Annotated in this window: 110 protein-coding genes and 7 tRNA genes (1 of these 117 running past the window's edge); 34 read left to right on the top strand and 83 right to left on the bottom strand. The window is 38.5% G+C overall.

What is annotated here, in order from left to right; translation table 11 throughout:
* The 9 genes from CCY97_RS00585 to hisC all read right to left on the bottom strand — a co-directional run.
* A protein-coding gene (locus tag CCY97_RS00585) for a CusA/CzcA family heavy metal efflux RND transporter (RefSeq protein WP_112063549.1) crosses the window boundary here: on the bottom strand, positions 1-1,443 show its beginning. Its footprint begins 1,686 nt before the window's first position; 1,443 of the gene's 3,129 nt are visible here — the first part of the coding sequence; it begins with the start codon at positions 1,441-1,443; its stop codon lies beyond the left edge, outside the window.
* A complete protein-coding gene (locus CCY97_RS00580; RefSeq protein WP_112063548.1) occupies positions 1,440-2,426 on the bottom strand; it encodes an HlyD family efflux transporter periplasmic adaptor subunit in 987 nt (328 codons plus the stop codon). Before CCY97_RS00580 ends, CCY97_RS00585 begins: the two co-directional genes overlap by 4 nt.
* Entirely contained in the window at positions 2,423-3,763 is a 1,341-nt protein-coding gene (locus CCY97_RS00575; protein WP_112063547.1) for a TolC family protein, read from the bottom strand. Before CCY97_RS00575 ends, CCY97_RS00580 begins: the two co-directional genes overlap by 4 nt.
* 3 nt (positions 3,764-3,766) lie before the next feature.
* The gene (locus tag CCY97_RS00570; protein ID WP_112063546.1) at positions 3,767-4,141 is read right to left on the bottom strand and encodes a FixH family protein; all 375 of its coding nucleotides are present in this window, start codon (positions 4,139-4,141) and stop codon (positions 3,767-3,769) included.
* Between the two features lie 115 nt (positions 4,142-4,256).
* Positions 4,257-6,173, bottom strand: a complete 1,917-nt coding sequence (gene dxs, locus CCY97_RS00565; RefSeq protein WP_258456765.1) for a 1-deoxy-D-xylulose-5-phosphate synthase — start codon at positions 6,171-6,173, stop codon at positions 4,257-4,259.
* 2 nt (positions 6,174-6,175) lie between these two features.
* A complete protein-coding gene (gene fliH, locus CCY97_RS00560; RefSeq protein ID WP_258456764.1) occupies positions 6,176-6,961 on the bottom strand; it encodes a flagellar assembly protein FliH in 786 nt (261 codons plus the stop codon).
* On the bottom strand, positions 6,945-7,976 hold the full coding sequence (fliG, locus tag CCY97_RS00555; RefSeq protein ID WP_112063545.1) for a flagellar motor switch protein FliG: 1,032 nt from the start codon (positions 7,974-7,976) through the stop codon (positions 6,945-6,947). Before fliG ends, fliH begins: the two co-directional genes overlap by 17 nt.
* 25 nt (positions 7,977-8,001) lie before the next feature.
* Positions 8,002-9,696, bottom strand: coding sequence for a flagellar basal-body MS-ring/collar protein FliF (fliF, locus tag CCY97_RS00550; RefSeq protein ID WP_112063544.1), 1,695 nt, complete (start codon positions 9,694-9,696; stop codon positions 8,002-8,004).
* A gap of 16 nt (positions 9,697-9,712) precedes the next feature.
* On the bottom strand, positions 9,713-10,822 hold the full coding sequence (gene hisC / locus CCY97_RS00545) for a histidinol-phosphate transaminase (RefSeq protein WP_112063543.1): 1,110 nt from the start codon (positions 10,820-10,822) through the stop codon (positions 9,713-9,715).
* A 263-nt stretch (positions 10,823-11,085) separates the two neighbouring features.
* Between hisC and CCY97_RS00540 the strand changes: the two genes are divergently transcribed.
* The 9 genes from CCY97_RS00540 (at position 11,086) to CCY97_RS00500 (ending at position 20,175) form a co-directional block, all read left to right on the top strand.
* The gene (locus tag CCY97_RS00540; RefSeq protein ID WP_181562767.1) at positions 11,086-12,483 is read left to right on the top strand and encodes a phosphomannomutase/phosphoglucomutase; all 1,398 of its coding nucleotides are present in this window, start codon (positions 11,086-11,088) and stop codon (positions 12,481-12,483) included.
* A 30-nt stretch (positions 12,484-12,513) separates the two neighbouring features.
* Entirely contained in the window at positions 12,514-13,617 is a 1,104-nt protein-coding gene (pyrC, locus tag CCY97_RS00535; protein WP_112063542.1) for a dihydroorotase, read from the top strand.
* A 9-nt stretch (positions 13,618-13,626) separates the two neighbouring features.
* Entirely contained in the window at positions 13,627-14,850 is a 1,224-nt protein-coding gene (gene waaA, locus CCY97_RS00530) for a lipid IV(A) 3-deoxy-D-manno-octulosonic acid transferase (RefSeq protein WP_112063541.1), read from the top strand.
* 224 nt (positions 14,851-15,074) lie between these two features.
* Positions 15,075-15,386, top strand: a complete 312-nt coding sequence (locus tag CCY97_RS00525) for a 4Fe-4S binding protein (protein ID WP_112063540.1) — start codon at positions 15,075-15,077, stop codon at positions 15,384-15,386.
* A 26-nt stretch (positions 15,387-15,412) separates the two neighbouring features.
* The gene (locus CCY97_RS00520; protein ID WP_112063539.1) at positions 15,413-16,531 is read left to right on the top strand and encodes a 2-oxoglutarate synthase subunit alpha; all 1,119 of its coding nucleotides are present in this window, start codon (positions 15,413-15,415) and stop codon (positions 16,529-16,531) included.
* 2 nt (positions 16,532-16,533) lie between these two features.
* Complete coding sequence (locus CCY97_RS00515; RefSeq protein WP_112063538.1) at positions 16,534-17,361, top strand: 2-oxoglutarate ferredoxin oxidoreductase subunit beta; 828 nt, start codon at positions 16,534-16,536, stop codon at positions 17,359-17,361.
* 3 nt (positions 17,362-17,364) lie between these two features.
* Positions 17,365-17,922, top strand: a complete 558-nt coding sequence (locus CCY97_RS00510; RefSeq protein WP_112063537.1) for a 2-oxoacid:acceptor oxidoreductase family protein — start codon at positions 17,365-17,367, stop codon at positions 17,920-17,922.
* Positions 17,923-18,244: 322 nt separating this feature from the next.
* Complete coding sequence (locus CCY97_RS00505; RefSeq protein ID WP_112063536.1) at positions 18,245-18,823, top strand: methyltransferase domain-containing protein; 579 nt, start codon at positions 18,245-18,247, stop codon at positions 18,821-18,823.
* Between the two features lie 2 nt (positions 18,824-18,825).
* Positions 18,826-20,175, top strand: a complete 1,350-nt coding sequence (locus tag CCY97_RS00500; RefSeq protein WP_112063535.1) for an MATE family efflux transporter — start codon at positions 18,826-18,828, stop codon at positions 20,173-20,175.
* Here the strand turns inward: CCY97_RS00500 and CCY97_RS00495 are convergent.
* The 6 genes from CCY97_RS00495 to mnmG form a co-directional block, all read right to left on the bottom strand.
* The gene (locus tag CCY97_RS00495; protein WP_146744483.1) at positions 20,162-20,899 is read right to left on the bottom strand and encodes a hypothetical protein; all 738 of its coding nucleotides are present in this window, start codon (positions 20,897-20,899) and stop codon (positions 20,162-20,164) included. The two genes, CCY97_RS00500 and CCY97_RS00495, sit on opposite strands and share 14 nt — an antisense overlap.
* Positions 20,893-21,579, bottom strand: a complete 687-nt coding sequence (locus CCY97_RS00490) for a thiamine phosphate synthase (protein ID WP_112063533.1) — start codon at positions 21,577-21,579, stop codon at positions 20,893-20,895. The genes CCY97_RS00495 and CCY97_RS00490 overlap by 7 nt, the downstream gene beginning before the upstream one ends.
* Positions 21,569-22,294 carry an arginyltransferase gene (locus CCY97_RS00485; protein WP_112063532.1) on the bottom strand — a complete coding sequence of 242 codons (726 nt, stop codon included), beginning with the start codon at positions 22,292-22,294 and terminating at the stop codon, positions 21,569-21,571. Before CCY97_RS00485 ends, CCY97_RS00490 begins: the two co-directional genes overlap by 11 nt.
* A complete protein-coding gene (locus CCY97_RS00480; protein WP_112063531.1) occupies positions 22,295-23,548 on the bottom strand; it encodes a murein transglycosylase domain-containing protein in 1,254 nt (417 codons plus the stop codon). It abuts the gene before it with no gap.
* Between the two features lie 123 nt (positions 23,549-23,671).
* Complete coding sequence (locus tag CCY97_RS00475; protein WP_112063530.1) at positions 23,672-24,649, bottom strand: hypothetical protein; 978 nt, start codon at positions 24,647-24,649, stop codon at positions 23,672-23,674.
* 29 nt (positions 24,650-24,678) lie between these two features.
* On the bottom strand, positions 24,679-26,565 hold the full coding sequence (gene mnmG / locus CCY97_RS00470) for a tRNA uridine-5-carboxymethylaminomethyl(34) synthesis enzyme MnmG (protein WP_112063529.1): 1,887 nt from the start codon (positions 26,563-26,565) through the stop codon (positions 24,679-24,681).
* Between the two features lie 170 nt (positions 26,566-26,735).
* On the opposite strand from mnmG, the gene guaA reads away from it, so the two are divergent.
* Together guaA and CCY97_RS00455 are read left to right on the top strand one after the other, a co-directional pair.
* Positions 26,736-28,892 (top strand): glutamine-hydrolyzing GMP synthase, encoded by a 2,157-nt coding sequence (gene guaA, locus CCY97_RS00465; protein WP_112063528.1) that lies wholly within the window; start codon positions 26,736-26,738, stop codon positions 28,890-28,892.
* Positions 28,893-29,214: 322 nt separating this feature from the next.
* Positions 29,215-30,447: an HNH endonuclease gene (locus tag CCY97_RS00455; RefSeq protein WP_112063526.1), complete on the top strand. Its 1,233-nt coding sequence runs from the start codon at positions 29,215-29,217 to the stop codon at positions 30,445-30,447.
* Positions 30,448-30,642: 195 nt separating this feature from the next.
* On the opposite strand, the gene CCY97_RS00450 is transcribed toward CCY97_RS00455, so the two are convergent.
* From CCY97_RS00450 to CCY97_RS00370, 17 genes are all read right to left on the bottom strand, one after another.
* Complete coding sequence (locus CCY97_RS00450) at positions 30,643-30,942, bottom strand: MGMT family protein (RefSeq protein WP_112063525.1); 300 nt, start codon at positions 30,940-30,942, stop codon at positions 30,643-30,645.
* Between the two features lie 9 nt (positions 30,943-30,951).
* Positions 30,952-31,212 (bottom strand): hypothetical protein, encoded by a 261-nt coding sequence (locus CCY97_RS00445; RefSeq protein ID WP_112063524.1) that lies wholly within the window; start codon positions 31,210-31,212, stop codon positions 30,952-30,954.
* Positions 31,196-34,363 carry a transcription-repair coupling factor gene (gene mfd, locus CCY97_RS00440; RefSeq protein WP_112063523.1) on the bottom strand — a complete coding sequence of 1,056 codons (3,168 nt, stop codon included), beginning with the start codon at positions 34,361-34,363 and terminating at the stop codon, positions 31,196-31,198. The genes CCY97_RS00445 and mfd overlap by 17 nt, the downstream gene beginning before the upstream one ends.
* A gap of 1 nt (position 34,364) precedes the next feature.
* Entirely contained in the window at positions 34,365-34,766 is a 402-nt protein-coding gene (locus CCY97_RS00435) for a polymer-forming cytoskeletal protein (protein ID WP_112063522.1), read from the bottom strand.
* The gene (locus CCY97_RS00430; protein WP_112063521.1) at positions 34,697-35,611 is read right to left on the bottom strand and encodes a M23 family metallopeptidase; all 915 of its coding nucleotides are present in this window, start codon (positions 35,609-35,611) and stop codon (positions 34,697-34,699) included. Before CCY97_RS00430 ends, CCY97_RS00435 begins: the two co-directional genes overlap by 70 nt.
* Before the next feature lie 9 nt (positions 35,612-35,620).
* Positions 35,621-36,535 carry a M23 family metallopeptidase gene (locus CCY97_RS00425; protein ID WP_112063520.1) on the bottom strand — a complete coding sequence of 305 codons (915 nt, stop codon included), beginning with the start codon at positions 36,533-36,535 and terminating at the stop codon, positions 35,621-35,623.
* 14 nt (positions 36,536-36,549) lie between these two features.
* Positions 36,550-37,800, bottom strand: a complete 1,251-nt coding sequence (locus CCY97_RS00420; RefSeq protein ID WP_112063519.1) for a bifunctional folylpolyglutamate synthase/dihydrofolate synthase — start codon at positions 37,798-37,800, stop codon at positions 36,550-36,552.
* A 17-nt stretch (positions 37,801-37,817) separates the two neighbouring features.
* Complete coding sequence (gene lptE, locus CCY97_RS00415) at positions 37,818-38,387, bottom strand: LPS assembly lipoprotein LptE (RefSeq protein ID WP_146744482.1); 570 nt, start codon at positions 38,385-38,387, stop codon at positions 37,818-37,820.
* A gap of 18 nt (positions 38,388-38,405) precedes the next feature.
* Positions 38,406-40,865, bottom strand: a complete 2,460-nt coding sequence (leuS, locus tag CCY97_RS00410; protein ID WP_181562770.1) for a leucine--tRNA ligase — start codon at positions 40,863-40,865, stop codon at positions 38,406-38,408.
* A gap of 96 nt (positions 40,866-40,961) precedes the next feature.
* Positions 40,962-43,421 (bottom strand): DNA topoisomerase (ATP-hydrolyzing) subunit A, encoded by a 2,460-nt coding sequence (gene gyrA, locus CCY97_RS00405; RefSeq protein WP_112063516.1) that lies wholly within the window; start codon positions 43,419-43,421, stop codon positions 40,962-40,964.
* Positions 43,422-43,624: 203 nt separating this feature from the next.
* Positions 43,625-44,296 (bottom strand): acylneuraminate cytidylyltransferase family protein, encoded by a 672-nt coding sequence (locus tag CCY97_RS00400; RefSeq protein ID WP_112063515.1) that lies wholly within the window; start codon positions 44,294-44,296, stop codon positions 43,625-43,627.
* Positions 44,293-45,438: a UDP-N-acetylglucosamine 2-epimerase gene (neuC, locus tag CCY97_RS00395; RefSeq protein ID WP_112063514.1), complete on the bottom strand. Its 1,146-nt coding sequence runs from the start codon at positions 45,436-45,438 to the stop codon at positions 44,293-44,295. The genes CCY97_RS00400 and neuC overlap by 4 nt, the downstream gene beginning before the upstream one ends.
* Complete coding sequence (locus CCY97_RS00390; RefSeq protein ID WP_258456773.1) at positions 45,435-46,466, bottom strand: N-acetylneuraminate synthase family protein; 1,032 nt, start codon at positions 46,464-46,466, stop codon at positions 45,435-45,437. The genes neuC and CCY97_RS00390 overlap by 4 nt, the downstream gene beginning before the upstream one ends.
* A 106-nt stretch (positions 46,467-46,572) precedes the next feature.
* On the bottom strand, positions 46,573-47,094 hold the full coding sequence (gene ppa, locus CCY97_RS00385) for an inorganic diphosphatase (protein WP_112063513.1): 522 nt from the start codon (positions 47,092-47,094) through the stop codon (positions 46,573-46,575).
* 10 nt (positions 47,095-47,104) lie between these two features.
* Complete coding sequence (locus CCY97_RS00380) at positions 47,105-47,677, bottom strand: adenylate kinase (protein WP_112063512.1); 573 nt, start codon at positions 47,675-47,677, stop codon at positions 47,105-47,107.
* Positions 47,678-47,686: 9 nt separating this feature from the next.
* On the bottom strand, positions 47,687-49,441 hold the full coding sequence (gene aspS / locus CCY97_RS00375; RefSeq protein ID WP_112063511.1) for an aspartate--tRNA ligase: 1,755 nt from the start codon (positions 49,439-49,441) through the stop codon (positions 47,687-47,689).
* Between the two features lie 40 nt (positions 49,442-49,481).
* Positions 49,482-50,432: a chemotaxis protein CheW gene (locus tag CCY97_RS00370; RefSeq protein ID WP_181562766.1), complete on the bottom strand. Its 951-nt coding sequence runs from the start codon at positions 50,430-50,432 to the stop codon at positions 49,482-49,484.
* Between the two features lie 142 nt (positions 50,433-50,574).
* Between CCY97_RS00370 and ligA the strand changes: the two genes are divergently transcribed.
* From ligA to leuB, 3 genes are all read left to right on the top strand, one after another.
* Positions 50,575-52,533, top strand: a complete 1,959-nt coding sequence (gene ligA, locus CCY97_RS00365; RefSeq protein ID WP_112063581.1) for an NAD-dependent DNA ligase LigA — start codon at positions 50,575-50,577, stop codon at positions 52,531-52,533.
* A 46-nt stretch (positions 52,534-52,579) separates the two neighbouring features.
* Positions 52,580-53,074: a 3-isopropylmalate dehydratase small subunit gene (gene leuD / locus CCY97_RS00360; protein ID WP_112063509.1), complete on the top strand. Its 495-nt coding sequence runs from the start codon at positions 52,580-52,582 to the stop codon at positions 53,072-53,074.
* A gap of 85 nt (positions 53,075-53,159) precedes the next feature.
* Complete coding sequence (gene leuB, locus CCY97_RS00355) at positions 53,160-54,230, top strand: 3-isopropylmalate dehydrogenase (protein WP_112063508.1); 1,071 nt, start codon at positions 53,160-53,162, stop codon at positions 54,228-54,230.
* On the opposite strand, the gene CCY97_RS00350 is transcribed toward leuB, so the two are convergent.
* From CCY97_RS00350 to CCY97_RS00335, 4 genes are all read right to left on the bottom strand, one after another.
* Positions 54,227-54,604, bottom strand: a complete 378-nt coding sequence (locus CCY97_RS00350) for a hypothetical protein (protein WP_112063507.1) — start codon at positions 54,602-54,604, stop codon at positions 54,227-54,229. The two genes, leuB and CCY97_RS00350, sit on opposite strands and share 4 nt — an antisense overlap.
* 103 nt (positions 54,605-54,707) lie before the next feature.
* On the bottom strand, positions 54,708-56,789 hold the full coding sequence (locus tag CCY97_RS00345; RefSeq protein WP_112063506.1) for a hypothetical protein: 2,082 nt from the start codon (positions 56,787-56,789) through the stop codon (positions 54,708-54,710).
* Entirely contained in the window at positions 56,786-57,190 is a 405-nt protein-coding gene (locus tag CCY97_RS00340; protein WP_112063505.1) for a GtrA family protein, read from the bottom strand. Before CCY97_RS00340 ends, CCY97_RS00345 begins: the two co-directional genes overlap by 4 nt.
* 3 nt (positions 57,191-57,193) lie before the next feature.
* Complete coding sequence (locus CCY97_RS00335) at positions 57,194-57,877, bottom strand: polyprenol monophosphomannose synthase (RefSeq protein ID WP_258456772.1); 684 nt, start codon at positions 57,875-57,877, stop codon at positions 57,194-57,196.
* Positions 57,878-58,106: 229 nt separating this feature from the next.
* Between CCY97_RS00335 and CCY97_RS00330 the strand changes: the two genes are divergently transcribed.
* The 4 genes from CCY97_RS00330 (at position 58,107) to hisH (ending at position 60,208) form a co-directional block, all read left to right on the top strand.
* On the top strand, positions 58,107-58,523 hold the full coding sequence (locus tag CCY97_RS00330) for a YbgC/FadM family acyl-CoA thioesterase (RefSeq protein ID WP_112063503.1): 417 nt from the start codon (positions 58,107-58,109) through the stop codon (positions 58,521-58,523).
* 100 nt (positions 58,524-58,623) lie between these two features.
* The gene (locus CCY97_RS00325; RefSeq protein WP_181562765.1) at positions 58,624-58,866 is read left to right on the top strand and encodes a DUF493 domain-containing protein; all 243 of its coding nucleotides are present in this window, start codon (positions 58,624-58,626) and stop codon (positions 58,864-58,866) included.
* Positions 58,866-59,579 (top strand): MqnA/MqnD/SBP family protein, encoded by a 714-nt coding sequence (locus CCY97_RS00320; protein WP_112063501.1) that lies wholly within the window; start codon positions 58,866-58,868, stop codon positions 59,577-59,579. Before CCY97_RS00325 ends, CCY97_RS00320 begins: the two co-directional genes overlap by 1 nt.
* Positions 59,576-60,208: an imidazole glycerol phosphate synthase subunit HisH gene (gene hisH / locus CCY97_RS00315; RefSeq protein ID WP_112063500.1), complete on the top strand. Its 633-nt coding sequence runs from the start codon at positions 59,576-59,578 to the stop codon at positions 60,206-60,208. The genes CCY97_RS00320 and hisH overlap by 4 nt, the downstream gene beginning before the upstream one ends.
* Positions 60,209-60,323: 115 nt before the next feature.
* On the opposite strand, the gene CCY97_RS00310 is transcribed toward hisH, so the two are convergent.
* The 5 genes from CCY97_RS00310 to CCY97_RS00290 all read right to left on the bottom strand — a co-directional run bounded on the left by CCY97_RS00310 (position 60,324) and on the right by CCY97_RS00290 (position 64,996).
* On the bottom strand, positions 60,324-62,264 hold the full coding sequence (locus CCY97_RS00310; protein ID WP_112063499.1) for a hypothetical protein: 1,941 nt from the start codon (positions 62,262-62,264) through the stop codon (positions 60,324-60,326).
* Positions 62,264-62,641 carry a GtrA family protein gene (locus tag CCY97_RS00305; RefSeq protein WP_112063498.1) on the bottom strand — a complete coding sequence of 126 codons (378 nt, stop codon included), beginning with the start codon at positions 62,639-62,641 and terminating at the stop codon, positions 62,264-62,266. The genes CCY97_RS00310 and CCY97_RS00305 overlap by 1 nt, the downstream gene beginning before the upstream one ends.
* A 3-nt stretch (positions 62,642-62,644) precedes the next feature.
* Positions 62,645-63,628: a glycosyltransferase family 2 protein gene (locus CCY97_RS00300; RefSeq protein WP_112063497.1), complete on the bottom strand. Its 984-nt coding sequence runs from the start codon at positions 63,626-63,628 to the stop codon at positions 62,645-62,647.
* 128 nt (positions 63,629-63,756) lie between these two features.
* Positions 63,757-63,972 (bottom strand): hypothetical protein, encoded by a 216-nt coding sequence (locus tag CCY97_RS00295; RefSeq protein WP_112063496.1) that lies wholly within the window; start codon positions 63,970-63,972, stop codon positions 63,757-63,759.
* A 31-nt stretch (positions 63,973-64,003) separates the two neighbouring features.
* Entirely contained in the window at positions 64,004-64,996 is a 993-nt protein-coding gene (locus CCY97_RS00290) for a Gfo/Idh/MocA family oxidoreductase (RefSeq protein WP_258456755.1), read from the bottom strand.
* A gap of 183 nt (positions 64,997-65,179) precedes the next feature.
* On the opposite strand from CCY97_RS00290, the gene CCY97_RS00285 reads away from it, so the two are divergent.
* The 6 genes from CCY97_RS00285 to CCY97_RS00260 are packed head-to-tail and all read left to right on the top strand — an operon-like array spanning position 65,180 to position 70,811.
* Complete coding sequence (locus CCY97_RS00285; RefSeq protein WP_112063495.1) at positions 65,180-65,431, top strand: YfhL family 4Fe-4S dicluster ferredoxin; 252 nt, start codon at positions 65,180-65,182, stop codon at positions 65,429-65,431.
* Entirely contained in the window at positions 65,431-66,909 is a 1,479-nt protein-coding gene (locus tag CCY97_RS00280; protein ID WP_112063494.1) for a Ppx/GppA phosphatase family protein, read from the top strand. Before CCY97_RS00285 ends, CCY97_RS00280 begins: the two co-directional genes overlap by 1 nt.
* 2 nt (positions 66,910-66,911) lie before the next feature.
* A complete protein-coding gene (gene waaC, locus CCY97_RS00275; protein ID WP_112063493.1) occupies positions 66,912-67,961 on the top strand; it encodes a lipopolysaccharide heptosyltransferase I in 1,050 nt (349 codons plus the stop codon).
* 58 nt (positions 67,962-68,019) lie between these two features.
* Positions 68,020-68,943 (top strand): lipid A biosynthesis lauroyl acyltransferase, encoded by a 924-nt coding sequence (locus tag CCY97_RS00270; protein WP_112063492.1) that lies wholly within the window; start codon positions 68,020-68,022, stop codon positions 68,941-68,943.
* Positions 68,940-70,049 carry an ABC transporter permease gene (locus CCY97_RS00265; RefSeq protein ID WP_112063491.1) on the top strand — a complete coding sequence of 370 codons (1,110 nt, stop codon included), beginning with the start codon at positions 68,940-68,942 and terminating at the stop codon, positions 70,047-70,049. The genes CCY97_RS00270 and CCY97_RS00265 overlap by 4 nt, the downstream gene beginning before the upstream one ends.
* Positions 70,050-70,811, top strand: coding sequence for an ATP-binding cassette domain-containing protein (locus tag CCY97_RS00260; protein WP_112063490.1), 762 nt, complete (start codon positions 70,050-70,052; stop codon positions 70,809-70,811).
* Between the two features lie 5 nt (positions 70,812-70,816).
* Here CCY97_RS00260 and CCY97_RS00255 read toward each other — a convergent pair whose 3' ends face one another.
* The 4 genes from CCY97_RS00255 to fabD all read right to left on the bottom strand — a co-directional run bounded on the left by CCY97_RS00255 (position 70,817) and on the right by fabD (position 73,468).
* Positions 70,817-71,257 (bottom strand): type II secretion system protein, encoded by a 441-nt coding sequence (locus tag CCY97_RS00255; protein WP_112063489.1) that lies wholly within the window; start codon positions 71,255-71,257, stop codon positions 70,817-70,819.
* Positions 71,235-71,702, bottom strand: a complete 468-nt coding sequence (locus CCY97_RS00250; RefSeq protein WP_112063488.1) for a type II secretion system protein — start codon at positions 71,700-71,702, stop codon at positions 71,235-71,237. Before CCY97_RS00250 ends, CCY97_RS00255 begins: the two co-directional genes overlap by 23 nt.
* Positions 71,703-71,809: 107 nt before the next feature.
* Positions 71,810-72,523 carry a 5'-methylthioadenosine/adenosylhomocysteine nucleosidase gene (locus tag CCY97_RS00245; protein WP_112063487.1) on the bottom strand — a complete coding sequence of 238 codons (714 nt, stop codon included), beginning with the start codon at positions 72,521-72,523 and terminating at the stop codon, positions 71,810-71,812.
* A gap of 9 nt (positions 72,524-72,532) precedes the next feature.
* On the bottom strand, positions 72,533-73,468 hold the full coding sequence (fabD, locus tag CCY97_RS00240; protein WP_112063486.1) for an ACP S-malonyltransferase: 936 nt from the start codon (positions 73,466-73,468) through the stop codon (positions 72,533-72,535).
* A gap of 174 nt (positions 73,469-73,642) precedes the next feature.
* On the opposite strand from fabD, the gene CCY97_RS00235 reads away from it, so the two are divergent.
* Positions 73,643-73,733: transfer RNA gene (locus CCY97_RS00235), tRNA-Ser, on the top strand.
* A gap of 403 nt (positions 73,734-74,136) precedes the next feature.
* On the opposite strand, the gene CCY97_RS08415 is transcribed toward CCY97_RS00235, so the two are convergent.
* Positions 74,137-74,247: a hypothetical protein gene (locus CCY97_RS08415; protein ID WP_258456748.1), complete on the bottom strand. Its 111-nt coding sequence runs from the start codon at positions 74,245-74,247 to the stop codon at positions 74,137-74,139.
* On the opposite strand from CCY97_RS08415, the gene CCY97_RS08140 reads away from it, so the two are divergent.
* The 4 genes from CCY97_RS08140 to CCY97_RS00215 all read left to right on the top strand — a co-directional run bounded on the left by CCY97_RS08140 (position 74,209) and on the right by CCY97_RS00215 (position 75,889).
* Positions 74,209-74,394, top strand: a complete 186-nt coding sequence (locus CCY97_RS08140; RefSeq protein ID WP_146744481.1) for a hypothetical protein — start codon at positions 74,209-74,211, stop codon at positions 74,392-74,394. The two genes, CCY97_RS08415 and CCY97_RS08140, sit on opposite strands and share 39 nt — an antisense overlap.
* Before the next feature lie 451 nt (positions 74,395-74,845).
* A complete protein-coding gene (locus CCY97_RS08155) occupies positions 74,846-75,019 on the top strand; it encodes a hypothetical protein (RefSeq protein WP_181562764.1) in 174 nt (57 codons plus the stop codon).
* Positions 75,020-75,042: 23 nt separating this feature from the next.
* On the top strand, positions 75,043-75,255 hold the full coding sequence (locus CCY97_RS00220) for a hypothetical protein (protein ID WP_112063484.1): 213 nt from the start codon (positions 75,043-75,045) through the stop codon (positions 75,253-75,255).
* Positions 75,256-75,517: 262 nt separating this feature from the next.
* Positions 75,518-75,889 carry a RidA family protein gene (locus CCY97_RS00215; RefSeq protein WP_112063483.1) on the top strand — a complete coding sequence of 124 codons (372 nt, stop codon included), beginning with the start codon at positions 75,518-75,520 and terminating at the stop codon, positions 75,887-75,889.
* Here the strand turns inward: CCY97_RS00215 and mqo are convergent.
* The 17 genes from mqo to ffh all read right to left on the bottom strand — a co-directional run bounded on the left by mqo (position 75,881) and on the right by ffh (position 89,176).
* Positions 75,881-77,368: a malate dehydrogenase (quinone) gene (gene mqo, locus CCY97_RS00210; RefSeq protein ID WP_112063482.1), complete on the bottom strand. Its 1,488-nt coding sequence runs from the start codon at positions 77,366-77,368 to the stop codon at positions 75,881-75,883. The genes CCY97_RS00215 and mqo overlap by 9 nt on opposite strands.
* 67 nt (positions 77,369-77,435) lie before the next feature.
* Complete coding sequence (locus tag CCY97_RS00205; RefSeq protein ID WP_112063481.1) at positions 77,436-78,296, bottom strand: DMT family transporter; 861 nt, start codon at positions 78,294-78,296, stop codon at positions 77,436-77,438.
* Positions 78,297-78,302: 6 nt separating this feature from the next.
* A complete protein-coding gene (locus CCY97_RS00200; RefSeq protein ID WP_112063480.1) occupies positions 78,303-79,091 on the bottom strand; it encodes a sulfite exporter TauE/SafE family protein in 789 nt (262 codons plus the stop codon).
* 76 nt (positions 79,092-79,167) lie between these two features.
* Entirely contained in the window at positions 79,168-79,827 is a 660-nt protein-coding gene (locus CCY97_RS00195) for a CatB-related O-acetyltransferase (RefSeq protein WP_146744480.1), read from the bottom strand.
* A 98-nt stretch (positions 79,828-79,925) separates the two neighbouring features.
* Positions 79,926-80,486, bottom strand: a complete 561-nt coding sequence (locus CCY97_RS00190; protein WP_112063478.1) for a Fe-S-containing hydro-lyase — start codon at positions 80,484-80,486, stop codon at positions 79,926-79,928.
* Positions 80,487-80,499: 13 nt separating this feature from the next.
* Positions 80,500-81,345, bottom strand: a complete 846-nt coding sequence (locus CCY97_RS00185; RefSeq protein ID WP_112063477.1) for a fumarate hydratase — start codon at positions 81,343-81,345, stop codon at positions 80,500-80,502.
* A gap of 132 nt (positions 81,346-81,477) precedes the next feature.
* Positions 81,478-81,553: transfer RNA gene (locus CCY97_RS00180), tRNA-Ala, on the bottom strand.
* Between the two features lie 46 nt (positions 81,554-81,599).
* On the bottom strand, positions 81,600-82,298 hold the full coding sequence (locus CCY97_RS00175) for a 1-acylglycerol-3-phosphate O-acyltransferase (protein WP_112063476.1): 699 nt from the start codon (positions 82,296-82,298) through the stop codon (positions 81,600-81,602).
* Positions 82,282-83,436, bottom strand: a complete 1,155-nt coding sequence (locus CCY97_RS00170; RefSeq protein WP_112063475.1) for a hypothetical protein — start codon at positions 83,434-83,436, stop codon at positions 82,282-82,284. Before CCY97_RS00170 ends, CCY97_RS00175 begins: the two co-directional genes overlap by 17 nt.
* 10 nt (positions 83,437-83,446) lie before the next feature.
* Positions 83,447-84,127, bottom strand: coding sequence for a phosphoribosylformylglycinamidine synthase subunit PurQ (purQ, locus tag CCY97_RS00165; protein ID WP_112063474.1), 681 nt, complete (start codon positions 84,125-84,127; stop codon positions 83,447-83,449).
* 2 nt (positions 84,128-84,129) lie between these two features.
* Positions 84,130-84,369 (bottom strand): phosphoribosylformylglycinamidine synthase subunit PurS, encoded by a 240-nt coding sequence (purS, locus tag CCY97_RS00160; protein WP_112063473.1) that lies wholly within the window; start codon positions 84,367-84,369, stop codon positions 84,130-84,132.
* Between the two features lie 10 nt (positions 84,370-84,379).
* Positions 84,380-85,096: a phosphoribosylaminoimidazolesuccinocarboxamide synthase gene (purC, locus tag CCY97_RS00155; RefSeq protein WP_112063472.1), complete on the bottom strand. Its 717-nt coding sequence runs from the start codon at positions 85,094-85,096 to the stop codon at positions 84,380-84,382.
* A 33-nt stretch (positions 85,097-85,129) separates the two neighbouring features.
* Positions 85,130-86,464 carry a S41 family peptidase gene (locus CCY97_RS00150; RefSeq protein WP_112063471.1) on the bottom strand — a complete coding sequence of 445 codons (1,335 nt, stop codon included), beginning with the start codon at positions 86,462-86,464 and terminating at the stop codon, positions 85,130-85,132.
* 174 nt (positions 86,465-86,638) lie between these two features.
* The gene (rimM, locus tag CCY97_RS00145) at positions 86,639-87,283 is read right to left on the bottom strand and encodes a ribosome maturation factor RimM (RefSeq protein WP_112063470.1); all 645 of its coding nucleotides are present in this window, start codon (positions 87,281-87,283) and stop codon (positions 86,639-86,641) included.
* Positions 87,243-87,497, bottom strand: coding sequence for a KH domain-containing protein (locus CCY97_RS00140; RefSeq protein ID WP_112063469.1), 255 nt, complete (start codon positions 87,495-87,497; stop codon positions 87,243-87,245). Before CCY97_RS00140 ends, rimM begins: the two co-directional genes overlap by 41 nt.
* A gap of 33 nt (positions 87,498-87,530) precedes the next feature.
* Positions 87,531-87,755 (bottom strand): 30S ribosomal protein S16, encoded by a 225-nt coding sequence (rpsP, locus tag CCY97_RS00135; protein WP_112063468.1) that lies wholly within the window; start codon positions 87,753-87,755, stop codon positions 87,531-87,533.
* 77 nt (positions 87,756-87,832) lie between these two features.
* Positions 87,833-89,176: a signal recognition particle protein gene (ffh, locus tag CCY97_RS00130; RefSeq protein WP_112063467.1), complete on the bottom strand. Its 1,344-nt coding sequence runs from the start codon at positions 89,174-89,176 to the stop codon at positions 87,833-87,835.
* A 183-nt stretch (positions 89,177-89,359) separates the two neighbouring features.
* Here ffh and CCY97_RS00125 point away from each other — a divergent pair, with 183 nt between their 5' ends.
* From CCY97_RS00125 to CCY97_RS00115, 3 genes are all read left to right on the top strand, one after another.
* Positions 89,360-89,773 carry a transcriptional repressor gene (locus tag CCY97_RS00125; protein ID WP_112063466.1) on the top strand — a complete coding sequence of 138 codons (414 nt, stop codon included), beginning with the start codon at positions 89,360-89,362 and terminating at the stop codon, positions 89,771-89,773.
* Between the two features lie 3 nt (positions 89,774-89,776).
* Positions 89,777-91,027 (top strand): molybdopterin molybdotransferase MoeA, encoded by a 1,251-nt coding sequence (locus tag CCY97_RS00120; protein WP_112063465.1) that lies wholly within the window; start codon positions 89,777-89,779, stop codon positions 91,025-91,027.
* A gap of 252 nt (positions 91,028-91,279) precedes the next feature.
* Positions 91,280-92,023 carry a hypothetical protein gene (locus CCY97_RS00115; protein WP_112063464.1) on the top strand — a complete coding sequence of 248 codons (744 nt, stop codon included), beginning with the start codon at positions 91,280-91,282 and terminating at the stop codon, positions 92,021-92,023.
* A 72-nt stretch (positions 92,024-92,095) separates the two neighbouring features.
* Here the strand turns inward: CCY97_RS00115 and CCY97_RS08410 are convergent, their stop codons facing one another.
* From CCY97_RS08410 to ruvA, 19 genes are all read right to left on the bottom strand, one after another.
* Positions 92,096-93,097, bottom strand: a complete 1,002-nt coding sequence (locus CCY97_RS08410) for a glycosyltransferase (RefSeq protein ID WP_258456745.1) — start codon at positions 93,095-93,097, stop codon at positions 92,096-92,098.
* Between the two features lie 28 nt (positions 93,098-93,125).
* The gene (gene fusA / locus CCY97_RS00105; protein ID WP_112063463.1) at positions 93,126-95,204 is read right to left on the bottom strand and encodes an elongation factor G; all 2,079 of its coding nucleotides are present in this window, start codon (positions 95,202-95,204) and stop codon (positions 93,126-93,128) included.
* Between the two features lie 38 nt (positions 95,205-95,242).
* A complete protein-coding gene (gene rpsG / locus CCY97_RS00100; protein ID WP_112063462.1) occupies positions 95,243-95,710 on the bottom strand; it encodes a 30S ribosomal protein S7 in 468 nt (155 codons plus the stop codon).
* Positions 95,711-95,730: 20 nt separating this feature from the next.
* Positions 95,731-96,123, bottom strand: a complete 393-nt coding sequence (gene rpsL, locus CCY97_RS00095; RefSeq protein ID WP_112063461.1) for a 30S ribosomal protein S12 — start codon at positions 96,121-96,123, stop codon at positions 95,731-95,733.
* 114 nt (positions 96,124-96,237) lie between these two features.
* Positions 96,238-104,895: a DNA-directed RNA polymerase subunit beta/beta' gene (locus CCY97_RS00090; RefSeq protein ID WP_112063460.1), complete on the bottom strand. Its 8,658-nt coding sequence runs from the start codon at positions 104,893-104,895 to the stop codon at positions 96,238-96,240.
* A 140-nt stretch (positions 104,896-105,035) separates the two neighbouring features.
* Positions 105,036-105,413, bottom strand: a complete 378-nt coding sequence (gene rplL / locus CCY97_RS00085; protein ID WP_112063459.1) for a 50S ribosomal protein L7/L12 — start codon at positions 105,411-105,413, stop codon at positions 105,036-105,038.
* Positions 105,414-105,518: 105 nt separating this feature from the next.
* Positions 105,519-106,001, bottom strand: coding sequence for a 50S ribosomal protein L10 (rplJ, locus tag CCY97_RS00080; protein WP_112063458.1), 483 nt, complete (start codon positions 105,999-106,001; stop codon positions 105,519-105,521).
* A gap of 105 nt (positions 106,002-106,106) precedes the next feature.
* Entirely contained in the window at positions 106,107-106,808 is a 702-nt protein-coding gene (rplA, locus tag CCY97_RS00075; RefSeq protein ID WP_112063457.1) for a 50S ribosomal protein L1, read from the bottom strand.
* 23 nt (positions 106,809-106,831) lie between these two features.
* Positions 106,832-107,257: a 50S ribosomal protein L11 gene (rplK, locus tag CCY97_RS00070; protein WP_112063456.1), complete on the bottom strand. Its 426-nt coding sequence runs from the start codon at positions 107,255-107,257 to the stop codon at positions 106,832-106,834.
* Between the two features lie 38 nt (positions 107,258-107,295).
* Positions 107,296-107,811: a transcription termination/antitermination protein NusG gene (gene nusG, locus CCY97_RS00065; protein WP_112063455.1), complete on the bottom strand. Its 516-nt coding sequence runs from the start codon at positions 107,809-107,811 to the stop codon at positions 107,296-107,298.
* A gap of 82 nt (positions 107,812-107,893) precedes the next feature.
* Positions 107,894-108,076, bottom strand: coding sequence for a preprotein translocase subunit SecE (secE, locus tag CCY97_RS00060; RefSeq protein ID WP_112063454.1), 183 nt, complete (start codon positions 108,074-108,076; stop codon positions 107,894-107,896).
* Positions 108,077-108,143: 67 nt separating this feature from the next.
* Positions 108,144-108,219, bottom strand: a tRNA-Trp gene (locus CCY97_RS00055).
* Positions 108,220-108,239: 20 nt separating this feature from the next.
* Entirely contained in the window at positions 108,240-108,410 is a 171-nt protein-coding gene (rpmG, locus tag CCY97_RS00050) for a 50S ribosomal protein L33 (RefSeq protein ID WP_112063453.1), read from the bottom strand.
* A gap of 7 nt (positions 108,411-108,417) precedes the next feature.
* Complete coding sequence (tuf, locus tag CCY97_RS00045) at positions 108,418-109,617, bottom strand: elongation factor Tu (RefSeq protein WP_112063452.1); 1,200 nt, start codon at positions 109,615-109,617, stop codon at positions 108,418-108,420.
* A gap of 48 nt (positions 109,618-109,665) precedes the next feature.
* Positions 109,666-109,740, bottom strand: a tRNA-Thr gene (locus CCY97_RS00040).
* 123 nt (positions 109,741-109,863) lie between these two features.
* Positions 109,864-109,940: transfer RNA gene (locus CCY97_RS00035), tRNA-Gly, on the bottom strand.
* A gap of 78 nt (positions 109,941-110,018) precedes the next feature.
* Positions 110,019-110,104 (bottom strand) — tRNA-Tyr (locus CCY97_RS00030).
* A gap of 71 nt (positions 110,105-110,175) precedes the next feature.
* Positions 110,176-110,251: transfer RNA gene (locus CCY97_RS00025), tRNA-Thr, on the bottom strand.
* 205 nt (positions 110,252-110,456) lie between these two features.
* Positions 110,457-111,056, bottom strand: coding sequence for a Holliday junction branch migration protein RuvA (ruvA, locus tag CCY97_RS00020; protein WP_112063451.1), 600 nt, complete (start codon positions 111,054-111,056; stop codon positions 110,457-110,459).
* A gap of 170 nt (positions 111,057-111,226) precedes the next feature.
* Here ruvA and CCY97_RS00015 point away from each other — a divergent pair, with 170 nt between their 5' ends.
* Together CCY97_RS00015 and CCY97_RS00010 are read left to right on the top strand one after the other, a co-directional pair.
* On the top strand, positions 111,227-112,486 hold the full coding sequence (locus CCY97_RS00015; RefSeq protein ID WP_258456740.1) for an MFS transporter: 1,260 nt from the start codon (positions 111,227-111,229) through the stop codon (positions 112,484-112,486).
* Positions 112,470-113,165 carry a hypothetical protein gene (locus tag CCY97_RS00010; protein WP_112063450.1) on the top strand — a complete coding sequence of 232 codons (696 nt, stop codon included), beginning with the start codon at positions 112,470-112,472 and terminating at the stop codon, positions 113,163-113,165. The genes CCY97_RS00015 and CCY97_RS00010 overlap by 17 nt, the downstream gene beginning before the upstream one ends.
* A 16-nt stretch (positions 113,166-113,181) precedes the next feature.
* Here the strand turns inward: CCY97_RS00010 and tkt are convergent, their stop codons facing one another.
* Positions 113,182-115,116 (bottom strand): transketolase, encoded by a 1,935-nt coding sequence (tkt, locus tag CCY97_RS00005; RefSeq protein WP_112063449.1) that lies wholly within the window; start codon positions 115,114-115,116, stop codon positions 113,182-113,184.
* Between the last annotated feature and the right edge of the window lie 227 nt (positions 115,117-115,343).

Raw genomic sequence — 115,343 nt, 5'->3', positions numbered from 1 at the left:
AAAAGCCAGTGGGGCAAAGAGCTTCTCTTCTTGTCCATTGAGTGCGAAAATCGGTAGGAATGAAACCACAACGATAATGAGTGCAAAAAATATAGGCGAGCCGACTTGCTGGGTGCTTTGGATGATGATTTTTTCACGCATTGGCTGTGTAGAATGATTGAGATTCTTATGCACATTTTCAATCATCACTATAGCTGCATCGACCATCGCACCAATGGCAATGGCTATGCCACCTAAGCTCATAATGGTTGATTCTATTCCAAACCACCACATAAGCAATGCCGTATAAAGCACACAAAGCACGAGGGTTATAATTACTACAAGGGCACTTCTAAAATGCAATAAGAAAATGGCCGTGATAATGAGCACAATAAGAGATTCTTCAAACAATGTATGCAGAAGTGAAAATAGAGAATCTTCAATAAGTTTGCTTCTATCATAAACAGGAGTGATACTCACCCCATCATTTGCGGCGTTAAGCTCATTTACCTTTTCTTTGATTTTTTGTAAGGTTTGGTATGTGTTCCCGCCATATTTGACTATCACAATCCCCCCGACTACCTCACCCTTGCCATCTAAATCAGCTATACCCCTTCGAGGTTTAGGCACAATCCTTACTTCGCCTATATCCTTAAGCTTCAATGGTATGCCATTTACAAGCTTGATAATGACATTTTCTAAATCCTGTGTATTTTGTATATAACCTTTTGCTTGTATGATTTTTTCAAAGCCACTTTCTATAAGTACGCCACCACCACTATCGTTATTAGTTTTTTGTATGGAATCTAGCACTTCTTTAAGACTGAGGTCATAAAGCAGTAGTTTTTCATTATCAAGTGTGATTTCATAATTTTGCGAGAATCCACCAATGCTCGCTACTTCGCTCACACCATCAATGCTTAAAAAAGCATATTGGTAATAGAAGTCTTGCAAATCTTTGAGTTGGCTTAAATCTTTGTTATCACTCAATAGGGCATATTGGTAAGCCCAACCAACACTTGTAGAATCACTACCTAAAGAGATTTTTGCTTGAGGAGGGAGATTTTGAACTTGGTTTAGTTGCTCTAAGATTCTGCTTCTGCCCCAATATAAGTCTGTCTTATCTTTGAAAATAACATAAACAAGAGCATTTTCATAGCCGGCGATCCCACGCACGACTTCTACATTTGCAATCGACATGAGGCTAGAGACAAGCGGATACATTACTTGCTCTTGGATAATTTTCGCTCCTTGGTTTGGAAAATCAATTTGTAATACAACCTGTGGAGGACTTAAATCTGGGAGTGCATCAAGACGAAGCTTAGGGAGTATGAAAAATGAGCCCAAAGCAAGTAAAAAGCTTATAAGCAAAATAATAAATTTATTTTCCGCACTCCATAAAATAATGGAATCTATAAACGCATTTTGGGAATGGTGAGCGTGGGTTTGTGTGGGTTCTTTCATTCAAAATCTCCATTATTTTGCGCGTCAGAATCCACCACAAAAAGTGCGTTTTTAACTACTTCTTCGCCCTCATCTAACCCGTGGAGTATCTCATATTTTTGGCTGCCTAAGATTCTTGTAGCTTGGATTTGCTTAGGCAGGATTTCCCCATTATCTTTGACAAACACAAAATATTTACCATTTTTATACAGCACAGATTGCTTAGGGAGAGTGAGTGCTTCTCGCTTTGGGGATTGTATAGAGACATAGGCAAACGCATTTGGGAAAAATGTAGGCTGAGAATCAATATAGCTATTTTGCAAGATAAAACGGGCTTGGAGAAAATTATCAACCACATTTGGATAGATGGTATCAAGTGTTATAGGGAATTTGGTATTTTTTATACCTTCAATCTCTACAAATGCTTCTTTTTGTGAGGTTTTTAAAAATTCCAAATCCTCTTGGTTGATACTCACTACCACCCATAAAGTATCAAGATTGACAATCCTAAAAACTTCATTGCCTTTTTTGACTCCGCTACCCACATTGAAGTTTTTTGCAAATACGATTCCAGAAAATGGTGCGTAGTAGGTAATTTCATTGAGTATAGTGCGTGTCTTAAGCATTTTTTGGATTTCTTTTTTATCTACACCTAAAAATTCTAGTTTTTCTTTTGCAAGCTGTCTGTAGCTATGGCTAGAAGCTGCTAAAAGCTCACTTTGTGCATCCAAAATCTCAGGGGAAAAAAACGAAAAAAGCTTCTCTCCTTTTTTTACATTTGTGAAGTTGTTTTCTACAAATAGCTTTTGTATATAGCCATCAGCTCGTACGCTAAGACTATACACAGAGCCTTCGTTTTCACTCAAACGTGCGTAATACTTTTTGGAATCTTGTATCTGCTCCTTTTTTACGGCTACGCTAGGGAATATACCTATTTTGTTTTCAGTCGCATGAGCATTGAGTAATGTGATAGAGAGAATCAATAGGATTTTTTTGAGATTCATAGAATTTCTCCTTTAAGTATCTGCAGATTCCAATAAATCATTGCTATTTCACTTAAAATCTGTATTTGTAGAATCTGTGTATCAATTTTTTCGTTGAGCGCATTATAGAATTCTATAAACCCTTCAGCTTGGCTCGTAGAGTGGTGCTTGTAAAGGTCTATTATCGCAGTATTTGCAGGCAATAGATTCTCCTCAATCACACTAAGATTTTTTTTAAGAAGTAAAAACTTTTTGAGAAGTGTTTTTGTAGAGTGGGTAAGTTTATTTTCTACACTAAGATATCCATATTCTTGTGCAAGTTTCTGCTCTCTAGCTTCTGCGATTGTCCGTTGTTCCTTGCCATATATTGGCAGTGGCACAGAGACACCAAGCCCAAATAAATCACTTCTATCAGCACGTGACATATACACGAGGTTCATACCAAAATTTGGCAAGGTAGATTTTTTAGCAAATACAAGTTTTTGCTCTGCTAGCACTATTTTATGCCTAGCAATTTGTAGCTCTAGATTCTGAGCTAAAAGAGACGGGATAAAGTCATCGTTCTGTGTATTGTGCATAATGATATCTTGTGCTTCTTTAGATGGGAAAAGGAATAAATCATATTTGGTATCTATCAAATGCGAATTATGTTTTGTGTCTGTTTTGTAGTCTTGCTGTGGTGCCTTGTGGAAATCTATTTCACTTATAGCAATATGTGAATTATTTAGTGCATTTTCTATCTGATTTTGCTTGATTTTTAGCCGTGCTTCTGCGACTTTGAGCTTCTGGGCTTGGATTGGATTAAATTTTTTTGATTTTTTGAGACTTGTAAAAATTGTTTCTAGATTCCCTAAAGATTGCTTGATAGATTCCAAAATAAGCTTGTTTTTATGCGATTCAATCATAGAGACCATGAGGTTTAGCATATATTCGTTTTTGAGATTTTTTAGCTCTAGAATTTTTATTTCAATTTCTACGTTTGTAACTTTGCTCTGGGCTAGGGACTTTAAATTCAAATCAATGCTTTGTGAGAGACCAAATGCAATATTTTGCATATCACTTGTGCCTAATAGGAGAGGTTTTTGTATATTCGCACTATTGTAAGCGAGATTGAAACTCGGGTTATTCCATTTACTCTGGGCTTTTTTGCGATTTTCAAGAGAATTGATTTCTAATTGGAGTTGTTTGATTTTTGGATTTTGTTCTATGATATCTCTAAAGTCTTGGATTACACTGCTAGGCAAAGGATTTTGGTAGGTCTGGAGATTGTCTTTTGTATCCCCTAAAGGATAACTATCAGCCATCCCGTAAGAGTATAAAAAGGTAATAAATCCAAGAATACATACAAAGTATTTCATGGATTAAAAATCTATACTACCTTTTGCTTGGTAGTCTTTTTTATCACTGCTAAACCCTACGCGAATCTGCCAAGTGCCACCATGTGGGAAATACACGACACCTTTATATATAGAATCATGAGGGGTTATTTCCGCTTTTTCTACCATCTTTGGCATACCAGGCATTTCAGGCATGATAAATCTCACAGAAAGATTTTCAACCTTGAGTGCTTTATTGTTGCTCTTTACTTGAATGGTAAAGTCATTTTTCCCAGAAACGAAATTTTTTTGCGATTCCAAAACAACTTCAAATCCATTTGTCTGTAACACTTTTTGAAAACTAAAAGCATTACTTACAAATAAAGCTCCCACAAACACCAATGCTAAAACCTTATGCATGTTTTCTCCTTACAAAAATCTAACTTTCAGCTTTTTATCACTTAAGAATCAAAATTTGAAAGCAGGCAATACTAATAGATAATTTTGCTTAAAAAGTAAATAAGACCCAGTGTAGTCAATATCGCGAGAGACAATCTAAGATATGTTTGGCTAAAGTCTGTGAATCCAGTCCTATGGAAGTTTCTACCATATCACTTTTACCATGAGAAACAAAGCTATCTTTGAGCTCAAGGCTAACAATCTTGGTGTTTAGTTCTCTACAAGCATTGGATTCTAAAATTGCGCTACCAACGCCACCTAAATAGTAGCTGTCACTTAATACAAAGGCATAGCTGTATTGAGCAAGTTGCTCTTTGAGACATTGCTCATCTAAGGGTTTGACAAAGCGCAAGTCCAAGATGCCAGCAGAGATTCCATGAGATTGCAAAATCTTACTTGTTTCATATGCACGACCCACACCATTCCCATAGCCTATAAGCAATACATCTTTGCCTGTTTGTAGAACTTCAGCTTTTCCTAACCTAAATTCTGTTGCTCCAAATTCTTCATTTTGCAATACAAATTTTCCGCGCGGATAGCGAAACGCGCAAGGAGTTGTGTCGTGCCCAGCGGCAAACTTCAGTGCGAATTCCAAAGTAGCATTATCACGTGGAGCAAAAACCACCATATTTGGTATGATCCGTAAATAAGCAATATCAAGCAAGCCTTGATGTGTTTCGCCATCTTCGCCCACAATACCGGCTCTATCTATTGCAAAGCGTACAGGCAGACTCATGATACTCACATCATGTACAATGGAATCAAAGGCACGCTGTAAGAATGTTGAGTAAATTGCTACAAAAGGAATAAAACCTTCTTTTGCCATTGCCGCCATTGAGGTTACGGCATGTGGTTCAGCGATTGCTATGTCCCAAAAACGTTCAGAATCATAGGCAATAAGAGAATCTAAACCCGTTCCACTTGGCATAGCTGCAGTGACACCTACAATCTTTGGATTATTTTTGGCAAGTTGCAAAAGTGTTTGACTAAAGACTTGTGTGGGATTAAGAGTGGTTGAGGATTTTGTTGTTTTACCCGTTTGCAAATCAAAGGGACTAACTCCATGCCATTTTTCAAAGCGCCCTTCAGCTATCTCATAACCCTTACCTTTAGTAGTTTGTGCATGGATTATGACCGGATTTTTCATCTCTTTGGCTTTTTGTAAGGTTGAGATTATAAGTTCAAGATTATGCCCATCAATTGGCCCTATATAATCAAGCCCTAATTCCTCAAACAATAATCCGGGAGTGATGAGTTTGATAGATTCTTCAAAGCGCTTTGCAAGATAGGAAGCAGATTCTGGCATTTTAGTGAGGATATTTTTGACTTTCGCGCGCAAACCTTGGTAAGTCGGCGTAGCGAGAATCTGAGAGAGATAATTGCTGATTGCGCCAATGGGTTTAGAAATACTCATTTCATTGTCATTGAGGATGATTATCACAGGATATTTGCGCGCTCCGAGTTCATTAAGCGCTTCATATACAAGTCCTGCACTCATACTACCATCGCCAATGAGTACAATTGGTGTGCGATCCTGCTTTTGGAGTTTAAAGCTTTTTGTTGCGCCTACAGCTAGGGAAATCGAAGTTGAGCTGTGTCCAGCGATAAAATAATCGCTTTTTGATTCCTTAGGATTGCAAAATCCACTCAAACCACCAAAGCTTCTTAGGGTCGCAAACTCCTCCCAACGATTTGTTAAAAGCTTATGTGCATAAGCTTGGTGGCTGACATCAAAGATAAAGGGATTTATTTGCCAGTCAAATACCACATGCATGCCTATAATCAGCTCTACCGCCCCAAGTGTCGAGCTTAAATGTCCTCCATTTGTGCTTACAACATCTAAGATTCTTGCGCGGATTCCATAAGCGAGGGCTTCTAGCTCCGCCTTATTCATCTTGCTTGGTGCTTTTGTATCTAGTAAATCTTTCGTGTTCTGCTGTACCTGCTTCAGAGAATCTAACTGCATCAATCTGAGATCCATACCAAAGCCCATACCTAGTACTCCTTTATATTTTCTAGGATTGATTGCTTCATATTTTTGTAGCGATTCATGATATTGGCATCAATAGTTCCTTCCGAACTAATCACTACGACTCCACCAAGTGATATTGCATTGTCTGAGATAATTTCTACTTTTTGCAAATCTTTGAGTTTCTCTTTGAGAAAAAGATAGTCTTGCGGATTGACCTTGACTTTGATGTTTGTAGCTTCCATAATCGAATGCAGTAATTCTTTTGCTAAAGCTAGTGCAATCTTTTGGCTATTCTCCTCTATTTCTTTGACAATGATTTCTTTAGCAATATCTACAGCAATAGCACTCAACTCTTTTTCTAGGTTTTGTAAATGCTTTTGGGAGTCTTTGAGTGCGTTTTCAAGTGTGATAATGGAATCTGTAAGAGTCTTTTTCTGTGCATTTATTTCTTGCTCTAACTCTTTTTTTATGTCTTCTTTTGCTTGGTTATAACCATCTTTGTAGCCATTGTCTTTGGCACTTGTGATTTGTTCTTGGCTTTGCGTCTGTAATTTATCAAATTGTATTTCAAGCTTTGCCAGAGAATCTGAGAGACTATCACTTTTGTTGAGGAGCTGCTGTACTATTTCTTTGTGCCAGTCTGGTTCAATTACTTGAGGCATGGTGGGTGCAAGTGCTGGGGTGCTTACTGATTCTTGAGGCTTCTCATTCTCTTTATTTGTGATTGATTTAAACTCATACTTACTCACACTATGTGTTTGTGTACTGTTTTTGTTGATAATATTTTCTTGCTTAAACAATAAGATCATCCTGTTCGCCTAGTTGGATAAGGCCTTGCTCTGATAATGATTGGACAATTTCTACAATTTTGCGTTGCGCGTTTTCTACATCACGCACTCTCACAGCACCGAGGAATTGCATCTCCTCTATAAACTGCTCGCTTGCACGTTGGCTCATATTTGCCATGAATTTCTGCTTTAAATCATCAGCAGCAGATTTAAGTGCAAGCGTAAGATCCTTTTTGTCTACTACCTTTAGAACCTCTCTGATTGCATTGTTATCAAGATTGCTAATATCCTCAAAGGTAAACATCATTTCTTTAATCTCATTTGCTAACTGCTCATCAATTTGCTCTATATGGGCAATCGTAGCTTTTGCAGCTTTTTGTCCCAAGCGATTAAACATTTCAGCAACACTTCTCGTCCCACCAACTTCAACTTTATAGCTGGTAAGGGATTCTAATTTGTTTTCTAGCACTGCTGATACTCTTTTGACAATAGTTGGAGAAATATCACCAAGATTTGCCATTCTGATTGCTATTTCGGCCCGTAGATCATCAGAGAAATATCCTAGAGTTTCTGCTGCTCTTTCTGCATCCATATGGGCTAGGATAAGGGCGATTGTTTGTGGGTGTTCGTTGATAATAAAATCTGCGAGTTGTTGTGGGCGCACTTTTCCAAGATAAGCAAAATTTTTTGTTGATTGCATAGTTTTTGCAAGCCTATCAAGAATATCTTTGGCAGTGTCGGCTCCAAGTGCTTTTACAAGTAGCTCTCTAGCATGATCCAAGCCACCTGTATTGATGTATTGGTTTGATTGCAAAATCACCCAAAATTCTTCCAAAATCGCCGCACCTATGCTTTTGTCAGTGTTACCAAGTTGAGCAATTTGCTTAGATATTTCAGTGATTGAATCTATATCAAGATGATGGAAAATCTCGCTTGTAATGTCATCACCAAGCTGTATAAGCAAAATAGCAATCTTTTCTGCCATAGAAAGCTCATCATATTGTGCTCTTTGACGAGGTGTAAGATTGATTGCCATTATGCTTCCTTTATTTTGGAATCTTTTATTCTAATTCGTCTTTGATAAGCGATTGGAACAGTGATGCTATTTCATCTGGTCGCTCTGAAATCACATTCCGCATACGTTCTAAAATCACTTCATATTTTACTTCATCTTCATTAAAGGTACTACCAAGGCCTAGTTGTTCCTCCACTCGCTTTCTTAGATCACTGAACTTATTAAGATCTTCATCTTCTTCATCAATCTGGAGTAGAGATTCCACCTCATCTTCCTCTTCTTCTTGTACTTCGAGCATACGTTCAGTAAATGGTGCAACAACTTTTTTGTAAAAAATAAACAATACCAAAGCCACAAGCAAATATTTAATGAGGGGTATAAATGGAGAAAGATAGCGATCCATATTATCCGAAAAGCTCTCCCACGAATCTTTTGGTTTATAGTTTGCTGTAGCGGCGTTGAGTTCGAAATTTGTGATCTTAACAAAATCCCCACGTTCTTCTCGATAGGCAATAACGCCTTTTACAATTTCTTCTATCTCTTTGAGATCGTGCTCGCTTCTTGGAATATATTCTAGTTTCAGATTCCCATTTTCATCATTTGTCTCTCTGTAAGTTCCATCGACAACGACACCGGCACTCATTCGCAATAGTTTGCCAATAGGTCCTTTGATTTCGCTGACTGTTCTATCTACACGATAATTTTTGGTTTCATCAGTTTTATTTCTTTCATTGACTACACCTGAATCATCAAGTCCTTGCACAGGTCCTATATTGCTCACCACACCTGGCACACCACCTACTGGAGCTTCTTTTTTTCCTTTTTCGTATTCCTCAATATTACGCTCTGCTGCAACTACATTGTTACCAAAAATTTCTTGCGTTTGCTTCACTTGACTGAAGTCAAATTCTGCGCTCACTTGCGCACGCACTCGTGTCTCATCACCGACAATGCCCTTAAGTGCTTGGACAATTTTATTTTCATAGACTTTTTCGTAATTCATTTGGTATCTACGTTGTTGCTCGGCCAGTTTTATCATTCCATGTGTATCGCTAAATTCATTAGATTCACCCAACAAATCACCATCTTGATTGATAATCTTTACGCGATCTGGTGTGAGGTTTGTCACAGAAGAAGCGACGAGATTCTTGATGCCTATAATCTGTGCTTGTGTGAGATCCATACCTTGTTTTAATTGAATCTTTACCGAAGCAGTCGGAGGAGTGGCTTGCTTTGCAAATACTGACTTTTCTGCTGGTGCAATAAGTACGCTCGCACTTTCGATAGCCGTAATACTTTCAATTGTTTTTGTTAATTCACCCTCGACAGCCAATTGGAATTTTGTTTGTTCTCTGAAATCTGTGTCACCGAGATTTTGATTTTCTAAGAAATCGCTAAAGCCAATTTTTTTGCCTTGCTTTGGAATCCCAAGCGAGGCTAGATTGATACGCTGCTCATAGACCTGGTCATTTGGCACAAGTATGGTGGTGTCATTTGGAAGTTTGTAGGGAATCTTATTTTGTTGGAGATTTTGCAAAATAGCAGCACTATCACTAGGATCAATACCATTGAATAATACAGAATAGCCTTCGTAATCTGTCTTTTCATCAATACGAAAAAGTATGAGATAGGTGAGAAATGAGATAAGTACAAGAAATGTCGCAAGAATCACAATGCGCTGTTTTTTATTTATGCGCTTAAGAAGTTTAGAGATTTGTTCCAAAATCAATTGCGGATTCATACTTTGACCTTCTTAACTACTTCATAGAATCCAAAAATTCTTTAAAAAGTTTTAAGACCTTTTGGTTTTGCTCGTTTGTACCAACAGTTATCCTGCAAGCATTCAAACCATAACTCTTAAGATCACGGAGAATAATGCCTTTTTGTAGAAACCACTCACATAGTTGTGTGCTATCAATTTTAGAATCTTTGATAGTCAAAAAATTTGTCCAAGAAGGAATAAAGCCAATATTGTATTGTGTGAAAAAGTCCTCATAAATGCGCATTTCAGAAAAATTCTTTTCTATGCATTGTTGCGTGAAATCTTGATATTTTAAGGCTGTGAACGCTGCACATAGACTGAGAGTTGTGATATTAAAAGGCGGGCGTACTTTATGTAACATCTTTATAATTTCTTGGCTTGCAATACCATATCCTACTCGCATACCACCAAGTCCATAGGCTTTTGAGAATGTCCCAAGATAGATCATGTTTTGGAACTTATGGAGCAAACGCTGAGGATTTAATGCTTTGCTTTCGTCTTTAAAAGCTGCATATTCTTGGTATGCACCATCAAGCACTACTAGGGTATCATGGGATATTTGGCCTAAAAATTGTTCGATCTCTTTACTTTCTAAGCATTCACCAAGTGGGTTATTTGGCGCACATAAAAAAATTATTGCTGGTTGTTCTTTCTTGGAGATTTCTAAAAATTGCTCCAAATCATGTGCTGCACTCTTTGTTTTGAGAACTTTAGCACCAAAAAGCTTTGCATAAATTTCATACATTGCGAAGGTTACACCCGCTTGTAGAATTTTAAATTCCCTATTTGTCTCAGCACATACATGTATGCAAAACTCTATAATCTGATCGCTACCAGAACCAATAATGATATTGCTAGATTCTGTATTGAATTTCTGGGCTAATGCACTTTTTAGTTGGTAATACGAATCATCGGGATAGAGATTTGCTGTATGTATATTTTCTTTGAGTGATTCTAAAACTTCTGGTGCAGCTCCATAAGGATTTTCATTGCTCGCAAGTTTGATAATATCCTCACGCGCAATCCCATACTCACGCATGACTTCTTCTATAGGTCTGCCTGCTTGGTAGGAATTAATATCTTGGAGATAAGGATTAAAATGCATGCCACCTCTTAAAAATACTAAAAGGGAATCTCGTTTGGTTTTGTCTTTAAGCTTCGTTAATTTTGGTTAAATCTTTTATAAAAACATGTGGGCTGGATTGTAGCGAAAATTCATCTAAGATTCTCTAAAACTTCTTAGGGCTTGGACATGTCAAGCATATCTACTAAGAAACTTAGTACAGGCAAAATTCTCGTAATTTTTACCGAAAGTTTTTTGTATCATTTTTGTTTTTATTGCATGTTATCCGATCGCGAGGAAAGAGGATGTTTGATAAGAAAATCCAAAAAATCTTTCGAGAATACGATATCCGTGGTGTATTTAAAGAAGATCTTAATAAAGATGTGGTGTTTAATATTGGTAGGCTTTTGGGAAAGAGGTTAAAGGCTCTGAATGAAAACAGTGTGCACGTAGGTTACGATGCAAGAATACACTCTCCTACGATTTTTGGTTGGCTACAAAGTGGCCTAGAATATGCAGGCATACAAGTCTATGATTTAGGGCTTATTCCGACACCTGTAGCGTATTTCGCTACATATCAAGCAGCCGATGGCGTTGAGTGCAAAAATTCTGTGATGATTACAGGATCGCACAATCCTCCACAATACAATGGATTTAAAATAACTCTCCAAAATGCACCCTTTTATGGACAAGAGATAAAAAAATTAGGAGAAGAACTTGTCACTGACTTTAACCCCTTTATAGAATCTCACAAAGAAGCTATAAAGCTAGATGTACTCAGTTTGTACATTAAGTTTATAAGCCAGCAGTTCCAACATTTGCAAAATTTTTCTTACCCCATTGCTGTTGATTGTGGTAATGGTGTAGCAGGAGTGGCGATACAAGGCATATTAGAGAATCTTAATATAAAACATGAACCCTTGTTTTTTGAACCTGATGGTACTTTCCCTAACCACCATCCAGATCCAAGCGAAGAGCATAATCTTCAGTCACTCAAAAACGTGATGAAAGAGAAAAATATCCCTATTGGTATTGCTTTTGATGGTGATGCTGATAGATTGGCACTTCTAAGCACAAACCATAGCTACAAAGGTGATGAACTTGCGATACTTTTTGCCCGTGAAATGACGCATAGGGGTATTAAGCCTGTTGTGATAGGAGAGGTCAAATGCTCGCAAGTGATGTATGATGAGATAAACAAAATTGGCAAAGCAGTAATGTACAAGACGGGACATTCAAATCTTAAAGTCAAACTCAAAGAATTAAATGCACACTTGGCAGCAGAGATGAGTGGGCATATATTTTTTAAAGAGCGTTATTTCGGTTATGATGATGCCATTTACTCGAGTTTTCGCGTATTAGAGCTACTTTTATACTCCACACCACAAGAATTAGAATCCCAGATTTTCGCCTTGCCCAAAACATTTTCTACTTTAGAAGAAAAGGTACAAACCACAGAAGATGAGAAGTTTTTGCTTATTGAAAGTCTCAAGGTAAAGCTCCAAAGCCTTCCTGATGATTTTCCTAAGATCAAAGAGATTATTACTATTGATGGATTGCGCGTAGTCTTTGAATATGGTTGGGGGTTAATACGCGCAAGCAATACGACCCCAGTGCTTGTAACACGTTTTGAGGCAGATTCTAAAGAGCATGCAATGCTTTATAAACAAAAACTTTTAGAACTTTTAGAATCTTGTAAATAAATCCTAATGACTTGAGAATGAGGTAGGTTGATGTTTGAGAAGTATTTCCGTTCTTTTGTCCAATCAAGTGAATTCGAAGATATCACTTTAGAAAATCCACTCGACATGCATTTACATTTGCGCGAGGCAGAGATGTGTCAATGTGTCTTGCCTTTTAGCGCTGTTAACTTTATTTCAAGCCTTGTAATGCCAAATCTCACTGTCCCAATAACGAATACAGAACTTGCTCTCATTTATAAAGAGTATATTTTGGGTATTGCCCGCAAAAAAGGGATTTATGACTATTGTCCTCTTATGAGTTTGTATCTGACTACAAGCCTTGATAAAGCAGAATTGCTCAGAGCCAAAAACGCAGGAATTAAGATTCTAAAGCTTTATCCAAAAGGTGTGACTACAGGCAGCGAAGGTGGGGTTGCTGCCATTTTAGATGAGAAGATACTAGAGATCTTGCAAATTGCTCAAGATCTTGGTTTTATCCTTTCTGTACATGGTGAGAGTACAGGATATTGCCTAGAGAGAGAATTTGAATTTTTAGTAGTTTTTGAAACACTAGCAAGAGACTTTCCAAAACTTAAGATTATCATTGAGCATATGAGTGATTCTCGATCGCTGAGAACTCTTGAGAAATTCGATAACCTTTATGCGACCTTAAGCTTGCATCATATGTTGTTAAGTCTTGATGATATGTTGGGCGGGAATTTGAAAGCAGATTTGTTTTGTAAACCAATACTTAAAGGTCATAAAGACAGAGATGCACTTTTACAAACTGCCCTGAGTGCTCATAAAAAAGTGAGTTTTGGTTCAGATTCTGCACCACATCTCCAAGAAAAAAAATACTCTCCATCGTCTCCAGGCGGAATTTTCTCTGCTCCGATTTTGTTGCCAATGTTAGCATGTGTGTTTGCTTATCATAATAAACTAGAAAATCTCCAAGCTTTTATAAGTGATAATCCAATTGCAAATTATGGATTAGAAAGTTTTATACAAGACATTTTGCAGCAGTCTCACTCCCAAGCAAAACTCAGACATTTATGTTTTAAACCTTACAAGATTCCAGAATCTGTACCTTGTGGAAAGGGTACTATTAGCGTGCTTTTTGGCAATAAGACTTGCCCTTATAGTTTATGTGAGTAGTGATCATAGATGCATTCGCGGTTTCCTTTTTTTTACTTTTTGTCTTGTATCGTGGTTTATGCCATTTGTCTGCCTCTTTTACTCCTCTCTTTAATCCGCTCAAAGCATAAAGATTCTATCCCACGACGTTTTTTTGGGGTTTCTTTGCGTCTAAATTTTGAGCCAGAATTTTGGTTTCATGCTTGCTCTTTTGGTGAAGTGAGATCATTGCAACCACTTATTAATGCTATCTTTGTAAAAAAACCTCATACAAAAATTCTTATCACTACAATCACACACACTGGTTTTCATGAAGCGACGCGACTTTTTGGGAACTCGCATACAACGAATGTGTGTGTGAAGTTTTTGCCTTTTGAGATTTTCTTGCCGCTTTGGGCTAAAAACCTTACTTCGCTTCAAAGTCTCGTGGTTACAGAGGCTGAGCTATGGATAATGCTGTTTTTTATCGCAAAAAAGAGTAGGGCAAAAACTTTTCTTATCAATGCGCGTATTTCAGATAAATCATATGGCAATTATAAGTACCTTAAGGGATTTTATAAGGAAATATTCAAAAATATTGATATTGTGCTTGCCCAAAGCACTAAAGATAAAAAGCGTTTAGAAGAACTTGGCGCACATAGTGTAGCTGTATTTGGAAATATAAAAATACTTAATATTCCAAAAGTGAGCACTATTTATAATAAACCAGATTCTCTGGTGATTTTGGCTGCAAGCACCCATATGGGAGAGGAAGAACTAATTATTAGCGCGTTTGTAAAATTCCACAAATCCAACCAAGATTCTATACTTTTGCTTGCACCTCGTCATCCAGAGCGCTTTACAGAAGTCTGCCAAATACTACAAAAAGCTAAGTTGGATTTTAAACGCTTTAGCGATCTCGTTGCACAAAGCAATTTGGATGGGAATATTGCTTTCAATTATCCAGTGATTGTGGTTGATAAGTTGGGAGAGCTTATAAATATGTATAATATAAGTGATGTGGTCATCCTGGGAGGTTCTTTTGTGCCAAAAGTTGGGGGTCATAACCCATTAGAGCCAGCATATTTTGGAGTAAAACTCATAAGTGGTAAATATATTTACAACCAACAAGCATTATTTTCGTATGTTAGGAATGTCATACTCATAGAATCCAAAGAATTAGCAACTACGCTTTTTAGTCTCGATTCTTTGGGGAATTCAGAAGTTGAATTCAAGCAGAATGCACTTGAAGAAATTTTAGGATTGATTATGTGATTTGATATGTAAATTTGAATAAAGTTTAATAAATATTTAAACTTTTACATTTTACTAACACGTTTTGTTTTATATGTTGATTGGAGTTTTTGTGTTTTTTAGTTTGTAATAATCTCAGTATAACAACGAAGGGTTTTTACTTGAATCAAGAACAAAAGAGATTAAGAGTGATGTCTTGGTCTTCAAAGTTAATGGGACACCATTATTTAAAGAAAGGAAAAAGCATGGGAATCAAACAAGCTCCAGAGAATGTTCCAGTTTGGATAGATGAGCAAAGGTGCAAGGGGTGCGACATATGCGTATCTTTGTGTCCAAGCGGCGTGCTTGGTATGCAAAAAAATGAGCATAAGATTTTAGGTAAGATTATTACGGTAGCACATCCAGAGAGTTGTATAGGCTGCTATGAATGTGAGCTGCATTGCCCGGATTTTGCCATATTTGTTGCAAGCAAAGATGAATTTAAATTTGCCAAGCTTACAGCAGAAGCAAAAGAACGGGCTAGGCTTGTTAAAGAAAATAAGTTTATGGTGCTTTAATTTTTTAGGTAGGTGGAGGAAAATATATGCGAGAGGTAATTACAGGTGGGAATGAGTTAGTTGCGCGAGCGGCAATTGATGTTGGGTGTAGTTTTTTTGGTGGGTATCCGATTACACCTTCTAGTGAAGTAGCACACGAAATGAGTGTAGCTTTACCGAAAAGAGGTGGGAAGTTTATACAAATGGAGGATGAGATCGGAGGAATCTCTGTAGCGCTAGGAGCGGCAATGAGTGGTAAAAAAGCAATGACCGCAACTTCAGGTCCTGGTATTTCTTTGAAAGCTGAGCAAATAGGGTATGGATTCATGGCAGAAATTCCATTGGTGATAGTCGATGTTATGCGTGGAGGTCCTTCGACCGGATTACCTACTCGTGTTTCCCAAGGTGATGTGAATCAAACAAAGTCTCCAAGTCATGGAGATTTTTGTTCTATTGCAATTGCAGTTGGTAATGTAAGCGAAGCATATACACAGACTGTTCGTGCATTTAATTTATCCGAAAAATATATGACACCTGTTTTCCTTTTGCTTGATGAAACAATTGGTCATATGCATACAAAAGCACAGATTCCAGAAATTCATGAAATAGAGATCATCAACAGAGAACAGTTTAAAGGCGATCCGAAAGATTATAAACCCTATGGAGTAGAAGCCGGAAAACCAGCTGTATTGAATCCGTTCTTTAAAGGCTATCGCTATCATATTACAGGCTTACATCATGCAGAAAGTGGATTCCCAACAGAAGACGAAAAACTATCCCAAAACCTTATTGATAGGCTTTTTAGCAAAATAGAGAATAATATTGATGATATTGTCGAGTTTGAGGAATATTATCTAGAAGATGCAGAGATAGCCGTAGTATGCTATGGATCTGTATCCTTAGCTGTAAAAGAGGCTATAAGCTCACTTCGTAGAGATGAAAAAAAAGTTGGTATGTTTCGTCCGATCACACTTTGGCCAAGTCCCAAAAAACAATTGAAAGCTTTGGGAGACAAAATCAAAAAGATTCTTGTGGTAGAGCTTAACAAAGGACAATATATCCAAGAGGTAGAGCGTGTTTTGCAAAGAGAAGTAGCGTTTTTAGGCAAAGCGAATGGCAGGAGCATTTCTCCTACTGAAATCATTCAAAAGATACAGGAGTTTTAACGATGGCATTCAATTACGAGGAGTATCTACGAATGGATAAAATGCCAACACTTTGGTGTTGGGGTTGTGGTGATGGTGTAGTGTTAAAAGCAGTTATTAGAGCTATTGATTCGCTAGGATGGAATATGGATGATGTATGCATCGTCAGTGGTATTGGGTGTAGCGGGAGATTTTCTTCTTATGTGAATTGCAATACTGTGCATACTACACATGGGAGAACACTTGCTTACGCTACTGGTATAAAGCTTGCAAATCCCGAGAAAAAAGTGATCGTTATTTCCGGTGATGGCGATTGTTTGGCAATTGGTGGGAATCACACAATACATGCTTGTCGTCGCAATATTGATATTAATTTGGTGCTTATCAATAATTTTATTTATGGTCTAACAAATTCTCAAACTTCCCCAACCACACCAAGAGGTTTTTGGACAGTAACTGCACAATATGGCAATATTGATCCAAGTTTTGATCCTGCAAGTATCGCTATGGCTGCTGGAGCTAGTTTTGTCGCAAGAGAAAGTATTTTAAGTCCTAAAAAACTGGAAAAAGTTTTAGTTGAAGGTTTTACGCACGAGGGTTTCAGTTTCTTTGACATTCATAGCAACTGCCATATCAACCTTGGACGAAAAAATAAAATGGGTGAAGCTACGCAGATGCTTAACTGGATAGAATCTCGGCTTGTTTCGAAAAATAAATTTGAAACTTTAAGCGATGAAGAGAGAAAAGATAAGTTCCCAACAGGAATACTTCGACACGATACAAGCAGAATGGAATATTGCAAGGCTTATGATGAAGTTATTAAAAGAGCACAAGCTAAGGGAGGAAATTAGGCCATGGAATTTCAACTACGATTTACCGGAGTTGGCGGGCAAGGGGTATTATTAGCAGGAGAGATTCTGGCAGAAGCTAAGATAAAAGATAAAGGTTATGGAGTAAAGGCTGCGACTTATACGAGCCAGGTGCGTGGTGGTCCTACAAAAGTGGATATTTTGCTTGATAGTCAAGAGATCCTTTATCCTTATGCAAATGAAGGTGAAATTGATTTTATGCTTTCAACAGCGCAGGTAAGTTATGACTCTTTTAAAAGTGGCGTCAAACAAGGCCAAATAATCGTTGTAGAACCAAATCTTGTAAAGCCCAGCGAACAAGATAAAGAAAAGTTCAGAATCTATGAAATCCCCATTATTACTATTGCCAAAGAAGAAGTAGGCAATGTTGTGACCCAATCAGTTGTAGCGCTTGCTATAACAATTGCAATGACAAAATGTGTAGATAAAGATATTGTGATTGAAACTATGCTTGAGAAAGTCCCAGCAAAAGTGAGAGAAGTTAATAAAAAGGCCTATGAATTAGGTGAACATTATGCATTGCAAGCATTACAGCAAAACTAATACAAGTCTGAATTCTATTTTTATAGGCCACATCAAAATTAAGTACTTTAGGTTTGGAAGCAAGGCTCTGTAACAAACTGCTAGCAGTTTGTTACAGGGATGATTGCTTTTATAGAGTAGGGCAGGCCTGGCTTCTAAACCCTTATATATAAATGATAATTTCTTGTACAGATTCTTTATGATACTCCGTACAAGAATAGTCGTACTTAGACTCGCGGTGCAAAAAAGTTTTTAAAAAATAATCGGGTTATCGTTCATATAAAAATTTAGGCTGTTTATTCCTGAGATACGATGATTCTTGGCTTCAAATAGGGGAGGGAATGTGAAAGAGGATGCATCAATTTGGGATGAACGCTACAAAAATAAAAATATTACACCTACATCTCCAAGTATGCTTTTAGTAAAGTTTACTCCGCTTTTACTTTCAATGAAAAACAGAGGCGCTACTAAAGCCCTAGATATAGCCTGTGGCAATGGACGTAATAGCAAGTTTCTAGCACAACTTGGTTTTGAAGTAGAGGCATTAGATATTTCTAGTGTAGCTTTAGAGTTTCTTAAAGACTTTGCGCGTATAGATGCTCAACTGGTTGATTTGGATACTTTTGTTTTAAACAAAAATTATGATGTGATAGCTGATTTTTATTTTTTAGACCGGAATCTTTTTGTGCAAATCAAAAACTGCCTCAATCCCAATGGGTTATTTTTCTATGAGAGTTTTGCTCAAGCTCCAGATGGATTTTTTCCACTCCAAACTACTTCAATCAGTCTGAATCGGACACTAAGAGATGGTGAGATTCGCAAAGAGTTTAGTGGATTCAATGTTTTGTGCGATGAGCATAAATGTATTTTTCGTGCTAATACACCACATTGTGTCCAGATGTTTGTGGCACAAAAAATTTAACCATGCACTATACCTTCACCCAAAAATGCAAAAAAATTTTTACAATTGCTTTGCCTAGTGGCGCCAATTCTCTGCTAGATACTTTGAATCTACTAGTAAGCTGGTATTTTGTTTCGCAAATCTCAACACACCATATTGTAGCGCTCGGCGTGAGTTTAAACTATATTATGATTTTATTTGCTATCACGACAATCTTTTTTGTTGGTACAAGTGCGCAAGTGGCTAGATTCTATGGTGCGAGAGATTTTAAAGCCATGAATGAAATTGTAGGTACAAGCACTATAAGTGTGCTTTTAATATCTGTGCCTGTTGTAATAGTGTTTTTTGCGTTCATTGAATCCTATTTTGAATGGATGGGTAAGGGTGTGAGTACTCAGGCACATGAACTCGGCGCACAATATTTGTCTATCACGCTACTTTATATACCAGCTTTATTGCTCAAGACAATCTTTATTGCTGCACTTTCAGGCATTGGAGATACCAAATGCATAATGTATATCAAAACTTTCACGACGACTCTTAATGTCATTTTGAATATCATCTTAATCAATGGGTTAGAATTAGGAAGCTTTGAGCTAGGTGGGTTTGGCATTATAGGCGCGGCATTAAGCAGCCTGATCGTCATGTTTGTGGAAGCATCATTGCTATTTTGGTTTATTGTTTTCAATAACACGAAATTAAATATTTTTTGGGTTTTTAAACTGGGATTTTTCAAGCAAATGCTGAATATTGGTATTCCTGCTGGAATCGAGCGATTTTTGACAATTTTTTCATTGATTTTAACCCAAAAATTTGTGAGCTCTTATGGTTTAGACACAATAGCAGGATTCCAAATAGGATCAAAAGTGGAGTCATTTATTTTGATGCCAGGATTTGGCTTTCAAGTTGCAGCAATGGTGCTTGTTGGACAAAGCTTAGGCAGAGGACAAATAAAGCTTGCTTATGGATTCATCAAGACACTTTTATTGATTGCAAGTTGTGTGATGGGAATCTTAGGATTGGTTATTTGTGTCTTTGCTATGGAATTAGCAAGCATTTTTAGCAATCAAAGCAGCGTATTGCAAAATAGTTTCTACTATATCCTTGCAGTCGGTCTTTCACAGATTCCACTTATTTGGATATTTTGTCTTGATGGGGCATTGCGCGGTGGTGGTGCCACTAAACTTTCCTTATTGCTTAATGTTTGCAGTATCTGGTTTTTGCGAATTACACCAATGTATTTATGTGTGTATTTTGAACAAAATGTGATTTTTTTATTTTTAATTATTTTTTTAGAGACTTATTTGAGAGCCTGTTTTTTTGCATGTATGTTTAAATATAGAATCTGGGAAAAATTTATTACAAGATTTTAGATAAAAAGTCCTTCTCATTGTTGAATGCTTTTAGCATGCTTCCTACGCTTGCATGATGTAAAATTTTATCACTTATACCATTAGAGTGATAATTTGTAAGTATAATTTCTTTATCAGCGTTATTGCAATGATTCCAAGCATGCCCTATATAAGAGCAAAGATTTGATACTTTCAACACACGCCATTTGTCCTCTATATAAATATTTATCCACTTTTGTATATTTGTTGGCTTTTGCTTAAGACGCCAATAACCAACAGGATCAAGGGTTATAAGAAGTTTTATTGAATTTTTTGGTAATGGATTTTTACTTTTTTCAAAAGCGCTCAACACTTTTAATATATTCGCAGCTCCCCAGCTATGTGAAATAATATATAACTCATATTCTTGGTCAATAAGAATGGGCAACCACGCTCTAAAGAGTGCTTTGCTATTAAAAGTTGCATATGCCTTAGCGGTAATGGTTGCGAATTTGCTGCACTTATTTTGTGTAAAGCTCGCAAACTCTCTAAAAACCGCCAGGTGTTTGCTATCCATAAATCCACCAATAAAAATCAATAGTACTTTTGGATTGTTTTGTTCATGAGATTCTAGAGTTTTTAAATTTGTAAGAAGTGGCTCAATTGCTGGTAGAGGTTTAAGGAACTTGTTTATAGTTTTAAAATATGAGCTTGGGGGAAGTGGAAGTTCAGAAATACCCTCAGTAATCAAAAGAGGCACTAGCATATTGGTTTTATTGGATTCCAATTATTTAAAAGCATAGAAGCATTTTCTTTTGGATTTCCAATCCATAAACTCTTTACTACAGCGCACATATCAGCATTTTTTAGCAAACTTATATTATATTTACTAATTCCACCAATAGCACAGATAGGAATCTTTAGAGTTTTTTTTGCTTGAGCCAGTATTTCTCTTTCTATGCATGCAGCATTTGGCTTAGTAGTAGAAGGAAATACAGAACCAAATGCCACATAATCCGCTCCTAATTTTTCTAACTCACAAGCAAGCATAATATCCCCATAGGATGAAGCTCCTAAAATACCAGAGAATCTTGCGCGTACAGCAGCAAACTCTTCAAGATAGTGGGCTTTGTTGTTGTGGGTTTTTGTGGGTACAGATGGTTTGTCTTTAATGCCATGAACTCCTAAGTGTAGAGATGGCAATTTCAGATTTATAGCCATCTCTACACGGTCATTAAGAACAAAGAGTATATTGTTTTTAGCACAAATATCATTTAAGTGATAAATATCCTCTATAATATCCTCATCACTGCTGTTTTTATCTCTTAGCTGGAATATTTTTACTCCGCCATCTATTGCTTCTTGGAGTTGTTCTCTGATGCTGCTAAAAGGTGTTAAGACTTCATCGCTTATGCCATAGATTCCATGCAGTAAGCTATTTTTCATACTTACGCCAATCAAGCTTGTCAAAAATATCCGGGGCATTGTGTAGGTATTCAAATGGCATGAAACGTTCTTTGTAGCCCATGCAGTAGTGATCTTTTATCCAATATCCCGGATAGAAGTAGCGTAAATTGTTTTCTTGCGCGAATTTTAATTGCATAAGGATATTAAATGTCCCTAGGCTCAAGTGTGAATAATCATGGTCATAGAAAAAATACACAGCGCTTACACTGTCTTTGACAATATCCGTAAGTCCTATGCCCACAAGCTTAGAATCTGTAAAGTACAAAAATTCATATCCAAAGTTTTCAGCTCCATCGACAAACATCTCCATATATGATTGTCTGGTGATTGGTGTGTATTCCCAAGATTTTTTCTGCTCCATATATTTATGGTATTTGTTGTAAAGAATGAGATGTTTGTCGCTGACACTAGGTTTTTGTATGTGTAATAGGGTGTTTTGGTTATTTTTTATCACTCTTTTATGGTTTTTGCTAAATTTGAAATCTTTGACTAAGGTGCGGATAGAGATGCATTCTGTGCATCGATTGCATATTGGGACAAAGAAATGATTCCCAAATCTCCTCCAGCCGCGTTCTAATAACCCTAGATAAAAGGAATCTGAACATTCATCAATATAAAAATAGCGCATAGTGCTTTGTCGATCGCTAAGATAGCTGCATATTTTAGAATCTGGCACAAACTCAAAAATCTTCATCTATAGTCCTATGTATTGCTTTTTGAAATTGGTGACTTTTTGCACATAACGTCTTGCCTCATCTTCTGTCAAATGTGCGACCAAATGCTTATAAACCTGTTGTGATGACATAGAGTTTATTCTGGCAATGGCTTGCTTTCTGTCTTTATGAAAAGCACGTAGCACATTTCCACTTCCGGTATTATAAGCCGCTATTACACAATACTCTTGGGACTTGGGATCTTGTATGTCTTTGAGATAGCGATTATAAAGGATGTGCAAGTAGGCTGAGCCATATTGGATGTTTGTCTCTGCGGTGAATAGCATGTCTTTATTTGGCATGCCTTTTTTGCCTGTGATAAGCTCGTGGGAATCTGCCCCTGCAGTGCTTGGGACAATTTGCATAAGCCCATAAGCTGGCACATGACTCATCGCATAAGGATTGAAATTAGATTCTGTATGGATAATCGCCATCACAAGAGCAGGTTCGAGATTGTAAAGTTTCGCATATTTTTTGGCAAAAGACTGGTAGCTTTGTCCTGCAAGTGCTTGGTAGTTCTTGCCCATTTGCAACTCCACAAAATACACTTTATTGCCTTTAGCATCTCTGCGCTGTTTTGTTTGTGTTTGTACCAAAAAATCCGCATATTTCTTTGCGCGCCATTCATACAAAATATCCTGTCCCTCATTGTCCTTGATAAGCCCAGCCAAAAACGGCTTGCCATCAAATTTCATTTCAGAATCAGAATACAAATCTACACCTCTAGGGTCTTTGGGCGTGAGCAATGTAGTAACAATGGCGTTTTTAAGCGCTACTTTAGGATTTGTCTTTTCAATAGTCTCTATACGAATCTTGCCGCTTTCAAAGTCAATGCTTGATTTTGAAAGATAATGATCGGTGTATTTGACCATTTTACTCGTGGTTGAGACCTCAAATTCATCACTTGCCCAATTTTTATTGATATTCCCACTGAGGCTCATAATGTCTTTTTTATGGGCTTTATTAGCTTTTTTTAGCGATTCTTGTGTTTGTCTGCTAAAGTCTGAATTATCCAGCCAACTTTCTAATGCCAAATCCGATTCTTCTAAGATACTATCGCGGATGAAAAATGAGGTCTTGCGATTGCTTAAAGGCTTTGGTCGAGATTCTTGGAAGTCACCAGAGCTCATCTGAGAATCTTTGAATGATACGCCTTTAGAGCTTGTATCACGATCTCCTAATGCACAGCCATAAAACACACATAAAGACAATATAAGAAAAGGATATTTTTTCAATCACTAAGCCTTGAAGGGTAGAAAATAGCCTAATTTTAAGCAAATAGGATTCCTGATTCTAAGAATCTTGCCTAAGAGAGCAAAGGCAGCAGAGAGTAGGGCAATACAAAGCTATCTGATAACTTAGAGCTTTGTAAGTGGCAGGTGAGCTATTGCTTCTTGTCGTTTTGTGTGTGAGAGGAAAGTCAGCTTTTTGGAATCATCGCGAGACTGCCTTGCTTTGTGTCTGGTGCAATACTCCTCCAAGTCTTTGTATGTGTCTAAAAACCAAAGCCAATCAGCACAAAGAGCTTTTTTGACAAAGAAAAGATTCACCCCACAAGAATCTGCACCCACAAAGCTATAGCCCTTAGCCTCTCCTAGCGCAATGAGTGCTGCTATACTCGCACCAAAATAAAGCCCACTAAAATGGGCTTTAAAGCGGTTAAAGTCTGCTCTATAAGGCACGCTTACACGGTCTTTAGCGCCAAAAAGTGCATTGTATTCGATCAGCACAATTGCTGGCTGTATGCAAGTGATACTCTCCCAGATATAGTAATCATTGCCATCTATATCAATGCTAAGAAGCGCTACATTCTCTAAATCGCGTGATTGTAGATAAGTGCTAATAAGAGCATTGATATTGTCTTTTGTGATAAAAACACATTTTGCTTCCAAGTCATAGCGCCAGTACAAATCATCATTTCTTATGTAGTCTATGTGCTGCTGACTGCCATCAAGGACTAGACCCATAAAATTGCGATGTTGCAGCAAAAATCTTGTGTTGGATTCTGTGTAATTTTCTACACCAAATTCTATAAAAGCCTTTGGATAAGCGCTCAAATCAAGCGCCTGGATAAGAAAATCGATAATCCCATCTTCACCGTTTTGGCTAAAAATTTTAAATTCTGTAGATTCTATAGAAAGGTGTTTATCCCCCCCCCCATTTATAAGCCCATTATTTATAAGCCCATTATTCAATCTCAGAGATTGGATAAGCTTTGTGTGCTCTGAAGAAAGCTGCTTGCCTTGTAGTAACAAAAGAGTCTCAAGTTTTTGTTTATGCTCTGCTACAAGAAACCTCCTAGCTTTTGTGGCTATCTTTTTTAGTAATGCTTTCATGGATCTGCTCCTTGTTTCTGGATGTAACTTTATGCGTTTTTACTACGCAGATGGATGTATAAGTGCAAGACATCCAGACTAGATGGTGTAATGCCGCTAATTTGGCTTGCTTCAAAGAGCGATTTTGGAGTGAATTTTTTCAACTTCTCTATAACTTCTAAGCTCAAACCAGGAATATTGTCAAATGCAAAATTCTTAGGGATTTCAACCTTGAGCATCTCTTGCATATTTTGTATGCTCTCAGCTTGCTTGGCGATATAAGTCGCGTATTTGGATTCTATACATATCTGCATCAGGGCTTCATCACTTAGAGTCTGCAGATCCAATCCAAAAGCTTTGGTGATGGCACAAAGTGAATGGTTTGTTGCATTATTGATAGTTTGGGCAAGTGTGGTTTTATCGTTGATAGGTTGGAGCTGCAGGGATTCTAAAAGCTGTTTGTTGGCTTGGGTGGGTGTGATAAATGTAGAGTTGAGAAAATCTAGTGCGCGCGCGATGTCTTGTTTGTCTTTTTGTATCTTTTGGAAGTCTTGGGGGCTTATAAGAGCATATTTGTAAGCATATTCTCCAAGCCGTAAGTAAGCATTATCCTCACGCAGTAGCAAGCGATATTCCGCGCGTGAAGTGAAAACGCGATATGGCTCATTTGTGCCTTTACTTACCAAATCATCAATCATCACGCCTATATAACCTTCATCACGTCTTAAGATAAAAGAATCCATCCCTCTTGCCTTGCACACAGCATTTATCCCTGCCATAAGCCCAAGTGCCGCAGCTTCCTCATAGCCTGTAGTGCCATTTATCTGTCCAGCTAGGAAAAGATTCTCACATTTTTTGCATTCTAATGTGTGCTTTAGCTCCGTGGGTTGGACAAAATCATATTCTATAGCATAGCCATAGCGCGTGATTCTGGCATTTTCTAACCCCGCGATAGTGTGGATGAGCTCCTCTTGAATATCTGTTGGCAATGAAGTAGAAAGGCCATTGATGTAATACTCCAAGCAGTCGCGTGTCTGGGGTTCTAGAAATAATTGGTGTCGCTCTTTTTCTGAGAATCTATACACCTTATCCTCAATGCTAGGGCAATATCTTGGTCCCACACCTTGAATCTGCCCTGTAAAAAGTGGCGTGCGATGGAAATTCTCGCGTATAAGATCGTGTGTTTGCTGGTTGGTGTAAGTCACATAGCAAGGAATCTGCACGGGATTGAAATCTTTTGTCCGCGCGCTAAAGTGCGGTGGATTAGCATCGCCAAAATGTGCCTCTAGGTTACTAAAATCAATGCTTCTGCCATCAATCCTTGCGCAAGTGCCTGTCTTAAGCCTGCCAACTTCAAGACCTATTTGGCTAAATGAATGGGGGAGATTCTCAGCGCTTAGCTCGCCAAAACGTCCATTCTTAAGCTGCTTCTCGCCAATATGGATAAGTCCTCTAAGAAATGTCCCAGTAGTAAGAATCACACATTTTGCATAATAGCTCTTTCCTAGATTGCTTTTCACACCTAGGACTTTTTTTCTGCCTTCAGATTCTTCAATAATAAGGTCTGTGATAAGCTCTTGAGAGACACTGAGATTTGGGGTGGTGAGTGCGACTTTTTTGGCGATGATGGGATACAAGTCCATATCAATCTGCGCTCTTGTGCCACGCACAGCAGGACCTTTTGATGCGTTTAATGTGCGAAATTGCAAGCCACATCTATCTGTAATCTCTCCCATTACGCCACCAAGCGCGTCTATTTCTTTGACCAGATGTCCTTTGCCAAGCCCACCAACTGCTGGATTGCAGCTCGCTAGTGCGAGGTTTTGGATGAGAATTGTAAAAAGATGTGTTTTTGCGCCCATTTTGGCAGCTGCACAAGCAGCCTCAAGCCCTGCATGCCCGCCGCCGACAACGATGACATCAAGAGTATCTTTCATATTTTCGCTTTACTTGGGATATTTGGGATTGTAGGAAGTTTGCAAAATCGGGGATTTTACAATTATGTATGTCAAAGTATTCTTAAGGCAGCTTGAGCAAGCGATTTTGTTTAAGCGACAATGAGCTATGATTGCAGCTCTCTTAACTCCTGGATAACTAAGGTTTTGTAATGCATACACAGATTCTTGTCTTAGATTTTGGCTCTCAATACACCCAACTCATCGCTAGGCGATTGCGTGAAGTAGGCATTTATACAGAAATAGTCCCATATTTTGAAAAGCCAGAATCCATACGCACGAAAAATCCTAAAGGCATTATCCTAAGCGGCGGACCTGCTAGCGTGTATGAAAAGGATGCGTATAAGCCAGATTCTGCGATTTTCTCACTTGGGATTCCTATACTTGGCATTTGCTATGGTATGCAATACATCGCGCACTTTTTTGGCGGGGAAGTGGTGAGGGCATGGGCGCAGGAGTTTGGCAAGGCAGTGCTAGAGATTAGTCAGGATTCCAATGCGCTTTTTGCTAGGATAAAGCAAGAATCTATCGTGTGGATGAGCCACGCTGATAAGGTCAAGAAGATTCCGCAAGGCTTTGTAGCAATCGCAAAATCTAGCAATACACAAAATTGCGCGATTGCGGATTTCTCAAGGCAAATTTATGCCCTGCAGTTCCACCCAGAAGTGGTGCATAGTGAGTGTGGCGCAGAGATTCTTAAAAACTTCGCCCTTAGGATTTGTCAGGCAAATGCAGATTGGGATATGAAAAACTTCGCACAACGGGAAATTGAGAGATTGCGCGAGATTGTAGGGCAGGGTAGTAAGCGGTGTGATTGGGCGAGTGCTAAAAATCAATCAGATAAGGCGCTCTATGAAGCTTATCATGACAAAGAGTGGGGCATAGAGCAGCATGATGATACCTTGCTTTTTGAAGCTTTGGTGTTGGATGGATTCCAAGCGGGGTTATCATGGATTGGCATTCTCAAGAAACGAGAGGCTTTCAGGGAAGCATTTGATGGCTTTGATGTGCGAAAAGTCGCAAACTACACAGAGCAGAAAATAGAATCCCTGCTGCAAAACACAGGCATTATAAGAAACCGCGCGAAAATACAAGCGGCTATCCATAATGCACAGGCATTTTTGCGCGTACAAGAGGAATTTGGAAGTTTTGACAAATATATTTGGGGCTTTGTGGATTATAAGCCTATCAATAATGCTTTTGATAGTATCAAGGAGATTCCTGCTACAAGTGCGCTCAGCGATAGAATCAGCAAGGATTTGCAAAAAAGAGGTTTCAAATTTGTAGGAAGCACGATTGTCTATGCTTTTATGCAAGCTATTGGGATGGTGAATGACCATTTAAGTAGCTGTGATTTTAAGGATACACGAGATTCTGAGAAAAATCTAGCACTTAAAAATGAATCTGCTAAAGTGCTATGCGCGGTAAGCGGTGGGGTAGATTCTAGCGTGGTGGCGACCTTGCTATATCGTGCCATAGGGGAGAATCTCATCCCTGTGTTTGTGGATACGGGGCTTTTACGCAAGGGTGAGAGAGAAGCGGTTGAAGAAATGTTTAGAGAGAATCTCAAAGTGCCTTTGATTGTGGTGGATTCTAGTGCGTTATTTTTAGAGCGACTACAAGGCATAAGCGAGCCAGAGAAAAAGCGTAAAATCATCGGCGAGACTTTTATAGAAGTCTTTGAAGCGGAGGCTAAGAAGCATAATGCAAATGGCGAGATTAAATATCTTGCACAAGGCACGCTCTATCCAGATGTGATTGAATCTGTAAGTATAAAGGGTCCTAGCAAGGTTATTAAATCTCATCATAATGTCGGGGGGCTGCCTGAGTGGATGAAGTTTGAGCTTATCGAGCCGCTACGGGAGCTTTTTAAAGATGAAGTGAGGGCTTTAGGCAAGGAGCTTGGGATGCCAGAATCTATGCTTATGCGTCATCCATTCCCCGGACCTGGACTTGCGATTCGCATTATGGGTGAGGTGAATAGGGCGGATTTGGATTTGCTACGCGAGGCGGATTCTATCTTTATCGAGGAGCTACACAAAGCAGGGCTTTATAACTCTGTGTGGCAAGCCTTTTGCGTGCTATTAAATGTGCGAAGTGTAGGCGTGATGGGCGATAATCGCACTTATGATAATACAATCTGTGTGCGTGCGGTAGAAGCTCAAGATGGAATGACAGCTAGCTTTTCACACTTACCCCACGCATTTTTAGAGAGCGTTTCAAACCGCATAATCAACGAAGTACAGGGTATTAACCGCGTAGTCTATGACATCACTTCAAAACCACCGGGAACAATTGAGTGGGAGTAGGGAATGAGTGAAAAAACACATTGCCTAATCTATTAAATGACTATGTGTGCAAGTGCAAGAGGATATCGCCCACCAATTGCACATCCCCATAAAATAAACATTATCCCCGATCCATACGATAGCAAGAAAGAAATATTTAGAAATAATCCATATACACTTGAAAAAGAACATCGGGACAAACTTAGAAAAAAAAAAAAAAAAATACAATATTCCTGAGTACAGTATCGAATCATTAAAGTTTTTATAAGATTTATAACTTTATTCTTCCTCTCTTAAATCAATTTTCAAGGGGCTTTCTTTTTAAAAGAAAAAGGAGTTGGGTATGAAAGAGCAAGTTATTAATAGAAATGTTGATGAATATATTTCATTTTTAAAAGAAAAATGTGATTTTTTTAATAGCATTTCATCTGATACGGATTATCTTTATAGCAAGATAAATAATTTAAAAAATACACAACTTGACGTTGTTTTGGATTTCTACAAAGACTCAATCTACAAAGACTCAACTATTCGTCCAGTAAACTTGCTACGTCTATTCATACTAAAATGCATCAAAAACGGAAAATATGTTGATGCTCAATTCGTACAAGAAGCAAAAGATAATTTTAATCAAAAAAATATCAAATTTTTTAAAGGATATTTAGATTCAAATGCACTAGAAAAAATTAGAATATATACTACTAAAAAAAATGGCGACCCATTCCTTAGTTATAAAAATCCTTTCAGGATATTTTATGTTTATTTTTATAATGGTGAATTAAAGAAAACAACAAAAACTTATCTAAATGCTATTGGTGATGAATTAATCAAAAGATTAAATTTGAACGATTGGGTTACTAGAATTGTAGGTTTTAATGGGACGCAAAATGAAGGTCAAGACATTGCTTGGATTTCTTTATATCCTGCAAGATTTAAAAATCACAACGATGCTATTCAAATATTCTGCACAATTACTAATAAACAACTTCTGGCAGGTATTCATAAAGGTGAAAACGTTTCAAAAGAAAAATTTTCTCAATTTTTAGTAAATGCTGGCTTTTCTGTCCAAACACCCTCGGGTAATCCAAATACAACATGGGTTTGTAAAGAAGGATCCCTTTCTTGGGAAGAACTTTTGACTGCCATAGATGATATAGTTATACAGTACGATAAAGGCGGAATTAAAGAAAATTTAGGCAAACAGTCAAAATCTGCAGTTATTAATGCATTAAAACAATATCAATATTATGAAGGAAATACTGTTGAAAGAACTAATTTACAAAAGACTAGAAATCAAAAAATTGTAAAAGCTGTAAAAGAAAGAGATAATTATACTTGTAGAGGATGTGGCTTTCATTTCGACAATAAAATTGTTGAAGCACATCATCTTATACCTATTTCAAACACAGAAGAAGAAAAACAAGTTAAAGAAGATGATTTAATAACATTATGTCCAAATTGCCACGCAATTGCGCATATAATATTGTTAGAAAGAGATAAGAAATACCAAAAAATAGAAAATTTAATTAATGAATTACAGGAAATTTATAATATGATAATGAAAGCAAAAAATTAGAATTTATAGCAGTAAATGCATTGAATGAAGTAGGTGAAAATATCAATATATCTAATTCTTAAATAATTCAATAGGATTTTTTACTACTTTTCCTATGACTTCCAATTTTTTGCTAGAAGACAAAAGATGAATCCTTAAGGAGTATTGAGATTTTCTATTGTAGAGTGGTGTCTATCCCTTCTAACTGCAACAAGGCTATTTTTTCTCAATGCCTCCAGCATAGCCTGTGAGATTCTCATTTACGCCCACAACTCTATGGCAAGGCACGATTATAGAAATTTCATTGCGTCCCACAGCACCGCCTATTGCTTGAGCAGACATTTTACTTACACCTCTTTTTATAGCAACTTGCTTTGCAATTTGTCCATAGGTAGTTGTCCTGCCATATGGGATAGGTTTGGAAAAGCCTTTAATGCAGAGGAACAAGAAACTCTGGGAACTATTGAGTCGGAGTAGGGGCAAACTGATTAAAATTTTGAAAATTGTAGTTTTCATAAGTACAAGTTAATTCAATTTGCTATTCCTTTCCACTATTCCATTAAGTTCTTTACAAGCTGTATTGTCATCTTGGATAAAGCATTTTTCTTGCAATTCCAAAAAATACTTTTCTTTATCTTGTTGGTATTTGTACTTTCGGTGTTCCACAGAGTGAAAAATATAAACCCCTAAACACACAAGGATTACCAATATAATATTCACACCATTAAGTTTGAATTTATTGCAAATCATGCAAGCTTTTTTGAGCTTCTTAGAATACCTTTTCACCTAAAAACTCCGTGGGATCTTGTGTTTTTATTTCTTGACGCAAGGATTGGATAATACAACCAAACACATCGTCCCAGTCCTTACTTTTACTCGTTAGCGATTTTTTTTCTCCATTTTCATAAATAAATGCAATGTTTTGTCCAAAATGCGTGATTTGCTTGATTTGAAGATGATTAGCAAGAATGCGGATTCTAATAAGCTCTAGGAAGCTCAATGTCAAGGTATCTAACTTCCCAAAGCGGTTTTCTATCTCCCCTTCTATTTCATATACTTCGTTTAAATCCTCACACAAGCAAAGTCTCCTATACAGCTCTAGACGCAACCTGTCGCTGGCTATAAGCTCTGGATTAAGATACGCACTAAGGTTAATCTTAATATCCACTTGGAGCTTCTTTTTCTGTCCTTTCCCACTCAACTGGTTGATACATTCCTCAAGCATATGCAGATAAAGCCCATAGCCAATTTTCTTTATATGACCGCTCTGTGCTTGGCCTAAGAGATTCCCACCACCTCGTATCTCTAAATCATGATAGGCTAAGTTCTCACCGCTTCCTAAATAAGAATTTTTCTCTAGCGCTCTTAGACGCTTTCTTGCGTCATGTGAGAGCATACCCTCATCACTGACCAGCAGATAGCAAAATCCTTCCTTATCTCCCCTCCCTACTCTTCCTCGGAGCTGGTGTAAGTCTGCGATCCCGAAGCGATTTGCCTCTTCGATGATGATTGTGTTTGCGTTTGGTAGGTGTAGTCCAGATTCCACAATGCTTGTGCAAAGCAGCAGTTGGGTTTTACCTGCCAAAAATTCACGCATGATATTTTCAGAATCTGTGCTATCGACCTGTGAATGCAAAACCGCGATTTTGAGTTTTGGCAAAAGCTTATTAAGTTCTCTGTACTTAGAGTCCATACTCGCGATGTTGTTGTGGAGATAAAACACTTGCCCTCCACGTCTTAGCTCACGCAAGATTACTTCGCAGATAAGATTAGGATTATAAGTCTTGACAAATGTCCTCACTCCCTTACGCTCTAATGGCGGCGTGCGTAAAGCGCTAAAACTTTTGATTTTTGACAAAGCCATATTAAGAGTTCTTGGGATTGGTGTAGCGCTCATATTTAGCAGATGTGTTTGCTCGCAGAGTGATTTTATTTTTTCTTTTTGTTTTACCCCAAACTTATGCTCCTCATCAATGACCACAAGTCCTAGATTCGCAAACTCCACACCTAAAACAGCATGTGTACCAATAAGTATATCTATGCTGCCATTTTTTGATTCTTGGAGAATCTGTTTCTTTTCTTTTGCGTTTGAAAATCTGTCTAGCTTCACTATATTTAGGGGTTTATTATCATTTTTTAGCATTTTAGAGAATCGAATGCTAAGTGTCTGAAAATGTTGTAGGCAAAGTAATGTCGTCGGAACTATAAACATACATTGGTAACCCTGCAAAACTACTGCACACATAGCAACCATAGCAACTTCCGTCTTCCCAAAACCTACATCTCCACTTAAAAGCCTATCCATAATGCGCCCAGATTCTAAATCAGAAAAAATCTCATTTATGCTTTGGGTTTGATCATCAGTGAGCTTAAATGGGCATTGTTTGATGAATTGCTGCAACGCTGGATTTTTACAATCTATCCTTATGCCGGGTATGAGAGCTCTATTTGCAGCTAGCTCAATGATATGACTTGCAATCTCTAAAAGCTTCTTGCGCACGCTCTCTTTCAGCTTGCTAAAACTCCCCTTCCCTAATCTATCAATCACAGGGACATTTCCAGAATCTGCTACAAATCTCTCGACCACTTCTAACCTATCTACAGGCAGCAGCAGCTTATCATCGCCTTGGTATGCAATTTCTAAAAAATCTCGCACTACACCAAGCACACTTACACTCTTAATACCCTTAAAAATACCAATACCATAGTCTTCATGCACGACATATTCACCAGTATTTAGTTCATTAAGATTTAATCTTGAGCGTCTTTTGCGTAGAACTTTTTGGGGTTGGAAAAAATTGAGTGACAAGAAAAGTCTTTTAGGAGTTAGGAGGTTAAAGACATTCTCGCACACAATTCCACGCACTTCTAATGAAGCTGGTGGATAATACAATCTCACATATTCTGTATTATGCTCTATTGCTTGAAAACCTAGAGATTTTGCAAATGCGATATTTGGCACAAGCAGCACAATCTCTCTATTGCTATGCAGATTCAAAAGAGAATCAAGCATTTTCGGAGAGAAAGTAATTTCTTGTGTCTGAGAATCTTTTGAATCTAGAAGCGTAAAATCCTGCAAAGAGTCCAAGGCACATTGATAAAAGTCACAATCTTGCCTTATTTCTAAGCTTTGGAGTTCCTTTGCTTGAGACAATGCAGCATCTGAAATAAAGCTAGTAAGTGTTTTGTGTAAAAGAGAGCCGTTTTCTCCCAGCGTCCAAAGACAATATGTGGCAATGAGATTTTCATTTGTCAAATCCCCCATGTCTTTAGCCAAAAACTCTAAGAACTTGTATTTCTCACTACTTTTAGTAAGTCCTGTCTGTGTGAAGTTAAAAAAAGTCGGTGGTATCTCAAGAGTATGGAATTCTTCTTGGATACTTATTTGTGTATGCAAATCAAACACCCTAATGCTCTCTACTTCATCGCCAAAAAAACAGATTCTATGAGGCTTATCAGAATTTGGCAAAAACACATCAAGTATCTCTCCACGCAAACTTATCTCACCCTTGACCTCTACAACTTCCACACTTTCATAGCCAAAACCTACTAACTTTTCAAAGAGTACTTGTGGTGTGATTGTGATTTGCTTGGAGAGGACAAAGGATTCTAAAAACTCTGCTTTTGGCAATGGATACAGAATGCTTGAAATTGGCGCTAAGAGAATCTTATTTTTCTGGAAACGAAAAAAATCGCGCAAAACTTGCAAAAGCTCAAGCAGATCTTCGCGAAATGGCGACAAATCATCGCCAAAATGGATACGCACTTCAGGGAGCAAAAAGGGTTTGGGAGGAATTGAAATGGGGGTAAATTCCGTGTGGTTATACAAAAACTCAAATGCAGCAAATGCACTTCTTGCTCCTTGAAAATCCTCAAGGGCTAGGAGAGATGGAGAATCAAATTTATGAAAAGAAGAATAGACCTGAGCCTGTATCACGCTACTCTTTGCTTACTTGTGGTTTTTGGGCGAGATTTTTAGAATCTCGTATTTTGCTCTCACCGATGAACACACCTTTGCGTTCAATGACTAATTCACTAGCGGTAATAATCCCTTCAATCCTCCCTTGTGCCTTAAGTTCAAGGAGGTTAGAAATAGAATTTCCCATAAATTTTCCCGCTACAATGAGTGCATTTGTATGTATCTCTCCTTTGACTGCACCACTTTTTCCTATCATTACCGTGTCTTTAGAGTGGATAACGCCATCAAAATCACCATCAATATGCAATCGACATTCAATATTTATCTCACCTTTTATCTTTGTGCCCTGCGCTATAATTGTAGCTCCTCCTGAGGAACTTGCTCCATCAAATTGTTTATTGTCATTAGTAAAGATTGCCATAATACACTCCTTTCATTTTCAAAGATTGAAGAAAAATTGCTCATTGTCCATTCTATAAAGTTCCTAGGATTAAGCACACTCCCTAAGAATCTTACTTCATAGTGCAAATGAGGTCCTGTGCTTACACCACTATTGCCAGAATATGCGATTATCTGCCCTTTTTTGACAAACCCACCACGTTTGACGACTATCTTGTTTAAATGTGCATAGTAAGTCCTAAACCCAAAAGAATGATCAAGCTTTATCAGATTGCCAAAGCCGCCATTGTGTCCCATCTGAGCAAACTCGACAACTCCATCAGCCGTAGCATAAATAGGTGTTCCAATATCAGTGGCAAAATCAATGCCCGTATGCAAGTGCTTGGTAAAAAATAATGGATGCACGCGATAGCCAAAATCTGCTGATATACGTTTATAATAATCCAATGGATAGCCATTTGGGATAAATTTCATCACAAAGGCTTTTTGACTGCCTGTAAGAGAGGCTATATCTATGCGTTCGCGTAAATCATCCACTGGTTGGGTTGTGCCATCAACACCTATGACGCTTTCCAGATCCCCTACTCTGTCGCCTACAAGCATAATCTCCTCAGAACGTTGCTCAATTTGCGCATTAAGATATGCATTCTTTTCCTGGATTTTTTCATATTGCTTCATAATGATTTCATTGAGCAAAGAGATGCTTGTTATTTCATCCTTGAAAGCTCTTATAGAGACCACACCAAAAATGATGAGTACAAACACAAACATAAGGAGATAGAGCCCTAATTGTCTGAAAATAGAATGGATATTAATACAACGAGTACCTTCATGATCGGTAATCATCAAAATAAGTCGTCTGCTCATAAGTAAAGACTAATTAACCGAATCCTGAGTATTTTCAGCTTTTGCTGTGCGATAGCTCTGTAGTTGTGCCAAGTCATCAAGTGCCCATACAAGACTTTGCCAATTAATATGTTCTTTGTTTTTGATGACAGAATCAAAATTCTGCAGATTCCATGATATGTAGTTCATCGTCCAAAGCGGCGATCCTAAAAAGCGCAATTCATAGAGCAAGCTCTCTTGCTTGGTTAGATTACTTTGTCCACTATATCCGATTAACTGGCCTTTTACAACAAACTCACCCTTTTGCACCAAAACCTTTTGTAAATAAGCATACACAGAAGTAAATCCAAAAGAATGTGCAAGCTTTACATAAGTACCATAACTGCCACCCTTTGAATTACTGATATGATTCACTATACCATTTGCAGTAGCAAACACTGGCGTTCCGAGAGGAATCTTATAGACAAATGCTTCCGCTTTTTTTGGTGTTCTCACCTCTTGCCATTCATAGTCTTTTATAGGATCACCATTTGGGATTATTTTGAGGATAATCTGTTTTTGCATTTCATTTAAGTCTTGAAAATTGATAGCAGTATAGTTTCCCTCATCGACTAGAGAATCCGACTTCTCATAAATATTTACAATTTTCTCTAACTCGTTAATGCGCATACTAGCTTTTAAAAGCTCGTTTGTTTTGTACTCCACATTGCGCGCTAGTTCATTGTTTTTTTCATAAATTTCTTGGAATTTTTCACGGACTCCATTTTTCTCTGCGATAAGCTCATCAAGTTCCTTGATAAGTAGCTTTACCATCAATAGATAGCTCACAAGCATCACAACAACACCGATTCCTAAATAAAAAAGTATTTTTTTGATAATACGATGGATGCTAAACTGCTTTGATCCCTCATCATCTACAATAGAAATCATGAGTTTATCTTGCATTCACTCTCCTCTGTTTATCTTTTGCTTGCTGTGCATTTTAAAAACTCCTCAACCACACTAAAAGACCCAAAAACCAAATAATATTTATCTTTTTCCAAACTTAAAGAATCAAATTCTACAAAATCTATCTCCAGCCTTTTCAAAATAGCCTTGAGATTATGTATTGGAACAATTCGTTCATTTTCAAAAATAGGCAAGATCAAAACTCTCTCGACATAGGGTTTAAAAAACTCCAAAATACCATTAATATCTTTGTCAAAGTAGCTATTATACACCAATGTGAAGCGTTTTTGGGCAAAAGTCTCAAGTAGCACAGCCACTAATGCCTTAGCACATTCAAGATTATGCCCGACATCAACCAAGATATTTTCAGCTATTCTCTCAGCACGTCCGCGTAAATCCAATGCCTTTAAGCGAGTAAAGTCAATATCCAATCCATAGAATCTCAAGACAAAGAATGCACCAAGAAGATTTTGTTTCAAAAATCCCACATAGTGGTTTTTAAGACAATACGACTGAAATAAGTTAAAAACACACTTATAATCCTGCAGCTTAGCTTTAGCTCCAAATACACCCGCAAACGCCTCACAAGCGTGCATAAAATCATCGCAAGTCTCTATGTTTTGCATACTAAAAATCCTTGCATTATATTCTTTGGCTATTTTGCAAGCAAGCTGCTGTGTTACAAGAAATTCTTGCTTGCTTAGAATCGCATTTTCTTTCATAGCGCGAAGTTTAGTGCCTGCAATAGATTCTATGCTATCCCCTAAAAAATCCCTATGATCGATTCCAATAGGTGTGAAAAAACTTAATTCACATTTAACGACACTGGTAGAATCAAACTCCCCCCCTACTCCAGCTTCTAAAACTAAAAATTCACAATCCTGCGCCAAAACTAGCGCCAAGAAAGTCGCATATTCGAAATAGCTAGACTCTTTTATGAAACCAAAAGTTTGTAAAAAATTATGCGCACGCTCTAAAGCCTCATCACTTACATGCTGCCCATTGAGATAAAAACGTTCATGAAATTCAAAAAGATGTGGTGAGCTAAAGTGCAACACACTGCGATGATTTTGTATAAGCGCTAGTGTTATAAAGCGTCCAGTACTACCCTTACCATTTGTGCCTACAAGATGGATGATGTGCTTTGGTATATGCAAGTACCTTTCAAGCTGTGAGTAGATTCTCTTGGCACGATTTGGGTCAAATGGAGCGACTTCGGCGCCTTTACTTCGAAGATATGCAACAAGACTGGATGGCTTCATTGCTTATTTTAAGTGTTTCACTCTTGGGCAGTTTTCTTAGAATCTTCTTTGAAGCTAGATTGCTCAGCATTTTTTTCTATCTGACTCCCATGGAATGCTACTTGTGAGATAAACTTATCAAGGGCTTGGGTTGTAGCATTTGAAATCGCATTAAGCTTCGCATCCTCTATTATCACAGCCGAAGTCGAGTTTGCTGCGTAATCATAATAGCCCGAGTTGCTCACACTAAGTCTCACACCATCCTTATTTTTCAGTACAAAATTTAAATCAACACTCACCCGATAAAAACTCACAAATCCATTGCTATCATAGGCTATCGGGGAGTTTGTTACAGAATTCACACGCATATCAATGATTGTATTTGCATTCTCTTTTGATGCAAGCGTATTGTGGAAACGCGTGAGTATCGCAAGATTGATGGTATCTTTTGCGCCCACAGAAGCCTCTGGTATCAATGGATTCATCGTTAGCTCCACATACACTCCCTCGCCAAAGACAAACTCAGAATACCTACTCATAGGCAAATACCCGCAAGCACCTAGCAAAAACACTAAAGCACTAAGGGTAAGCAATCTACACAAGTTCATAGCCAAGATTCTCAATCTTTATTTTGTAACAAAATTCACAAGCTTGTTTGGCACAATGATTTCTTTGACTATCTGTACATCTTGTAGCCATTTATTAGCACTTATTTTTGCAACTGCTAAGAGTTCCTCTTTTTCTATTGTATTAGACACTTCGATTTCAACACGTTTCTTGCCATTAATTGTAATTGCTATCGTGATTTCTTGGGATTGGAGTGCTTGGGAATCCACTGGGATCTTAACAAAATTTGCACGTTGGAAATAATAATCGCTCAACTCCCAGCAAATATGTGGTGTGATTGGCTCTAAAATATGCAAAAGGATAAAATATCCCTCGCTTAAGACCTCAAAACACTGGTTCTCTTTAGCTTCTAATTGCTTATCTAAAGCATTGAAGGCTTCCATACACGCTGCAATAAGCGTATTAAAAGCATAGCCTGTCTGCTTTTTATCAAAAATCGCATAAGACTTTTGCAATGCTTCATAGACTTTTTTACGCGCTGTTTTTTGGGCTTTGCTGAGTGAAGTGGTCTCTATCTTTGGCAAGCTTTGTGCAGGAATAATATCTTTACTTCTATCCCATAAACGTTTTAAGAATCGAAACGCTCCATCAAGCGCATTATCATTCCACTCTAAGTCTTTTGTTGGAGGCGCTGCAAACAACACAAACAATCTTGCACTATCACTTCCATAACGTGCAATCAGATCATTTGGCTCGACGACATTCCCTTTAGACTTACTCATCTTTGCACTATCTTTTAATACCATGCCTTGGGTAATGAGATTCCTAAAAGGCTCGCTTAAATCCACATATCCCAAATCTCTCAAGACTTTTGTGAAAAACCTTGCATACAACAAATGCAAAATCGCATGCTCAATCCCGCCAATATACTCATCAACATCTAGCCAATAAGCAATATCCTCTTTTCTAAACGCACAAGTTTCCCAGAATCTCTTGGGTGTAGCATAGCGCAGAAAATACCAGCTAGATTGGAAAAATGTATCCATCGTATCAGTCTCGCGTATGGCTTTTTGCCCACATTTTGGGCAGATACATTCTCTCCAAGTGGGATGCTGCTCGAGCGGATTCCCCTCGCCAGATATTGTGATATCCTCAGGCAGAGTGATTGGAAGATTCTCTACTCTCTCAGGAACAATCCCACACTGCTCACAATGCACCATAGGAATAGGTGCTCCCCAATATCTCTGTCTAGAAACCCCCCAATCACGCAAGCGATAGTTGATACTACCCTCCCCTAAATTATACTTTTCAAAATGTCTGATTATGGCTTCTCGTGCAGCATTCCCACTAAGCCCATCAAACTCTTGGGATTCTATAAGCTCCCCATCATCGCAATAAGGTAGATTCTCTAATCCCGGTTTTAAGACGACTTTTATTGGCAAGCCAAACTGCTTGGCAAATTCGAAATCCCGCTCATCATGTGCTGGTACACTCATCACCGCACCACTTGCATATTCCATCAAGACAAAATTTGCCACCCAAACAGGAATCTCCTCCTTGTTCAAAGGATGGATAGCCCTAATCCCTAAATCAAAACCATCCTTTGCGAGATTAAGACGCTCTCTGGCCGATGTCTTGCGCATGGCATGTAAGTGCTTTATTTGCGTCTGTGTGAGCATTCCATTTTCCAATAGAGAATCAACAATCCTATGCTCTGGCGCAAGCGCGCAATAAGTAACGCCAAAAATAGTATCCGCCCGTGTACTAAAAACTCTAAAACTCTCTACTCCACATTTATTTTGCGACTCTTGAGTGAGGACAAAAGAAAACTCAAGTCCTTGCGACTTTCCTATCCAATTTTTTTGCATTATAAGCACCTGGTTTGGCCAATGCCCCTCTAGCGATTCTAAGCCTTTTAAAAGATCATCCGCGTAATCCGTGATTTTTATATAGTACTGGAACATAAGCTTTTGCTCTATCTGCGTCCCACATCGCCAGCACCCGCCATCTATAACCTGCTCATTTGCAAGCACAGTCTTATCATGAGGACACCAATTCAAATACGCTTCTTTGCGATAGATTAGACCCTTTTCCCACATTTTGATAAAAAACTCTTGCTCAAAACGCGTATAAATACTATCGCTTGTAGCAAACTCTCTTTCTTGAGAGAAGCTAAGTCCAAGACTTTGGAGTTCTTTGCGCATAGTATCGATGTTTGTATAAGTCCATATTTTAGGGTGGATTCCATGTTTTATCGCGGCATTTTCAGCAGGCATACCAAACGCATCCCACCCCATAGGATGCAGGACATTAAATCCAATCTGTCGGTAATGTCTTGCAAGAGCATCGCCTATACAGTAATTGCGCACATGCCCCATATGAATAGCTCCACTAGGATACGGAAACATAGAGAGGATGTATTTTTTCTCCTTCTGACTTATTTCTTGTGGTTCAAAGCTTTTGTTTTCTTGCCAAAATTTCTGCCACTTTTGCTCAATGTCCTTTGGATGATACGCTATATCCATCTTAAATCCCTGCCTAATTTGGTAATTGTAAATTGTGATAAAAAGATAAGGGGTTATTTACCCTGCTTTGCCCAAGTTATTAGAATCTCTTTATTCACCTTCTAATTCATCTTGTTTTTGTTTTGGACATTTGTTAGCATAAGCAACTTTATCATCACCTACATTGACGATTTTCACCCCGCTTGTATTGCGTCCAGCTTCTCTTATAGCCTCTGTATCTACTCGTATCATTTTGCCTGAGCTTGTAAGCACCATAAGGTCCATATTTTCATCATTTATGCTTATCACGCTCACAAGCTTCCCTGTTTTTGCAGTGAGCTTCATCGCGATGACACCTTTTCCACCGCGACTTTGCAGTCTGTATTCCCCAGCACTTGTCTGCTTACCTATGCCCTGCTCGCTTACACTTAGTAGTTTATCACTATCGCTTTCAAGAGTTGTAGCTCCTATCACAAAGTCCTCATTTGCTTTGAATCTTATGCCTGTGACCCCTCGACTAACACGCCCAATCTCACGCACATCATCGATACTAAATCGTATACACATACCCTTATAAGTCGCAATAAAGAGCTCCTTAGTATCTTGCGTGATGATATTTGCGCCGACAATCTCATCATTCTCATCGAGATTTATCGCGCGCACGCCTACACTCCGTATATTGCTATATTCGCTTAGATTTGTCCGCTTCACGATTCCATTTTTTGTAAAAAACACCAATGATTTATCATTATTGAAATCAGTCGTAGTGATGGTGGCCATGATTTTCTCATCGCTTTGAAGACTGATAAGGTTTACCACTGCCTTGCCTATAGCAGTCCTGCCAGCTTCTGGGATCTTATACACCTTCAGCCAATACAGCTGCCCACGATTTGTGATAAACATAATCGTATCATGCGTATTTGCTACAAAAAAAGATTCTATGAAGTCATCATCATGTGTATTGCCACTTATCTTGCCTTTGCCTCCGCGGTTTTGCTTCTCATACACCTTGAGCTGTACTCGCTTGACATAGCCGCGATGACTTATAGTTACTACCACCGGCTCATTTGGAATCAAATCCTCTATATCTATAGCATCATAATCATCCTCAATCTGTGTTCTGCGTGGCGAGCTAAACTTCTCTTTGACTTCGAGTAACTCAGATTTAATAATTTCCTTTAGCTTCTCCTCACTTCTAAGTATTGCCTCTAAACGCGCAATTTCCTTTAAAAGCTCTGCATGTTCGCTCAGAATCTTATCTCTCTCTAGACCTGTAAGCCTTTGTAATCTCATCTCTAAGATTGCCTTGGCTTGCAGATCCGACAGTTGAAACTTCTCCATTAGAGCACTTTTTGCAGATTCTGTATCTGCACTCTGTCTTATTATAGATATGACTGCATCAATATTATCAAGCGCGATGATAAGTCCCTCTAAGATATGAGCTCTGGCTTTTGCCTTTTCCAACTCAAAGATACTACGACGGATAACGATAGTCTTGCGATGATTGATAAAGATATTGATTAGCTCCAAGAGATTGAAGATTTTTGGCTCTTTATTATTAATCGCCAACAAAATAATCCCAAAAGTACTCTCCATCGTAGTGGATTTAAAAAGATGATTAAGCACAATCTCACTCATTGCCTCGCGCTTGAGCTCTATAACCACACGGATTCCCTCTCTATCAGATTCATCGCGCACCTCCGAGATACCCTCAATGACCTTCTCTCTGGCTAATTCACTGATTTGCTCTACAAGTTTGGCTTTATTAACCATATAAGGCACTTCATCAATGACTATCATTTCTTTTGTCTTGCCATGTTCGATATGGGTCTTTGCCCGCACTCGTACACGACCACGCCCTGTGCGATAAGCTTCTATAATACCCTGCTTACCGTAGATGATTCCACCCGTGGGGAAGTCTGGCCCCTTAACAATCTCTAGCAAATCATCGACACTCACTTCCTTAGAATCCAAGACAGACAGCACAGCATCAACAATCTCATCTACTCTATGTGGAGGGATAGAAGTAGCCATACCTACAGCGATTCCACTTGAGCCATTTATAAGCAGATTAGGCAATCTCGTGGGTAAAACCGCTGGCTCACTCAAAGTATCATCATAATTTGGGACAAACTCAACAACCTCTTTTTCTATATCCCTCAGCATCTCCTCGCTTGCTTGTGTCATTCTAGCCTCTGTATATCGCATAGCAGCAGCACTATCCCCATCAATCGACCCAAAGTTACCCTGTCCATCGACAAGCTCCAAACGCATAGAAAAATCCTGTGCCATTCGCACCAAAGCATCATATACGGCAGTATCGCCATGCGGATGATATTTACCAATGACATCACCCACAATCCTCGCACTTTTCTTATAAGGTTTGCGAGAAGTTACACCAAGTTCATGCATTGCATAGAGGATTCTCCTATGTACTGGTTTTAGGCCATCTTTCGCATCAGGCAATGCACGTCCCACAATCACGCTCATTGAATAATCAAGATAGCTCTCTTTTATACTTTCATCGATACGCACATCAGTGATTTTTCCATGTTCTAGCAGATTTTCCATAATTCACACACTCTCCAAGTTTTAAGTTTCGCCATTGTATCCAAAAGCTGCTCTTAGTCAGACAGCCCTTCAAGTGCCCAAAGCATTCTTAAACCATCCTAGTTTCCATAGAATTTATTCAAACATGTTGCTTGGAGGCTATTTGGTAGAATCCAGAAAACATCTTGCCAAGCATTTGGGTGCTCAAAATGTTAGGTTTGTGATTAATAGCCCCTTACAAGAAACTCTTGCGCTTTTAGTAGGTCGCATTGTTCGTTTATATCTACACTGCTGTTTTGAGACATTTCATAGTGCGCTGTCTTTGGACTTAGAAAACTTTGGTGTTTTTTAAAGAAGGATGTTTTGGAGATATAAATTGCCCCATTGCTCATAAACACATCAGGCAAAGCTTGTCGTGGCATAAAAGGATAGGTGTTGTTGCAGATTCCCTTGAGATTCCCATCTTCATCAAGGATGAAGGATTTAAGAATCTCCTTGTTTGTCCTAAATACGCTTATAAGAGTTGTATAGTCTCCTTGGTAGAACAGCTCTAGGGCTTTTGTGATGTGGATTGCAGTGCGTAGTGGTGAAGTGGGCTGGAGCAGAATAAATGTATCAAATCCGCGAAAATGCTCTAAGACATGCAGCAAGGCTTCATCGCTCCTGACAGTATCGCTTGCCAGTATACTTGGTCTTTTGAGTGTTTGAATCGCATGGGTACTTGCATATTCTAAAATCTCTTCGCCATCACTGCTACATACAATCTCATCTATTCCATAGGCTTCTTGAGCTGCTGTAATCGTGTAGTACAACAGAGGTTTACCACCTAAAAGAGCGAGATTTTTATTCTTGATTCCTTTGGAATTGGCTCGGGCTAGTATGACTGCTAGGGTCATGGTAGTTCCATAAAGGTTTTTTGTGTGTTTATAGTAAAAAAGACTTGTTGTTGTAGAAGTTGGGAAAATAGCTCATCGCTTCTGTGTGCAGTATTTGGAGAAATGTTTCTTGTGGTTTTATAAGGCTTTATTTCTTTGATGGCTTGTAAGATGGCATCTTTATCACTTGGGACATTTTTGATGAGAACACTATCGATTCCTGTGCGTTTGGTTTGTCTTGAACCTACATTAATGCCTTGTATGCCTAAAAATACAGCTTCTTTGAGGATACAAGATGAGTTGCCTATAATAAAATCAGCGTGTTTGAGTAGAGCTATAAAATATTCGAATCGAATCGATGGGAAGATTCTAAATCGTTGATTGTCTTGGAATGCTTTGTAGCTTTCAATGATACATTCAAACCCCAAATCATTGTTTGGGTAGATAACTATGTAGTTTTTCCCACTATCTATAAGGCTTGTAGCAAAGTCTTTAGCTTGATTCATCATAGAGTGAAATTCTGTGACTACAGGATGGAACATTGCTATTGCATAATTCTTAAAAGGTATCTCGTAGTAGCTTTTGACTTGCTTGATATTGATTGTTTTATCTTGCAAAATATCAAGGTCGGGAGAACCTATGATGAAAATTGCTTTTTCGTCTTCTCCTAGTTGTATAAGATTTTTCTTGGCTTTTTGGTCATTGACCAAATGGATATGCGCAAGCTTAGAAGTAGCATGTCTTAGGCTGTCATCTATGGTTCCTGAAATCTCTCCACCTTCTATATGGGCAACCAAGATATTATTCAAACTCCCCACACTTGCAGCGGCAAGTGGCTCGATACGATCTCCATGCACAATGATTAGATGGGGTTTGATCTCAGCTACAAATTTTGAGAATCCATCTATGGTTGTACTTAGGGCTTTGTCCATTGAGTAATATCTATCGTGGTTTATAAATTTGTAGATATTTTTAAAACCTTCTTTTTCTACTTCTCTGAAAGTCGCACCAAAATAATTGCTCATATGCATGCCTGTTACAAAAACAAAGAGTTCGAAATTCTCATTCTCTTCGACTTTTCGCATCAAGGATTTGAGTTTGGAGAAATCTGCTCTCGTACCTGTAACAAAAACTATGCGTTTCTTGTCTTTATTGTTTTTCATTCAAAATCCTCATATCGCAATTGTCTGTTAGATTCGATGTGAGTGCGTGCTTTTTTGCCTAGAATCTTTTCAAATTCTTCAGCGGGTATGCCTCCTGCTGGTCTTTTGACCCAAATATTTTCTGTACTTAAGATTTCGCCTTTTTGTATAGGCTTTATGCTCACTACGCTTGCAAAGGCAAAATTTATAGTGACTTGCTCTTGGCTTGTTGCTTCTTTACTTGCTCCATCGCCTCTCATTATATACACACGCCTGCTTTGCTCGATGAGATCTTTTAAGGCAAACTCATCCATTGAACACACAATATCTGGTCCTTCTCTATCCATCGTATCGGTAAAATGTCTCTCTAATACACTTGCTCCGAGTGCTGTAGCACTAAGACAGGCTAGATTGCTCAAAGTATGATCACTTAGTCCGACAAGACATTGGAACTCAGATTCCAATTTTTTCATTGCGCTTAGGCGTACGAGATTTTCAGGTGTAGGATAGAGATTGGTAGTATGCAAAAGTACAAAAGGCACTTCAAACTCCCTTAATATCTTTACACTTTTGGCAATACTATGCAAGGTGTTCATACCCGTACTCAGCAAGATAGGTTTTTTAAAAGCAGCTATGTACTTGATAAGTGGATAATTATTACACTCTCCAGATCCTATTTTATATGCGCATATACCCATATCTTCTAAGCGGTTGGCTCCAGCTCGAGAAAACGGCGTGCTTAAATACATAAGACCTTGTTTCTCTGTATATTCTTTTAATGCTATTTCATCTTGTCGGCTTAATGCACATCGTTTCATAATCTCATAGATACTGACTTGGGCATTGCCTGGAATAATCTTTGTGGCTTCAGAGCTCATCTCATCTTCTATGATATGTGTTTGGTGCTTGATAAGCTTTGCTCCAGCTCTTTTGGCACTATCTACCATGAGTTTGGCAATCTCTAATGACCCGTTATGGTTTATCCCGATTTCAGGAATAACAAGTGGAGGTATCTTAGAAGAAATAGCAATAGTGTCTGTGAGGTGAATTTCTTGTGATTCCAAGATTATCCTTTCAATAAGTATTGGAAATACATAGAGAAAATTTGCTTATAAGGCTGGATATTTCTTGAGAGATAGAAAACGCGAAATTGCACTATTTCTTATAATTCCTTATTGCATTTTCAAGAATCTCTTTGGCTGCAGCAACATCTTTGAAGTCTTTGACTTTTACCCATTTGTTAGGTTCTAGTGTCTTATAGGTTTCAAAAAAATTCTTAATCCTATCAAGCGTGATTTGTGGCAAATCATCTAGGCTTTTGATTCTGTCATAACGCGGATCAATCTTTGAAATCGGTACGCTGATAAGCTTTTCATCCAATCCACTCTCATCTTCCATGATAAGCACACCAAGCAATCGCACCTTAATCACGCTGCCTGCTTGCAATGGATACTCATTAAGCACCAAGACATCAGCTGGATCGCCATCATTGCTTAAAGTATTTGGCACAAAGCCGTAATTAGCCGGATAGAACATAGCGCTATACATCACCCTATCGACTACTACAGCACCACTTTCTTTGTCTATTTCGTATTTGATATTTGAGCCATAGGGGATTTCGATTACTACATTGATTTTGTCTGGGTTTGAATCTACTTCGATTTTTTGTAAATCCATTGTCTGTCCTTTAAAGTTGGGATTTGATAAATGCTTGCATGTCATCTACGATTTGCTCGATACTGCGCTGGCCATCGATTTTGTGCAGCAAATTGTCTTTGGCATAAAAATCTTGGATTGTCTTTAGGGGGGCTAGATACACATTCATACGGTTATAAAACACCTCCACATTATCATCAGCACCTCTAGCGCGTCCTAGCACTCTGTCTTTGGCTACTTCCTCGCTCACGACTACTTCAATCACGCTTTTAAGCACGACATCCTTGTGTATCTTAAGCTGGGAATCCAAAGCCTCCATTTGCTCGACACTACGCGGATAGCCATCGATGAGTATGATGTCTTTTGGCGCGGTTTTGATGGCACTAATAATTGTGTCTATAACTATCTCAAGCGGCACGAGATTCCCTTTGCTCACAAAGCTATCGATTAATTTCCCGCGCTCGCTTCCGCTTGATACTTCCTCTCGCAGCAAATCCCCTGTAGAGTAATGCACAATGTGCTCAGCGTTGTTCTTAGCGATAATCTGCGCATCGGTAGTTTTCCCACTTCCGGGTGCTCCAATAATCAAAAATAACTGTTTCATATTCTCCCTTTATATTGATTTTTTGAGATTTCTTAAACGGATATGAAGCTCGCGTAATTGCTCCTCGCTGACATCATTTGGCGCATTAGTAAGGAGGCAAGTAGCCTTTTGCGTCTTGGGGAATGCTATCACATCGCGCAGAGAGAGGCTATTGCTAAGTAGCATGATAAGCCTATCAAGTCCTATGGCAAAGCCTCCATGTGGAGGCGCACCAAAACTTAGCGCCTCAAGCAAGAAGCCAAAGCGTTGCTTTGCATCCTCTTGAGAAATACCAAGAATCTTAAAAACTTCTTGCTGGATCTCTGGCTTGTGGATTCTTATACTCCCCCCGCCTAGCTCCACGCCATTGAGCACTATATCATAGGCTATAGATTGGATGGATTCTATGTCATCGGATTCTAGATTTTTGGGCATTGTGAAGGGATGGTGGAGTGCTGAGATGGAATTGTCCTCATTGCGCTCAAACATTGGAAAATCTACAATCCACACAAATTCTAATGCTTTGGTATCGATGAGGTCAAAATCTTGCGCGATTTTGATACGCAAGCGCCCCATATAATCCCACACAAGCTTTTTGTGACCTGCCCCAAAGAAAACAATATCATTGACCTCTGCCCCGACACGTTCTAAGAGAGCTTGTAAGCTTGATTCGCTCAGAAACTTCACAAGCGGGCCTTTAGCGCCATCTTCTTTGAGCTGTATGTATGCAAGCCCTTTGGCGCCAAACTTCCGCACAAATTCCTCTGTCTCACCCAGACTCTTGCGTGTGAATCTCAAATCCCCTTCTTTGACGCAGAGTGCCTTGATACGATTGCTCTGAAAATCTGCAGCGATAGAAGCAAAGATCTCATTGCTTGAATCCGTAAATAAATCCCCCACCTCTATCAGAGGCAAGCCAAAACGCAAATCAGGCTTATCGCTCCCATAAGTCTCCATCGCTTGGATGTATGGCATACGGGCAAAAGGTATGTGTATCTCATGCCCGCTTATTTGAAAAATATCTTTGAGCAAGCTCTCAGCTACACCCATGACATCCTCTTGGCTACAAAAGCTCATCTCCACATCAATCTGACTAAACTCTGGCTGCCTATCAGCACGCAAATCCTCATCGCGAAAACATTTGGCAATCTGGAAATACCTATCAAAGCCACCAACCATAAGCAGCTGCTTAAAGAGCTGTGGGCTTTGTGGCAAGGCAAAAAACTGCCCATCATGCACGCGCGATGGCACGAGATAATCACGCGCTCCTTCTGGCGTAGAAGCCGTGAGAATGGGTGTCTCGACTTCCAAAAATCCCATTTTGTGCAGCGAATTTCTTATAGCGATGGTTATCTCAGAGCGAAGTTTGAATATCTCAAAATTTTTCAATGAGCGCAAATCAAGATAGCGATATTTTAATCGCAGCTCCTCATTGACATTTGTCTCTCCTACGCTAAATGGCGGAGTGAGTGATTTGTTTTCGATGATAAGCTCATCGAGCACGACTTCGATTTTTCCGGTTTTGAGCTTTGGATTTTCTAATCCCTCGCCGCGAGCACGGACTTTGCCTTTAGCAAGCAACACAAACTCATCGCGCACACTTGAAGCACTCTCATAAGCAGGCGAGCTCGGGTCGCAGACAAGCTGTAAGATTCCGCTTTTATCGCGTAAGTCTAAAAAGATCACACCGCCGTGATCGCGATAGCTATTACACCAACCACATACATGCACCACCTGCCCTATAGTATCTGTACTGACTTCCGTGCAAAGATGTGTCCTATGCATTATGTATCCTTTAGTAAGTTTGTGATTTGGTTTGAGAAGCCTAGTGTTTGAGTAGTTTTTTGAGTGCTTGTTCTATCTCTGTTGGATTGGACTTTGTGATGAAAGCATCAGCCTTTAGGGCTTCTGCCATCTGCTTGTTAGAATCTGAGCTCATAGAAGAGTTGATAATCACTGGAATATGTGCCGTCTGTGGATTCTCTTTCACTCTTTTTAATACTTCAAAGCCTGATACCATAGGCATTTCAAGGTCTGTGATGATCGCTCCGACCATTTGCGCAACGCCTTTATTCTCGAGATAATCCAAAAGCGCCTTGCCATTTGGAAAAGCAAAATACTGGATTTCAAGCTTCTCTATAATGTTTTGCAAGGATTTTGCGGCTGTTTTGGAATCTTCGGCTAGTAACAGGACTTTATTGCTATGTATCGCTTCGATGCTTTCAAGCTCTAATTCTTTCACTTCATCATGTACTGGGAAAATATCAGATACCATGCGCTCTACATCCAGAATCTGTATCACAGAACCATCATCATATTTTGTCGTGGCTGTGACTTTAGAATTCCCATCGATTCCATACTCGCTGCCTACATTAACTTCAGCCCAATTCTTTTGGATGATACGACGAACCCCCAGAATCTTAAGCCCCACAGTGCAGTTTGAAAAATTACAAATCACCACAAGACATTTGCCATCTTCATTATCAATAGAATGCGCGCGTAAATCGCGATTTGGATGCTCAGGGTGATAATACAGCCAGCGACGCATATCAACAAGCGGTATGGTTTCATCTCTTACATTCAAAAATCCTAGGAGCACGCCGCTATTATCGCCTTCTGTCTCTGTGATGATATCGGTGTAATAAATAAGCTCGCGTATTTTAAAGACATTCATTGCATAAAGCTGGATTTCACCATTTTCCTCTTTCTCAAGTGTAAAACAAAGAAATTGCGCTTCATTTTTTAAATGCAACGAAGTATCTATTTTGTCTATCAAAATTTTCTCCTGTTTCATTAAAGTTTTGTGAAAAATGCTTTTGGTTTCGTTTGCTCTGTTGCTTTGTGTCTTGTGGATTGGTGTATAATTCTAGCTTAAATTATCCACAAATCCACTATAAAATTTAAGGGCGAACTTGCAGATCTTAGATTCCAAAGATTATAAAAATGCCGTAGCACTCTTAAAGAAAATGGCATACCACTACTATGTCCTTGATGACCCAATAGCAAGTGATTGGCAGTATGATGAGCTCTACCACAAAGTCAAAAGATACGAGCTTACCTCTAATGAAATAGATCCCACCTCTCCTACACAGCGAGTAGGCGATACTCCACTTCCTGAGTTTGAAAAAAGTTCACATCTAAATCGCATGTGGAGTTTGGATGATGTTTTTGATGAAACTGAACTAAAAGAGTGGCTGCAGAGAATCTATAAGGTATATCCAAATGCTAGCTTTGTGTGTTCGCCGAAGTTTGATGGGCTTTCTTTGAATCTGATCTATAACAATGGCATTTTACAAAGCGCTATCACACGAGGTAATGGTCTAGAAGGTGAATTAGTCACACAAAATGCACGCACGATTTTTTCAATCCCAATTGATATTCCCTACCAAGATCATATCGAGATACGCGGCGAAATCGTGATTGCAAAAGATGACTTTCAGCTGCTAAATTCCGCGCGGCTGGAGGAAAACCTCCCATTGTTTGCTAATCCCAGGAATGCAGCCGCAGGCAGCCTCAGACAATTAGATCCTAAGATAACTGCAAAGCGTCCTTTGAAATTTATGGTATGGGGAGTTGGGCATTGTAGCTTGCAATCAAATAGCTTTTATGAGATTCTTAAACACATAGAAACTTTTGGCTTCATTCCCATGCCGTTTTTTAAATACTGCACATCGCAAGATGAAATTTTACAAGCTTACACATCGCTCAAAGATATTCGCGATAGCTATCCTATAGCACTTGATGGTATGGTGGTCATGCTCGATGAGATCACTTCACAGCTCTCACTTGGCTGGACTATCAAATCCCCCCGTTTTGCCTGTGCGTATAAGTTCCCAGCGGTTGAGAAAATCTCTAAGATTATAGATGTGAGTTTCCAAGTAGGCAGGACGGGTGTCATCACACCTGTGGCAAGTCTTGATCCTATTGAGATAGAGGGTGCTATCATCTCGCGCGCAAGCTTGCACAACTTCAGTGAAATTGCAAAAAAAGATATACGCTTGTATGATAAAGTCGTAGTCGTTCGCAGTGGAGATGTGATTCCAAGAATCATCAAGCCTTTGGAATCACAAAGAGATGGCAGCCAAGAGAAGATCCAATCCCCAACAATCTGTCCTGTATGTGGAGAGAAGCTGCTTGTAGAGGAAATACTTGTCAAATGTCAGAATCTTAATTGTGAAGCACGAGTAAAAGAATCCATCATACATTTTGCGTCCAAAAAAGCCATAAATATCGATGGTTTGGGTGATAAGATTGTCTATGAGCTTTTTGATAAGGGCTTAATCAAAGGGATATTAGATCTCTATAACTTGCAAGAAGAGCAGCTTTTAGAGCTTGATGGGTGGAAAGAAAAGCGCGCAAGAAATTTGATCCTAAGTATCAAAAGCACCCGTGGAATCGAGCTTTGGCGGCTTATTAATGCATTGGGGATTGAGCATATAGGTGAGGGTGCTAGCAAAAAACTTGCAAAGCAGTTTGGGCTTGATGTGTTTAGTTTAAGCCTTGAAGAAATCACACAAATCGATGGCTTTGGTGCGGAAATGGCAAAATCCTTGTGTGAGTTTAACCATGCAAACAAAGATCTCATCACAAAAATACTTAAAATCTTGCAGCCTAGAGTGCCAGTATCTAATGCCAAAAAAGATTCTGTATTTTTGGAAAAAAATATTGTCATCACAGGTACATTATCTTTGCCCAGAGAGCATTTTGTTGGTTTAATAGAAAATCTCGGAGGCAAGGTTAGCTCATCTGTGGGTAAAAATACACACTATGTTCTTTGTGGGGAAAATGCCGGTAGCAAGCTCCATAAGGCTCAGACTCTTGGAATCCAAATTTTAGACGAAGAGACCTTTAATAAGCTAGTAGCAAAAGCCCAGTGATGAAACGATTAGGGCTTTAAACTCATATTAATTACAAGGAGTAAAAATGCAAGTCAGAGGAAAGGCTTTAGTATATGGAGACAATGTTGATACCGATGTGATTATTCCAGCGCGCTATCTCAATACCGCTGACCACAAAGAGTTGGCAATGCATTGCATGGAGGATATCGACAAGGATTTTGTGAAAAAGGTGCAACCGGGTGACATTATGGTGGGTGGTTGGAATTTCGGCTGTGGAAGTAGTCGAGAACATGCACCTATCGCTATTAAAGCCAGTGGGATTAGCTGTATTATCGCTAAATCTTTTGCTCGCATTTTTTATCGCAATGCCATAAATATAGGCCTAGCGATTATAGAATCTGAGGAGATTGCAGATTCTATAAGCTCTGATGATGAGATTGAAATAGATTTTGATAGTGGCATTATAAAGAACCTTCACACGCAAAAAAACTTTAGTACCACACCATTCCCCCCATTTATACAAGAAATCATCAATGCTAATGGTTACTTGAACTGGATAGCAAAAGACAAGAAAAACTAGCTTATGCTATTTCAAGGCACACTCTAGCGCACTCTTTCTGAGAGTGATTTACACCAAATAAGCCTGTATCTTGTAAGGAGTAACGATGACAAAAAATATCGCACTAATCAGTGGAGATGGCATAGGAATTGAGGTAATAGCGCAAGCAAGAAAAGTCTTAGATTCTGTAGCAAAGAAGTTCCACCATAGTTTTGCTTTCAATGAGCTTTTGGCCGGAGGTATAGCCATCGATAAGACAGGCAAGTGCCTACCAGAATCCACCCTCAAAGCTTGTAAGCAAAGTGATAGCGTGCTTTTAGGCGCAGTAGGCGGTCCAAAATGGGATACTCAGCCAAAGGACAATCGCCCTGAAAGTGCACTTTTAAGAATCCGCAAAGAATTGGATTTGTTTGCAAATATCCGCCCTGCAAAGATTTTCCCTCAGTTAAAAGATGCAAGTCCACTCAAAATCGAGATTTTGCAAAAAGGCATAGATTTTGTGATTGTAAGGGAGCTTGTGGGTGGCGCATACTTTGGTGAGAAAAAAATCGAAGTTATCAATGGAGAGAAGTACGCAAGTGATGCGATGAGCTATACACAATCCCAGATTACAAACATTGCAAAAGCGGCATTTGAACTAGCACTCAAGCGCAAGAAGCATATTGTGTGTGTGGATAAGGCCAATGTGCTAGATTCCAGTAGGCTGTGGCGTGAGGTAGTGGAATATGTAGCAAGAGATTATCAAGAAGTGAGCTTAGAATTTATGTATGTGGATAATGCAGCTATGCAGATAGTGCGCTGCCCTAGCCAATTTGATGTGATTTTGACAGAAAATATGTTTGGGGATATTCTAAGTGATGAAGCAAGTGTAATCACAGGGACAATTGGCGTGATTCCATCAGCATCTTTAGGACACACAAAGCTAGGGATGTATGAGCCTATACACGGAAGCGCGCCAGATATTGCAGGACAGGATAAGGCAAATCCCATAGGTACCATCCTAAGCGCGGCATTAATGCTTGATCTTTCTTTTGGACTGAAAGCAGAAGCAGAGGCGTTGCAGCAAGCAGTCATAAAAGTCTTAGATTCTGGCTATCGTACTTTGGACATGATGAGTGAGGGCATGATCAGCGTGGGGTGTGAGAAAATGGGTGATTTGATTGCGCAAAATATTTAGTTGAGGTTAATCAAGTTACTTTCCTGCTCATAGGGGATCTGTGATTTATCCCAGATTCTTGAATCTTTCTTATTTGTCAGAGTTGCTTTGACTTGTTGCTTCTTTGTCTGTCTTAAAAGAATTTCTGCTTTGTCTGCTTGTCTTATGAGCTTCTGTGATTTTCTTATTTTTCTTATTTTAAATTTTGGCAACTTCAGCGGGGCTTTATCAAAAATGCTTTGCTGTCTGACTTTGTGCTGGGCGTAGCTATGATAAGTTTTTAAGAGATTATCTTGGTATGTGGGGTTTTGGAATAGATGGGATTGTGGATAAGAGAGATTGTTTGCTAAAGCTTTAAAACACAAGAAACAAGCAAAAGACAAAGTTCTTTTCATCAGCACTGCCTTGAGAGAAATTTGGCGATTATAAACTATTTTCTCCTACTTTATACTCCTACGACCTTTGCGCTTCTATCAATAAATCCTTTGTGAACATAGCTTAAAATACGACCTTATAAACCACTTCTTGATTTTCCTCCATGTTGTCATGAGCTAGTATCCCAAACGGGATGACATAGACACGCGCTCCAAGCTTTCTACATTGATTCAATATATCCTGCTCGTGAGTATAATAATCATCAAGATATAGCACATCACCCTGTTTGAACGCAGAAAGTCTCTCTAGTAGACTCTTGGTTTCTATGCGCAGAAATTGCGCATTTGGCGTAAATCCATAGATTTCATACTGTCGCTGCTTCTTCGCCATGATCATATTTGTATCCACAATGTATGCATTATTTTCATTACGAGAATCTTGCGTGATGAATTGGAATTTCGCGCGAGAATTATCTCCTATACCAATAGGTTGGATTGTATGATTCGTCAGTGCGATAAGAATCATCGAAGCACTTAAGGTGATAAATCCCATAACCTGTGCTCTTGTGGGCATAATAGATTGTGCCAGCAAGACAATCCCTATGCTTAATACACAGAGCATAAAAGGATAGATGATATAAATAGCGTACTTAGGCACATAGATAGGTCGGATAAAGCTAAGCAAAAATGGCAGGGTTATACACAGAATAATCATCATCGCACATACCCAAAGAAATGCATTGCGGGACTTTGGGATAAGCAAAAAGAGTAGCAAAAATATAAATGCTCCGCTTGCACTTCCAAGAGATACAGGCAGAGTCAAAAACAATGTATCAAGTGAAGGATAGGGAATCCAAGTATTAAAGCTTGTATCACTTAGTGCTCTAGAAAATGCAGTGATGATAAAAAATGGCAGAAGCGAGCAAGCGATAAGCACATCACAGACAAAAATCGCAAGTATCTTTTTGTGCTCCCCCCAAAGCATTATCACGCTGACAATAAAGCTAGCAAACACCACAATCGAGCCAAAATAATGGGTATTACACAATATGCTCGCACTTATGATATAGCCTAGTATATTTCTCCAACTCAGGCTTTTGTAGAGATTCAAAAGAAAATAAAACACCAAAGGAATCACACTCAGTACAAGTACATATCCCCTAACCTCGTGTGATGCACCTATGGCTACATATGAACAAGCAAAGAAAAAGGCACCAATAAGTGCGATGGAAGTTGGTGGAATAATAAGATGTGATGGAGCTAGAGAATCTGGGGTGATGGAACTAGCAGACACCCAACCCTTAGTTTTTAATGTAAGCGCGTGGTTTTTCAGCAAAAGATACATACTATAAGTCCCAAGCGATCCTATAAGCACGCTAAGACTCCTAGCAGCCGCACTTGTGTAGCCAAATATATGCAGCCAGATTTTCAGTAGGAGATTATAAAAGGGCGGATTTCCCGGGTCTAAAAACACACTTGAAAATTCGGAGTTAGGATAGCTGACAACCCCCACAGAATACAGCTCATCACCCCAAAGACTAAAACTATTGTAATTATTTACGCGCAATACCACTCCAAGAATGATGATAAACGACAAAAGCAAGAGAGGCGAAATTTCTTTTTTGCTAGGGAATTGTTCTCGCATAAAGAGTGCTAATACAATGCAAAACACCCATATAAACATATACGGAGGCGTGAGAAAATAATAAAAGAAGCCAAATACAAGTGATGTATATGAATTCATGATCAAATCAGAATCTTTAAGCTTGTAGTGCGAAAGATCCAAGACCTTAGAATCCCAGAGCTCTATCATCTCTAAAATCTGCTCTTTGGCAATATAGAAATTCTCACTTCCTATTGTGATAGAGATAAATTCAATATCCTCTATCGCGTTTTGAGATTGCATATGTAAAGACGCTTTTTTGATCGGTGCGTTGATAGCATTCCGAGCTAGCGCGCAGATATATGGTCTGGCTTCAAAGGACAAAGGATAGAATCGCACATTATCCGACTTTATCTCAAAAGACAGAGCACGTTTATTCACACTTACGCTAAGTGCGTAATTCTCGCAAGGGCTATATGTGGCTACAGTGACATGTATAGGCGCAAAAGTCGAGCTCAAACCAGCATAATTCCCAGAGTATATGGGTTTAAAAACCAGCACAAATATGCTTACAACACAGCAGAAAATCAAATATTTCTTCACTGCTTGCCTCCTTTTGTAAAAATAAAAAACTTCGATAAGCAAAAGTTACTCACCATCGCACACACTATGCCAAGAGCTTGGAACAAAAGCATTGCGTGATTTTTCGTGATAAAAGCCAAGAGAGTAGAAAGCATAAACTTTTGGCACACAAACAGCACGATAAGATTGATACCAAGCCCAAAAATATTTACACTGACATAAAGAAGATAGGCACGCACACAAATGGTATAAGAAAAAGTCAAGAGAGAATTCAAGATGTAGTTTTGGCTTACTGCGATACAAAAACACAAACACGCGTTAAGAATATACTGCACCCCAAAAAGTTGTAGAAAATAAAAGCACACAAGATTACTAATACTTCCAAGTACTCCCACACAGCTAAATAGGACAAATTGCCGCACAAACTACCTTTGTCTTAGGCGCAAAAGCGGCACGCGATACAGAGCTTCTAGAATGATGGATTTATTCATCTTAGATGTGCCATTTACTCTATCCTCAAAGATAATAGGCAGCTCAATGATCTTCGCCCCAGCAAGCAAGGCTTTATACTTCATCTCGATTTGGAAGCAATAGCCATTAGAAGTAATACTCTCAAGCCCTAAAGCTAGCAATATATCTTTGCTATAGGCATTAAATCCACCTGTAAAGTCCATAATCCTAGCTCCAAGCCATAACCGCGCATACAAACTTCCAAATGACGACAAAAACCTCCGGAAAATCCCCCAACCAAGCACACCTCCGCCAATGATATTGCGCGAGTTTATGACCACATCAAAGCACGAGAGATTACAAAGAGTTTGTTTCAGATAACTTGGATTATGAGAAAAATCCGCATCCATTTGTATGAAGTACAAGAATCCTTTTTCTATCCCCCACAAAAACCCAGAGATATACGCACTCCCTAAACCCATCTTGCCAGAGCGCTCTAAAATATGAAGATTCGGATACTTCTGAGCGATGTTTTTTACAATCTCTCTTGTGCCATCTTGGGAATTGTCATCAATAATAAGAATGTGTAACTGCGGGTAGAGAGAGAGGATTTTATATAAGAGGTCAGCGATGTTATTGGCTTCGTTGTAAGTAGGGATACAAATAAGCGTGTAAAGATAAGAGCTATTCTCTACTGCCCCCCCCCCAATTAGAAGTAATGCAATCTTGTGTAGTCATATTCTCTTGTCCTTACCTATAGAAATAAGACGTAATTCTAGCAGAATCCCTTTTTGATACTTGTTTTCAATATCTGACATTCCCTTAAGCAAATTTGCTTTTAGAGCCTAAAATTCTCCGAATTTTTACAGTATTGTTTAGGTGAGATTTATGCGAATAAGAGTTTATTTTGAGGACACAGATTGCGGTCAGATTGTTTATCATACAAGTTATATCAGATACTGTGAAAGAGCGCGAAGCGAGTTGTTTTTTACAAGAAATATTCTGCCTTGCGAGGATAATTGTGGGTTTGTGCTAAGCACGATGAATGCGAAATTTCACAATACCGCCGTTCTTGGAGATGTATTAGAAGTGCGCACCAAGCTCCTGAAATCCCGCAAAACGACTATCTTACTGGACCAAAAGATTTTTAAAGTCGCCACCGCCAAACCAAGCAGACAAGGTAGCCAAAGCAACCAAGAAATTCTCATCTTTAGTATGGAAGTGTTGCTTGCATTTGTAGATGTCAAGCTCCAAAAGCCTCGCAAAATCCCGCAAGCTTTCCTAGATATTTTGCAGAATCTCTAAACCTTTAAGGAGTAACAATGCCCCATGCTTACTTTTACATGAGCTATCCTAATGCATACAATCGTGCAATTACACAATCTCATTTCGCAGCTTCATGCAAATGCTAAAAGAGATCCTATACCCTAGAGTGTGGGAATACGCCGTGATCGGCAAAGATGAGAATGAAGTCAAGGAGGCTATTTTCCAAATCCTAGACATTCCTTTTACATTCACTAGAATCCGCCCCTCAAGCAAAGGCAACTTTATAAGCGTGCATATCATCTTAGAAGTGGATTCTCAAGATACGCGTGATAGTATTTTTCGCGCACTAAGCGCACACAAACATATCAAGATGGTGATCTAATGCGCTTTGGAAAAATAGAATATCTCAATCTCCTGCCATTTGATACATTTATCAAAGCCTACCCCTTAAGTGCTTCGAGCAAGAAATTTATCACCTTAAAGAAATCTTACCCCTCAAGACTCAATCATGACTTTTTATTCCGCCGTATCGATGCAGGCTTTATCTCCTCTATCGCAGGGATGTATGCGGATTCTAGACACAAAGCCTTACCTTGCGGGATAATCTCAAAGGGAGCTGTATGGAGTGTGCTAGCAAAAAGTGGCAGTGGCCTTGACTACCAGTCAGCTACTTCTAATGCGCTTTTACGAGTTCTTGAGCTCAAAGGCGAGGTGCTTATAGGAGATAGAGCATTGAAATTCAAAGCCGATGGTGGCAAGGCATTAGATCTCGGAGAGCTCTGGTGGCACAAACACAAGCTACCTTTTGTCTTTGGACGCTTGTGTTACAACAAATATGGCAAGTACTTAGAGCAAATCACCAAAGCCTTCACCAAACACCATAGATACAAAATCCCCCACTACATACTACACAGAGCAGCAAGAGACACACAAATACAATCAAACTATATCAGAGAATACCTCAAGCGTATTTTCTACTCGATGGGAACAAAGGAGCATATCGCTCTACACAGATTCTATCGCGAGCTAAGACTAAGGCGTATCAAGCCACCACAAAGGTTTGAAGCTCTAAGAGGGTGCAAAGGAGGAATATGAAAATCGCAATTTTAAACTACAACATAGGCAATCTCGCAAGTGTGAGAAACGCACTTGAGTTTTGTGCAAAAACTTCTAAGCATACAGAGATTTGCATAGAATCTAGCCCATCTGCTTTGCGGCACTATGACAAGATCATCTTGCCTGGTGTTGGTGCATTTGGCGATTCTATCAAACATCTGCAAGCAAATGGCATGGATCAAGCAATCCATGAGTTTGTAAAAAGTGGCAAATACTTACTAGGCATCTGTCTTGGTATGCAGCTTCTGCTTCATAAAAGCTATGAGTTTGGTAGCCATCGCGGGCTTGGGCTTATACAGGGGGAAGTAGTCAAGTTTAAAAATCTGGATTTTCTAAAGATTCCACAAATTGGCTGGAATACCTGCCTCCTCACAGATGAGGGCAGAAAGCACCCTTTGTTCAAAGACTATCCCCAGAAGTTTTATCTCTATTTTGTACATAGTTTTCATGCTACAGATATAGCCCTGCAAGACACCTTAGCTTTCTCTAAATACGGTTACTCCTTCCCCTCCATCATCGCAAGAGAGAATGTCTTAGGCATACAACCACATCCAGAGAAAAGCCACAATCTCGGACTAAAACTCCTAGAAAATTTCATAGCATTATAAATTACTCCTGGCTTGCTCTCTGCCTATTCTCACTAGGATATTTGAGGCCACAGCTATATTTGAAACAATCTTTCATTTTTTCTGTCTTCATATTGTGGTGTGTGAAAAACCAGAATCAAGACAAAGCGGGATTCTCTTCTGGTGTTGGGAAGCTTGAATGTAATCGCAATACTTTCAAAGCAAAAGCGATAAGTCCTATTGTAGCAATAAGGCTTAAGGGGAGTATCACAGACATATAGCGCGTCTCTGGCACTGGAGTAAAAAGCACGATAACAATCGCACTTATAAATCCAGCAAAACTTACGCTCAGGCTAAAGACAAGCAAGCTATTGCATAAATGTGGCTTATACAGCACAAGAGCAAGGCTTAGCAACAAGATGCAGGCACTAAGAACCACACCATAAAAATGATTTAAAACAATGCGGTGGTTATAAAGAAAATTATAGATTTTCTCTTGTTGGGGGGTAAGGGTTACTGATCGTTCATTTTCAGGGAAAAGACTTACCACTTCTTTATGCCAAGGATCTGTTGGCTTGTTTTGGAGCTGTGCAGAGCTGAAAATCCAATCTGGAGTGGCAAACCACATAGATTCTACAAATCGCCATTGGTGCTTTGCGAAATCTAGTGGATGCTTGAGTATGGAGCGTATCCAATTTGTATAAAGCCCATCTATTTTGCCATGGGGGATAGGTAATTCATCATGATTTGGCCACCAAAAGACATTGAAAGGATCAGCATTGAGTGGATATTTTTCATAGAGTGCTTTTATATCCTCCCAGCCTTTGTGTGGGTAATACCACTCTTGCTTGAAACAACTCCAATCATCGCTTGGAACACACGTACCAGCCATTTGGTGTAAGAATATGTGGTTTGCTGGAAAAGAATCTCCTCTGCTTAAAAGTCGTGGAAATAAGCTTACGATACAAACAGAGAGTATCCCAAAGATAAAGACACCTCTTGTAAAGAATCTCACAAAATCCCTTTTAGGTAATTGGTAGCGCGATAAATACGTATATATGATAATGAAGCTAGCGGGGAATACACTCACAATGGCATTATGCCTCCACAGAAGTGCAAAGAAAAACACCACTGCTATGCCTATGTACATGCAACAACGCCAGAATCTGCTAGAAATAGGCACAAGGATACTAAAAAGCAGCATGCAATAGCCACAAAATAGCAGCATAGGTAGAGTAAAGCTATGGTATTGGATGAAGTTTTGGAAATAGATATTGCCCACAAAAATAATGCTGATAGATAAAATAGCCCATATGCTTCTAAAATGCAGATACAATCCACATACAAGAAAAGCTAGTCCGACATAAAAAGGTATGAGATTAGCAAGAAATAAAAAATACAAATGTTTGCCAAAAAGCGCATAGAGCAATTGTAAGACATAGGCGATAAATACGGGGTGGCCATTGTTTTTAAATAATGTAATGGAGGTGTAAGTATCACCCAAGACATGATACCCCGGAAAGCCTAGAGAGAATTGGAAAACAAAAAGTACAAGAATGAGCGTACAGATGGAAAAAAGCAGCACATAAGAGATAGGCTTTTGTGGTGTGTGAGTAGTGGGAATCTTTGGGTAAGTCGTATCGATATTTGCAAGTATTTTCTTCAATGGCACACAAAGCCACCATATACCAACGCCAAAGATAAAGACAATCATCAGTCTTGGTAGGATATCCCACAAGAAAATAAAGTTTGTAGAAAAGCTTATTTTTCCTATATTTTGCTCATTACTTAGTGCTTGCTTGCTTTGGAACTCTAGGTAATTTGCGCTATCTTTGTGCAAGCGTATGTCAGTGATTTGGTAGGAAGTGTGTGCTTGTATCAGCGTGATTGTCGAGACATTGGACTGATTGCGAAAGATGTGGCTATCAAAATACAGCTTAGCGATATAGGTGTCTGGGGCGATTTTATTTTTCACAATGATTTGGGCAGTGTCTATTCTGTTTCTACTCATAGAATCTAAGACTACAAAGCCAATGATTGTAGTCAGTACAAGCAGTAGCCATAGGGCAATGAAAAATATGAGAGTTTTTTTATACATTATTCTTTGTAGATAAAAGTCTTTCTTGCAAAAAAGCCATAAAAGGCTACGACAAATGAAGCCAAGATCTTAGAGAGCAAAATATCCATCCCACCAAACTCAACGAGAATCCATAAAATAAGGGTATTTATCCCCATACCAATGGTATTTATCGCATAGCTTGCAAACGTCTGGAATAGCGCGCTTTTGTGTGAGGTCGTAAAGACAAAGCGTCTGTATGCAAGAATCCCGCAAGCAGAGATGAACACAAACATCACCAAAGAAGCAAGGATATAGTGCATACCCATAACGCACAAATAATAGAATCCTATCCACTCAGCGAGACTTAATCCCCCGCCAATAAGGAAAAATAATGCAAGCTGCTTGTAGGTTTTCATACTTTAAGAGGGTATTTTGGCATTAAGATAAGCAAGATACCTGCTTTCTTTAATGCCCTTTTGTACTAAGTATGCTAAGAGTCCGGCGACACCAAAGATAATGCTTACCACACCAAAGCCCACACTGACAAAAAGCGTAGGAAATCGTAAGACTTTAGAAGTCTCCAAAAATTCCATAACAATAGGTATCCCAAGAGAGAGAGAGAAAGAACAGCAAATCGCACTCAATAAACCAAATACAAACAATGGACGCTCGCTAAAGAGGAGATTTAACATCATAAGTGAGATTTTAAAGCCGTCTTTGAAGGTAGAAAGCTTGGAGTGCGAAAATTCTGGGCGGCTTTTATAGCTGGCTTGTATCTCATGGCAACGTAAATGCTGCTGTAAGGCAAACACAGTAAGCTCAGTTTCAATCTCAAAGCCACGAGAGTGTGCAGGAAAGCTTTTGACAAATGGGTAAGAGAAAATTCTGTATCCACTGAGTATGTCGTTTATCCTTGTGCGAAAGAGGATTTGTGCGAGTTTGGAGAACATCTTATTGCCAAAACTATGTCCTAGTCTATAGACTATATTCTCCGCACTTCTAGCGATATTTAGCATATCAAGCTTTTGCTCTGTGAATATCTTGAGTGCTTGGGGCAGGATTGAAGTGTCATATTGCGTATCTGCATCAATCATCACATACACATCAGCCTCTATCAGAGAAAATGCTTCTCTGATAACAGCCCCCTTGCCCTGTGTGGATACATGATATACGAAGAGATTGCAAAAGCTAGAAGGCTTAGCAGCTTTGAGGGAATGGATTTTGGATTCTACAAATTTGCGTGAGTTGTCAGTGGAGTTGTTGTCAAACACATATATGAAACTTTCTGGAATGATGGCTAAAATCTCATCAATCACTTGGATAATGGTGCTTTCTTCATTGTAGCAGGGAATGATTATTGCGATTTTTTGATTTTGCAGACTATTGCATTCTTGTGTGCTCATATCTCTCTCTTTGATTTTGTCTTATAAGATGCTCTAAGAAGCCAAAGCGGCCATTATAACGCGCGTTTTTTTAATATGCAAAATAACTTCCAAATTGGAATTTAATCGCCAAAGTTGCTTGTGTAGGGCTAAAGTTGGGAATATATACGATGGGCGATAAGATAGAGCGAAGTGCTAAATCCTACAATATCCGAAACTATGATTGCCCAAAATGCGATATTTACTACGCGCGATGCAAGCACGAAAAATAAGCTTAAAGGAAAGAGAATAAAGCCAAAACCTATAAATGCCCAGCCGAGCAAACAGCAGGAAAGCCCGAAATAAAAGAAATTTGTTTTTTTCATCTGTATCCTTTACAAACTTATGTATGAGCTATCACAAGAGAGTTTTTGCTCTATCCAAATCCTCTAAAACTTTTACAACACGCAATGTGTGATCGCGATAAAACTCGAGATTCTCGTTATGGAATCTCTGAATAATAAGGTCTCTAAAGCATTCTATGCTTTTATTCAGAGCCAGCTTTGTTTCGAGCTTTGGACTAAATACTTCGCCTAATTTGTATTGCACCATTTTGTCGTACAAATCATTGCATTCAAAATTATCATGCACAACAACCCCGCTTGTATAAATTGTGAGTTTGTCTTTTTTGCCCTCATCATATATGGCACTTTGTAAAGTCCCTCCAATATGCATTTCTCGAACTTTTACAGGAGAGAGCCAGGATACATGAATAAGCGCAACTACGCCATTTTCCAGCTCTAGGCTGATATTTGCAAGAGCGTCATTCGGATGTTTGGGGTATTTCTTACTAAAAACACTGAGTTTCTTGACTTGCAATCCAACAAGATAATCAATAATACTTAAATCATGGATTGCTAGATCCCATATACAATCTGTCTCAGTCTGAAAAAGTCCTAAGTTTATGCGCCTAGAGGTAATAGAAATGATATTGCCAAAATCATCTAAGTGGGATTTGAGATATTTCACTGCAGGGGAGTGCAAGAAAATATGGTCAGAAAATAGCATAAGATTCTTTTGCTCTGCAAGGTCATAGAGCTCTTTGGCATGGAGAGTCTGTAGGCTTAGTGGTTTTTCCACAAAAGTATGCTTGCCTGCTTTAAGTGCGGCAAGAGCAAGGGTAAAATGTGTCTGTGGCGGGGTGATAATAAATACACATTCTATCTTGTCGTCTAAAAGCTCTTTGTAGCTTGTATAAAGCTTGAGTGCTGGGTAGAGTTTTTTTGCTTCAAGTACACGCGAGGTTTCTTTTTCATAAAGCCCTACTAATTGGAGATTCTCTACCTCGTATAAGGTCCTAGCGACATTCCTACCCCAATATCCAAACCCAACCATTGCGCACTTTATCACTTCATTTGCCTTCTTTTTTGTTTGCTTTGAACTTTATTTACTTTTGATTTGACGGGTAAAATGGCGCAATTATAACGCATACAGACTTGCAAGTCTCGCGTTTTAAGGGAAGCTTAAAAGGCTTTTTGTTAAAAGCTCATCTTGTTTTTAAGACTTGTTACTAATGTTACGCAAGGAGGGAATATGGCTTTAATGATAAGTGATGAGTGTATAGCATGTGATGCTTGCAGGGAAGAATGTCCAAATGATGCTATTGAAGCAGATGATCCATTTTATGTAATAGATCCAGATTTATGTACAGAATGCGTTGGCTGCTATGATGAGCCAAACTGCATCGTTGTTTGCCCTGTGGATGCCATTGTTCTAGATCCAGATAATGTAGAAAATGCAGAGGAACTTCGCTATAAGTTTGAGCAACTCCAAGGGCAGGAGTAATGGCTAAAGTTACCAGTGTCATAGATATTGGTTCAAACTCTGCTCGAATGGCGATTTTTCGCAAAACCAGTCGCTTTGGATTCCATCTTGTTCATGAGGTAAAAAGCAAAGTTCGTATCTCAGAAGGCTGCTATGAGAACAATGGAATCTTGCAAGAACTCCCAATGCAGCGCGCGATCTCTGCGCTAAAAGAATTTCTCCAAATTGCTAAGGCACACAAAAGCAGAAAGCTCTTTTGTGTCGCTACTTCTGCTATAAGAGACGCTCCAAATGCCAAAGAATTTTTATCTCGTGTGAAAAAGGCTTGCGGACTTGATATAAAAGTCATTGATGGTAGGACAGAAGCATTCTATGGTGGGATTGCTTGTGCGAATCTCTTGCATGAGAAAAATGGCATAACCATAGACATTGGTGGGGGCAGTACAGAATGCGCACTTATAGAAAATGGCAAAATCATTGATACTATCTCGCTGAATGTAGGCACGATACGCATCAAAGAGCTATTTTTTGACAAAAAAAGCAATATCAGCAGTACAAAAAAATACATACAAGATCAGCTCAAGCTTTTGCCAAAACATTACAAGCACAATGTGGTGTTTGGCATAGGCGGAAGCATCAGAGCACTCTCAAAATTCATCATGAAGCAAGAAGATTATCCGTTTATGAGAGTGCATGGTTTTGAATACGAAGTCCATGCCTACAAAAAGCTCTTTGAGAAGCTCATCGCTTCATCCCAAAGCAAGCTAGAATCATTGCATATCCCACAAGACAGAATAGATACTATCCGTAGCGGGACATTGATTTTGTATATGTTTTTAGAGCATCTGCAGGCTGAGCGTCTGATTACAAGTGGTGCTGGTGTAAGAGAGGGAGTGTTTTTAGCAGATATGTTGCGCAATAACAATTTGCATTTCCCGCCAAACTTCAATCTGTGTGTGAGAAGTTTGCTTGATAGATTTTCACTCGATGAGACAGAATCTAAGCTCCTTAAATCCAGTGCGCTCAAGATCTTTGATTCGTTATTACAAGCTCATGGATGCACACAAAAAGATCGCGCACTTCTTGGTGTGGCAGCAAGCCTAAGCAAGATTGGGGTATTGCTGAATTTTTATCAGGCAAACTCGCATGGCGCATATCTTCTGCTCAATGGTTTGGAATATGGATTCTCACACCATGAACGCGTGCTTATAGAGCTTCTTGTCCAATACAGCAACAAGAAAATCCCAAAGCAAGAGCGCCTTCTTTCTTGCAAACTCCCAAACCTAGAAAAACTCCAGTGGCTAAGCTTTATTCTCTCTCTTGCACAAAGCGTCCATAAAGGCGGAGCAAGAGCTAATATCCGCTTTGAATCTCTGTATCTCAGAGACTGTATCCATTTTAGAATCTACACACAAGATTCTCTTTATCTTTGCAAGGAATCCCTACATAAGCTCCAAAAACCCAATGCAAATCTTGAGATAGAAATTATTGAGGAGTAGCTTTGCGTATCGGGATTATCCGTTTATCAGCATTGGGTGATTGCATAGTATGTGCAGCATTTTTAGCTTATTTTCTCAAAACCTTAGAATCTCATGGACAAAAAATTCATATTACTTGGTTTGTAGATTCTCGTTTTGCAGGGATTTTAGAACATTCTCCATATATTCATTCTTTGGAACTTATCACGCTCAAACACCAGAGCTTCAGACAGCTTTTCTCGCTGACAAGACATCTTGCAAAAATCCGGGCATTTGATCTGCTCATTGATATGCAGGGATTACTAAAGTCTGCTCTTATTGGAGCGTTTCTGAAAAAAAATAAGTTTTTGGGCTTTAGCTTTCTGAGCGCTAAGGAATCTCTGAGTGCATTGTTTTACTCGCATAGCGTGAGAATCGCCTACCAAGAGAATATTTTAAAACGCAATGCACTTTTAATCTTACAAGCCCAGAAATTGCTAGGTATAGATTCTGCACTCTTGACCTCAGAACTCCACAAGATGCTCTCTTATAGACAAGAGGTTTTTTCTTACAGCAAGCAAGCAAGCAAGCAGAGCACTAAAGCTGTAGATTCGTTACGTCTTATCTTTGTCCTTGAAGCTTCTTTGGAATCAAAGACTTATCATCCCCTGCTTTTTAGTGAGCTTGCCATTTTGTTAGATAAGAGATTAAAAAATACAGAGATTATCTTACTTACCCATAGACACAAACACAAAGCGGAGCAGATTTTCAAAACCACAAAATCACAGTTACAGAACATCACACTTACACAAATTACAAATCTCAATCTTGATGTGATCAAAGCACTTGTATCTAGCTGTGATTTGCTTATAGGTGGCGATACGGGTATTACCCATCTTGCTTGGGCACTTGCTCGCCCTTCTATCACGCTTTATGGCAATACCCCCAAAAAGCGCTTTGAGCTTTTAGGAGAAAAGACTATCTCACTAAGTGCAAACACAAAAGCAACTTACAAAAAAGATGATTTTTCAATCAATACAATCACACCACAAACGATTGCCTCGCATGTATTTGTGCTTTTAGACATGCTTTAAAGTCTAGCTCAAATAAAGCAAAGTAAAATACAAATTCTTAGAAACACAAGGAGTGCAAATGGCAAAAATTGCCTTTGTTTTGGTGGAGTGTGTGGTGTTTTTGCTCGGAAAATTCCTAAGCATTATCCCGCACAAACTTTTTGTATTTCATGTAAAAATGCTTGCAAAGGTTTTAAGCCTTCTTGATACACGTCGCTACAAAGACGCTCGGGCAAATCTCGATTTTGTTTATGGTGATGGGCTGAGTGTAGAGCAAAAAGAAGCGATTATTAGACGTTGCTATAGAAATTTCGCCTTTGTCATTTTGGAATCTATACGTGTGGTCTATCTAAAGAGAGAAGAGTATGAGAGGAGATTTGTATTTATCGATGAGCATTTTCTCACAGATTGCATAAGCAAAGATGGCAGTGCTGTCGTAGTTTCTATGCATTTTGGATACTGGGAAGCTATGGCTACTGCCCTACCCCAACGCTATAGAATGTGTGAGATGGCATCCCTTGGACGACTGACACAATTTGAAAGCATAAATCGCTTGATAATCAAAAGACGAGAATCTCAAGGCGTGCGTATGATTGACAAAAAGGGTGCTTTTAAGCATCTGCTCAAACTCTATAGCAAAAGAAATGCTATTGCTGGAATCCTTGTGGACCAAAATATCGATTTAGGCGAAGGTATAGAGGTGCGCTTTTTTGGCAAAAGGGCTACACACACTACGATTGCCTCAGTATTATCTAGACGCTTTGGCGTAGCAATCGTGCCTTTATTTATTGATTTCAATGAGGACTACTCACGTTATTATGTGCGATTTTGCGAACCAATCAGAACACAAGTAACCAACAACAGCACACAAGATATACTCCAAGCTACACAGAAGCAAGCCAATATCACACAGCAGATTATAGAATCCAATCCTTCCAGTTGGTTTTGGTTCCATAAGCGTTTTAAGATTTTCTATCCTGATATTTATGCGAAAAAGCCATGAATACACCTAGATTCTCTCTTGGGCGCACAAATCTTGCGTTAAAGATCACTTTTAGCGGGGAGTGGAACTACACCACTCCAAAACAAACACTCAAAAACCTTAGAAATATAATAAGAAGTACGAACACAATAATAGAACTAGAATTTCTTGAAGATTGCAAGGTAGATTTTGCAATTTGCTCGCTTCTAAAATACCATTTGCAAGGCAAGCGTTTCTTGCTCCACACACAAGATTCTAACATCTCTAAAATATTCGCACTTTTAGAGGATTTTCCACAAGATACTCCTACATACAAACAGCCAAATATCTTTTTGTCGTTTTACAAAGACCTGAATCTCAGCACACAAAACTTTTTTACAAGTATGATTGATTTTATGAATTTTTTTGGTATGTGGATTTATTACTTTTGCTTGAGCTTCAGGCATCCGAGCCGTTTCAAGATAGCTTCGATTTTCTATCATATTTCTGAATCTGGCATTAGAGCGCTTCCTATTGTGCTTATTACAAGTTTTATCGTGAGCTATGCGATTGCTATGCAAGGAGTCATACAGCTTGATAAGATGGGTGCTCCTTTAATGAGTGTGGAGATTATTGGGAAGCTTTCTCTACGCGAGCTGGGGCCATTTATTTTAGCACTTGTGGTCGCTGGAAGATCTGCTTCAAGCTTTAGTGCTCAGATTGGCGTGATGAATCTCACAGAAGAAAACGATGCTTTAAAAACTATGGGTTTTAGCGTGATTGACTTTTTGGTAACTCCCAGAATCATAGCCCTTGTGATTACAATGCCTTTGCTTGTGTTTTTAGCTGACTTGGTTAGTCTTATCTCTGGAATGCTTGCACTGAATGTGCAAGCTGGTATCAGCTTTACGCAATATTGGGAGAGATTTTATGAGTATGTGAGTATCACGAATTTTTTCATAGGCATCGCAAAAGCCCCATTTTTTGGTGTGGCAATAGCGCTTGTTGGGTGTTTTCGTGGGCTAAAAGTGCATGGCGATACAGAATCTCTAGGCAAGCAGACAACACTTAGTGTCGTGAATGCAATCTTTTGGGTGATTGTCATCAATGCAATATTTTCGTTTTTTACCACAAGTCTTGGGATATAAATGTCGTACTCAAAAAATATTATAGAAGTTAGCAATCTTAGCACGCGCTATGGTGATATTACCATTCATGAGAATATCAGCTTTTGCGTGAAGGAATTTGAGATTTTTGCCATTCTTGGTGGTAGCGGCAGTGGTAAAAGCACGCTTTTGCGTAATATGCTCTATCTACAAAAGCCTTATACAGGAGAAATCAAATTCTTTGGTATCGGTATCTGGGAGTTAGCAGAATCTAAACGCAAGGTGATACTAGATAGATGCAGTATTATGTTCCAATTTGGCGCACTTTTTAGCTCTATGAGCGTATTGGATAACGTAGGTATGCCATTAGCACAAAAAGGCAAGTTCAGTAAGCTTGAGGTTGAAAAACTCGCACTTTTTTGGATCGATAAAGTTGGCTTGCCAAAAGATAGTGCCTACAAGTTTCCTCACGAACTCAGCGGCGGTATGAAAAAGCGAGCAAGTCTTGCAAGAGCACTTATTACAAGCCCTAAGATTCTATTCCTTGATGAGCCTACAAGTGGGCTAGATCCAAAGAGTGCCGATACTTTTGATGAGCTTATTTTGCATTTGCGTGAGATCACAAACACAACGATTATTATGGTGACCCACGATCTGGATTCTATTAAAGACAGTGTGGATAGATTCATTCTGTTAGAAAACAAACATATTGTGTTTTGTGGCAGTTTGCAAGAGCTTAAATCTAGTGGTGTCAAGACAGAAATCTTCACAGGATTAAGAGGACAGAGGGCATTAGGATACTAGGCTTTCTACTTGTTTAATTTTCTGCCAAAAAACTCCTTGCAAAGCGGGGCATTAAGATTACAAAAGATTCTGGGATTTGTCTTAAGATCGCTGGGCTGGATTGTGAATACTAGCTTTGTATCTTGTATATGTGCTATGAGACGAGGCGAAGGAGCAGATTCAAAGACAAAGCCGCAAGTCTTTTGTGAATGCAGTTTGTTTAAGAGATTATAGGCTTGTAGAGTGGTATTTGGATTTGTATGTAAAAAATCGCGCAGATACAGCATGCTGAGATGTTCTTGTGTCAAGAAAAGCTGGGTTTTTAGATGTTTGAGACAGGTCTTTTGCTGGTGTGTCTTGAATGTATTTGTAGCGATAATACTCAAAATCCCAAGAATCATAATCACAAAAAGAAGTTCTAGCGCGCTAAAAGCCTTGTATGTGTTAAAAGAGTGAGTTTGAAACATTCAGCTGCATTTGCTTGCCATTTGGGTGGCGGGACAAAAGCTTTGTACAGAGTGTGGAATCTGTATTTTGTGTTACCACAAATTTTAAGGTGCTTTGCGCGCTATCATAAGTCACAGACACGCAAGAATTTGCGCTATCGACTGCGAAATTTTTTGCGAGTGTGAGCGTGTTGTTGTTTTGCACTATCCAACGAGTTGTACTGAGATTCGCGAGTGTGAAAATTTGATTAATATCAAGTGATTTTGGGTCAAGATTACGCGAGAATACTTCGAGCGAGATAGTGCTAAAAGCATTGTTTATATCATTTTCGATCGCCACTATTTGCGCATCGATTCTGCTTAATGAAAATCGAGGGATGGCTATTGCCGCCAAAATCCCCAAAATCACAAGCACAAATACAAGCTCTACCATACTAAAAGCCTTTTGGGCGTGCCATTTTTGCATGCCTTTAATCTCCTTGCATGGTTTTTAGAAAGTATTGTAGCCTTGAGAATATATTCCTTCTTGCCTGCGAGGAAGATAGTACGAGACAAGAGCAAGTGTAGGAAATCTTATGCAAACTCCACCCCTAGAGCTTTGATAAGCTCGATACTAAATTGCGCGCTAAGCTTGGCTGCTTGTCCCAAAAACTCATCAAAGCTTACATCGGCTTTGCCATCAGCACTATCGCTTATTGAACGTAAGATACAAAATGGAATCCGAAAGGAATCACACACCACAGCTACACTAGCACCCTCCATCTCGACTGCTACTGCTTGGAAATTCTGCGCGATCCATCGCTTCTTGTCCTCATCGCAAATAAATTGGTCTCCTGAAGCGATGATTCCTGTCTTTAACTCTCTGCCAAGACTCTTAGCTACTTGTTTTGCAAGAGTATTAAGCCTCTCATCTGCTTGCAAATACAATTTGCTCTCTGGAATAAAGCCTAAGGGATGTCCAAACGCACTGATATCCACATCATGCTGTAATAGCTTTGTGGCTATCAGCAAATCACCTACTTTCAGACTTGAATCTAGTCCACCAGCTACACCTGTAAAGATAATCTGCTCGCACCCAAAATGTGAGACCATCATAGTTGCAGTGATTGCTGCATGCACTTTGCCAATCTTGCTGTATGCAACAAAAAGCTTATGTGAGTTTATTTCCACCTTATGGTAGGAGTTACCACCAAGATTACTCACTTCTATAGCAAATCCACGAGTCTGAAAAAACTCTATGAGCGGGCTTATCTCCTCTATCATAGCTCCTATGATGCCTATTGTCATTTGCTTTCCTTAATGAGTTTGTATAAATTCCAAAATCTCTTTGAGAGATTGCAAATCGCTAAGTGTGAATGTGGGCTTTTGACTCAAACGCTTATTAAGACCTTTTAGCACTCCGCCATGCCCAAATTCAATAAAAGCATCCACTTGAGAATCCACCTTACACACGCTTTGCTGATAAAGTACGCTTTGGGTGAGCTGCTTTGTGAGCAATTCTTTTGCATCTGCCTTGCTTGTGTAGGTTTGTAAAGTAGCATTTGAGAGAATAGGCACGCTTGAATCTCCTTGAACTAGAGAATCCAGTAAGCCTTTAAAGTCATCTGTAATAGATTCTAACATCGGGCAGTGGCTTGCTACTGACATCGGAAGCAAGAGCGTGCGCTTTGCGCCAAGAGCCTTAAGAGAATCTTGAATATGTGTCAAGTCCGTCTTTTTCCCGGCAAGCACGACTTGGGCATTGCCGTTATAGTTCGCACACCAGACCTTCTTGCCATCATTTTGTGCTTGGGTACAAAACTTTTCCAATACACCATCCTCTATACCGACAACGACCATCATTCCAGCATCCTGCCCTTCACAAGCCTTGCTCATTAAAAGTCCTCTTTCATGTGTGAGCCTAATAGCATGCTCAAAGTCCAATCCACAAAAAAGCGCATAGGCGCTGACTTCACCTAGCGAATGCCCAAAAGCCAGAGTGGGCTGTATATCGCATTCTTGTCGGAAAATCTGATATGCCACTGCACTTACAAGAAAAATCGCTGGTTGTGTAAAAGGAGTGAGATTGAGATTGTCGTTTGGCTCAAAGAGTAGTGCCTTAAAATCAACTTTTATAGAATCTGAGGCAGACATAAAAAGTTCTTTTGTGATTGGAAAGTTTTCATAAAATTCTTTTCCCATGCCCAAGGCCTGGCTTCCTTGACCAGGAAAAATAAAAGCATAATTCTGCATATGTGTCCCCCAAAAAAATTGAATGTAGGTTAGAGATTGAAAGCTGTGGATTCTAACACACTTTGTTTTGAACTTTTTGTACGCTAACCCATATGTAAGCTATGAGTTGTTAAGCGGTATTTTATTTTGTTTGCATTACAATCCCAGGCTTTGGGTTGAGCGCATAAGCCTTAAGGACAGGTGGGTGAGTTGGCTGAAACCACATCCCTGCTAAGGATGCATAGCCGCAAGGTTATCGAGGGTTCGAATCCCTCCCTGTCCGCCATACATTTGGTCTTCAAACCTTAAACTATCACTTACAATATTTTTAGAATATCAAATAAGCTTCAAATCATCTATTACGCTATTGTATTTACTACATCAGCAATCATCACTTACAATCCTTTAGAATAACTAGACATATTACAAAATATTTTTTAGTGGGGACAGATTGCAGATAAGACTTATAGATGAAGAGGCTAAAATTGGCGTGAATAAGACAAGTCAAAAATGTGAAGGTGCCAGAAGCAAGGGACTCAATAATCGCGATATAGCCTATTATGTGCCCTAGACTGATGAGAAATATGAAAGACACGAGCGTAAAGTCGGCACAAAGGCTAGTCATTAAATGCGCGTTTAAACTCTCTTAAATCATTCGTTTGAAAAATCCTACAACCACACTGATAACGTCATATTCTCCCCTCTAGCTCTACATTTTCATAGCTTTTATTATCGCTTATAAGGCGGTATTTGGGGAGTTTTTGCAAACGCTTGACATAGAGCTCATCATCAATACGCACTACGTATATCTCAAAAATGGCTTTGAAATAAGCGAATGGGAGATGGACGGGATTAAAATCAAAAGGAGATCTCCCCTAGAGCTTATAGACGAGCTAGAGAAGATTAAAGATTTGACGTGTAAGAGTTCCTTGCCTGTGAGTGTGTAATATGTTTTTAAGTAAGTGTTGTCTTTTTGCGATAGAAGCGGGAATCTGCACTCGGAGCTTTTAGTCATTTATGTCTAATAAACTCTCTTACTCCTTTTTTGATAACCCACTTTTCTCATCAAAAATACTGCCACTTGATAAGCTTATACTAGCGTGTGGGTTACCACCAAAACCCCGTAAGCTTAGGGAAAATTAAGCTTATACTACTTAATGCGTGTGGGTTACACCCAGTTGTAGACCTGCTGCTAGCAGTCCATCACACGCAAAAGTTACGCTTACAAGATAAGGATGAGAGATTTGGGAATTTTTAGCTTTTTATCTCGCCGCCGCCACACAAAAAAAGACAAAGCAAAGATTCTATGCCTCCCCAAGTCTTAATCCCAGCACCCTAGAGCGTAACGAACTGCTATCCCTCCTTCACAACCACGAGGCAGATAGCTTTGCTAGAGCTTTGCGCCACCAAGCTCGTAGCATTGCGACTGCCTCGCCGCTAATTAGTGGCTATTTTGATACGCTAGATTCTGAAATCTTTGGCGACAATGGCATTATCTTAGATTTGCATTCACAAGATACTAGCTTAAATACTGGAGAGCGTGGCGAGAGCATATCCCTCACTCACATTTAGATTTTTGGGACATAGAATCGCTTGTGTTGCTGTATCTGAAAAGAGATGGCGAGTGTTTTGTGTATGCGAATGAAACCCCACAAGGCTTAAGCCTCAAAATCATAGACCCCGATAGTGTCGATGAGAGTGTGGATAATCCGAGCAAAAATATCTTATGCACTGATTTTATTGTGTTTCTTGCTGTGTTATCGTGCTTTGAGACACATGTGCTTCAAAGATGGTGCTGTAATAACTGAGAATCTTTGTGTTCATGTTTTTGATTGCGCATGTTTTAGCCGTTCATGTTTCCACTGTCCTATAAAAATTAGGACACTCATTTATAACACTAATAGACAGAAAATATCTCCATAAGTCAATATATAAAAAATTATATCTGTGTAGAAAATAAACATGCGGCTTGAAAGCTATGCTTATGCGTGAGCAAGACGTTTAAAAACTCTCAGATTACAAAATGCTGTGTGTTATAATCCCTGAGATTATCTCTAGCAAGGAGCTTTTATGCAAATCATTCATACACAGAACGCGCCACAGGCTATAGGTCCTTATTCGCAAGCTATCAAATCTGGTGGATTTATCTTTGCTTCTGGGCAAATCGCACTAGATTCTCAAAACAGCTTTCCTCATACTGATATACGCGAGCAGACCATTCAAGTGCTAAAAAATCTCCAAGCGATTTTAGAATCTCAAGGCAGCTCGTTACAAAAAGTCATCAAAACAACAATTTTTCTTACAGATATGGATAACTTTGGCATAGTAAATGAAGTATATGCAGAGTTTTTTGGCCCTCACAAGCCTGCGCGTAGCACCATAGGAGTAAAAGAATTGCCTAGGGGTGCGCTTGTAGAAATTGAATGTATCGCTCTAGATTGATTCAAATACAAGCCCTAAAGTATTGGCTGGTTTGGAGCGCAACTCATTGAATCTTGCGATGTTTTCTTCTAGAGTATTGCGGTAGGAAGGCACCATCTGGGCTATCTTTTCCTGCCACTGTGGCAATGCCATTTCTTTGCTGAAACAGCTCTCCAAGATCTCTAAGATAATATCCACAGAGGTCGAAGCTCCAGGAGATGCTCCGAGTATGGCGCTTAGCGTGCCATCTTGTGAGGCAATAACTTCTGTGCCAAATTGCAAACTCCCTCGGCCACTGGAATCTTTTTTGATGATTTGCACGCGCTGGCCTGCGACCTGAACTTCCCAATCTTCGCTTTGGGCCTGAGGAAAGAATGAGCGTAGGCGCTCCACACGACCACTTTTGCTTAAAAAAACTTGTTTGATAAGGTAGGTTGTAAGCGAGATATTATCTAAGCCTGCTTGTATCATCGGCAGTAAATTATCAAATCTCACAGAGAGTGGAAAGTCAAGCAAACTACCACTCTTAAGAAAACGAGTGTTGAAACTTGCGAATGGCCCAAACATCAGCTCCTTATTCCCATCGATAAATCGTGTGTCTAAATGTGGTACAGACATCGGTGGATCGCCAACAGAAGCTTTGCCATAAACTTTTGTACTGTGAAGGTTTATAACTTCTTGGTTTTTGCATACTAGCCATAGGCCATTGACAGGGAATCCCGCATATCCCCTACTCTCTCTGATACCGCTTTTTTGCAAAAGCGGGAATGCACCGCCACCAGCTCCGATAAAGACAAACCGTGCTTTTGCTTTTTTTATGCTACCACTGGCTTTGTCTTTGATAGTAAGCTCCCAATAAGCGTCTTGTTTCTTGAGATCTGTGACTTTGTGCTGTGTAAAAACATTTACGCCATTTTTCTGTAAAGATCGGCAGAGGCCTCTTGTGATAGCGCCAAAATCCACATCGCTGCCACTCTTCATAAGAGTAAGAGCAAGATTCTGCGAGGTATCACGACCCTGCATAAGCAATGGTGCAAATTCTGCAATCTCATCTCTGTCTTGCGTGAAAATCATATTTTTATAGAATGGACAAGTTGTGAGCGCATCAAATCGTGCTTTGAGAAACTCGACATTATTATCTAGTACAAAACTTATATGCGGTATGTTATTGATAAAGCTGGATGGGTTTTGCAAAATTTCTTGTTCTACACAATACGCCCAGAACTCTTTGCTTAATTCAAATTGCTGATTAATAACAAGAGACTTTGCAATATCAATACTCCCGTCTTTGCGCCTAGGGGTGTAGTTCAACTCACAAAGTGCTTGATGTCCTGTGCCTGCATTGTTCCATGCCATAGAGCTTTCTGTCGCAATATCTTCAAGAGCTTCATAGATAGTTATGCTTCGTGTGGGATCTAATTCTTTTAGGAAAGTAGCAAGTGTCAGGCTCATAATCCCTCCACCAATGAGAATAATTTCTGATTCCTCTTTCGTGTTCATTACAAGCCTTTGTATAGGAATGGTAGCGCGCTATTGTATTAAGAAAATGTAAATTATTTTTTAATCTTTATGTGCGTCTCTGTGCAATAAAAACACCAAGAACAATCACACAAATTCCAAATATTTCTATGACACCCAAATATTCATCTAAAATTAGATAGCCTAATATGGCTGCAATAGCGGGAGAAAAAAGCAATAGAAGGGAATAAAGTTGGATATTCATCCTTCCCATAATGTATCCGAAAAATCCCTGCCCCACAACCTGCCCAAAAAATGCGATGAGAATACACAAAAACCATTGGTATGAATCTTGTGGGATAACAAAACCCTCCAAAATACAACCCAAAATGAGCAAAAACAAACATGCGCCAATTCCTGAATAAAACATAATCTGTAATGTCCTATAGCATCGCCTTAGATTATAAATAAGCGCTAGAAATATAGCATAAGAGAGCATGCTCAAGAATGCCAGAAAGTCTCCGAATGGACTTGCTACACTCAGATCGCTCCTGCCTTTTATAAGAATAAAAGCGCCAATAATGGCAATCATGCTGCCAAGTACAAAAGAAAGATAAAGCTTTTTTTTGAAAAAAATTACGCCGATTGGCACAAGCACAAGACATGCGGTAGAACAGATAAGATTGACATTTGCGACACTTGTATGGTGTAAGGCGAGATTAAAAAATAATAAATCTAAGCCAAAAAACACTCCAGAAAGAATCATAAGTAGGAGGTCTTTTTTATGCGGTAAACAAAGATTTTTACTCTTGATATAAAAGAGAGCAAAGACCGGTAAGGCAAGGAAGACTCTATAAAAACCGAGCATAATCGGCGGGATATCTGAAATCTTCACCAAAACACTGGCATATATGATAAATGCTTCGGCAATGAGGGTCAATACAATAAAAGCACTTTTAGAATCTTGCATGCTCGATCAAAAGAAAAATTTGTATCCACTTGCACAAAGTGAAAAAAGATAGATGACAATCAACGCGTAACGATGATTTGCAAGGCTTACTAAATCCAAAATCTTTATGCCAACCACCACACCTAAAAATGCAAAGATTCCTATAACAAACCCCTTATGAATATCAATGAGATTGCAAGAATAGAGTGAGAAAAAACCAGAAATTGAAGCAAAGATAATAAAAAGCAGCGCGATTGGCACGGCTTTTTTAGAATCTATTCCCAAAAAATATGCAAGCAATGGACCTATGATAAGCCCACCACCGATTCCAAGGCTGATGGCAAATATTCCTGTGATTGTCCCTATCGCAAGCATTACAAGTTTTTGGGCGTTTGGATTGGTGATTGGTGGATTTGGGTTGGCTGTGGTTTTGGTATTAAAAACATATTTTTTAAGACTAAAGAGTGTAAGGGCTATAAAAAGTCCAAGCAAGAGTTTTGAGGGCAGAAGCAAAACGATAAATCCGCTGAAACTAGCACCAATGAGCCCACCAATACCTACAAAAATACCAATTTTTATATCAAGATTTTTGCGTATGAGATTGAGCAAAGTCCCAAAAACAGACGAAAACATCATCTGCATAATCGAGATTCCAATAGCGTACTCCATACTCATACCTAAAAATAGCAAGCAAGGCACAATAATTACGCCACCACCAATACCGAAAAATCCAGCCGCAATACCACTAATAAATCCAAGTACGCCAAAGATAATGTCGTAATCCTGCAGAAAATCCACGAGCTGAGAATCTTGCATGCCCTGTGCCTTCATAAAGTTTTTAGAATTATTTCTAATTCGCTGAAGTCTAGCATATTTGAGCTGGTTAGGGTTTTTAAGATTGGCTGTTTAAATGTGAGATTTCAACACCATTTGCTGTTGTATTGATTTCACGCCAAATGCTTTGGAATCTGAATTGTTGCAGGATTGAGGATTTTATGAATGTTATGAAGTTATTGGCGTTTGACACATCAACATGCCTCTGAAAGTCTTTGATATGCAAAGCAGCTTCATTCAAATCATACTCCCACCACTGCGTGCTGTCTATATCAGAACACAACTCATCGCTAAAGCGCATTTTCTTGATCCTAGCAGGATTTCCGGCAACTATCGCATAAGGCGGGATATCTTTTGTCACCACACTTCCAGCAGCTATTATAGCGCCTCTGCCAATTTTTAGAGGCATGCTAGCGGGTATAAGGACATTTGCACCTATCCATACACCAGATTCTATATCACATAATGAAGGCATCGAATCATTCAAATCTATGGCACTTACTATATTGTGATTGAATTGATAAGAGCTAAGAGAAGTAAAGTGAAATAAATGCGACATCACCACCCAGCTTGGATCGTGCCTGGCAAGGCCGATTTGTACATTATGTCCGATAGAACAATATCTTGCAATTCTTACATTCTGTAAGATACTATTAAAACTGATATAGCTATACCCCCCCCCACAGTATTTAACAACGATACATTGTTGTATACGCAAAAGGGCTGTTCGTAAATGACGTTTAGTACACTAAATGAGCCATTTGCTATGAAACCATGCTTTATGAGCTCATTTCTCATTAGCTATTCTCTTTAGATTTAAATTTTCTGGTAGGGCTTCTGCCCTACTTCATAAAAATTATTGCCCTGTGTATCAATAGCCACGATAGCGGGAAAATCCTCTATAGTAATGCGGGCGATTGCCTCAGGTCCTAGCTCTGCAAAGGCAAGCACTTCGTATTTTTTGATCGTCTTGGAAATAAGTGCAGCAGCACCACCTACTGCTACCATATATACCACATCGTTTTTAACCATAGAATCTACCACTTCTTTTGAACGGTAGCCTTTGCCTATCATACCGCTAATGCCTTGTTGGATAATAGCGGGTGTGTATTTATCCATCCTCCCACTTGTCGTAGGTCCAGCAGAGCCAATCGCATTACCTGGCTTTGCAGGGCTTGGTCCTAGATAATAGATTGTCTCTCCATTCAAATCCACAGGTAGTTTTTCGCCTTTATCCAAAAGCTCGCTCAGAGCTTTGTGTGCGGCATCTCTTGCGACAAGAATAGTGCCGCTAATTAGCACAGATTCTCCAGCCTTTAGGCTTTTAGCCACTTCTTTGTCAAATGGTGCGGTAATCTTTTTTATCTGATTACTCATAGATTACTCCTTTTCAAAGCTCTGCATCGCAATGTCTTGCGGCATGGCAATTTATATTAATGGCTACAGGAAGCCCTGCGATATGAGTGGGATACCATTCTACATTGACTTTAAATGCCGTGGTTACTCCACCTAAGCCCTGTGGTCCTACACCCGTGGCATTTGCTAATTCCAACAACTCATCCTCGAGCTTGGCATAACGCGAATCTGGGTTTTTAGAATCTGTCTCGCGTACAGCGGCAATCTTAGCCAAAAGCGCAGCTTTCTCCATAGTCCCTCCAATACCTACGCCTATCACCATCGGCGGACAAGCGTTTGGCCCTGCAAGCTTGACTGCTTCTAGAAAAACTTTTTTGACACCCTCGATTCCATCAGCTGGAACTAGCATTTTAAGAACACTTTTGTTTTCGCTCCCAAAACCTTTAGGTGCTACTTGGATACGAATCTTATCACCCCTGACAATACGCGTATGTATAACCGCTGGAGCATTGTTTGTTGTATTTTTACGCTCAAAAAGCGGTTCTTCTACGACAGATTTACGCAAATAGCCCTCTGTGTAGCCCTTTTTCACACCATCATTGATAGCATCTTCGAGATAACCACCTATGATATGCACCTCTTGTCCAACTTCGACAAAAACTACGAGCATACCCGTATCTTGACAAATTGGCATCATATTGGATTCTGCGATTTTGCCATTTTCTATAAGAGTATCAAGTATATTTTGCCCAAGGATCGATACTTCTGTACTCCTAGCTTTCCTAAAAGCATGCTTGATATCATCTGTCTGCACACAACAAGCTTGTATAGCAAGCTTTCCTACACAATCACTTATCTCTTGACAACTCACTTCTCTCATTTGCAGATCCTCCTTTAAGTTTGAAAAAACATATGATTACACACATAAAATTATATTGTTTAAACATTTTTTATAAATGGGATTTAAAAAAACATTGTGTAACTGGGTTTATGTCTTGAATCTTAGAAGTAATGGTGGAGTGTAGGGGGGTCGAACCCCTGACCTCAACGCTGCCAGCGTTGCGCTCTCCCAACTGAGCTAACACCCCTGTTTAGAGAATAAGCGATTGTACCGGTTAAAAGCTGTTTGTCGCCTTAAGGATTGCACTGGGCATAGTGCGCTTGGTAGGTTTGTGTCATTAAAGATTCAAGCTCTGCATACCAATTTGGATTGCTAAAATCTGGGATAAATGCTTGCAGCATCACGATACGAGCCTTGTTGGTATTTGATGCAACAGGGGCAGTATCATACATTTTGCGCGAGTTGATAATAAGTATTGGTTGGATTTTGAGCTTTAATTTTTCAGCAAGCACCTTGGCACCGGGTTTAAAGGGTAGTAATTCTTCTTCACCCTTACCTCGTGTGCCTTCCGGAAAGATCACAATAGGTCGATTTTGCGCAAGTTTTTCTTTGGCACTTTTCAAAAGAAAAACAATGCCTGCTTTATCTTCTCTGTCTATTAATATCATCTCTGGCAATGTCAATGCGTAACCGTACAAAGGAATCTCGCCTAGTTGCTTTTTTGCCACCCAACAAATATTGCTAGGATGAAATCCTTCTAAAAACATAATATCACTCACACTTTGGTGATTTAGGATAATAAGCTGCGCACTTGTATCAAATTCTCCTATACGCTCCACATGGAATCCATTGAGTGTAAAAAACCATCCACATTGCAATCGAGCTTTTCTGCCATTTTGCTTATGTCGCGTGAAATAAATTTGCAAAATAATAATTGGCAGATACACGATGATGCAAAGGGTGGCAAATAGACCTCTAATCTTTGCTAACATACTCACTCCTTACCCAACCTATTTGGGAATCTCCAATAAGCACCTTATAAAACATCACTAAATTACCATCAATAATCACCTGACGAGAATCCATAATCTCTACAGGTATATCAGATTCGATAATTCTTACAATCGTTGATTGATTCATAGGCAAGATACTGAGATGCGCCCCACTCTTTAATACTGCCTCAGAACTATTAAGCGTGAAATTATATATGATAGTTCCCACAAGCACAGCAGCTATAATAAGAGCAAGTTTGCTTTTTTTCCAAAGAAAAAGTCCACAGAAAAATACTACGCCCAAACCCAGAAAAACAAACTTAAAAAGCGTAGAGGTGGTTTTGGGCCTGAGATCGCTCTGCATATTCAAAGAATCTGCACTTACTATAACAGGAATCTGCACACTTTCAAAACGCGACAACTCGAGATCAAAATAATCAAAACTCAATTCACGCGCAACTTTTGGTAAAACCGCATAATAGATTGCTCGAGCTTTATCATCATTGTATTTTATTTCCTCAAAACCTTGATTTTTGACGTTTTGTAATTTCATATCACGCACATTTTGGCTTCTGATTTCAAACTCAAAAATCACAATATTATTGCTGTCGTCATAGGTTTTACTTTTGTAATGCAAGATCTTAAAGTCTGTGCCCAAGACACCAATATAACGCGGATTTGTACTGAGATTAAGCGCACTAATAGCAATCTCTCCAACACTCGCACTCTCCTCATAAGCCCCATCAATATTTAGAGCCTCCGCATGTAATGATGGGATTACCGCGTATTCCTGCTTTATCTTAAAAACATATGTTATTTGGAATTTATCTTGTTCTACATTTTTCCACTGGGCATTTTTATTTTTGAGCTCGATCTTGTCAGTATCAATCTTTTCAAAACTCGCGCCTATGAAATGCGCACCGGCAAAGAGCGAAACTTCATAGCTTACTTTTATCTCTTGTCCTGTATAGATTGTTTCGTTTTGGGGGAATGCAGTGGCTTTGAGATAGATAATCTTTGGTCGCAATTCCTCTTGGTCATCTTGTGAATCTTGAGCGTTAAGATAAGAAAAAATTGTCCATATACTAAGGAAAATACAAAAAAAAACCTGTGCAAAGACACTTGCATAATGTTTCATCTAGCTATCACTACCTAATCTGCTTGTGCTTTAAGGCGTTTTTATAAATTGAATCTAACATCTTTAGTCCATCTGTGCTGCCTAATAGAGATTCTATAGCTCGCTCAGGATGAGGCATAAGGCCAAAAATATTTTTTGATTGGTTGCATATTCCGGCAATGGAGGAAATAGAACCATTAGGATTAGTTTCATAACGCAAAAGAATCTGATGGTTATGCTCCAATTCATCAAGGAGATAATCTTCAATAAAGTAGCTTCCATCAGCATGAGCTATAGGCAAATAAACAAGACTATTTGGCACATAATCTTGTAAAAAGGCATTATCAGTAGCAACTACACGCAAAGACTCAAGCCGACTGATAAAATGTAATCCCACATTACGTTTTAAAGCACCTGGCAAAAGACCAGATTCACATAGGATTTGGAATCCATTGCAAATACCAAGTACAAAACCGCCATTTCTAGCAAACTCTGTTACCGCACGCATAATGGGGGAGTATCTAGCAATGGCTCCACTACGCAAATAATCACCATAGCTAAATCCACCAGGAACCACTACTAACGCACAATCTAAAGGTAAAGATTCTTGTTTATGCCAAATAACCTCACTTGCAATACCCAAAAAATTATAGGCATACTGCATATCTTTCTCGCAATTAGTGCCCGGAAATTGCAAAATAGCAACACTCATAACTAAGGTCTTTGTACCCGATAATCTTCAATCACCAAATTTGCCAATAATTCCTTACACATCTCATCAACTATCCGCAAGGCTGTTGCCTCATCATCTGTATCAAGCTCTAAAGTAATCTCTCTTGCAAGTTTAATGTCTTTCAGCATACTAAAGCCACATGAATGGAGTGCGTGATAGATGGCCTTGGCTTGAGGATCAAGAACTCCATCTTTTAGACTTACAATCGCCTTTACTTGCATCAATTTGTCCTTATTGCTTACTTAAAACGCGTCTTAAAACTTCCTGATAAGCAACGCTCACATCACCCAAATTCTGCCGAAATCTATCTTTATCAAGTTTTTGATTTGTTTCTTTATCCCAGAATCTGCAACTATCTGGACTTATTTCATCAGCTAAGATAATCTCTCCATTTTCATCTTTCCCAAACTCAAGCTTGAAATCAATCAGTCTCAAATTTCTTTCTAGAAAAAATTCTTTAAGAATAGTGTTGATCTTACGAGCTTGCATTTTTAAAAACTCTAATTCATCTTGATTTTGCGTTATATCCAAAATCTTGCAATGCTCATCATTAATCAAAGGATCACCTAATGAATCATCTTTGTAATAAAACTCTACAAGCGCGAATGGCAACTCTCTGCCTTCGCTAATGCCTAGTCGTTTTGTAAGCGATCCAGTAGCGACATTACGTGTAACAACCTCTATTGGAATGATAGAGACCTTTTTGCAGAGCATATGCGTAGAATCAAGACAGGATAAAAAATGTGTAGCAACACCATGAGTTTGCAAAAGAGTAAAAAGCTCGCTGCTAATACGACAATTCAACTCTCCCTTCCCCTGCTCGCTTCCTTTTTTCTCTGCATTAAATGCAGTCAAGTCATCTTTGAATTCAGCGATGACTTGGCATCCATTATCTGTGGCAAATAGTCTTTTTGCCTTACCTTCATAGAGCATTACACCTTTTTGCATTTCTTTACAACTCCTCACATCCTACAAAGGAATTCAGTTTTTATGTGGCGCAAAGACATTCCAGGCTTTAAGAATATCAATGGCTGTTTTAAGCTGAATATCCTTATAAATATCATCTTTGGTGATTGGTTTGTCTTTTTGTGTTGAATTTTTATCATTACTTGACTTTTCTTTTGTTGGTTTTTCTGGGGTTGATTTTTCTGTCTTTTCTAATTCACCTCGTAAATGGCGTTTTAAATCTGCTTCTTTGATAGAGATTGCATCTTCTGCTTGTGGCACAACTCCAGGATGCACCAAAATATCAGGCTGTACTCCAACAGCTTGGATAGTCCTGCCACTTGGAAGATAATATTTGGCAATAGTAAGCTTAATAGCTTCATTATTCTCAAGACCTATTACCATCTGCACGCTTCCCTTGCCAAAAGTAGGTTCTCCGATCAAAATAGCTCGCTTATGATCTTGTAATGCTCCAGCAACAATCTCACTGGCACTAGCACTTCCTCCATTTACAAGAACCACAAGGGGTGTATCAGCATAAGGTGCATTTGCTGATGCTTTGTAATCGACATTTTCGTTTTTATTACGAGATTTTTGTGAGACGATAATGCCGGTTTTGATAAACAATTTTGAAAGATCAACTGCCTGATTAAGTAGGCCTCCGGGATTTGAACGCAAATCAAGAACAATACCATCAAATTTACCAAGTGCTTTCAATCCATTTCTTACATCCAAGGTAACATTTTTATCAAAAGAAGTCACACGCACATAGGCATAAGAACTATCTTCGATCTTTCTTACTTTGACAGACTCTACACGGATAATATCACGAGTAAGCTGGAATACTAAAGGCTTCAATTCCCCTGAACGCACAATTGTAAGTTCTAATTTTGTTTTTGGCTTACCACGCATAAGATTAACTGCAGTATCAATAGGCATTCCAAGAGTGCTTTCATTGTTTATTTTGAGAATAATATCCCCACTCTTAATTCCTGCTTTGTATGCCGGAGTATTATCAATCGGAGCAACAACATGGAGCGCTCCATCTTTCATATCAAGCGATAGGCCAATGCCTCCAAATTCACCTTCTGTCTGTCTCCTAATATCCTCAAACTTTTTTTTATCTAGATACGAAGAATGTGCATCAAGATTATTCAAAAGCCCATCAATTGCTTTATCTACAATCTCATCAATTTTAATTTCATCAACATAATTTTCTTCAATTGCGCTAATGACTTTGCGTAATTTTTTATAAGCATCGAGTCTATTTTGCTCCTTATCCTCAGCAGCTGATAAACTAAGAAAAATTCCACAAAAAATAAAAAATAAAAACACACATATTACTTTGCTAAAAAATATTCGATAAAACATGTTGTGAGAGCCTTTGGTGAGTTTAGAAATTTACGCGAAAAGCACGGGATTCTACCAAAAAATCGCTATTTTACAAGAGACACATTCCCCCAATGAGAAATAGAATTTATCTCTCACAAAAGAGACACAAAAAATTATGAGAACAACTAAAAATTGTATAGAGCATCAATATGCTTAAGATTCTAATAAAATTGCCAAACCACCATTTACAAGAATGCTTTTTTGCCTAAGAGAAACACCAACAATATAAGCCTTAATATAGGGCAACAAAAAACTTTTACGAATCTTCCTGTTTCTTATACCCAGTTCCTCCTGTATGACAGAATTTGGATTTGACAAAGATATAAGATTTCTGTCTGTTGCAATATGGAGATAGTCAATATTACCTATACGCTCAATCTCAACCACTTCACCTAATACGACATTATCCTCAAATATTTTACAACCCACGATATCAAACCAAAAAAACTCTCCATCATCAAGCTTGCAGTTTTCTCTGGTGGCTTGTATCGTATTAAAAAGTAAAAAATTCGTTAATTGATCGGCACTATCTTTAGAATCAATTCCAACAAATCTAACCAATGCTTTTGAATTTGAGTGGCTACTTTCATCTTTTGGAAACATAAAATAACTCACTTCCAAATTTGGATACAAAGGGCTATCGCTCTTTAACTTAACACCCCTTTTAATACTTTGTGGAAAATCAGTTTGTAAAAACAGACGCAATGTGCCATCAACTCCCACACTACGTCCAAATTTGCCGACAACGAGTAAATTACTATTCTGCAGAGTAGATAACGATCTTATAGTTTTGGCCATTTTTTGCTTTTGCACCAGAGATAAGAACTTTCAACGATCCTATCATCTTGCCTTCTTTGCCAATCAAACGTCCCACATCATTTGGATGCGCAAGAACTGAAATTTCTTTAAGTTTATTGCCTCTAGGATCCGTACCCGTCTGACTTTGGACACTGACACACTGAGGTCGAGTAACAATTTTCTTTGCATACTTTTCAATAAATTTTTCTATCATAATTTGATTTGTCTTACATTCATAAGAAAAAATCTATTGTGTAAGCTTACTCACGCGATCACTCATCTTTGCGCCTACACTTTTCCAGTATTCTAAACGCTCTTTATTGAATTGTACAATCGCAGGATTTGTCAAGGGATTATAATAGCCTATCGCCTCTATCCAACCACCATCGCGTTTTTTACGAGAATCTGTAACCACAATGCGATAAAAAGGCTTTTTCTTTCGTCCCATTTTTGTCAAACGAACCACAGTCATATTTTGAAACTCCTTGAGAAATAATCAGTACAGAGATAGGGGCGCATTATAAAAGTGTTTTGCTTAAAAGATGTTTATTATCTAGGGAAACGTGCATTCCCTAACATATTCATAAAATCTTGGATGCCACCTTTTTGACTTATTTTTTTCGCCATTCTTGAAGCATTCTCAAATTGTTTGATTATACGATTGATAGTTGCTACGTCAAGTCCGCTCCCTTGTGCGATTCTTTTGCGACGAGAGCCATTCAAAATATCAGGGTTAGCTCTCTCTTTTGGCGTCATAGAATTCACCATTGCACGGATATTTTTAATTTCACTTGAATTTTCTAAATCCATATTTTTTAATGCCCCAGCCATATTGCCAAGTCCTGGAATCATCGATACTATTGAACTCATTGAGCCTAATTTTTTCATATTTTCTATTTGGGCAAGAAAATCTTCAAAACCAAACTGTCCTTTTTTAAGCTTCTTGGCAATATTTTTTGCTTCTTTTTCATCAATCACACTTGCAGTTTTTTCCACAATAGATGCTATATCCCCTGCTCCCATAAGTCGTGAAACAATACGCTCTGGCAAAAATATATCTAAATCAGCCACCTTCTCACCGTTTCCAATAAAACGCAGTGGCACACCGATCTGATACGCTACGCTAAGAGCAATACCACCTTTTGAATCACTATCAAATTTTGAAAGCACAACTCCTGTAATGCCAATTTTTTCATCAAATTGCATAGCAGACTTAACACCATCTTGACCACTAAGAGAATCTGCTACATAAAAGCATTCATAAGGGTTTATCGCTTCCTTTATTATTTGTAATTCATTCATAAGCGTCTCATCAATCCCCAATCGCCCAGCTGTATCTATCAGCAGAACATCAAAATGTGCATCTGATGCTTTCTGTTTCGCTTCTTGGGCAATTTGTAATGCAGTTTTGATCTCTCCATCTAATGTAGGGGCATAAACTTCCACCTCAATACCTTTACCAAGCTGAGATAGTTGCTCCACAGCACCTAATCGCTGTAAATCGCAAGCTGCCATTAGCACCTTCTTGCCTTTGTTTTTAAGGTAGTTTGCAATCTTGGCTGTTGTGGTAGTTTTACCACTGCCCTGCAAGCCCATCATCAAAACAATTGTGGGTGGTACTGGAGAAAAGTTAAAGCCATAATATTTTGAGGTCTGCAAGATCTCTAGTAAAGCTTGTTCCAATGCTCTATTAAAGCTTTGTTTGCCGATACCTAGTTGCTTGGTTTTTCGCTCTACTAACTGGAGAATCTCTTTGGTAACTTTATGATAAACATCATTGCGCAGCAAGATTTTTTTGAGTTCATCTAGTGCATTTTTGAGCGCCTTCTCATCATCGCTAAAACGGATTTTATTCGCGACATTTCTAAATGACTGCGTGAGTGTATCAAACACTTCCAACCTCCTCTACAGTAAAGTGTATGGATTAAAATATCTAAGGTGGATATTACTTAAAAATAATGGAGCCCAGGATTGTATAGAAACTTCCTTGTAATTTTGCTAAATTTAATTTTCACTCATATATAATACACGCGGTTTTATTTCTTGAATAGAAATTTTTTTATATGGATTCTCGAGATGGACATACAGTTTGTAAAGGATTTGAAAGCCAAAAACCTCAAGGTTACCCCACAACGAGTCGCTATGCTCAATGAAATCAAGGAAAACGGTCACATGGACGTTGATGAGATCTATTTAAAAATCAAAGAATTTTATCCATCAATTTCACTTGCAACAATCTATAAAAATATCATTACATTGTGTGAAGCAAATATTCTACGCGAAGTGAAAGCTCCTACACAAAAACAGAAATATGAGCTTGCATGCGATAAACACATCCATGTGGTATGTGAAAAATGTGGCAAACTCGAAGATCTCAAAATTGATACAAAAAAACTAGAAAAGCTCACAGCAACAAAAAGTGGTTACAAAATCTATGATGTCTCTGCCGTGTTGATTGGAATTTGCCCCAAATGTTCTGAAAGCATGTAAGCAATGAAGAATTTGGATGAGATTTTTACTTCTCTCTGGGAATCTTGTGCATTCAAAAGAGAAAAACTAAGACAACAAACAAGCCACAAAAATATTTTTGATTCTCTGGGGTTTGTATTAGCAGCTGATATAAGAGCTTCTCGTCCTTTGCCACCATTTGATAGCTCTGCTATGGACGGCTATGCAACCCTGCTTGATAATGCAGGCAAAGAAACAAGACTACTTGGATGCACCTTAGCAGGAGAGAAGCCCCAAGAGTCTTTGCTACGAAAAGGTTTCGTGCAAAAAGTCATGACAGGCTCTCCACTTCCTAAAAATACCCAAGCGGTTGTGCCAATTGAACTTGTACAAATCCTAGAAAATGGTGCAATAAAGCTTCCACAAGACTTAAAGCATAACCAAAATATCCGCTTACAGGGCGAAGAAATAGCTAAGGATTCTTTATTACTCGATGCTTTTAAGCGCTTAAAACCTCTTGATCTTGGAATGATTGCTTCACAAGGACTAAACACTCTATGTGTATGTAAAAAACCAAAAATTGCGCTCTTTTCAACTGGTGATGAAGTGATAGAACCTGGCTTGAACGCACTGCCTCACCAAATTTATAATACTAATGCCATCAGCATTATGAGTATTCTTAAAAGATTCCATCACGATGTGCAATACCATGGAATCTTGTCCGATAAAAGTAGCACATTATTAGATCAGCTACAAAAGTTTTCTACCACAAACTACGATGTGATTATCACTACAGGTGGTGCGAGTGTAGGAGATGCAGATATGATCAAGAGTACACTTCATCAACTTGGCGCACGGATTGTGTTTGATGGTGTGAACCTCAAGCCGGGAAGACACTTAAGCGTAGTTATTTTAAATGAGCAGATTTTTATCCTTTTACCGGGCAATCCACTTGCAAGTTTGCTGCATATTTATACAATCATTCTGAGTTTTTTGGAGTTTTTGAGTGGTGCAAGATCATACTTTCTCAAAACCTACGAGGCACTAGCAGATTCAGAGTGTATTTTGAAGCCAAAAACACAAAGTATTCTATTGGGGAATCTTATTGATGGGAAATTTTTGGTTTTTAGAAACGGCAAATTTGGATCAAGCGCTTTAAGGTATGTTTGGGAAAATAATGCCATCGTCATAGTCGATAATGATTACGGAGCGATAAAAACTGGCAGCAAATTAAAATGTCTGTGTTTTGATCAAACAGAGTTTGAAGAAAATTGCAACTTCATCAACACACAATAAAGCCTAAATCAGTTGGTTTTTCATCATAGAAGTTTCAGCCACTTCTATAAATTTTCAAGATTTAAGCAAGTAATTCACTTAGTATAAAAAGTCATGCTTATATTGTCGTAATCCCACTCCAAACACCAAGAATCTGTTACTTTTCGTACATAATGAGCATATATATATATATATATATCAAAAATACGCAAAAGCCATTTCGCTTCATCTATAATTGACGCTGTCAAAATTTTCAAAATTAAGGATATAGTTATGATAAGAGCATTAGTAAGTTTTTTGGCTATGGCAAGTATAACTTGCGCATTAGAATCAGGAGTGTATGTTGGTGTAAGTGGTGGAGTGAATAGAGTGAGTTCTCTACAATCTATAGATTTTAAAGGGACAAATCTATGGAATACACTTCCCGGTCCATCAGGACCCAATGGAACCTCAGCAGGCCAATATGATCGCAATGGCAATATAACAAATAAAAAAACAACACTAGGTTTCATGTGGGGATTAAGGGCAGGCTACCAGTATGCTTTTAATAGATTTAACGGCATAAGAGTCTATGGAACATTCTCTCAAATAGGAATCTCTATTGGTGTAGATGAAAAGCTCAATGCAGATAATTTCCAAGCAACAAAATACACTTTCTCCCAAGCAGGCATAGCTACAGATTATCTTTTAGAATTTCTAAGATTAGAAACCATAAAATTTGGGATTCTAGGAGGTGTTGGTTATGAACATACTTTTGGGACAAATAAAATCAATATCCAAAAGAATCAACCTTATGCAAATCTTGGTCTTTTTACTTCGCTTGGCAGAGAGGGTAAATTGTTTTTTGAAGTTGGTGCAAAGCTACCTTTTTCTACGATTTATGAGAGTTTCTCAGATGCAAGAAAAGGACCATACATATACCTTTCTCAATCAACAGGAGTTGAATACAGTGAGCGTAAAGAAAGTCTAAATGCAAAGCTTCAAGTGTATTACATAGCTTTGAGCTATGTATTTTAAGCAAATAATAAAAAAGTTTATCATTGGGAAGTCATATTACTTTCCAATGCTTTCAAAGATAAAGAATTTGTTTTAAGTATATTTTTTACCGAACAAAACCCTTGCTTTATTTTGAAATCTTGCAGGAATGAGTTTTCTGATACACACACGAGGCACAATGTAAAAAACATAACGCAAGGCATAAAATACAGGATAGAGCCTATTGTATTTGTAACCAATCTTGCAATCCTCCTTAAACATTCTCCAAGAAAGCGATGAACTCACACCTTCTACATTAAAACAAGCCACCACAAGAGGTATGTGTAAGAAGTTTATTCCATTATTGTAAGCTTTAGTAAAAAAATCTGTATCTCCCGCGATTTTAAAGTGAGTATCGTATTTGTGATGTTTCATAAGAGAAGCTTCTATAAAGGCACTTTGATGAAGAAAGTGATGATGATATTTATGGTTGGTAGTTTTAGAATACAAAATCTTAGAATCTGTAGAGCTATATATTATGGATGCGTCACCATAAAGTATCTTGGCTGATTTCCTTGTATCTAAATGTTTTTTATAAAAATTAAAAAACTCCTCTATTACATCTACTTGAGAAAATCTATCGCCGCAATTCATAAAATTGCACCATCGCCCAGTGACAAGGTCAATGCCTTTATTCATTGCATCATAGATTCCATTATCTTTTTGACTTAAAAATTTGAAAGTGAAATGTGGATTGTCCTTGTGTGTGCCTTGGAGATAAAAGCTGGGAATGTCGTATTTGATACTCAAAGGTGCTAACTTGCCTAAAATCGTAGAATCCAAATCCGCGAGATCCTCTAATTCTCCTTTGCTAAAATCATCAATTATTGAAATACTTGATTTTGGTGGATATTCAGATACCAAAAGACTAGAAGCTAGCGCAATTTCTCGCAAAACAGATTCTATATATTCGCGCGTGCCATCAGTGCTCACCGCATCAATAAGAATGTATTCAATGTGTGGGTAGCTTTGATTGATTACAGAATCCATTGTTTCCTTGATGTGCGCGACATCGTTATAAACAATGGTTACGATGCTAATTTTTGATTGATTCACAGCAACGCTTTTTTAAATGCGGATTTAACTAGCTGCTACGTTTCTCCATAATCTCCTTAGCAATATTATTTGGCACCTCGCCATAATGGTCAAACTCCATCGTATAAGTCCCACGACCTTGTGTAGCTGAACGTAAATCCGTAGAATAGCCAAACATTTCAGCCAAAGGCACAAATGCATTGATAATCTTAAGTCCCATTCTGTCGTCCATTGAGTTAATTTGTCCGCGTCTGCGGTTAAGATCACCTATCACATCGCCCATATATTCCTCTGGCACTTCAACTTCAACTTTCATCAACGGCTCAAGCAACACCGCATTTGCTTTGCGACATGCATCTTTAAATGCCATTGAGCCGGCAATTTTAAACGCCATTTCACTAGAATCTACATCATGGTAGCTTCCATCATAAAGCGTTACCTTGAAATCCACAACCGGATAGCCTGCTAGCACACCGCTTTGCATTGCTTCTTGGATACCTTTATCCACCGCAGGAATATATTCTTTTGGAATTACACCACCACTGATATTATTCACAAACTCATATCCAGTGCCGGGCTCTTTTGGCTCAAGCTTAATAAACACATGCCCATATTGCCCACGCCCACCAGATTGCTTAGCGTATTTACATTCTTGCTCCACACTACTACGGATAGTTTCGCGGAATGCCACTTGTGGCTGTCCAACCTCTGCTTCTACTTTAAATTCACGTTTCAACCTATCCACAATGATTTCAAGGTGCAATTCACCCATACCGCCGATGAGCGTTTGTCCTGTCTCTTCTTGCGTGCTTACTCTAAAGCTTGGATCCTCTTCTGCAAGCTTACCAAGTGCGATTGACATTTTTTCTTGATCAGCCTTTGTCTTTGGCTCTACGGCAATATGAATTACAGGCTCTGGAAACTCCATACGTTCCAAAATTACCGGCGCTTTTTCATCGCAAAGTGTATCGCCTGTGAGCGTTTCTTTTAATCCCACAAATGCACAAATTTCACCCGCATAAATCTCTTTGATGTCTTCTCTTTTATTAGAGTGCATTTTGAGCAAGCGTCCAACACGCTCTTTTTTGCCTTTTGTAGAGTTTAGTACATAGCTTCCAGATTCTAGCTTTCCTCGGTAGGCGCGTACAAAAGTGAGCTGTCCAACAAATGGGTCAGTCATAATTTTAAACGCAAGTCCTGCAAATGCGCCATTATCACTAGATTCTACGCTTAGCTCACTTTCATCTTTTGGGTTAATCCCCTTAATCTCGGCAACTTCAGTTGGCGCAGGGAGAAAATCTACCACTGCATCAAGCAAAGTCTGCACACCCTTATTTTTAAAGCTCGAACCACAAAGCATTGGAATAAGACTCATATTCAAGCAACCTAACTTGATACCTTTTTTAATCTCTTCAATGCTCAATTCCTCGCCACCAAGATATTTTTCCATTAACGCTTCATCTTGCTCAGCAACGGATTCCAAAAGCTTCTCTCTATATTCGGCTGCTTTATCTGCAAGCTCCGCTGGAATCTCCTCTATATCGTATTTTGCACCCATAGATTCATCATTCCATACGATGGCTTTCATTTGAATCAAATCAATCACACCCTTAAAATTCTCCTCTGACCCAATAGGAATATTAATAGGGATAGGATTAGCTTTAAGACGTTGTTTAATTTGGGATTCTACATTGTAGAAATTCGCGCCGATTCTGTCCATTTTATTGACGAAAACCATTCTTGGCACGCCATATTTATTTGCTTGTCGCCAAACGGTCTCACTCTGTGGCTGCACACCACCAACGGAACAAAACACTGCTACAGCGCCATCAAGCACACGCATAGAACGTTCAACCTCGATAGTGAAATCCACGTGTCCGGGGGTGTCAATAAGGTTTATTTGATAATCTTTCCAAAAACAAGTAGTCGCGGCAGAAGTAATGGTAATCCCGCGCTCTTTCTCTTGCTCCATCCAGTCCATTGTAGCCGCGCCATCATGAACTTCACCAATCTTATGACTTACACCAGTGTAAAAAAGAATCCTCTCGGAAGTGGTAGTTTTCCCTGCATCAATATGGGCTGCAATTCCTATGTTTCTTATTCTATTTAATGGGGTTTTTCTTGCCATAACACTTCCTTGAAAAGTCTAAAAGTTCAAATCAACCACTACCAACGATAATGCGCAAATGCTTTGTTTGCTTCTGCCATTTTATGCACATCTTCTTTTTTCTTAAATGCGGCACCTCTATCGTTAGTTGCATCTATAAGTTCATTTGCTAATCGCTCAACCATAGTTCGCTCATTGCGCTTTCTAGTTGCTTCTAGAATCCAGCGGATCGATAAAGATTGTTGACGAGCATGACGAACCTCTACTGGTACCTGATAAGTAGCACCACCCACACGACGAGACCTGACCTCCACAAGTGGTTTTACTTTGTCAAGTGCCCTTTCAAATACATCAATACCTTTTTCACCACTTTTCTCCTCTATTTTATTAAAAGCTGCATAAATTATCTTTTTACTAACGCTTTTCTTGCCATCGTACATCATCTTATTGACAAATTTTGTTACAACTTTGTTACCATATATAGGGTCACCCAAAATCTCTCTCACAGGTGCTTTTCTTCTTCTCATTGTCAGTTCCTTATTGTCTATTACTTTTTCTTATCAGCAGCGACTTTTGCTTTCTTAGTGCCATATTTACTACGAGAAACAGTGCGTTTGGCCACTCCTGCAGTATCAAGTGCACCACGAACAATATGGTACTTTACACCTGGCAAGTCTTTTACACGACCACCACGCACAAGTACTATGGAGTGTTCTTGTAAATTGTGTCCTTCACCTGGAATATAACTTATAACTTCAAATTTTGATGTCAATTTCACTTTAGCCACTTTTCTCAGCGCCGAGTTAGGCTTCTTAGGAGTTGTGGTATAAACCCTTGTACAAACGCCTCGCCTCTGTGGACACTCTAACAACGCCGGTGATTTAGTCTTTCTGCTAATTTTTTTTCTTTCTTTCCTAATAAGCTGATTAATAGTTGGCACTTATTATCCTCCTCTCTTTACTTACCTCTAGCAAGGCTCTAGATTTCATTCAGCTTTCCGAAGGAGCATTCTACTCGTTATAAGCTTTTAAAAATCTTACAAAGATAACATTCCTTAAACGTCTTTACTGTATTGAAAATTTCTATAACAATAAAGGCCCGTACCTACAGGTATCATTCTACCTAACACAACATTTTCTTTTAAGTCATCAAGAGTATCGGTTCGAGCGGCGATACTTGCTTCTGTTAATACTTTAGTAGTTTCCTGGAAAGAAGCAGCCGAAATCACAGAATCACTTCCAATTGCAGCCCTCGTAATACCAAGCAAAACAGGCTCAGCAATTGCTGGTTCACCAGATAATCTTAATACACGCTCATTTTCTTCTTTAAAATGTCGTTTACTCACAAGATCGCCTTCAATAAATTTCGTGTCTCCACTATCAACAATTTTAACTTGCCGTAGCATCTGAGAAACAATAATTTCGATGTGCTTGTCAGCAATACTTACGCCTTGTCTCCGGTAAACTTGTTGAATCTCGCTTATTATATATTTATACAAAGCCTTCTCTCCTGCAATACGCAAAATATCGTGACTCGACACCATACCATCTGTCATTGCTTCACTAGCATGTACAAAATCACCATCGCGTACTAATATTTTTTTGTTTTTATCGACAGCATACTCTGCAACTCGCCCATCTTCGGCAGTAACAACAATACGTTCCTTACCTCGAATTACCTTGCCAAAACTCACATAACCGTCGATCTCTGCTAATACTGCAGCGTCCTTTGGTTTCCGTGCTTCAAAAAGCTCAGATACACGAGGCAAACCACCGGTAATATCTTTAGATTTTACAAGCGCCTTAGGAGTCTTAGCCAAAATATCAGCTTCTTTAACATCATCACCGTTATCCACCAAGATTGCAGTCTTAGGCTCTAATTTATAAACATGTTCTTTTTGATGTTTATCAATAAGCACAAGTGATGGTTTAAGATTGGCTGGAATATATTCACCAACAACAAGACTTTTACTCCCTGTAAGTTCATCTTCTTGCTCACTCACTGTCAATCCAAAAATAATATCTCTATACACTATTTTTCCACTTACTTCAGCAATAACTGGAATACCATAAGGATCCCATTCAGCAATAATGACACTTTCTTTTGAAGCTGGTTCAGATATGATACTTTCTGGAGCTACTTGCGTATTATCATCTATAAGAATCCTAGAATTCCTTGCAATATAATGTCGAGTAGCCTCCCTATCATTCTCATCAGCAATGACTGCAAAGATTCCTTTTTCTTCTACTATCATACCCTTCTTGATATTCCTACAGCGCTCTAGAGTATCCGTTTCAAGAAAATAGAATTTTATTGTCCCTTTTTCTTTTGCCTTAATAGTAGAAGCTATTGGTTCATTATTAACAACCTTTAACTCACTACCATAGGGGATTCTATGTGGAATATTCCAACCATCTTTAATAACATCTACAACACTACCACCAGCTGTAACCTTATAACCACTTTTGTATGGAATAAGCAATTTGCCATCGACCCTATTTCCTACGCCTGCGAGCTCACTACTTTTTGCAATGCTATCTTTACGTAAGTTATAACTTACCTTTTTAGTATCACTTACAATAGTTACCACAACTTCATCGTGGACATTTTCTAGATGCACAGTCCCATCAAATGGGGCTTTAATTTTTGGCTCAACAAGCAAAATAGCTGCGTTTCTTCTGTTTGCCACAATTCTTTTGCCATTTTCGCCTCTAAACGTCTTTATGTTGTAATAACGAATAAAACCTTCTTTGGTAGCTTCTATCTGGCGTTCTTCTGCACTTCTACTTGCAGTTCCACCAATATGGAACGTTCTAAGAGTAAGCTGTGTTCCTGGTTCCCCAATACTTTGGGCTGCTAAAACTCCCACAGCATCACCAGGTTTTGCTATAGCAGACTCCCCGAGATTCAATCCATAACATTTTGCACACACACCTTTTGGCGCCTTGCAGGTTATAGGTGTACGAATTATGACACTCTTTACACCAGCTTCTTCAATCTTAGTGGCCTTCTCCTCGTCTATCAATGTTCCTTCGCTGCATAAAATTTCGTTTGTAATAGGATCAATCACATCTTTTGCAAGTACGCGTCCCAATACACTTTCTTTAAGAGATTCTATCAAGTCATTACCCACAGTAATATCCGCTATCTCAACTCCCTCATGCGTACCACAATCCTCAATCGTAACTTTCATATTTTGACTTACATCAATAAGCTTTCGCGTCAGATATCCAGCATTAGCTGTTTTAAGAGCGGTATCAGCCAGACCTTTGCGTGCTCCATGAGTTGAATTAAAATATTCAAGTACATTGAGACCTTCTTTAAAATTCGAAGTAATTGGCGTCTCAATAATTGTTCCATCAGGTTTTGTCATGAGGCCACGCATTGCAGAAAGTTGTCGGATCTGTGCTGCACTACCACGTGCACCAGAATCTGCCATCATATAAATTGAATTAAATCCACCTTTATCGGCTGCAATAACTTTCATCATTTCTTTGCCCATAGCCTCACTTGTCTCTGTCCAAATATCTATACTCTTATTGTATCTCTCTTGGTCAGCCAAAGAACCCTGATCATACTGGGCTTGAGCTTTTTTGATTTCTATTTTTGCCCCATCAATCCTTGCTTGCTTATTTTTTGGAATAATGATATCTGCAGCAGAGATAGAAATGCCTGCTTTCGTGGCATATTTAAATCCTAAATTTTTCAAGCTATCCAAGAAATTTGCGGTAATACCAAGACCCCCGTTTTTATACACAAAATCTACCATGTTGCTAATATCTTTTTTCTTTAAGATCCGATTCCAAAGTCCGATAGGTACACAATCCGGCAGTATCGATCTAATAATCATTCTACCAGCCGTAGTTTCAATAATTCTCTTATCTTCAAGAGCTCGAATCTTTGCATTAATATCAAGTTGTCCCAAATCAATAGCTATCATAACTTCTTGAACATTTGCAAAAAGCTTATGCTCTCCTTTTGCACCCTTTTTTTCCAAAGAAAGATAATAAAGCCCTAAAACCATATCTTGACTGGGAACTGCAACAGCCTTGCCACTAGCTGGAAGCAAGATGTTCATAGAACTTAACATAAGCACCTTACATTCTGTTATTGCCTCTTGGCTTAAAGGTACATGCACCGCCATTTGATCGCCATCAAAATCCGCATTAAACGCGGAGCACACAAGTGGATGTAATTGGATCGCCTTACCATCAATAAGAGTCGGATGAAAAGCTTGTATCGATTGTTTGTGTAGCGTAGGAGCACGATTGAGTAATACTGGATAATTCTCTACAATCTCCTGTAAACACTCCCAAACTTCATTGTTTTTCTGAGCAATCATCTTTGTCGCTTGTTTAAGGTTTGTAGCATAACCCTTTTCCTCAAGCTTAGCAAATAAATGCGGTTTAAATAGCTCTAAAGCCATATTTTTGGGCAATCCACATTGATCCATTCTCAGATTTGGACCGACAACAATCACACTTCTACCACTGAAATCTACACGTTTGCCAAGCAGATTCTGTCGGAATCTCCCCTGTTTGCCCTTGATAATCTCTGATAAAGATTTCAACGGTCTCTTATTTGCACCTTTTACAGCATTTGCATTTCTACCATTATCAAAAAGTGCATCAACGGCCTCTTGCAACATTCTCTTCTCGTTGCGAATAATAATTTCTGGAGAATCCAATTCAATAAGTCGTTTCAAACGCTGATTTCTATTGATTACACGACGATATAAATCATTTACATCACTTACCGCAAACTTCCCACCATCAAGCGCCACAAGCGGACGCAAATCTGGTGGTAACACGGGTAATATTGTTAGAATCATCCATTCTGGGCGATTCCCAGAATTTATAAAATTCTCAACCACTTTCAAGCGTTTAACTATAGTTTTTTTCTTAGCCTCAGAATTTGTAGATTTCGCCTCCTCACGCAAAGACTGAAGCAAAGCAACCAGATCAATTTGCTCAAGCAAATCCCGTACAGCTTCGCCACCCATCTGTGCAACAAACCCCTTATCAGCAAAACGCTGATTGATATTTTGGAATTGTTCTTCATTCAAAATATCGTATTTCAAAATAGGCTTGGCACCTTCGTTATCATACGACGCTTCACCTGGATCTTTCACAATATAAGCCTCATAATACAATACACGCTCTAAATCTTTCATCTTCACACCGAGCAATGTACCAATCCGACTTGGCAAAGAACTCACATACCAAATATGTGCTACTGGAGCTACAAGTTCAATATGTCCCATACGATAACGACGAACTTTAGCTTCTGTAACTTCCACACCACATTTCTCACACACTATGCCTTTATAGCGCATTTTTTTATATTTCCCACAAAGACATTCGTAATTACGCACTGGACCAAAAATCTTTGCACAAAACAAACCATCTCTTTCGGGTTTAAGCGTGCGATAATTAATAGTTTCTGGTTTTTTAACTTCTCCCCTACTCCAAGAAAGAATACTTTCTGGACTTGCAAGTACTAATTGAAACGCACTAAAATCCTTCAAACGATTATCTTCTTTGATAAACAAAGGCTTAGGAACACCATTTTCATCAGTCTCATCACTATAAACTTTAACATCCAACACTAGAGACTGTAACTCTTTTGTTAAAACAAAAAACGTCTCTGGAATCCTAGATTCCCCTACAGGTTCACCTCTTGTAATTGCCTTATAGGCCTCCTTACGCCCTTCCGTATCATCAGATTTAATAGTAAGCATTTCTTTTAGTGTATGAGCAGCTCCATAAGCTTCAAGAGCCCATACCTCCATTTCACCAAACCTCTGTCCTCCAAAAAGGGCTTTTCCGCCAACAGGTTGCTGGGTGACAAGACTATAAGGGCCAGTAGAGCGAGCATGAACCTTTTCATCAATCAAATGATGAAGCTTAAGCATATACATACAGCCAACATTGACACGTTCAAGCATTTTTTCACCTGTTTTCCCATCATAAAGTTCGCTTTTACCATCAATGTCAATTTTTGCAAGTTCAAAAAGTCTATCAAAATGTTCTTGTTCGATTCTTTCAAATACAGGAATTGCGAATTTTACTCCCCTACTCCAATCTCTCGCATACACTACTAACTCATCATCACTTATATTTTTTAAAAAATCTACAACCGAAGTATTATCAGGATTAACAACTTCTGAAATCTCTATCATTTTGGCTCGTAAATCTTTGAGCCAAGATTTTCTTTGAGAATAGAAAATCTCTTCAATCTGTCTGCCGAGATTCTCGCCAACAAGTCCCAAATGTACTTCTAAAATCTGTCCAATATTCATGCGACTAGGAACACCAAGCGGATTTAATATCATATCAATTGGCTCGCCATCTTTGGTATACGGCATATCTACCAAAGGCACAATACTCGAAACAATACCTTTGTTGCCATGCCTTCCGGCCATTTTATCTCCAACTTTAAGCTTACGTTTAGTCGCGATGTAGATTTTCACAAGCTTAATAACACCGCTTGGCAAAATATCATCTTTTTCTAAAATTGATAATTTCTCTTCATGTTCTTCACCAAGATTCTTTTTTTGTTCTAAAAAATTCGTTTTGATTGCTTCATATTTTACTTGGACTTCTTTAGAGTAATTTTTAATTAAGGTATTAAGCGCAAAACGATTAATATTGACAATATCTTCCTTTGGTACCTTATCGCCCTTCTTAAAAACTTTTTCTCCAATAGTGGTATTACTTGAAAGCTTTTCTTTTGAAAGCATAGAATATATTCTCATCATTTCTTCCTGATTTAACATTGTCAATCTATCATGATGTTCAATATCCAACACTAATTTTTCCTGTTCATAAGCACTAATAGCACGAGAATCTTTTTCATATCCCTTCTTCGTGAAAATCTTCACATCAACTACCACTCCCTCTAAAGAAGGCGGACAATAAAGTGATTTATTTACCACGTGGCCAGCTTTTTCGCCAAAAATCGCGCGCAACAAACGCTCTTCAGGTGTAGGCTTCACTTCACCCTTGGGAGAAACCTTACCAACCAAAATCATACCTTGCGTTACATAGGTTCCTATACGTACGATACCGCTTTCATCAAGATGCGCGATTTCATTCTCCTTTACACCAGGAATCTCTGCTGTAATCTCCTCTATACCATGCTTTAATTCACGCGCCTCAATCTCTTTCTCATAAATATGTACTGATGTAAAAGTATCCTCTTGAATAAGTCGCTCACTTACTACAATAGCATCCTCAAAGTTATATCCATTCCAAGGCATAAATGCCACGCGAATATTCTTTCCCAATGCCAATTCACCATTGTCCATGCTTGGTCCATCAGCAATAATTTGCCCACACTCAACACTATCTCCTTTCTTAACGATAGGTTTTTGGTAGAACGAAGTATTTTGATTCGTACGAAGATTCTTACAGAGAGAATAATGATCTATATATGCACCATTTTCATCTTCACCCAAAATATAAATATTTTTAGAATCTATCTTTTCGACAATGCCACCTCTCTTTGCTTTGATTGCCTCCCATGCATCTCTAGCAATAATTTTTTCGATTCCTGTACCTACAAGTGGTGCATTAGGTTTCAACAAAGGCACAGCTTGACGCTGCATATTTGAACCCATAAGAGCACGATTTGCATCATCATGCTCTAAAAAAGGAATAAGAGAGGCAGCTATACCTACAAGCATTCTAGCGCTCAAATCAATCAGTTCAACCTTTGAGCGTTCCGCTAAAATGATCGCGCCATCTTTGCGTGCCTCAATCAAATCTTCTATGATATAGCCATTTTTATCGAGTTTAGTCGAAGCAGGAGCAATGATTGTACCTTCCTCTTGTGCTGCTGTGAGATGTACAACTTCATCTGTCACCTTGCCATCTTTCACTCTACGATAGGGAGCTTCAATAAACCCTAACTTATTGACACGAGTAAAAGTCGAAAGCGTATTGATAAGACCAATATTTTGACCTTCTGGTGTTTCGATAGGACAAATTCTTCCGTAGTGAGTTGGATGCACATCACGCGCCTCAAACCCTACTCTTTCCTTCACGAGACCACCTTCACCAAGTGCTGATAATCGACGCTTGTGAGTAATCTCCGAAAGCGGATTGGTCTGATCCATAAACTGAGAAAGCTGCCCTCCAGTAAAAAACTCCATAACAGTGCTTGTGATCATTTTAGAATTAATCAAATCATGCGGCATAAGATTCTCAAATGAACCATTAAGCGAGCTCAATTTGTCACGGATAGCCTTTTGCATTTTGACCAAACCTGTATGCAACTCATTTGCAAGCAGCTCCCCAATAGATCGAATTCTTCTATTCCCCAAATGGTCTCTGTCATCTATATGCCCTTCGCCATTGCGCACATTCATTAAATACCTAATTGTAGCAATCAGATCATTATGTGTAAGCACAGTAACATACTCAGGCACATTAAGCCCAAGCTTATGATTCATCTTCATACGACCAACGCTTGTAAGGTCATAACGTTCTGGATCAAAGAATAATTGATTAATAAAGTTCTTTGCAACATCCTTTGTTACAGGTTCTCCTGGACGCATAACCTTATAGATTCTGATTGCTGAAAGATCATTTTCATCATCAATCTTCTCGCTTTGTTTTAAAAGACGTAAAGACTCCATATCGCTAGCAAAGGAATTTATAATAGAATTATCGAGACCCTTAGCAGTATCATTGGCTACACTAAAGTCTTTGATGCCAAGTTCATGGAGTTTATTAAGTTTGTTTTCATCAAGCTGTGTTAAAACATCAAAAACCAATTCGCCTTGTTTATTAAACACTGCGTTGCTTAAATATTTATTTGTAAGATTTTCTATGGGATATTCCATCCAAGCAATTTCTTTTTCACGATCTTTTAATTCCTTGATTTTCTTACTTGAAAGCCTTTTACCAGAAGCAATAAGTAAATTTCCATGAGAATCTTTGATATCAAACTCTGTACGCATACCTATATTTTCCACACTAAAAGGTATGAGGTACTTTCCTTTTTCAACGCGTACATTAAGCGTTGGATAAAAAATATTGATAATATCCTGTTTTGTGTAGCCAAGAGCACGTAAAATAATTGTTATAGGGACCTTACGACGCTTATTGATACGTGCATACAAAATATCTTTCGAATCATACTCAAAATACAGCCAAGCACCTCTATCCGGGATAATCTGCCCGGTATATATTAATTTATTTGAAGAGGTATTTGACTCTTCTTCTTTAAAAATTACTCCTGGACTTCTGTGTAACTGATTAACCACAACACGCTCAACGCCATTAATAATAAAACTTGTCCTATCAGTCATTAATGGAATCTCACGTATAAAAATACTTTGTTCCTTAACATCTTTTACGCCAAGCTTTTCTCCAGTTTTATCATCCTTTTCCCAAAAAATAAGGCGTATTTTTATTTTAAGAGGAATAGAATAAGTAATACCACGAACCATGGCTTCTGTAGTTGTATATCGAGGTTTACCAAATTCACACGACACATATTCTAAAGTGATACGCCCTTGCGTATCTTGAATAGGAAAAATAGATTTAAAAACCTTTTCAATCCCACTCTCCCTATCAGCATCCGCAGATAAAAAATCACGATAGCTTTCTCTCTGAAGAGATAATAAATCTGGAACATCAAGTAACTGAGGATTTTTTGTAAAATCAACTCGTAATCTATTCTTTAGCTTTGTTTGTTTTAGCATTATCTAAACCTCACGCAAGTAGAATTTTAAGAGAAACACTCCAAAGAAAACCTACAAATACACATACTAATGAAAATAGGGTTTCTGTAAAGTGTTTACTACAAACATTCATATAAGGGTGTTTGTAGTAAAGTTCAAGTCTATTTGATTTCTACTTTTGCACCAGCTTCTTCAAGTTTTTTCTTAAAGCTCTCCGAATCTGCTTTATTGACGCCTTCTTTCAATGTACTTGGCACATTTTCGGTAGCATCTTTCGCTTCTTTTAAACCAAGTCCAGTAATTTCTCTCACAGCCTTAATAACGTTAATTTTATTAGCACCAGCATCAACAAGAATAACGCTAAATTCAGTCTTTTCCTCTACCGCAATGCCTGCATTAGCTCCCCCCGAAGGACCAGCCACTACTGCGGGTGCTGCACTTACACCAAATTTTTCTTCAAATGCTTTCACGAGCTCAGCAAGCTCCAAAACAGATAAATTACCAATATAATCTAAAACCTCTTCTTTTGAAATTGCCATTACGCACTCCTTAAATTAATTTAAATTACAACAAAAAAAATACAAACCACACATGGAAATCTAAATCCAACTCAACCAGTCTAAATCACTAAAAAATCTAACAACCTAAGCTTGCTCTTTTTGCTTCTTGAGATTATCAATACCCGTAACAAAATATCTTAATGGGGCACTCCAAACAGACAAAAGCATACCAATCAACTCTTCTTTACTTGGTAGTTTCGAAACAGATACAATATGTTGTTGCTGAACAATAGTGCCATCAAAATATCCAAACTTTATCAAAAAGGTATCTTCATTTGTTTCAGCGAACTTACAAATTACTTTTGCCAGAGCAACCTGATCTTGACCCCAAACAAATATATTTGTACCCTTAAGTTGAGTTTCTGGATATTTTGCATTATTCATAGCAAGAGCTGCTAATGTGTTCTTGATTACCTGAACTTTAAGATTATTTTTTCTTGCAATTGCACGTAAAAACTCTAACTTAGCAACACTCAAACCCCTATAATCGCATACAACCATAGCAGATGCATTTTTAAAGTCCGAACTCAAACATTCAACCGTCTGAAGTTTTTCTTGTCTAGTCATTCTCTCTCCTTTCAGACCAAATCTCACATAGGGATAAAATTTAAGTTTCTATGAAACCCCGATGATCTCCGATCTAAGATAAATGTTACAAAGTTATTACAAGGATTATTTAATATCCATAAGCTCTTGAGAATCTAACTTAACTCCTGGACTCATTGTCAGAGACAATGTGCCACTTCTAATATATTTACCTTTTGCGGATGAAGGTTTAAGACGATTAATGTTACGCACAAACTCAAGCATATTTTCTTTTATTTCATCTTGTTGGAAACTTGCTTTTCCAATTGGTGCATGTATTACACCTTTTTTATCTACTCGAAAATTTACTTGTCCATTTTTTATATCAATGACTGCTCTACTTACATCGAGAGTAACTGTACCTGTTTTTGGGGTTGGCATAAGTCCCTTTGGTCCAAGAATCCTACCTAAATTGCCAACTAAAGCCATCATATCAGGTGTGGCTATTAACATATCAAAATTTATGTTTCCATTTTTAATTTGCTCTGCTAAATCATCAGTTCCAACAATATCTGCACCAGCGGCTTTTGCTTCATCAGCCTTTACGCCTTTAGCAAACACTGCTACACGAACTCTCTTTCCTGTGCCATGCGGTAGAACGACCGCACCTCTAATCATCTGATCTGCATGCCGAGGATCAACACCCAAACTCAAGGCCAATTCCACAGTCTCATCAAATTTAATGGAAGCCAAAGATTTCACAATAGTAATACCAGATTCAATGTCATACATCCTAGTGGTATCAATCTTAGATTGCAATTTTTTTAAACGCTTTGTCACTTTTTTCATAAATGCACCCCAAAAAAAACAAATTAATCAACAATATCCACGCCCATGCTCCGTGCACTACCTGCAACTATTTTCTTTGCAGCCTCCATATCAACGGCATTAAGATCTTCTAACTTCGCTCTTGCAATTCCTTCTAACTGTTCTTGTGTGAGTTTCGCAACTTTATTTTTCAATGGATTATCCGAACCTTTTTGCAAATTCAAAGTATTCTTAATAAGATCTGTTACTGGAGGTTTTTTTACAACAAACGTAAAACTCTTATCTTGATAAATAGTAATAATTACAGGAATATTGAAACTCCCCATATCTTTGGTTTTTTCATTAAAAGCTTTACAAAATTCCATAATATTAACACCCCTCTGACCTAATGCTGGTCCAACGGGAGGGGATGGATTAGCTTTACCTGCAGGAATCTGCAATTTTAATTGACCAACAATCTTTTTGCCCATAACAACACCACCTGTACTTAAAAAATATAACTAAAAAATCAAATTATTTTTTCTACTTGAGAATACATTATCTCAACTAACGTATTCCTGCTAAATATAGAAACATTGAGTTTGAGTTTGCGATGCTCAATATCGTACTCTTCAACTGTCCCTGTAAAATTTGCAAAAGGACCATCGATGATTCTAACAGTCTCTCCATTTTCAAAAAACACTTTTGGTCTTGGTTCAGCAGGATTTCTAATTTTATCAAGTATCTTTTCAATATCAGATTCACTTAAGGGCGTAGGTTTTTTGCTTTCGCCTATAAAACGTCCGACTCTAGGCAAAGATTGTATCATCTGCCAAAGCCGCGTATCAAGCTGAACTTTAACAAAAACATATCCAGGATATAAACTTTTTTGTGTAATTTTCTTTTTATCTTCAAAAATAGCTTCTGTTGGAACAACAATCTGCTCAAATCTATCTTGAATATTATTTTCAACAACCAAATTCTCGATAGCCCTTTTAACAGATTGCTCGCTACCAGAATAAGTTTGTATAGCATACCATTCCAAAATTACACCTCCCGGATACTTTGTAAATTCCTGATCTCAAACCGTTAAGATATTTCTCTTGTGTACAATCAAACAGCAAAAATTAGGACAAGATACTGGACAAGAACACAGACAAAATAATATCAACTAATCCAAGAAAAAGCATAACAACTAGTACTACAGAAACAACTGAAACAAAAGCACTAAAGATATTTTCTTTTGCTGGGTAAATAACTTTAGCTAATTCTTCTCGAGCATTTCTGTAATACCCTATAACCCTTTTCATAGAATCTCACTTTTATATTTAAATATAAACCACTCAGAGCACAATAACTACAGGCCACTGCAATTTATGGCAGGCCAGGAGGGACTCGAACCCCCAACATTCGGTTTTGGAGACCGACGCTCTACCATTAGAGCTACTGACCTAAAAAGTTAGTTCTGATATTCTAACTTTTTAGTTTGATTTCTTTATGAACAGTGTGCTTATTTAACCTGGGACAGAATTTTTTTAGCTCCAGTTTCTCGGTATTTGTTTTAGCATTTTTAGTGGTACTATAATTAATATCACCACATATTGAGCACTTCAATCCGATCTTAATAACATGTGCCTTAGCCATACAAAACCTATTCTACAATTTTTGTTACAACACCTGCACCAACTGTTCTACCACCTTCACGAATAGCAAAACGTGTACCCTCTTCAAGGGCAATTGGATTAATAAGCGTAACTGTAATTTTAATATTATCACCTGGCATAACCATCTCAACACCACTAGGAAGTTCTATAGAACCCGTAACATCGGTTGTTCGAACATAAAACTGTGGCCTATAACCATTAAAAAATGGAGTATGACGACCGCCTTCCTCCTTTGATAACACATAAATTTCACCCTCAAACTTCTTATGTGGAGTAATCGAACTAGGCTTGCATAGAACCATTCCACGCTCAACTTCTTCTTTTTTGGTTCCGCGTAATAAGATACCTACATTGTCACCAGCTTCACCCTTATCAAGTTCTTTCCTAAACATTTCAACGCCAGTAACAGTGGTTTTCTGTGTATCACGAATTCCTACAATCTCAACTTCATCGCCAACTTTCACAACACCCCGCTCAATTCTACCAGTAACAACTGTTCCACGACCAGCAATTGAAAATACATCTTCTACAGGCATCAAAAATGTTTTTTCGGTGTCTCTTTGTGGTGTCGGAATATATCTATCCACCTCTTCCATTAATTTAAGTATTTTTTCTCCCCATTCACCTACATTGCCGGCTTTTGCTTCTTCAAGTGCTTTCAATGCAGAACCTGCAACAATTGGTGTATTATCACCTGGGAACTCATATTGATTAAGTAAGTCACGGACCTCCATCTCTACAAGTTCAAGCAATTCTGAATCATCAACCATATCCTGCTTATTCAAAAAAACCACAATATATGGAACACCGACCTGTCTTGAAAGCAAAATATGTTCACGAGTCTGTGGCATAGGGCCATCAGCAGCAGAAACCACAAGAATCGCGCCATCCATCTGTGCTGCACCTGTAATCATATTCTTAACATAATCTGCATGTCCAGGGCAATCCACATGTGCATAATGACGATTTTCTGTCTCATACTCTATATGGGAAGTCGCAATCGTGATTCCTCTTTCTTTTTCCTCTGGAGCATTGTCGATATTATCATAATCCTTTAATTCTGCAAGCCCCTTAGTAGCCAATACAGCAGAGATGGCAGCACTTAAAGTAGTCTTACCATGATCAACATGCCCTATAGTACCCACATTTACATGCGGTTTGCTTCTATTAAATTTCTCTTTCGCCACAATGTCCTCCTTCTAAAAAAAACATAATATTACCACGTTATTACAAACTGGAGCCCATAAGCGGAATTGAACCGCTGACCTCTTCCTTACCAAGAAAGTGCTCTGCCACTAAGCTACATGGGCACATCATCGATATATTTGCAGAAACATACAACTAAGAAGTGTATTTCAGTCTTATATTATTCCTAACATCAAAGTCAGACAAAAAAACCTTCAATTCCATGGATTAAAATCTTACGTCGCTTATGGAGCGGGAAACGGGGCTCGAACCCGCGACCCTCAGCTTGGAAGGCTGATGCTCTAGCCAACTGAGCTATTCCCGCAAAAAACTGCCAGAACTTACCTTAAACATCCCGGTAAATAAAATCTCGCTTAAGACGACACAAAAATACCCTGTCAGATGGTGGTGAGTCGTGGATTCGAACCACGGAAGACGAAAGTCAGCAGATTTACAGTCTGCCCTCGTTGGCCACTTGAGTAACTCACCAAATACCTAAAATTGAAACTATAAACCGCAGCCACAAACACCAAAGCTACAATAAAACCTTATAAAAGCTATGGAGCTGGTTAAGGGACTTGAACCCCCGACCCTCTGCTTACAAGGCAGATGCTCTACCAACTGAGCTAAACCAGCAAAAAAAATCTAGAAATAGTTGAAAATGACCCACTAGACCCTAGACTTTAACTTAAGGAACACCCAAAAATTATGTTTTCGCCTAGAATCCTTAATATAAGGATTTCAAACATAGAGCTTTCGAAAACTCTAAATGAAACACCCACGGTAAGCAAAAGCGCTTATTATAATGCTACGAAGATAGTTTGTCAAGAAAATAACAATCTTATTTTTTGGCTAAAAGCTTTAATGCTTCTTTAGTAATTTGAGTAATTGACATGTTGTCAAGTTTTATATTTCCAAGTACATTGCTAATATCTGTACTTTTGAAACCTAAAGACTCCAAAGCAAAAAATACGTCCTTTGTATTAGTCCTATCATTTTGCACAAGAGTCGAAACTTTTTCCACAATCAATTCATCAAAAAATCCTGCTAAATCTACCATAATCTTACCAGCACTCTTTGCTCCAATTCCCGGGACACGTTGTAAGGCTTTGATATCTTTATTTTGCAAAATATCTGCAAAACTTTGTGGCGTATAAGTACTAAGAATTGTAAGTGCTACCTTAGGACCTACTCCATTAACTTTTATTAAGCGCTCAAAACTTATACGCTCTATCTTATCTGCAAAACCAAACAACAAATGATTGTCTTCCCTAATAATCTGCAAACAAAACACATAAACCTCTTCTCCATTCTCCTTTGCTATTGCTAGCTTTGTACTTGTATTCATAGAAATTCCTAATCCATAAATCACACCCCTAACATTTATTTCTAAAAATGTCGCTTCAAGATTTTCAATATAGCCTCTTAATCCAACTATCATAGAGTAACCTCCCAACAAAACAACTTTAAAATTTCAGGGTGTGCATTCTACTTGATATTTTGTTGTATAATCAAACGCAGACAGAGTTCATAAACACATATAGACACCATACAAATCCAAAGATTCCAAAAATTACTTCGAAGAATTATCGATTTTTAAGGATATTACTTGTGAGCAAAAAATTAAGCAACGAAGAAATCAAAACTCTATCTCTCAGTTCTTTGGGTGGAATGTTAGAGTTTTATGACTTTATCATATTCGTATTTTTTACAAAAGTACTTGGGCAATTATTTTTTCCGGCAAACGATCCTTTTTGGACTGACATAAGTACTTTTAGTGCGTTTGCTGCTGGATATTTTGCCAGACCAGTTGGCGGTATTGTCATGGCACATTTTGGTGATAAGTTTGGTCGCAAAAATGTATTTATGTTATCGATACTCCTCATGGTTATTCCAACATTCATATTAGGTCTTATGCCTACTTATGAAAACATTGGTATATATGCGCCAATTGTCTTGATTCTTATTAGAATCTTGCAAGGGATTGCTATTGGTGGCGAACTTCCAGGTGCTTGGGTATTTGTTTGTGAGCATAGTGACCCTAGAGTGCTTGGAACTACAATGGGCATATTTACAAGCGCGGTAGTTTCTGGAATCTTGCTAGGAAGCATCGTGACTCTTCTTGTAAATCTTAACTTTACTCAAGAGGAAATCAAAGATTATGCATGGAGACTACCATTTATCCTTGGTGGAGTATTTGGTATTATCTCTATTTTTTTACGCAGATACTTAAACGAAACCCCTGTTTTCAAAGAAATTCAAGCCTTAAAACAAACACAAAAGATACCTATCAAAGAGGTTATAAAGTCTCACAAGAAAGGTATCATCATGTCATTTCTAAGCACTTGGATTCTCACAGGTTGCGTTGTTATTACTGTTCTTTTAATGCCAAAACTTCTATCAAAAATTTTTTCTATTAGCAATGTGTCAGAAGTTACATATCAGATTGTAGCGATCTTTTTTCTTGCATTTGGGAACGTATTTATTGGCATCTTAAGTGATAGATTAGGATTTAAACGTACAAATATTATCTTTGCGAGTGGTCTAATTATTTTTGCATTCTTGTTTCATGGTTGTATCGTACAGAATATGAATCTTAACATTACGTTATTATTTTATTATCTTATGGCTTTTAGCGCTGGGGTTATGATTTTTACACCATTGTTTCTTGTAAAGAGCTTCCCTCCCCAAATCCGATATAGCGGTATTTCATTCGCCTACAATATCTCTTATGCTATTTTTGGAGGAATAACACCTATATTTTTTGCATGGGTACTCAATCTTGGTAATTATTTCTTGCTTGGAATGTATATGATATTTTTAGGTTCTTTAAGCATAGTCTTAGGATTAATCTTTGAAAGAAAACACTAAGATACAGTTTCCTGATCTCCATTTTATTGGAGTTTTTTTATTTAGTATTTTTTCGGCTTGCGGTTCTAATAACACTACACAAACAAACCAAGATCTCACAAATACAACAAAAACTCCATTTGTAGAAATTTATACTCCAAATCCCACGCTTCTTAAAAATTACGAAAGATTTCTTTCTCGCTTGTCGCACAAGCAATTAATTTTTAATCCTAGAGGAATTCCAACAAAATTCAATGTACCTATAAGGGATAATATTGCACCCTACACTGATATACAAACACTAAAACTCACTAATTTTACAAACATTGATGAGTTAAGAATCGATACACAACAAGTAATAATGGAAGATTTATTGGTCGATAAAGACAAAGATGAAACATTTATGCTTCCCCGATTTTCTCTTGCTGATATACGAAGCATCACCTACAAATACAAGACAATAAACAACAAACAAAGCAAACATATAAAGAATGATATAGAAAAGTTTGAAGGGTGTTTCTTGATAGATTCTCAGGCAGTCATCAAAGATTCTAAGCTTGTAAGAAGAAGCGAAGCTAGTAATAGGTTTTTAAAACGTTATGAATTTGGTTTGCCAGATATGGATCTTGTCCTCTATAAGATTTCAAACAATGACTGTAAATCCAATGAAATACAAAACTTCATTTCTCAATTCTATTGATGCAATAATTAAAAAATTATATGGAAAGTAAATTTTTTGCAAACTCCGCTAGATTCTGCACATCAAACCCGAAACGCTCAAAAAGCATATCGCCTTTTCCACTCGCTCCAAAACTATTGATTCCATATACACTATGTGCAAATTTATACCATTCAAATCCTCTGCTAGCTTCTATAGCCAACACTTTGCTATCCCCAAAAAGCGAAGCCAGATACGCTCTGTCTTGTTCCAAAAGTAAATCAAAACAAGGCGCACTTACCACACGTGTATGTACACCTTGTTTATTCAATTTGTGTTGAACTCTAAGACTTAGTGCCACCTCACTTCCACTTGCCACTAAGGTAATCTGAGGGTTTTTACAATCGCTTAAGATATACGCGCCCTTTGCCACGGATTCAACATTCGGATTACTTATAACTTCGAGATTCTGTCGGCTTAATACAAACATACTTGGATTTTGTCTTTTCAATGCAACTTGCCAACAAGCTACATTCTCATTCGCATCGCAAGGACGAAAGACTAAAAGATTTGGCATTGCTCGAAAATGGCTTAACTGCTCAATCGGTTGGTGTGTCGCACCGTCCTCACCAACACCTATACTGTCATGAGTAAATACGTAAAATACACGTGCATTCATAAGACTAGCAATACGAATACTAGGCGCAAGATAGTCGCTAAAAACAAAAAAAGTAGCACAAAATGGTGTATATAAACCATAATTGGCAATCCCATTACAAATAGCACCCATAGCATGCTCTCTAATCCCAAAGCGTATATTCCGACCTGCTGGAAAATCTCCATCACCAACAATGTCAGTGTTATTGCTTGGTGCAAGATCTGCGCTGCCTCCTAAAAACCCAGATACTGATTCTGCGATGCAATTTATTATCTTGCCATTGCTCACTCTTGTAGCGATAAAACTACCCTGTTCAAAACATGGAAATTTTACATGTGAAAAATCCAAATTTTTTACAATTTTTTCACGTATCTGAGAATCTAGCAAACTTTCCCATTGCTGATTAGCAAGCGCGCCAATTTCTGCAACATTTCTGAAACGAAGCAAACAGTCTTGTGGAATCACAAAATGTTCTTCTTGGTTGAATCCAAGTGCTTGCTTTGTTTTAGCCAAAACATCAATCCCTAAGGGTGCGCCATGCGTTTTATGACTCCCTTCTAGGTCTATTGCACCTTTACCTATAATGGTATGGGCGATAATAATACTTGGGTATTGAGAATCTAGAGCTTTTTGGAATGCTTCATTGATATCTATAAAATCATGTCCATTGCATTCTATAACTTCAAAACCTTGTGAATCAAAACGATTAGCAAGGTTTTCAACAAAAACCCTATCAACGTTACCCTCGATACTAACATTATTACTATCATAAATCAGTATAAGATTCTCAAGCTTATGGAGCCCCGCCAAAGAACAAGCTTCATAACTTATACCCTCCTGTAAATCACCATCACCACAAAAACAAAATACATTATGGTTAATCACATTTTTATTTGTTTGATTGAGTGAATTTTTCGCGTGTTTTGACGCTAAAGCCATACCTACGGCATTAGCTATACCCTGCCCTAAAGGTCCAGTAGTTACTTCTATTCCAGGAGTATGGGAAAACTCCGGATGACCAGGAGTCTTAGAATCTAACTGACGAAAATTTCGCAAATCATTTAAGCTCACATCAAATCCCCATAAATGCAACAAACTATACACCAAAGCACTGACATGTCCACCACTAAAAATAAGTCTATCCCGATTAAGCCAAGTTGGATTGGAAGGATTCACTCTAATATAAAAACCAAGAATTACAGCAATATCAGCTAATCCCATAGGAGCACCTGGATGGCCACTATTAGCAGCTTGCACCATATCAGCACACAAAAGGCGTAGGGTGCCAGCCATTCTTGTGAGTTGTGGGAGATCAGAGGCATCTATAGATTTCATTCACAATCCTTATTTCATCAATAACTTGATACATGTATTTTGTTGAATTCTTTTGTAGAAATTCTAACAAAATAGAATTTCGATACATCACTAAAATCTGTCTGTGTTATCGATTCAAGCAAAAACCCCTTAATCTCCAATTAAGCTATTAGTTATATAATCACGCCTCTCATTTTTTAGAATCAAGTTGTTTCAGAATTTAGAGTAGATTTGGTTTGGAATAAATT

The sequence above is a fragment of the Helicobacter sp. 10-6591 genome, assembly GCF_003288805.1.
Lineage (GTDB): Bacteria > Campylobacterota > Campylobacteria > Campylobacterales > Helicobacteraceae > Helicobacter_F.
The sequence above is the reverse complement of the archived record's forward strand: the minus strand, read 5'-3'. Positions and strand labels throughout refer to the sequence as shown.

Excerpts from the sequence above, each read along its gene's own strand:
- CCY97_RS00580 (WP_112063548.1), bottom strand. The coding sequence starts at position 2,426 with ATGAATCTCAAAAAAATCCTATTGATTCTCTCTATCACATTACTCAAT.
- CCY97_RS00575 (WP_112063547.1), bottom strand. The coding sequence starts at position 3,763 with ATGAAATACTTTGTATGTATTCTTGGATTTATTACCTTTTTATACTCT.
- CCY97_RS00570 (WP_112063546.1), bottom strand. The coding sequence starts at position 4,141 with ATGCATAAGGTTTTAGCATTGGTGTTTGTGGGAGCTTTATTTGTAAGT.
- dxs (WP_258456765.1), bottom strand. The coding sequence starts at position 6,173 with ATGGGCTTTGGTATGGATCTCAGATTGATGCAGTTAGATTCTCTGAAG.
- fliH (WP_258456764.1), bottom strand. The coding sequence starts at position 6,961 with ATGATCTTATTGTTTAAGCAAGAAAATATTATCAACAAAAACAGTACA.
- fliG (WP_112063545.1), bottom strand. The coding sequence starts at position 7,976 with ATGGCAATCAATCTTACACCTCGTCAAAGAGCACAATATGATGAGCTT.
- fliF (WP_112063544.1), bottom strand. The coding sequence starts at position 9,696 with ATGAATCCGCAATTGATTTTGGAACAAATCTCTAAACTTCTTAAGCGC.
- hisC (WP_112063543.1), bottom strand. The coding sequence starts at position 10,822 with ATGCATTTTAATCCTTATCTCCAAGATATTAATTCCTACCAAGCAGGC.
- CCY97_RS00540 (WP_181562767.1), top strand. The coding sequence starts at position 11,086 with ATGTTTGATAAGAAAATCCAAAAAATCTTTCGAGAATACGATATCCGT.
- pyrC (WP_112063542.1), top strand. The coding sequence starts at position 12,514 with ATGTTTGAGAAGTATTTCCGTTCTTTTGTCCAATCAAGTGAATTCGAA.
- waaA (WP_112063541.1), top strand. The coding sequence starts at position 13,627 with ATGCATTCGCGGTTTCCTTTTTTTTACTTTTTGTCTTGTATCGTGGTT.
- CCY97_RS00525 (WP_112063540.1), top strand. The coding sequence starts at position 15,075 with ATGGGAATCAAACAAGCTCCAGAGAATGTTCCAGTTTGGATAGATGAG.
- CCY97_RS00520 (WP_112063539.1), top strand. The coding sequence starts at position 15,413 with ATGCGAGAGGTAATTACAGGTGGGAATGAGTTAGTTGCGCGAGCGGCA.
- CCY97_RS00515 (WP_112063538.1), top strand. The coding sequence starts at position 16,534 with ATGGCATTCAATTACGAGGAGTATCTACGAATGGATAAAATGCCAACA.
- CCY97_RS00510 (WP_112063537.1), top strand. The coding sequence starts at position 17,365 with ATGGAATTTCAACTACGATTTACCGGAGTTGGCGGGCAAGGGGTATTA.
- CCY97_RS00500 (WP_112063535.1), top strand. The coding sequence starts at position 18,826 with ATGCACTATACCTTCACCCAAAAATGCAAAAAAATTTTTACAATTGCT.
- CCY97_RS00495 (WP_146744483.1), bottom strand. The coding sequence starts at position 20,899 with ATGCTAGTGCCTCTTTTGATTACTGAGGGTATTTCTGAACTTCCACTT.
- CCY97_RS00490 (WP_112063533.1), bottom strand. The coding sequence starts at position 21,579 with ATGAAAAATAGCTTACTGCATGGAATCTATGGCATAAGCGATGAAGTC.
- CCY97_RS00485 (WP_112063532.1), bottom strand. The coding sequence starts at position 22,294 with ATGAAGATTTTTGAGTTTGTGCCAGATTCTAAAATATGCAGCTATCTT.
- CCY97_RS00475 (WP_112063530.1), bottom strand. The coding sequence starts at position 24,649 with ATGAAAGCATTACTAAAAAAGATAGCCACAAAAGCTAGGAGGTTTCTT.
- mnmG (WP_112063529.1), bottom strand. The coding sequence starts at position 26,565 with ATGAAAGATACTCTTGATGTCATCGTTGTCGGCGGCGGGCATGCAGGG.
- guaA (WP_112063528.1), top strand. The coding sequence starts at position 26,736 with ATGCATACACAGATTCTTGTCTTAGATTTTGGCTCTCAATACACCCAA.
- CCY97_RS00455 (WP_112063526.1), top strand. The coding sequence starts at position 29,215 with ATGAAAGAGCAAGTTATTAATAGAAATGTTGATGAATATATTTCATTT.
- CCY97_RS00450 (WP_112063525.1), bottom strand. The coding sequence starts at position 30,942 with ATGAAAACTACAATTTTCAAAATTTTAATCAGTTTGCCCCTACTCCGA.
- CCY97_RS00435 (WP_112063522.1), bottom strand. The coding sequence starts at position 34,766 with ATGGCAATCTTTACTAATGACAATAAACAATTTGATGGAGCAAGTTCC.
- CCY97_RS00430 (WP_112063521.1), bottom strand. The coding sequence starts at position 35,611 with ATGAGCAGACGACTTATTTTGATGATTACCGATCATGAAGGTACTCGT.
- CCY97_RS00425 (WP_112063520.1), bottom strand. The coding sequence starts at position 36,535 with ATGCAAGATAAACTCATGATTTCTATTGTAGATGATGAGGGATCAAAG.
- CCY97_RS00420 (WP_112063519.1), bottom strand. The coding sequence starts at position 37,800 with ATGAAGCCATCCAGTCTTGTTGCATATCTTCGAAGTAAAGGCGCCGAA.
- lptE (WP_146744482.1), bottom strand. The coding sequence starts at position 38,387 with ATGAACTTGTGTAGATTGCTTACCCTTAGTGCTTTAGTGTTTTTGCTA.
- gyrA (WP_112063516.1), bottom strand. The coding sequence starts at position 43,421 with ATGGAAAATCTGCTAGAACATGGAAAAATCACTGATGTGCGTATCGAT.
- CCY97_RS00400 (WP_112063515.1), bottom strand. The coding sequence starts at position 44,296 with ATGACCCTAGCAGTCATACTAGCCCGAGCCAATTCCAAAGGAATCAAG.
- neuC (WP_112063514.1), bottom strand. The coding sequence starts at position 45,438 with ATGAAAAACAATAAAGACAAGAAACGCATAGTTTTTGTTACAGGTACG.
- ppa (WP_112063513.1), bottom strand. The coding sequence starts at position 47,094 with ATGGATTTACAAAAAATCGAAGTAGATTCAAACCCAGACAAAATCAAT.
- CCY97_RS00380 (WP_112063512.1), bottom strand. The coding sequence starts at position 47,677 with ATGAAACAGTTATTTTTGATTATTGGAGCACCCGGAAGTGGGAAAACT.
- aspS (WP_112063511.1), bottom strand. The coding sequence starts at position 49,441 with ATGCATAGGACACATCTTTGCACGGAAGTCAGTACAGATACTATAGGG.
- leuD (WP_112063509.1), top strand. The coding sequence starts at position 52,580 with ATGCAAGTCAGAGGAAAGGCTTTAGTATATGGAGACAATGTTGATACC.
- leuB (WP_112063508.1), top strand. The coding sequence starts at position 53,160 with ATGACAAAAAATATCGCACTAATCAGTGGAGATGGCATAGGAATTGAG.
- CCY97_RS00350 (WP_112063507.1), bottom strand. The coding sequence starts at position 54,604 with ATGAAAAGAACTTTGTCTTTTGCTTGTTTCTTGTGTTTTAAAGCTTTA.
- CCY97_RS00330 (WP_112063503.1), top strand. The coding sequence starts at position 58,107 with ATGCGAATAAGAGTTTATTTTGAGGACACAGATTGCGGTCAGATTGTT.
- CCY97_RS00325 (WP_181562765.1), top strand. The coding sequence starts at position 58,624 with ATGCTAAAAGAGATCCTATACCCTAGAGTGTGGGAATACGCCGTGATC.
- CCY97_RS00320 (WP_112063501.1), top strand. The coding sequence starts at position 58,866 with ATGCGCTTTGGAAAAATAGAATATCTCAATCTCCTGCCATTTGATACA.
- hisH (WP_112063500.1), top strand. The coding sequence starts at position 59,576 with ATGAAAATCGCAATTTTAAACTACAACATAGGCAATCTCGCAAGTGTG.
- CCY97_RS00310 (WP_112063499.1), bottom strand. The coding sequence starts at position 62,264 with ATGTATAAAAAAACTCTCATATTTTTCATTGCCCTATGGCTACTGCTT.
- CCY97_RS00305 (WP_112063498.1), bottom strand. The coding sequence starts at position 62,641 with ATGAAAACCTACAAGCAGCTTGCATTATTTTTCCTTATTGGCGGGGGA.
- CCY97_RS00300 (WP_112063497.1), bottom strand. The coding sequence starts at position 63,628 with ATGAGCACACAAGAATGCAATAGTCTGCAAAATCAAAAAATCGCAATA.
- CCY97_RS00295 (WP_112063496.1), bottom strand. The coding sequence starts at position 63,972 with ATGAAAAAAACAAATTTCTTTTATTTCGGGCTTTCCTGCTGTTTGCTC.
- CCY97_RS00285 (WP_112063495.1), top strand. The coding sequence starts at position 65,180 with ATGGCTTTAATGATAAGTGATGAGTGTATAGCATGTGATGCTTGCAGG.
- CCY97_RS00280 (WP_112063494.1), top strand. The coding sequence starts at position 65,431 with ATGGCTAAAGTTACCAGTGTCATAGATATTGGTTCAAACTCTGCTCGA.
- CCY97_RS00270 (WP_112063492.1), top strand. The coding sequence starts at position 68,020 with ATGGCAAAAATTGCCTTTGTTTTGGTGGAGTGTGTGGTGTTTTTGCTC.
- CCY97_RS00265 (WP_112063491.1), top strand. The coding sequence starts at position 68,940 with ATGAATACACCTAGATTCTCTCTTGGGCGCACAAATCTTGCGTTAAAG.
- CCY97_RS00260 (WP_112063490.1), top strand. The coding sequence starts at position 70,050 with ATGTCGTACTCAAAAAATATTATAGAAGTTAGCAATCTTAGCACGCGC.
- CCY97_RS00255 (WP_112063489.1), bottom strand. The coding sequence starts at position 71,257 with ATGTTTCAAACTCACTCTTTTAACACATACAAGGCTTTTAGCGCGCTA.
- CCY97_RS00250 (WP_112063488.1), bottom strand. The coding sequence starts at position 71,702 with ATGCAAAAATGGCACGCCCAAAAGGCTTTTAGTATGGTAGAGCTTGTA.
- CCY97_RS00245 (WP_112063487.1), bottom strand. The coding sequence starts at position 72,523 with ATGACAATAGGCATCATAGGAGCTATGATAGAGGAGATAAGCCCGCTC.
- fabD (WP_112063486.1), bottom strand. The coding sequence starts at position 73,468 with ATGCAGAATTATGCTTTTATTTTTCCTGGTCAAGGAAGCCAGGCCTTG.
- CCY97_RS00215 (WP_112063483.1), top strand. The coding sequence starts at position 75,518 with ATGCAAATCATTCATACACAGAACGCGCCACAGGCTATAGGTCCTTAT.
- mqo (WP_112063482.1), bottom strand. The coding sequence starts at position 77,368 with ATGAACACGAAAGAGGAATCAGAAATTATTCTCATTGGTGGAGGGATT.
- CCY97_RS00205 (WP_112063481.1), bottom strand. The coding sequence starts at position 78,296 with ATGCAAGATTCTAAAAGTGCTTTTATTGTATTGACCCTCATTGCCGAA.
- CCY97_RS00200 (WP_112063480.1), bottom strand. The coding sequence starts at position 79,091 with ATGCAAGATTCTCAGCTCGTGGATTTTCTGCAGGATTACGACATTATC.
- CCY97_RS00190 (WP_112063478.1), bottom strand. The coding sequence starts at position 80,486 with ATGAGTAATCAGATAAAAAAGATTACCGCACCATTTGACAAAGAAGTG.
- CCY97_RS00185 (WP_112063477.1), bottom strand. The coding sequence starts at position 81,345 with ATGAGAGAAGTGAGTTGTCAAGAGATAAGTGATTGTGTAGGAAAGCTT.
- CCY97_RS00175 (WP_112063476.1), bottom strand. The coding sequence starts at position 82,298 with ATGTTAGCAAAGATTAGAGGTCTATTTGCCACCCTTTGCATCATCGTG.
- CCY97_RS00170 (WP_112063475.1), bottom strand. The coding sequence starts at position 83,436 with ATGAAACATTATGCAAGTGTCTTTGCACAGGTTTTTTTTTGTATTTTC.
- purQ (WP_112063474.1), bottom strand. The coding sequence starts at position 84,127 with ATGAGTGTTGCTATTTTGCAATTTCCGGGCACTAATTGCGAGAAAGAT.
- purS (WP_112063473.1), bottom strand. The coding sequence starts at position 84,369 with ATGCAAGTAAAGGCGATTGTAAGTCTAAAAGATGGAGTTCTTGATCCT.
- purC (WP_112063472.1), bottom strand. The coding sequence starts at position 85,096 with ATGCAAAAAGGTGTAATGCTCTATGAAGGTAAGGCAAAAAGACTATTT.
- CCY97_RS00150 (WP_112063471.1), bottom strand. The coding sequence starts at position 86,464 with ATGTTTTATCGAATATTTTTTAGCAAAGTAATATGTGTGTTTTTATTT.
- rimM (WP_112063470.1), bottom strand. The coding sequence starts at position 87,283 with ATGGCCAAAACTATAAGATCGTTATCTACTCTGCAGAATAGTAATTTA.
- CCY97_RS00140 (WP_112063469.1), bottom strand. The coding sequence starts at position 87,497 with ATGATAGAAAAATTTATTGAAAAGTATGCAAAGAAAATTGTTACTCGA.
- rpsP (WP_112063468.1), bottom strand. The coding sequence starts at position 87,755 with ATGACTGTGGTTCGTTTGACAAAAATGGGACGAAAGAAAAAGCCTTTT.
- CCY97_RS00125 (WP_112063466.1), top strand. The coding sequence starts at position 89,360 with ATGGACATACAGTTTGTAAAGGATTTGAAAGCCAAAAACCTCAAGGTT.
- CCY97_RS00120 (WP_112063465.1), top strand. The coding sequence starts at position 89,777 with ATGAAGAATTTGGATGAGATTTTTACTTCTCTCTGGGAATCTTGTGCA.
- CCY97_RS00115 (WP_112063464.1), top strand. The coding sequence starts at position 91,280 with ATGATAAGAGCATTAGTAAGTTTTTTGGCTATGGCAAGTATAACTTGC.
- fusA (WP_112063463.1), bottom strand. The coding sequence starts at position 95,204 with ATGGCAAGAAAAACCCCATTAAATAGAATAAGAAACATAGGAATTGCA.
- rpsG (WP_112063462.1), bottom strand. The coding sequence starts at position 95,710 with ATGAGAAGAAGAAAAGCACCTGTGAGAGAGATTTTGGGTGACCCTATA.
- CCY97_RS00090 (WP_112063460.1), bottom strand. The coding sequence starts at position 104,895 with ATGCTAAAACAAACAAAGCTAAAGAATAGATTACGAGTTGATTTTACA.
- rplL (WP_112063459.1), bottom strand. The coding sequence starts at position 105,413 with ATGGCAATTTCAAAAGAAGAGGTTTTAGATTATATTGGTAATTTATCT.
- rplJ (WP_112063458.1), bottom strand. The coding sequence starts at position 106,001 with ATGACTAGACAAGAAAAACTTCAGACGGTTGAATGTTTGAGTTCGGAC.
- rplA (WP_112063457.1), bottom strand. The coding sequence starts at position 106,808 with ATGAAAAAAGTGACAAAGCGTTTAAAAAAATTGCAATCTAAGATTGAT.
- rplK (WP_112063456.1), bottom strand. The coding sequence starts at position 107,257 with ATGGGCAAAAAGATTGTTGGTCAATTAAAATTGCAGATTCCTGCAGGT.
- secE (WP_112063454.1), bottom strand. The coding sequence starts at position 108,076 with ATGAAAAGGGTTATAGGGTATTACAGAAATGCTCGAGAAGAATTAGCT.
- rpmG (WP_112063453.1), bottom strand. The coding sequence starts at position 108,410 with ATGGCTAAGGCACATGTTATTAAGATCGGATTGAAGTGCTCAATATGT.
- ruvA (WP_112063451.1), bottom strand. The coding sequence starts at position 111,056 with ATGATAGTTGGATTAAGAGGCTATATTGAAAATCTTGAAGCGACATTT.
- tkt (WP_112063449.1), bottom strand. The coding sequence starts at position 115,116 with ATGAAATCTATAGATGCCTCTGATCTCCCACAACTCACAAGAATGGCT.